We start from the raw sequence: 115,343 nt of genomic DNA, 5'->3' as shown, positions 1-115,343 counted from the left end.
GTGGGATTTACGTTTTTCGGTATGCTGCCGCTCATGTTCAATGTCTTTGGTTATGACCGGGACGGATTTCGTTCGCTGGTTTTGTCACCGGCGGCGCGAAAAAATGTTTTGCTCGCGAAAAATATTTCAATGATGCCGATTGTCTTCGGCCTGGGCGGCGGCATGCTGGTGGTGTTTACGGTAATGGTTCATTTGGGGGGGATGGCGGTGGCGGCGAGCGTGCTGAAATTGGGCGCGGTTTTCATTTTAATGTGCATAGCGGGCAACTGGATTTCAATTTGCGTGCCGTACCGCATCACCGCCGGTTCGCTGAAACCAACCAAGCCGCCGATCAAGGTGGTGCTGTTGATGATGCTGACCCAGATGTTGTATCCGCTGGTGATGCTGCCGATTTTCCTGGCGCCGCTGCTCGGATTTTTGTCTTCAAAAATGGGCTGGTGGCCGGGGCCGCTGGTGGATGGAATCGTCTCAGCGGGTTTGCTGGGTATCGCAATGTTGCTCTACGTGCTCACGTTCAACAGCCTGGGCGAATTGCTGGAGCAACGCGAGCAGCGCATTCTGCTGACGGTCACGCGAGAGGGCGAGTAAGCCGAAACCACTTTGCGTCACCAGCGCCGCAGGGCGTTCGAGTTGCGCATGATCAGATAAACGGAGATAAAAATTCCCGCGATCGCGACGAGGACGGCGATGGCGATGCCCACCCATTTTGCGGTTCGCGCGCGCTGCAAGAGCTGTTCGGTGCGCTGGCGTTCCTCCTGGTTGAGCGCGGAAAAATCGGTGGCGAGCGAGGCTTGCAACGCGTCCTCATCGCGCAAGGGGAGCGTGAGCCAATCGGAGGTTTGCAAGGCCCAATGCTGCGGCAGTTTCTTGAGCACTTCAGACGGCGCGGGCTGGAAGCCATTGGTTTTCCAGAAGGGCGCGGTCTCGCTGGTCCACAGGCGCACGAGCCCATGATTGGCGGCCACGGATTGCATGCGTTCCCAAAGCAGGTCGCGAAAAATATTAGCGTGGGAAAAATCGTGGAAGGCTTCGCTGTGAAGGCGTCCGTAGCGGTTGACAATTTCGATGCCGAGCGCGCCGGCGATGCCGCCGTCGTCCGACTCGACCAACTGGAATTCGGTGAGATGGCGTTCGAGATCGGCGGTGGGAAAATTCATCGCCGACCAGAGCGCGAGTAAATGGGGAAGGTCATCCACAGTGGCGCGGCGCACACGGTAGTTGGATGAACTCATGCGGCAGAAATATAATTGATGTTACGATGGCGACTGGCGATAGGCCTCGGCGAGCAGCGTGATTGGATGAGCGACGCGCAGCGGAAGATTTTCGCGTTTGGCGCCATTGATGATTTGCAGGAGGCAGCCGGGATTGGCGGTGGCGACAATCTTCACGCGCGTCGAACGGATGTGTTTCATCTTGCGGTCGAGCAGGTCATTCGCCATCTCCGGCTGGATCAAATTGTAAATGCCCGCGCTGCCGCAACACCAGGTGCTTTCTGGCAACTCAACGAGTTTGAGATTGGGAATCGCGCGCAAAACCTGGCGCGGTTGCGCGGTGATTTTTTGGCCGTGGCAAAGATGGCAGGCCTCGTGGTACGTGACGACTTGCGGCGGCGCGGCATTGTTCGCGACCGGCGCGATGCCGATATGCGCGAGCCATTCGTGGATGTCCTTCAATTTGTCATCCCACAAATGCGCGCGCTTTTCATAGGCGGGATCGCCCGCGAGCAATTTGGCGTAATGCTTGAGGTGCGATCCGCAACCGGCGGCATTGGTGATGATGGCGTCGAATTTTTCCGGCGGAAATTGATTAATCTGTTTGCGCGCGAGTTGTTGGGCGAGTTCCCATTCGCCATTGTGCGCGTGCAGCGAGCCGCAGCAAAGTTGTTCGGGCGGCGTGACGACTTCACAGCCGTTGCGAGCGAGGACTTCGACGGTGTCGCGGTTCACGTCGCTAAAAATCAGATCCTGCGCGCAGCCGGTAAGCATCGCGACGCGATATTTTTTGGGGCCAACGGGCGGCGTGACGGGACTGATCAATTCGTCGGAAAATTTCGACTGGATCGCGGGCGTCATCACTTCGAGTTCGCGCAGGCGTTTGGGAAATAGATGCAGCACGCCGCTTTTGCGAACAAGCGTTTGCAAACCGAGTTGTTGATACAGGCGCATTGCCGCGCCGACCCATTGCAAGCGGCGCTGGTCCATGAAAAGCCATTCCAAAGTGAACTTGCGAATCGCGGTGCGCCGGGGCGCGTTCAGCACGCCGCTTTGCTCGGCCTCGGCGCGGGCGTGCTCGAAAAGCTCGGCGTAATTCACCCCGGCAGGGCAGGCGGTCATGCACGCGAGGCAGCCGAGACAGAAATACATTTCGTCGGCGAAGGCGGCGGTGGGTTCAAGGCGGTCATCGGCGATGGCGCGCATGAGCGCGATGCGTCCGCGCGGGCTATTGCGCTCGATCTTGGTGGCATCGTAGGTGGGGCAGGTGGGCAGGCACAAGCCGCAGTGCATACATTGTTGAACGACCGAGTAATCGAGGTCTTTCAAATGCGAGTGCGCGCCGGGTGGCCGGGGCGATGGCGAAGTGGTGGGCATGAAATAGAACGGCGATTAATCGAACATTTTGCCGGGGTTGAGAATGCCGTTGGGATCGAGCGCGCGGCGAAGTTCGCGAAGGACCCGCATCTGCGCATCGCCCAGGAAACCGGGAAGAAAAGATTTTTTCGCAAGACCAATGCCGTGTTCGCCGGTGATCGTGCCGCCGAGGCGAATGGCTTCGGCGAAAATTTCCTTGAAGGCTTCTTCGATGCGATGCATTTCGGCGTGATTGCGTTCGTCGGTTAAAAATGTGGGGTGCAAATTGCCGTCGCCCATGTGCCCGAACGTGCCGATCTTGAGGTCGTATTTTTTCGCGATGGCGGCGACGAAACGGATCATGCGCGCCAGTTCACTGCGGGGCACGGTGGCATCTTCGAGGATGGTAGTGGGCGCGACGCGGGCGAGCGCGGAAAAAGCGGAACGGCGCGCGCTGGCGAGTTTGTTGGCTTCGGTTTCGTCCTGGGCAACGCGAACTTCGAGACAGCCGCAATCCCGGCAGCATTTTTCCATGCGCGTGGCTTCATCGGCGACGACCGCCGGGTGACCGTCGGTTTCCATGAGCAGTAATGCCTCGCAATCGAGCGGCAAGCCAATCTTCGCATAATCCTCGACGCAATGAATCGTCATGCGGTCGAGAAATTCAAGCGTGCACGGAATGATCTGCGCCGCGATGATCGCAGAGACAGCCTCGGCCGCGTGATCCATTTGCGAGAAGGTGGCGACCATCGTTTTCTTCGCCGTCGGTTTGGGAATGAGCCGCAACAAAACTTTTGTGATCACGCCGAGCGTGCCTTCCGAGCCGATGAACAAATCCTTGAGCGAATAACCCGCCACATCCTTCACGCATTTATTTCCCAGCCACATGACTTCGCCGTTCGGCAAAACCACTTCCATGCCCATGACGTAATTGCGCGTCACACCATATTTCAAGCCGCGCAAACCGCCGGAATTTTCCGCGACGTTCCCGCCGATGGTGGAAATTTTCATCGAGCCCGGGTCGGGTGGGTAAAATAAATTTGCGTCTGTCGCGGCATCGGCGATGCGCAAGGTTGTCACACCCGGCTCGGTCAGCAACGTGAGATTCGCGCGATCAAGCTCGAGGATTTTATCCATGCGCACGGTACAAAGGACGATGCAATCGCGGTTCGGCAAACTCCCGCCGCTCAAGCCCGTGCCTGATCCGCGGGTGACGACGGACAACTTAGCTTCATTGGCGAGCTTCACTACCGCCACGACGTGCGCCGTGGACAAAGCGAACACCACGCAACCGGGCATCTGCTGGAGCGCGGCGGTCCCGTCAAAGGAATAAGGAATGAGGTCTTCGCGTTCGGTCAGGACGTTTTCGCGTCCGACAATTTGGCGGAGCGTGGACAGGATATTTTCGCCAAGCGGCATATATAATAGTGATGCAAAGATGTTCGAGGGAGCGATTCGGGTCAAGAACTGACGAAGTAATGGGACAAAAGTATCAACGGCGGTCAATCAAAAACTGTCTCACAAGAAGACACCGCCGGTGATTTCGAGACACACGGGACGGCCACATTTGGCAGCTTACCGGCAAAATATAGCGAAACCAAAGATTTGCAGTTAGCAAGATTGTAGGCATCAGAAGAAGTACGGACGGCATTTCGCATGCTTATATGCAGGCGCGGTTGACATTCGGCAAATTTTGAACAATCGCTCGTAATCATAATAATACTAATAACTGCCGATTGTCGTGTTCAGGCCGCTAGTGAAAGTACAAGCAGTTATGAAAAATAAGTCCAAAAAAATGGGCTTCACGCTGATTGAAATCATGATCGTAGTGGCCATCATCGGTCTGCTCGCCGCGATTGCGATTCCCAACTTCGTGCATGCCCGCACAAACTCGCAGCAAAACGCTTGCATCTATAACCTCCGCCAGATTGATGGCGCGAAACAAAATTGGGGTCTCGACAATCATACGGACACCACCAGCACTCCAGCCTCCAGCGCCATCCAAATGTATATGGGTCGTGGTTCCAACGGCGGATTGCCGTTCTGCCCGGCAGATACCAGTTCCTCGTTCACCACGAGTTACAGCATTAATACGCTGGGAGCGCCCCCGACGTGCCAGGTCGTTCCAGACTTGCACGTTTATAATTAAGCGACACACCCAATACTTTGAAGCCGTCATCGCAAGGTGGCGGCTTCTTTTTTTTTTTGCGGATTGAGGCGGTCAACGCTCCCGGTCGCGAGCGCGTTCACGATGGCGGCGGCGGCGGCCCATTTCCTTTTTGAACTGCTGGGAGAAAAGTGAAATACTTTTGAAAAAGCCCCGTTCCGCTGACCGGTGATGTGTGCCGCGGCCCGGTTTCTTCCGGTCCGCACGCTTGCGCAAGATGGCGTCAATGACGACCACCAGCACAAACACCGCGCCGATCCCCCCGGCGATTCCGAGGACGAGCGCGCCATTCATGCTGTTGAGCAGGCCAACAGGATTTACGAAATCTTCCATTGAAATAATTTGGCTCTAATGAATTCAACGGCCTTTCCGCAGCCATGTCAATGGAATCTGCGGCAGGAACATGCCTTGACTTTCCCGCCGTATTTCGCCAAGTTGCACCTTGTAGTCGGTTAATGGAGGAAGGACAGAACGCAACAACAACATGATACTATTGTGACGACACCTGAAGAATTATCCGAAAGTCCCGAACTGAACGACGCGCCCCCGATGTCGCTGGCCGCGCGGTTGGCGAATATATTTGTCGCGCCGGGCGAGGTTTTTGACAGTGTCAAAGTAAGTCCGCCGGCGATGGCGAACTGGATCGTGCCGCTCTCGCTGTCCATTGTCGTCGCGTTCATCTATACGATGGTGGTCTTTTCGCAGCCGACAATCCTTCAGGCAATGCGCATGCCGGTGGAAAAGAAATTTCAGCAAATGGTGGACAGCGGCAAATTGACGCGCCAGCAGGCGGACCAACAACTGGAGATGGTCGAGAAATTTATGAGCGAACAGGTGCTCAAAATCTTCGGCATCCTTGGCAGCGCGATTATGCTGCCGATAGTTTTGTTTGTGATGGCGCTGGTGGTTTGGCTCGTCGGAAAATATGCGTTAGGTGGGAATTTTCCTTATATGAAAGCCGTGGAGGCAGTTGGCCTGGCCAGTACTGTGACGATCCCCTGCGGATTGCTCGCCATGTTACTGGCAGTCATCTATGGGAACATTGGCATGACCGCCAGCCCCATATTGTTAGTCGGCCATTTCGACAGCGCCAGCCGGCTTGATCGTGTGCTTTCGACCTTGGACATCGGTTCGATTTGGTCGCTGACGGTATTATCCATTGCGCTATCGCGATTCACCGGAAGAAGTTTTGTCGTATCGGCAATTTGGGGTTTTGGCATCTGGGCGGTGATCCGCGTAGGGCCCGCAGTAATTTTTGGAGGAGGACAATAATAATGGCGAAAGTCAAATCTCGGAAGGGCAGAAAAATAATCGTTTTTTCAGTAATAGTGCTGGTGCTCGCGGCGGTCACCGCAGTTGCCATTGTGAAGAAAAAAGAAGTCGTCATCGGCATACAAAAGGAAAAAGTCACGCGCCGGAATATAACGGAATTGGTCGTGGCCAACGGAAAAATCCAGCCGGTGACCCAGGTCAAGATCAGCCCCGAAGTCAGCGGTGAGATTTTGGAGTTGCCCTACAAAGAGGGCGAGGATGTCAAGAAAGGCGATTTGCTGGTGAGCATCCGGCCGGATAATTATGTGGCTACTCGCAATTCATCGCTGGCGAATTATAAATATTCACTCGCCAATTCCAACAATGCAGCGGCGAGTTTGGAAAAAGCGCTGCTGGAATATCAGCGCAACCAGGAACTTTACAAAACGAAGTTGATTTCCGATTCCGATTATCTGACCGCCAAAACGGCCTACGATGTGGCGAAGGCGACCTTGGACGGCGCCGTCGAACAAGTCGGCATGGCGGCGGCTTCACTTCAATCTGCCGAGTCCGATTTGTCGAAGACGAAAATATTTTCGCCGCTCGCGGGACGGGTCACCAAGCTCGGCTCGCAAGTGGGCGAACGCGTCGTCGGCACGGCCATGATGGCCGGCACCGAAATCATGACTGTCTCGGACTTGAGCGAAATTGAGGCGCGCGTGGACATCGGCGAGGACGACGTGGTGCTGATCGCCGTCGGCCAGAAAGCGCGGCTGGAAGTGGACGCGTTCAAGGACCGCAAATTTGAAGGCATCGTCACGGACATCGCCAACTCCGCCAAAAACAATGACACCAGCACGACGGCGGCCAGCTCGACCAGCAGTCAGGAAGCCACGAAGTTCCAAGTGAAAATTCGCGTCAAGGCGAAGGAATTATTTTTACCCGGCATGTCCGTTACCGCGGAAATCGAAACACGCTCACGCACGAATGTTCTCACGATTCCCATTCAATGCGTCACCACGCGCGTGCCCAAGGCGGGCGATACCAATTTAGTTTCGCTCGCGAGCACGAATGAAGTCAAAAAGAAATTCGACGAACCCGCGAAGGCAGTGGAGGTGGTGTTCGTCGTGAATGGCGACCGGGTTAAAGCCACTCCGGTGAAGCGCGGCATCAGTGATGAGAATTATGTCGAGATCACACAGGGTTTGACCGAAGGCCAGGAAGTCGTGACCGGCAGCTACCGCGCGATCAATCGCGATTTGGAGGACGGCAAAAAAGTGATCGTCGCGCCAAAAACTGAAACCGCCAAGACTGGCGGAAGTTAGCCATGAGCCTGATCCGGCTGCAAAATATCACCCGCCGCTATCAGATGGGCGCGGAGACCATCCATGCCTTGCGCGATGTGTCGCTTGAAATCCAGCGCGGCGAATATGTGGCGATCATGGGGCCGTCCGGTTCGGGAAAATCCACCTTGATGAATCTGCTCGGCTGTCTCGATACGCCGACCTCGGGCCTTTACGAATTGAACGGCACGAACGTGAGCGAGATGGACGAAAATGAACTCGCCGAAATCCGCAATCGCGAAATCGGTTTTGTTTTTCAGACGTTCAATTTGTTGCCGCGCTCGAACGCCTTGCGCAATGTCGAGTTGCCGTTGATCTATTCGGGAATGGATTCGGGCGAACGCCGGCAGGCGGCGTTGGATTGTCTCGCCAGCGTGGGCCTTGCCGATCGCGTGCATCATAAGCCGAACGAAATGTCCGGCGGCCAGCGTCAACGTGTCGCCATCGCCCGGGCGCTGGTGAATAATCCTTCAATCATTCTCGCCGACGAACCCACCGGCAATCTCGATTCCAAAACCGGTGACGAAATCATGACGCTGTTGCAGGCGCTCTCGGACAAAGGCAACACGATTTTCGTGGTCACGCATGAGGAAGACGTCGCCCGCCACGCGCGCCGCATCATCCGCATCCGCGATGGCTTGATCGCCAGCGACGAACCGAACCGATGAACTTCTTCACTGAATTGAAGGAGGGACTGGCCATCGCGTGGGATGCGATTCGCGCAAACAAAATGCGTTCGCTGCTGACGACGCTCGGCATCATCATCGGCATCGTCACGGTGACGTTGATGGGCACGGCGATTGACAGCATGAACAAGGCGTTCCATAAAAATATCGCCGTCATCGGCGTGGACACACTGTTCGTGAATCGCATCGGCTGGATCATGAATTCAGAAGTGGATTGGCAGAAGATGTTGCGGCGCCCGTCCATCACTCGCGAGCAGGCGCGGGCGGTGGAAACCCAAATGACCGGTGTACGCGGAGTGGCGCCGCGCGTGGACATCACCCAGACGGTTCGTTACAAGGACAAGACTGCGTCTGGAGTGCATGTCATCGGCACGACTGACCAGTTTCTGGCGATCAGCAGTTTTTCCATTGGCGAGGGACGATTTATTTCTCCAGCCGAGGCGCAAGGCGGACGGCCGGTCTGTATTATCGGGCTCGACGTGGCGACGAATTTTTTTGCGACGGAATCGCCGTTGGGCAAGACGTTGCGAATAGGCGCGCGCAAGCTGGAAGTCATCGGCGTGTTGGAAAAGCAGGGGACCTTTCTCGGTCTCGAGAGCCTGGATAACGAAGTCATCATTCCCGTTCAGCAACTCATGATTGGTTACTGGCGCGACCCGGATTTCTCGATCCAGGCGAAGGTGAACAACGTGGCGGAAATGGACAATGAGGAGGAAGAGTTGCGCGGCATCATGCGCAAGGTACGGCACATCGCGCCGGGCGAGCCCGATGATTTCACCATCAATCGCCAGGAACAATTCGTGAGCCTGTTCAATAGTGTGGCGGGCACGATCGCGGCGGTGGGATTGGTCATCACGGGTTTGTCGCTGTTTGTCGGCGGGATTGGCATCATGAATATCATGTTCGTCTCGGTGGCGGAACGCACCCGCGAGATCGGCGTGCGCAAAGCCATCGGCGCGAAGCGCCGGACGATACTGCTGCAATTTTTGATCGAGGCGGCGACGATCTGTTTGCTCGGCGGACTCGTGGGACTGGTGCTCACGTACGGAGCGACGTTGGCGATTTCGCAACTGCTAATTGAAATGAACATGTCGCTGCCGATAATGGGACTGGCGATTTTGGTTTCATTGTTGACTGGAGTGGTTTCGGGATTTTTGCCGGCCTGGCGCGCGGCACGGATGGACCCGGTGGAGGCATTGCGCAATGAGTAACGAAAATTCGCCCATGAGTTCGCGGAAGAAATCGTTCGGTGTTTTCCAAGCCGAGTTGAAAGAAAGTTTTTTCATGGCGGCGAATTCGCTGGCGGTGCACAAGCTTCGCTCAGCGTTGACGTTGCTTGGAGTTCTGGTGGGCGTGTTCTCGATCATCGTCGTGATGACCACCATGCGCGCGATGCAGCATTTCATTGAGACCAACCTGCATCAGCTTGGCGGCGAAACCTTCGTCGTGCAAAAATGGCCGGGCTTCACGGTGAAAGATTCCGCGAAGTATCGCCGGCGAAAAGACATCACCTTGCAGCAGGGCCGCGAACTCCAAAAACGCGCCACGCTGGCGCGTTACATCGGACTGGAAGCGGGCTTTGAGCCTGACGAAATCACTTCGGTGCATGGCAAGGCCGCGCCGAATTTTTCCATGCTGGGCGAAACGCCGGGAAGTTTTGCCACGCAGAACTGGACGATTGACGACGGCCGCATCTTGCGCGATTCGGACGTGGACGACGCGCGAAACGTGTGCGTGCTCGGCAGCAAAATGGCGAAAGATTTATTTCCTTTCGGTTCGCCCGTGGATGAGGAAATCAAAATTGACAGCATCAAATATCGCGTTGTCGGCATGCTCGAAGAACGCGGCGCGATGCAGGGCGGCAACCAGGATAATTTCGTCATCGTACCGATCACGACGGCGTTGAATCGCTACGGCAGCCGCTGGCAGAGCATCAGCATCCTCGTCCAGGCGACCGACCACTCGACTTTTGAAGACACCCAGGATCAGGTGCGTTCGGCGTTGCGCACAATCCGGAAAGTGCAGCCGGGCGATGAAGATGATTTTGAAATCAATTCACCGGACTCGGTGATGGCATCCATCAATGCGTTCACCTTCGCCGTGCGCATGGGGGTGGCGGCGATCAGTTCCATCGCCCTGATCGCGGCGGGAATCGGCATCATGAACATCATGCTCGTGTCGGTAACCGAACGCACGCGCGAGATCGGCATCCGCCGCGCCATCGGCGCGAAGAAGCGTAACATCATGACGCAATTTATTTTGGAAGCGGTGGTGTTGTGCGAAGTCGGCGGCATCATCGGCGTGATCCTCGGCGTGGCCGGCGGAGACATCGGCGCACACCTGATGCACATGCCGCCGGTGATTCCTTTTGACTGGGTTTTCCTGGGACTCTTTATTTGCTCGCTGGTAGGAATTATTTTTGGAACCTATCCGGCTTACAAAGCGGCGAATCTGGATCCGATCGAATCATTACGGTACGAATAACCCGCCAATGTCAAAAATGGCCGAAAACCAGCGAAAAATCTAATGCTTTTGTACAAGAAACTTGATTTCGGGGCATCTTTGTTCTAACGTCAAGCCGTGAGCACAGTACAGGAAATCGAGCGCGCCATCCAACAATTATCCAAGTTGGAGATGCGCGAAATCCATGATTGGCTGGAGAATTTCATGGAAGATCAACTCGAGTTGAAAGAAGAATTCAAGGGGCAGATCGAAACCTCCGAACGTGAAATGACCGAGGGTAAACGCCCCCGGCTTCGCCAGTCGTGAGCCGGGCGCTTCAAGTCTATTTTTCTGGATTCGATTCCACGTTTTACAAACTCCCTTGGAAATCCAGCGCCGCATTGAAAATCGAATTGATGAAATGGGCGCGCGTCTCGAAAACTTTTCTCATTATCGGATGACGGGAAGCGACCGCTATAGACTGCGGGTGGGAGATTATCGAGTCATTTACAAATTCGATACCGCGAAACGGGAAATTTATTTATTGGCGTTGGGCCATCGTCGTGAGATTTATCGGTGAGCATTATGCCCAGTGTTTTTATCAAGACCTACGGATGCCAGATGAACGAGCGCGACTCGGAAGCCGTCGCCGCGCAGCTCGTGGCGAAGGGCTACACTCTCGCGCCATCGGAGGCGCGCGCGGACGTGATTCTGCTGAACACTTGCAGCGTGCGCGATGCGGCGGAGCAAAAGGCCATCGGCAAGATGCAAAACCTCGCCGCTGACGTGCGCAAGAACCGGCCAAATGTCGTGCTTGGTTTCATGGGTTGCATGGCGCAGAGCCGCGGACAGCAGTTAATTGATAAACTGCCCGACGTGGACCTCGTCATCGGCACGCAAAAATTTCATCGCGCCGCGGATTACATTGACGACCTGCTTGCCGGACGCCGTGACAAAGTTGTGGACGTCGCCGAAGAAGCCGGCAGCGAGGCCGCGATCAAGGAGCATATCCTCGATGGCAATACCTCGGCGAAATCCGTGACCGGTTTCGTGAGCATCATGCAAGGCTGCAATCAATATTGCACCTTCTGTATCGTGCCTTACACGCGCGGTGAAGAACGCAGCCGCAGCATCGAAGGCATCGTCGCCGAATGCCGCGAATTGGTTTCGCGCGGCGTAAAAGAAATTACGCTGCTCGGTCAAATCGTAACGAGTTACGGCAAGCGCGATATTCCGTTGAAGAATGGCAAAAGCGCGTTTGTGCAGTTGCTCGAGGCGGTGCATGCGATTGAAGGCTTGGAACGCATTCGATTTACCTCACCGCATCCGAAAGGTTACGGCGAGGATTTGGTCGCGGCTTATGGAGAATTGCCCAAGCTGGTCGAGAGCGCGCATTTGCCATTGCAGAGCGGGAGCGACCGCCTGTTGAAAATCATGCACCGCGGTTACACGAGCGAACGCTTCGCGGGCATCATCGAAAAATTACGCCACGTGCGTCCCGGCATGGGCATCACCACGGACATCATCGTGGGCTTTCCTGGTGAGACCGAAGAAGATTTCGAAGCCACGCTTTCACTCGCGCGCCAAATCGAATTCGATAACGCTTTCATTTTCAAATATTCGCCGCGCAAAGACACTCCGGCCGCGGAAATGGACGGCCAGTTGCCCCTGGAAATCAAAGAGGAACGCAACGCGCGCCTGTTGAATCTGATCAATGAAATCGGGGCGCGGCATTATGACAGTTATGTTGGGCAACAGACGGAAATTCTCGTCGAAGGCCGCAGCAAAAAAAATCCGGCGACGATGATGGGCCGTACGCGCTGTAACAAAATCGTGGTTTTCGACGGCGCGGAGCGGCATCGCGGTCAACTGATGGACGTGAAAATAAATCGCACCGGCTCATTCACGCTTTACGGCGACCCGGCCATCCTCAACCTGTGAGCAAAAAAGAACTTTTCGTATCGGCAAGATGGTTTAGCGTTAGGCGCTGGTCTGGAAATTAAGGATTAGATTATGGAATTGAAGCTTTCGACGTTGGCGGTGTTGCTGGGACTGGGTCTTGCCGTGCCGCAAATTTATGGCGTGCTGAAACCGGCGGCGTTCGCGGTGAGCGTGCGGAGATTTCCGCGGTCGCTGCCGTGGGGAATTGCGCTGATGTTGCTGGGCACAGGCTGGTTCGTGTGGTATCTCAACCAGGAATCCATTTCTGATTTTGCGGTGTATAAACCAATTCTGCTGGTGGGCTTCGCCGGTGTGGGAATCGCTTCGTGTTTCTTCGTGCAGGACTTTTTGGCGGTGCGCGGTCTGGCGGTCGTTCTATTGTTGCTGGCGAAATTAATGGTGGACACCGCGCGCTGGGTGGACACCGAATGGCGGCTGGTCGTCATCACGTGGGCATACGCTCTGGTGATCGCGGGCTTCTGGTTCACGCTTTATCCGTGGCATCTGCGCGATGCGCTGAATTGGTCCACGGCGAATGACCAGCGCACGCGGATGTTAAGCGCGGCGCGGCTGGCGTTCGGTTTGTTCGTCGCCGTGCTTGGCGTGACAGTTTATCGGAACTCGTGACGTGGCCGGTCCAGGCCGCCGGAATTTTTCTCGTGCCCGCGCTGGCCCGATGCCACTTCCTGTGTATATTTCCTCGTGACCAAATTGCAGGCAAAGATACTTGTCATCCGCGGCGGCGCCATCGGGGATTTCATCCTGACGCTCCCGGCGATGGCTGCCTTGCGCCAGCAATTTCCCCACACTGAACTCGAAGTCCTTGGCTACCCGCACATTGCCCAACTTGCCCTCGCGGGCGGTTTGGCCCGCCGCGTACAATCCATTGAGGCTCGCGCGCTCGCCGGTTTTTTTGCGCGCAATGGCGATCTTTCGCAAGACTTGGCGGATTATTTTTCGGAATTCGATCTGATCATCTCGTATCTCTACGACCCTGATCAAATTTTCAAAACCAACGTCCGCCGCTGCAGCCAGGCGCAATTCATCACCGCGCCGCATCGTCCCGATGAAAATGTTCCGGTTCACGCGACGGAAGTTTTTCTCAAGCCGCTTGAACAACTTGCCATTTTTCAGGCCGACGCCACCCCGCGCCTCGAAGTGGAAAAAGCATTCGAGACCACGGCGGGCAGCGGACGCTGGCTTGCGGTGCATCCTGGTAGCGGCAGCGAAAAAAAGAATTGGCCTACCGCGAAATGGCTGGAGTTGTTGCGCGAATTGATCAAGACCACCACGCTGCATTTATTACTTGTCGGTGGAGAAGCGGAGCGTGGCCGGTTGGAGGAATTGGCCGCCGTCCTTCCGCCGACTCGCATCAAACTCATGCGCAACGCCCCTTTGTCCGAACTGGCAAAATGGCTCGCGGCGTGCGTGGGATTTGTCGGGCATGATTCGGGAATTTCTCATCTCGCAGCGGCGGTGAGATTGCCGTCGTTGATTTTGTGGGGCGATACGGTTGAAGAAATATGGCGTCCGCGCGCGCAGGAAATGACCATTTTGCGGGACTCGCAAGGGTTGGAACATCTCTCGGTGGCGGTGGTCATGCGTAATCTCGAGGAGTTGCTGGATCGCGCGTGAAGCGAAAAATTCCGTTCGCAAAATTTAACGAAACTCTGTCAATCCCACCCCATGCGGCTGTCGCTGGATTCAGGAGCTGGGTCAGAAATATTTTTTTCAGTCGCTGGAGCAGGGCGCGGAGCATTAATCGGCGTGAGCTTTTTTAAAGGCGACGCGCGTTTGGGAATTGGAGCAGGGGAGGGAACATCCGGCATGGAAATGGGGCTGATGGCTTGGGGAGCTACGATTACTTCGAGTCCGCGATTTCGCAACGCCTGGACGAGGTCGGGCGGCGCACCAGCATCGGTGACAACACAATCAATGATTGAGAGATCGCAAAGATGCGCCACCGAGCGGCGTCCGAATTTCGTGTGGTCGAGGCAAAAAATCACCTTGCTCGCCGCCCGAATCATCGCCTGCTGAATATCAATGAGCAGCGCGTGAGAATTAGTGATGCCATCGAGCGTGATGCCGCCGCCGCTCATGATGGCGACATCGGCATTGATTTTCGTGAAGGCATCCACCGCGAGCGGTCCCACCAAGACGCCAAGGCGCGGATAAATCACCCCACCGCTGACCATGACTTCGATGTGTTGTGACGAGGCGAAAAGATTCGCGACGGGAAGGGAATTGGTGATGACGTGGAGCGCATGGTCTTCGAGATGTTGCGCGGCGTGAAAGACCGTGGTGCCGGAATCAATAATCACGCTCTGCCCGGGCGGAATGAGGTTCGCACAAGCAAGGCCAATCGCCTCTTTTTCCGGGAGTTGCAGCGTGTCGCGCAGGGAAAAGACGAATTCATTCGATTGCGGATTGATTAATCGCGCTCCGCCATGGGTTCGGCGCACATTTCCAGCGGTTTCCAAAGCTGTGACATCACGGCGAACGGTTGAAATGGATGTATCTACGTGCCTGGCAAGCTCTTCGAGAGACGCGAATTCAGCCTTTTGAAGATATTCTTCAATTCGTTTTTGGCGCTCTTCGGCCTTCATTTCAATCATTATGGAAGATATTGATAGATATTGCAAGATTTTTATTGACGACTTGGTTAATCTTGGTAGATATAGTTCAGAATACGTTATGAGTTTGGATACACGCAATGTCCATCGCGCGGTGGTCGAACACATGGTTCGGCAACTGGTTTACGACCGGTTGGGTAAAACTTTGCCCCGTCAGGCTACCGGCACCGATCCGCTCGTGGTAAATATCAGTGCGCGACATTGCCACCTGACGCAGGAAGCGGTCGAGGTATTGTTTGGCAAAGGCCATCAGTTGCAGCCACACAAATGGCTTTATCAGGAGGGGCAATTCGCGGCGAAAGAAACGCTGACGCTCATCGGGCCGCGCAGCCGGGTCATTTCCAATCTTCGCATTCTCGGTCCGTGCCGCAATTTTAATCAGATCGAACTCGCCTATACCGACGCCATTGCGCTCGGGTTCGATATTCCCTTGCGGCCGTCGGGAAACATCGCGGGCACGCCAGGTTGCATGCTGATGGGGCCAGAAGGATTTTTTGAAATGAAGGAAGGCGTGATCCGCGCGGCGCGGCACGTTCACATGAGCCCGGCGAACGCGGAATTTTATCGCGTGAAAAATGGCGACCGGATGCGGCTGAAGATCGGCGGGCCGTGCGCGATCAGCCTGGATGAATTGCTCGTGCGGGTGGACAAGAGTTTCAAGCTCGAGGTCCACATTGACACGGACGAAGGCAATGCCTGTGATCTTCAGCCAAATACTCCCTGCGAATTAACGAAATAATTTAACTCTTAAATCTAAAACAAAACCAAAATAATTATGAGCGAAGCAATCGGCATGATCGAAACCAAGGGCTTTACCGCCAGCGTCGAAGCGACCGACGCGATGGCCAAGGCCGCGAACATCACTATTTCCCGAACCGTCCCCATCGGCGGCGGCTTAATCACCGTCATCTGCCGCGGCGACGTGGCGAGCGTGAAGGCGGCCGTGGACGCCGGTTCGAAGGCCGCGACCAAGACTGGCGAACTTGTGGCGTCGCACGTCATCGCGCGCCCGCACGAAGATTTGCTCAAGGGCTTTCTCGGTGAAGCGGCTGCGGCGAAAAAATAATTTCAACTCAACTCCAAAATCTATATGGCACAACAAGCAATCGGGATGATCGAGACTAAGGGGCTCTGCGCCTCGTTTGAAGCGGCTGATGCTGCGCTCAAGGCGGCGAATGTCACCTTCACGGGCTGGGAAAAAGTCGGCAGCGGCTATGTCACAGTGTTTTTTCGCGGCGATGTGGCGAGCGTAAAAGCGGCGACGGATGCCGGCGCGGCGGCAGCGGCGCAAGTCGGCCAGGTCGTGAGCGTGCAGGTGATTCCTCGTCCGCACGACGGATTGAGCGCATTGGGCAAGTGGCTGCAATAATTTGCGCGCAAACAATTCGACGGTCATAGATCGCCGCTACAGTAAAAAATTGTGAAGGTTCTCGTCGCCAATCTTGGAACGACCTCGCTGAAATGGCGGCTGTTCGATTTGTCGAATGGTCGCGAGCAGATGCTTCACAAGGGCGGTTTCGAGCGCGTGACGGATTATGTGAAGGCGATTGAGGAATGTCTCGCCGCTTTGCGCGACGCGGGCATGATCACCAGCGAACGCGACCTGGCGGGAATTGGTTTCAAGACGGTCGCGGCCAAGGGCGTGACAGGTTGCGTGCCACTCGACGAAAGAGTTTTGGAAGCGATGGCGGGTTATAACGGCATCGCACCGGCGCACAATCCGCCTTACATCACCGGCATCCGATTGTTTGCAAAGCGATTGCCCGGCGTGCCGCTGATCGGTTTGTTTGAGACGGCGTTTCATCAATACTCGCCCGAGGCGGTGCAGCGTTATGCGGTTCCGGAAGCGTGGCATCGCGCGGGCGTGCGGCGTCAGGGATTTCACGGCGCGAGCCATAAATTTATTGCCGAACGCAGCGCGCAACTGCTCGGCCGCGAAGATATCGCCCGGCGCGCACAAAATCTTTATCTCGACGATGGTGCGACCAAAATTTCCGGTCCTAATTTGCGCGTGATCTCATGCCACCTCGGCGGCAGTTCGAGTGTTTGCGCGATTTTGAATGGCGTCTCGATGGAGACGAGCATGGGGCTCAGTCCGCAATCCGGTTTGCCACAGAATAATCGCGTCGGAGATTTGGACAGCCTCGCAGTTCCGTTCGCGATGCAGGCGTTGAATATTTCGCTCGAAGAAGCCGAGCGGCAACTGTGCAAGGAATCGGGATTGAAAGGCTTGAGCGAAGTGTCAAATGACATTCGCGACGTCGGCGCGGCGGCGGCGCAAGGGAATGCGAAGGCGAAACTTGCGCTGGATGTTTTTGTGGCGAGCGCGCGGCATTGGATCGGCGCGAGCCTGGCGCAATTAAATGGCGCAGATGCGCTGGTGTTCACGGCGGGCATTGGTGAGAACGATGCGCTCGTGCGCTCGGCAGTTTGCGCGAACCTGGACCAGTTGGGCATCGAATTGGACGCGGCTTTGAATAGTCAGACGCGCGCGCAGGAAAAGGTTATCAGTTCGGCGAATTCGCGCGTGAAGATTTTGGTGATTCCGGCGAATGAAGAATTAGTTGTGGCGCGTGAAGTGAAGCGGTTGCTCGAAAAAGAAAATGCGCGAGCGCCGAAACAATTTGAAAGTGAATTTAAACCTCAACCATCAACAGTGAATTAAGATTATGGCACAACAAGCAATTGGATTAATCGAAACCCGCGGACTCGTCGCGCTGGTCGAAGCGACGGACGCGATGCTCAAGGCGGCGAACGTGGAACTGGCCGGCCCGATGACGCAAGTCGGCAACGCGCTCGTGACGGCAGTGGTCGTCGGCGACGTCGCGGCGGTGAAGGCGGCGACGGATGCCGGCGCGCAGGCGGTCAAGGCCATCAAGGGCGACCTCGTCAGCGTGCATGTCATCGCGCGCCCGCACAGCGAAGTCGAACAGGTTTTGCCCAAGAAAAAATAAACGGACCGTTCGCGAAGTTCGCGAGCGCCAAATAAAATTATGTTCCTGGCAAGAGTCGAAGGCACGGTGGTCTCCACGAAAAAAGACGCGGCGATGGGCGGCAGAAAACTGCTGCTGCTGCGTCCGCAACTCGTGGATGACAAGGACCCGACGAAATTTCGCCCGGGTATGAACACGATTGTCTCAGTGGACAGCGTGGGCGCGGGACTGGGTGAACTCGTTTTATTTTGCCAGGGCAGTTCCGCGCGGCTCGCGGCGGGGTTGAAGGAAGCGCCCGTGGACGCGGTGGTTATCGGCATCGTGGATGCCGTGGATGTTTTGGGAAAACAAATTTACAACGCGCGCACATAAGCGGAATCGAACATGAGCACAATCATAAATGAAGCGTTGGTGCGGGACGTGGTAGCCGAAGCGTTGGCGCGTTTGAATGGCGGCGCGATGGCGAGGCCGGCGCAAGCTGCGGCTCCCGCGAAAGCGGCCGAGCATGAATGCGGTTGCGGCGGCAAAGCGAAGAGCAGCGCGCCGGCCTTGCGCGGCAAGTACGGGGTTTTTCAGGACGCGAATGAAGCGTGCGCGGCGGCACAGGAATCGTTTCGCCAGTTGCAAGCGAAAGGCGTGGCGGCGCGGCGGAAAATTGAGGAGATCGTAAAATCGCTGGCGGAAAAAAACGCGGAGCAATGGGGCCGCATCGAATTTGATGAAACAAAAATCGGGCGGCTCGACCACAAAATCGAGAAGCTAAAAATCATCAAACTCGTGCCGGGTGTGGATTGGCTTCGACCCGATGCGCGCAGTGGTGATCACGGAATCACGCTGGAAGAATATACACCGTTTGGCGTCGTTGGAGCGGTGACACCGAGCACGCATTCCATTCCGACCTTGAGCGGCAATATTGTGAACATCGTCGCGGCGGGAAATGCGGTGGTGTTCAACGCGCATCCTTCGGCGGTGCGTTGCGCGGCGGTCGCCGTGCGCGCTTATAACGAAGCGATTTATCGCGAAACGGGCATTGAAAATATCGCGTGCCTGATCGAGAAGCCGACGATGGAAAGTTTCGCGGCGATCTGCAAACACGAAGCAATTCGCATCCTGCTCGTGACCGGCGGACCTGCCGTGGTGAAGGCGGCGATGCAAACCGGCAAGCGCGCGATTTGCGCGGGCCCAGGAAATCCGCCGGTGTACGTGGACGACACGGCGTGCATGAAACGCGCGGCCAAAGCCATTATCAGCGGCGCGGCGTACGACAATAATTTATTGTGCATTGGCGAGAAGGAAGTTTTCGCGCTAGACGGCATCGCCGGAAAATTGATGGGCGAAATGGAAAAGCACGGCGCAGTGAAACTGAATTCAGCGCAGCTCGACGCGCTAACGAAGGCGGCGTTTACTTTTAAAGAAGGACAAGGCGGCGGCTGCGCACACGCTTCGGTGAATCGCGATTTTATCGGCAAAGACCCGAGTGTGCTCGCCACAGCGGCGGGGGTGAATTTGCCGGCGGGAACGCAGTTATTATTCGCCGAGACGGACGCAAATCATCCGTTCGTTGTTGAAGAACAGATGATGCCTTTCCTGCCGATCGTGCGTGTGAAAAGTTTGGAGGAAGGCGTGCAAAGCTCGCTCGAAGCCGAGCATGGTTACAAACATACCGCGATCATTCATTCGCACGACATCGAAGCGATGACGGAAATGGGGCGCGCGCTCGATACGACGTTGTTCATCAAGAACGGGGCGAGCATGGCGGGACTGGGGCTGGGCGGGGAAGGCTATTTGAGCTATTCGATCGCCACGCCGACCGGTGAAGGTGTGACGAATCCGCGGACGTTCACGCGCACGCGGCGTTGCGTGATGGTGGATAACCTTAAAATTTACTGAGCATGTTATTGGCGCGGGTTGAAGGCAATGTCACGGCGACCCGGAAACATCCGAGTTTTACGGGATGGCGTTTCGTGATTTGCCAGCCGATCAACAACGCGGGCGAGCCGGAAGGCGCGCCGCAGGTGGCGATTGATTGTCATGGCGCGGGCATGCACCAGCGCGTGGTGATTTCTTCGGACGGTTCGGCAGCCCGCAAAGCCATGGGCGACGATAAAAGCCCGGCGCGTTGGATGGTACTGGGCGTGGTGGATGAAATCGAACCGGGCGTTCCGGTTTGACAAAAATTTTTACGACGAAATGAAACTGGGTTCCGTGATTGGCCGGGTGACGTTGAGCAAGACGCTGGAATCGCTCGAAGGCGGGCGCTGGCTGATCGTTTCGCCATTCACGCGCGAGCATTATCAGAACGGCACGGAGACGCCCGCGGGTTTGAGCAAAGATCCGAGCCTGGTGGTGTATGACGATTTGGGCGGCGGCGTGGGACAGACAATCGGTTATGTCGAGGGCCGCGAGGCGGCGCAACCGCTGGCGAAATTGGCGCCCATTGACGCGATCAACGCGGCGCTGGTGGACGAAATTTTTTACAATCCTTTTAATAAATGAGAACTGTCATTAGTGCGCGGGACATCGAGCAATTACTGAATAGCGGCGGCGACCTGAACAGCCTGCCGGAAGATGCGATCATCACGCCGTCGGCGCAGGACTTGTTGCGCGACATCGAAAATCGCCGCGTCATCAAGACGAATGGCGAGGCGGCGGCTTCGTCTGCCGTCGCGCCAAAATTAAATGGAGAGGTGTCTGCTCCGGGAAAAACTTTGACTTCAAAAAGTTCGAAGAGCGAACTCGAAGCGTTTTTTAATTCGCCATATTGCCAATCGTTGAAAGAACAGCTTTGTGATATTGGCCGCCGCTTGTGGCAGCGCGAATATGTGGACGGCAATGGCGGCAACATCGCGATTCGCGTAGGCGAAGACATCGCGCTTTGCACCCCGACGCTGGTGAGCAAGGGCTTCATGAAGCCGGAAGACATGTGCCTCGTGGATTTTGAGGGCAATCAATATTGCGGCGTGAAAAAGCGCACCAGCGAAATCCTGATGCACTTGCAAATCATGAAGCGGCAGCCGCGCGCGGTGGCGACGGTGCATTGTCATCCGCCGTACAGCACGGGCTTCGCGGTTGCGGGCATCAATCCGCCGACGTGCATGATTCCGGAGTATGAAGTTTTTTCGTCGGTGGCGATCGCGCCGTACCGCACGCCCGGCACACCCGAGATGGGCAAGCTGGTCGCGGAACTCGTGGACAAACACAACACGATTTTGATGGCGAACCACGGCGTGGTTTCGTGGAGTCACAACAATGTCGAGGACGCGTATTTCAAAATGGAAATTTTGGAAGCGTATTGCCGCACCGTGCTCGTGACGGCGCAACTCGGACGTCCGGCAAAAACGATGACGGCAGCGCAACTCCAGGATTTGCTAAAGATCAAACAGAGTCTTGGCATTCCCGACCCGCGTCACGGACTCAAGGAATGTGAATTGTGCGATAACGATGAATGGCGTCCGGGCGTGGCATGCGCGCTGACGCAAACATCGTCCAAGGGAAGCGGTTCGCCGAGTTTTGATGCCGATGCGGAAGCGGCGGTGCAGGCGATCACGGACCAGATCATGTCGCAGTTGAAGTAAGCAGGTTCGCGGCGGCCAGGTTAATTTTTAAAAGGCGATTTCACATTTCGCGCCACGGAATTCCAACGAATCCGGGCGCGAAATTTTTTGTATCAAGGTGGGACAAGAATGCACCAGTTATGGACATAGAGTTACGCCAGTAACTACAAAGATTTATAAGTGCTCGACAAGGCGGAGGCGGATTTATACTTTTGGGAAAGAGCTTGAAGGTTGCCGGTTTTGCGACATGTTATGCTCGTGAACCAGCGCGGGGCGGGTGAGTCATCATAAGTGACGTCTCCGGCGTGGAAATTGCGTTGTCTGGCAGCCGATAAATTTTAATAACGTCCGAGAAAGAGCGATGAAAAAAGTCCTCGTCATAGATGATGAAGAGTGGTTGAGGGAGATGATCCAACTGGCGCTCCGCCAAAAGGGTTATGAAGTTGTTGAGGCCGAAAACGGCGAGGTAGGCATTGAAAAAGCCCAAAAAACTTTGCCGGACATCATTCTTTGCGACGTCAACATGGGCAAGGTGGACGGTTACCTGACACTTTCATCGCTGCGCAGCCAGCCAGCGACGGCGGCGATTCCTTTTATTTTAATGACGGGCCTGGCCGACAACGCGGGCATGCGCCACGGCATGGAACTGGGCGCGGACGATTATCTCGCGAAACCTTTCACCATTGAGGCGCTCTATGGCGCAGTCGAAGCGCGGTTGAAAAAATCCCAGGCGTTGCGCGATGAAGCGGAGAAAAAAATGGCTGACTTGCGCGACAACATCAGCTTGATGTTGCCTCACGAATTGCGCACGCCCCTGAACGGAATTCTGGCTTATGGCGAAATCCTTTCGACGGACGCCGCGACTTTGCCGCCGGCGGAAATCGCTGAGATGGGACAAATCATCCACGAATCCGGCAAACGCCTTGAGCGATTGATCGAGAACTTTTTGATTTATTCGCAGATTGAATTGCTTGGAGCAGACCCATTGCGCATCGCCGCTTTGCGGAAAAAACAAACGACGTCGCCAAAGAAAATCGTGGAAGCCAGTGCGATGAGCCAGGCGGACTCGGTCGGACGCACACAGGATCTGAAGCTCTATTTGCAGGACAAGCCCGTGGCGATCTCCGAGGAATATCTCACCAAGATCGTGGATGAATTGACTCACAATGCTTTTAAGTTTTCAAATGGCGGCACCCAGGTCGTGATCACGATGGCGCCTTCAGACAAGGAATTGACCTTGAACATTGCCGATCGTGGGCGCGGGATGCATCCGGATCATATCCGAAAACTGGGCGCTTACATGCAATTCGACCGCAAGCAACACGAGCAGCAGGGGCTCGGGTTGGGATTGGTGATTTCAAAACGGTTGACGGAATTGCACGGGGGCAGCCTTGCGCTTGAAAGCGAACTCGGCGCGGGGACGACGGTGGTGGTGAAATTACCGCTGGCGTGATTCGCCGGCCGTTTTTAAAACGGCAGCAGATGATAGAAGCGCGGCGGCAGCCACACGGTCAGGCGGGAAAAAGTTTCGCAGACTAAAAACACCAGCGCGATCCCGATCACCGGGACGAAATCCATCTTGCCCAAACGCAACGGGAGCCAGCGCAGGAGGAACAACATATTGCGAGCGGTGGCATTGATGAAATTCCAAAACGAATGGTTGCCGAGATAGACGTAACTATTGAGCAGATGGAGCAGGAGGACACCCACCACGAGAAATTTCCAGGCGAGATAGGCGGCGAGGCCGATGATCGCGGATTGGCGGAAGAGTTGCGCGGTGGATTTGATGCCGGGGGTTATGTCCAGAAAGGCGAGCAATGGGTGGAACGAAACCCAAAAGAGCGCGCCGAATAAAAATGGCAGAAGGAGTTTGATAGGCGCGGGCCAGCGCTCCAGCCAGCGGAAATGGAGGCGCACTAATTTTTGAAGCGGATCCTTGTCGGGCACGCTGGTGTTCACGACAGACAGGAGGACGAGCCAGAAATAAAATGTCGCGAGCGCAAAGAGGAAACTCATCACCGAGAACAACAGGACGTGGGTGAAAAAATCTCCGCGAAAAGAAAGCACGATGACGCCCAGGCTCAAGGTCGGCGACCAATGCACCGTCGGGCTAAGTTGCCAATAAATGACGGCGCGAAAACCCAGAAGCAGCACGAGGCCAACCAGTGATTTCCAGCGGCGCGGTCCGGAAGAATCGGCTTTTTTCAAGGTGCCGATGAGCGACGCCGCCGAAGCCCGCGCCAATGGGTCCGAGTGGATCGAAAGCCAATTCAACCAGAGCAGCAGGGCTGCCAGGTTTAAAATGAAATCAAGAAGCGCCATTGCCCTCGAAGGTTGCGGCCATGCACCAAAGAGCAAGAAATCGAACGCGCTGTCAAGCCATCACGCGCGCAACTCGAACGCATCGCGCGGCTACATCATTTTGAGCAGCGTGTCCGCCATTTCGGAAGGTGTGGCGGCGATGCCGATGCCCGCGTCGCGAAAGGCCGCGATCTTGGCGGCTGCGGTGCCTTTGCCGCCGCTAACAATCGCGCCGGCGTGGCCCATGCGGCGTCCGGGTGGCGCAGTCGCGCCCGCGATGAAACCGGCGACGGGTTTTTTGCAATTCAACTTGATCCATTCGGCCGCTTCTTCTTCAGCGGAACCGCCGATTTCACCGATCATGATGATGCCGGTGGTTTCGGGGTCGTCGTTGAACATCTTAATGATGTCGAGGTGCGAAGTGCCGTTGACGGGATCGCCGCCGATGCCGACGCAGGTGGATTGGCCGACACCGCGACAGGTGAGTTGCCAGACTGCTTCGTAGGTCAACGTGCCGCTGCGGGAGACGACGCCGATATTTCCTTTTTTATGAATGTAGCCGGGCGCAATGCCGATGCGGCAGCCGCCGTGAGAATCTTTGCCCGTGCCGGGTGTGACGACGCCGGGGCAGTTGGGGCCGATGAGGCGGGTTTTCCGGCCGAGCATGGCGCGTTTTACTTTCACCATGTCGTTGACGGGAATGCCTTCGGTGATGCAGACGGCGAGATCGAGGTTGGCGTCAACGGCTTCAAGGATGGCGTCGGCGGCGAAGGGCGGGGGGACAAAAATCGCGGAGACGGTCGCGCCGGTTTGTTTCGCGGCTTCGGCGACGGTATCGAAGATGGGGACGGTGTTTTCAAAAAGTTGGCCGCCTTTTCCGGGCGTGACACCGGCGACGACTTTCGTGCCGTAAGCAAGGCTGAGTTGGGTGTGGCGCGCGCCAAAGCTGCCGGTGATGCCTTGGACGAGGATTTTGGTTTCGGGGGTGATGAGGATGGACATGGAAAAAAATTAATTGTTAAATTTTTGACTGAAGATTTCGATTGGCTTCGACTCGATTCACAAATTCACGGCCTCGTTGCATAAAGTTAAAAAACTCTTCGCGTTGCAGAAAGTCGTTCAATATTTGATCGTGTTTTACCATGCGTTCCCAAGGCGATAGTTTGAGATTGTCTTCAAGCTCAGCCATATCCATCCCGGACTCAAACGCTTCATGCCATGACGGACCAGCGTTGGCTGGGCACACATAAGGCCGACTCGGCTTCCAAAGGGGAAAATTATAATTCACGCTCACGATTTTTTCCGTTTATGAATGCAAACGCTGTTGCCATCCGGATCGAAGAACATGGCCATTTGGCAGACGGGGGTGTCCATGGGTTCGATGCGGAATTTTACGTTGTTCGCGCGGAGTTGGGCGGTGGCGGCAGCGAAATCCTCGACTTCGAGGGCGACGGAGCAGCCATCAGGGCTGGGCTTGAACATGGGCGACGAGCCGAGAGCGAGCGCGTGAGGACCGATTTCGTACTCAACCCAGTGACCGTGTTCGGAATCGTGGACGGTCGTGGGCTTGAGACCGAGCACGCCTTCATAAAATTTGCGGGCGCGCGGCATGTCGGTGACGGCGTAGCAACTAAAGGCGATTTCGGTGATCTTCAGCATAAAATCTATGGGAGTTTTAAATTATTATTTCCCAACGGCTTTCACAACTTTTTGCGCCGCGTCGGCCATGGAATCGCCGCTGATGATGGTCAAGCCAGATTCGGCGAGGGTTTTTTTCCCGGCGGCGACGTTGTTGCCTTCGAGGCGGACGACGAGCGGGAGTTTCAAACCGGTTTCGCGGACGGCGGCGACGATGCCGGTGGCGATGATATTGCAATCCATGATGCCGCCGAAAATATTCACCATGATGCCTTTGACGTTGGCATCACTGAGGATGATGCGGAAGGCCGCGGTGACCTGGTCTTTGCTCGCGCCGCCGCCGACGTCGAGGAAGTTTGCCGGGCTGCCCCCGAAATGCTGGATGATGTCCATGGTGGCCATCGCGAGGCCGGCGCCGTTGACGAGGCAGGCGATGTTGCCGTCGAGCTTGATATAATTGAGGCTGAACTTGCTCGCCTCAGTTTCGAGCGGCGCTTCCTCGGCGAGGTCGCGCATGTCCATGATATTTTTGTGGCGATAGAGCGCGTTGTCGTCGAGGCCGATTTTGGCGTCCACGGCGGAGAGGGTGTCTTTGCCGTCCGGGCCTTCGACGATGCACAGCGGATTGATCTCCACCATCGCGGCATCGCATTCCCACCAGGTTTTGTAAACGCCCATGAGCAGCTTCGCGCCTTGAGCGATCAAATCGCCTTTGAGTCCGAGCGCCACGGCAAGTTTGCGGCCCTGGTAGGCCATCATGCCGACGGCGGGGTCAATGGTTTCCTTGACGATTTTTTCCGGTGTCTTTTCGGCAACTTCCTCGATGTCCACACCGCCCTCGGTGCTGACCATGATCAAGGGCCGCGACGTCGCGCGATCCAGCAAGACCGCGAGATAAAGTTCCTTCTTGATGGCGGGCGCACCGGCGACAAGCAGTTTGCTGACGAGCCGTCCTTCGGCGCCGGTCTGTTTGGTCACGAGCACCTGGCCGAGCATGGCCTTGGCTTTTTCGTAAACGTCATCCGCGGTTTTGCACAATTTCACGCCGCCCTGGAATCCGCTTTTGAAAGTGCCTTTGCCGCGTCCGCCCGCGTGGATCTGCGATTTCACCACCACAAGTTTTTCGCCCTTGGCAAAAAGTTTTTCCGAAATCGCTTTGGCTTCTTCGGCGGTGCTGCAGACGTCGCCCGCGGGCACGGCCACGCCGTATTGAGCGAGGAGTTGTTTGGCTTGATATTCGTGAATATTCATCAAAAAGGAGTTTAGGGGGTGAGGCGTGAGGTTAAAAGATTTTATTGGCTGACAAGCCGGACAAAAGTCCAAAGCTCAAAACAGATTTGAACTTTAGACTCGAAGATCAGCCGCGAATTATCGTTTGTCAATCGGCACGACTTTCAAACCGGTCGGTCCGATGTAAACGCTTTGCGGGCGGATGAGGCGATTGTCGGCAAGCTGTTCGAGCACTTGCGCGGTCCAGCCGGAGACGCGCGAGATCGCGAAGATGGGCGTGAACAAATCGGTCGGGATGCCGAGCGAGAAATAAACGGTGGCGGAATAGAAATCCACGTTCGCGTGGAGATGTTTTTTCTCGAGCATCAGCGCGGCGATGCGTTCGCTCATCTGGATCCACTTGGGTTCGCCGAGTTGCGCGCTCAATATTTGCGCCATGCGCTTGAGATGGGGCGCGCGCGGGTCGAGTGTTTTGTAAACGCGATGGCCGATGCCCATGATTTTTTTCTTTTGCTCAAGGCATTCAGCGACGTAGTCATCCACGCGGTCGAGCGAGCCGATTTCCTGGAGCATCTTGATCACGCCTTCGTTGGCGCCGCCGTGCAAGGGACCTTTGAGCGTGCCGATGGCGGTGGTGATCGCGGAATACATGTCGCTCAAGGTGGCGATGGTCACGCGCGCGCTGAAGGTCGAGGCGTTCATGCCGTGGTCCGCGTGGAGGACGTAGCACATGTCCAGGGTTTTCTCTTTTTCGGCGGAAGGTTTCACGCCGTCAATGAGGTAAAGGAAGTTCGCGGCTTCACCGAGCGTGGGGTCGGGCGGGAGCAAGGGTTTGCCCTGGCGCGCGCAATGAAAATAGGCGGTCACGATGGGCATGCGCGCGATCAGGCGAATCGCCTTTTGCCGTTGCGCATCCATCGAGTCGTCGTCGGAAGTGGTGTCGAAACAGCCGAGCGCGGAAATCGCGGTGCGGATGGCGTGCATCGGGGGCGTGTCCTTCGGCAAAAGCTTGATGATTTGAATGACTCCGGCGGGCAATTCACGCGCGGCGGCGAGGCGCTCTTTGAGGTCCTGCAATTCTTTGCGATTGGGAAGATGCGCGTGGTGCAGCAAATAGATGACTTCTTCAAACGTGACGTTGCCGGCAAGTTCATCAATATCGTAGCCGCAATAAATCAAGCGGCCGGCTTCGCCCTGGACGTCGCTGAGCCGTGAAATCGCGGCGACGACGCCTTCGAGACCTTTAGCGGGAGAGGGTACGGCGGGTGTGGTCATGGATTTTATTAATCGTTTTTAAACAGCGAAATTTCGTAAAAAAATTTAAGAAGTCAATCTAAGTAACGTCTTAGGATGCGTCAACGGAATTCACGAATTTTGGCAGCGGCGTATCTATTTGGGAAAATAACTTGATGGCGCATAAGCGCCAATCCGTAGAGAGCACGGGTCTGCGACCCGCGGCGACCCGCGCGAAGATTGCCGCTTTCGATTGGGCAGGAATTTTGAAACTATAATCCCAGCTTTTGCGATGATGCGGCGCGGATGGACTCACGCGGGTCGGGGGACTAAGTCGAATGCGGCTTGACCTTATGAACCTTGCTGCGGGTCATATACCCGCGATCCGTTAAGATGGCGTTTTTTAGCGGTTTATGATTGCGCGAGTGCGCCAGGCAACGTGAAAATAACTTGTATCCCTCGTTGACCAACTGCAAATTGCCGACAATGAAGGCCGCAGTTATTTTGTCTTTGCTGCTCGCGAGCGCGAGTGCGCAAGCGGCGGCAATGTCCCCCAGCGCAAAACCCCGAGCCACTCACGTCGAAATTTCCGGGCGCAATTATGCGCGCCTGAATGAATGGGCGCGGGTCAATAATTTCTCTGTTCAATGGTCGAAAGCGGGCGATGAAATCCAGCTTAGTAATCATCTAACACGTTTGCTTTTTCGCAAAGATTCCCGTGAGGCACAGGTCAACGGCATCGGTGTCTGCCTGTCGTATCCGATGCTGGTGCGTGACGGCGCGGGATGCATCGCACAAGTGGATTTGGAGACGGCCGTAGCGCCGGTGCTTTACCCGTCAAAAAATTTGCGGCCCGGCGCGGTAAAAAATATTGTCATTGATCCTGGCCACGGCGGCAAAGATCCGGGAAATCAACTGGGTTCGCATCAGGAGAAAAAATACACGCTTCTTTTAGCCGAAGAAGTCGCCAGGCAATTAAGCCGCGCGGGATTTAAAACATCTCTCACCCGCACCACCGATACGTTCATTGATTTGCCGGTGCGGCCGGACATTGCGCGGCGGCGCGGCGCGGATTTGTTCATCAGCCTTCACTGGAACGAACTTCCGGGAAATAGTTCCGTTTCCGGCGCGCAAACTTTTTGCATGACGCCGGTGGGCGCGAGTTCCAGCAATGCCGGTGGCGAAGTCATCGGCGCGAGTCGCAAAGTGGGGAATCGCAACGATGAAAAAAACATGCTGCTGGCGTATGAATTGCAGCATTCGCTCATCCAACATTTGAATGTGGAAGATCGCGGGGTGCGGCGCGCGCGGTTTGAAGTGTTGCGCGACGCGGAGATGCCAGCGGTGTTGATCGAGGGAGGTTTTATGTCCAATCCGTCAGATGCCCGCCGCATTTACGACGCGAATTTTCGGACACAGATGGCGCAGGCGATTGTTGCGGGCGTGATCGCGTACAAAGACAAAGTGGAGCAACCGCAACCGGTGAAGCGTCCTCAAACTTCTCACTAGAAAAATTTGTGATGGCGAATATCAATCGCCTTTTGATTTCCCGCCACCGCCGCGTTTTCCGCCGCCCACCGTAAGAATTGTTCCCGTCAAAACGCCCACCGCGAAAAATCCAAAATACATGAGCGCGGCGGGTTGGCTGATGGTTTTCGTGAGCAGCGGTGGCAGCGTGAAAGTGATCGTCGTTTGATTGTGCATACCCATCAACACGAGCAGGAGCAGCACAACGATGAGAAAAATGGTTTTGAGAATTACCTTTGCGTTCATAGGTCAACGGAGCTGAGGCTAGGGAAGGGGACGCGGAGCGTCAATGGCGGTGTTGACTAGGACGAGTCGTGGCGTGACAATTTCGAAACGGACCGCGGGTCTTTGGCCCGCAGCAGTGCGAAATGGGAAAGCCGTGTCAGGTTTGATGAGGATTTTGGGAAAACTTTTGGAGCGGAAGCTTTGGTTGTTTTCACGCCGCGGATGAGGCGCGGGCGGCACGATTGGCGGGAGTTGCTGCGCGCGGTCCATCAGGAAGAATTTTGCGATGAGTATTGTTACCAAAACAGGCGATGAAGGGACGACGGGATTGATGTATAACCGGCGGGTCTCGAAGTGTCATCCGCGCGTCGAAGCTTACGGCTGCGTGGATGAATTGAATACCGCGCTCGGCATGGCCCGCGCCACCACGGAACATGACTTCATTCGCGAAACCATCTTGAGCGTGCAAAAGGATTTGGTCGTGTTGATGGGGGAATTGGCCACGTCGGTCGAGCATCTTTCGCGTTATGTGCAGGACGGTTATTCTCTCGTCACCCCCGAAATGACCGTGAAGCTTGATCAAGTGGTGGCTGAAATCGAAGCGCAGAAGGTGACGTTCAAAGGCTGGGCGACGCCGGGTGCATGCGTGAATTCGGCGGCGCTGGATGTCGCACGAACGGTTTGCCGCCGGGCCGAGCGGCGGGTTTGTGAATTGCATGAGTCGAAGCAATTACAGAATTCGCACATCATCGTTTATCTCAATCGCCTGGCGGATTTGCTCTGGCTTCAGGCGCGGTGGGTGGAGACGAAACTTGAGTAAATCCGCGGCGCAATAATTTCTTTCTCAAACGAGCAGCATCGCATCGCCGTAACTGAAAAAACGATAGCGCTCGCGAATCGCTTCCGCATAGGCCGTTAAAACAAATTCGCGTCCGTGACTTTCACCCGGCGCGGCAAAGGCGCTCACGAGCATCAGCAAGGTCGAACGCGGCAAATGAAAATTCGTCAGCAAGGCGTCCACGATGGCAAAGGCGCGCGGCGGATAAATAAAAATGCGCGTGCGTCCGTTTCCCGCGATGAGCCGGCCGTGATGTTGCGCGGCGACACTTTCGAGCACGCGCACACTGGTCGTGCCGACGGCGATGACCCGCCGGCCGTTCGCTTTCGCATCGGTGACGATTTGCGCAGTCTCTTCGCTGACTTCAAAACGCTCCTCGTGCATCGTGTGGGCCTCGAGCGTGTCGGCCTTGACCGGAGCGAAGGTGCCGAGGCCAACGTGAAGCGTTACAAAACAAACCGTCACACCGCGCGCGCGAATTTCGTCGAGCAATTTCGGAGTGAAATGCAAACCGGCAGTTGGCGCGGCCACTGATCCGGCGGGATTCGCGTAAACAGTTTGATAACGGAGCTTGTCGGTAGCAAGTTCGCCGGAATTTTCGCGCGTGATATAAGGAGGCAGCGGGATTTCACCCAAGGTATCGAGGGAATCTCGAATGTCCGCAATACCGGAAAAGCTCAATCGCCGATGTCCTTCATCGTTAACGGCGGTCACAGTTGATCGAATCGAAGTGGAATTACCGGCTGGATCGCGTAAAATGATTTCAGCGCCGATGCGCGCACGTTTTCCGGGCCGTAACATCACCCACCAATCATTGCGGGCATTTTCCTCGAGCAACAAAATTTCGAATTGGCCGCCACTTTTTGCATTCGCTCCGCGCAGGCGGGCGGGAATGACACGGGAATTATTCAGCACAAGGACGTCGCCTGAGCGCAGGAAATCAGTGAAGTCGCGAAAAGTTTTATGTTCGATTTTTCGCGTGTCGCGATGGAGAACCAACAACCGCGACTGATCGCGCTCGGCAACGGGCGTTTGCGCGATCAGCTCAGGCGGCAAAATAAAATCGAAATCTTCGGTGCGCATTTGTGATTAGTAATTGGCGATGCGTGGAGGTATCGCATGAATAGAGTAAGACCCAAGCTATAAGCAAGTATATAGAGAGCTAATCACCACTCCACTTATAATCATAACCCTCCGGAGGATCATAGTAAGCAGATAGAGAGTGGATTCCATCGGGATAGACGGCGGCAACATTCCAATACATTTTAATATAGCTAACATGGCCATCCACAAAACTGACCATGTCCAGAGCGTCATTCACAGCGGGGTTCGCGCTGGCAGGGGCCGCGACGTCGTGCCAGGAATAGGGAAAGAAGCCAGCGGCTTCGAGAATTAAAACAGTTTTAGAGGAATTTTTTACCGTTATCAGACGCTGGCCGCGGAGCCCGTGAAGAACCACCCCGCTCCTGGCGGCGGGGAAATTAGTAATTCCATTAAGTCCATTAAAGGAGTAACTCGTATAATCATACATGGCTTGTTCATGATGGCCTTTAGGCGAATAGGCCCCAGTGGATTCGTCGAAATAAAAGGAGTCGCGAGGACACGTGAAGATACGATCGTGAGAAGTAGATGAGGTCTTTTGATTCACATAGCTGTTGATAAGTTCCCTGTAAGTATTGTAGGAGGCGATGCCGTTGTCCGGCGGGAGATCATTGTGGTCATCCGCGTAGAGATGAGTTGCCAGATTTAGTTGCTTTAGGTTATTCAGGCACGCCGTCCGCGAGGCCCGCGCCCTGGCTCGGGATAGGGCAGGGAAAAGCAACGCCGCCAGAATCGCGATGACCGCGATCACGGCGATCAATTCAATCAGCGAGAACGCCGATTGCCGGGGCGAACGGATGGAAAATAAGCGTTTCACAATCCTTACGGAAGGTGATGGTGATGACGTCTTTGGCATCGGTCAAGGTGAGTTTCTCGGCAGGGAGGAATTGGTGCGAAAATTGAAGTGGGGCGAGTAAGTAAAAAATCCACTGGGAAAAACCCCGGTTTTTTCGTGTCGGTATTTGGCCTACACGGAACGTGAATAGCTGGGGAGATAAAATCCTTCACAGGAAAGAGTGAATTCAAAATGAGCCCGTATTCATTGGGGTTTATCAATTAAAAAATAAGATTGACCCGATTTTGACTTTTCCCCAAAGGATGCCAAAATGTGAATAACTCTTGAATAACATTTATTCGGATTAATTTATTGACAGTTGGTGGGGCAAAATGGCTTAAATAGTCGCGTTGTGGATAACTAAGGGTGAAGTTGTGCCCGATGTGGAAAATGGCCGAAAACGCTATAAATGAAAAAACGCATTACACGGGCACTTTTCGTCATGGCCTCGATGACAAAAGGCGCGTGCAAGTGCCGGCCAGATGGCGTCCCTCGCAGCCCGAGGCGGAGTTGACCCTCATCCCGTGGCCGAGCCGGACGATTCCCGGGGCCGTAAGTCTTTTGGTTTTGCCGCCGAGCCGGATGGCGGCGCTGGCGGAAAAGTTGAGCGCGATGCAGTTGGGCGATCCGCGGGCCGAGGCGCTCCGGCGATTGATCGGCAGCAAGTCGGCAGGTGTCACGGTGGACAAGGCCGGGCGGGTTTGCATTCCCGAGGCGATGGCGAGCCTCGCGGGTTTGAAGAAAGAAGTTGAGTTTGTCGGAATGGTGGACTGTTTCGGGGTCTGGGACCCCGATCGTCACGCGGCAGTGATGCAGGCGGACGAAGCTCTGAGCGGCGACGCAATCGGACTGATCTAAACAACTATGAACTTTTCAAAATTGCTGGCCACGGGAAAAAGCATGATCGGGATGCGCAATACCCACAGCCCTTACCGCATGCGCACGGAGAACCTGCTGCCGAAATTCGAGTCGGCCAAAAATCCTTTCGCACATTCAACGAAGGCGTCGCAAACGGTCGCGCCCGCAAAAACGGATTCGGCAACAATCGTCGCGGCGCCGGAATTGCCAGTGTTGGTGGTCGCGCCTGAGATCAAGCCGGCTCCGACGGTGATGCCAACGGAATTTTTGTTCGATGACCAAGCTCAACCGGCGGTCGTTCCGGTGATTGTTAAAGAGGTTCAAGCAGTGGAATCCGTTCCAGTGGCAAAAGAGGAAGTGGCTTTGAATATGGCTGCGCCGGCCGAGGTTATTCCGCAAACTTTGGAACTTCAACCGGTGGCGAAGGTCGCGCCAGTTGCGCCGGTTACGCCCAAGGCTCCGATGTTTTCGGGGTTGATGAAAAAAGTGAACCCGCTGGCTTATTTGCCTGCGCGGGAAGCGGTTAAGCCTGCGCGTCCTCGGACCGCGGTGCAAACCGAACTTTCATTGGAACGAGTAAAAGTTGTTAGAAACGATTTGAGCGATACTGACCTGGAAGTCATTCCCGCGAAACTGGCGGGGAAACCGGAGAACCCTGCTCCCAGGTTACAACCCGCAGCCAGAACCGAGGAGACGGCGTTGGGCCGGTTGACGTCGCGGTTCTTTGGCGCGGGCCAACCTCAAGTCTGACCAACATGCGCGGTGCCAAACTACAACCACAATCCAGTGATGGTGGCGGAAGTTCTGTCCGCGCTAAGAGTGAAGCCGGGCGGACGGTACGCCGACGGGACGCTCGGTGGGGCTGGACACGCGGCAGCCATTTTGGCAGCGAGCGCGCCGAATGGATGCGTGTCTGGATGCGATCGCGATGGCGTCGCGGTTGAGGCGGCGGCTGAGCGGTTGAAAGATTTTGCGGGGCGTTTTGAGATAGTGCGCGCGAATTTTGCAGAATGGGCGCGATTGTTGGAGCCAGGAAGTTATGACGGCGTGTTGCTGGACCTGGGCGTGAGTTCGCCACAGTTGGACGAGGCGGAGCGGGGGTTCAGCTTTCAGCAGGATGGTCCGCTCGACATGCGCATGGACACGCGGCAGAGCGTCACGGCGGCGGAGCTGGTGAACGGGCTCGAGGCGGATGAGTTGGCGGACATTTTTTTTCAACTCGGCGGCGAGACGCAATCGCGAAGGTTCGCGCGGGCGATCGAGCAAGACCGCAAGCAGCGTCCCTTCACCACGACGAAACAGTTGGCGGATTTGATCGAGCGCCTGGCACCGCGCCACGGAAAACGGACGCATCCGGCCACGCAGGTTTTCCAGGCGTTGCGAATGGCGGTGAACGATGAACTCGGTTCGGTGCGGCGGGGTTTGACAGCGGCGGTGAAAGCGTTGAAGGCGGGCGGGCGGCTCGCGGTCATCACGTTTCATTCGCTGGAAGACAGAGTGGTGAAAGAATTCGGGCGCGAACTTACTCGCGAATATGAATTTGACGGGCCGGTGGACGTGCCGGAATTGCGGCGTCCCCGGAAGGCGGAATTAATTTGGGTGCAGCGCAAGGCAATCAAGCCGGGTGCGGTGGAATTGGCGGAAAATCCTCGCAGCCGGAGCGCGCAGTTGCGGGTGATGGAAAAAATTTAGCATGGCACGGAATCGCAAAAATCAGTCGGCGGCCTTTCTCTTTGGACCGGCGCTCAAGGCGTCGCTCATCTGTTTTTTCATCGTGGTCTGCTGCGTCGGCTATGTCTGGCAGAAAAAACAGATCGCCGAACTTTCGCAGCAGATCCGCACCGGTGAGCGGCACCTCACGGATGTGCGCGACAAAAATGAAAAGTTGAAACGCCAACTGGCCACTCTCCTTTCGCCGGCGTCCCTCGAGGCGCGCGCGAGAGAATTGAAACTCGGCCTTGGCCCGCCCCAGCCCAATCAAATCTGGCGCCTGACCGAAACCGTGAATGAACCGGCACCCGCGACGCGCGAAGCCGAATTCATCCCCGGAAAAACCCAGATGCTGGGCATGCCGTGAGGCAACGATTTTTTTACCGCCGCCCGCAAGGCTCGTCGGCCGAGGAACCGATGGGTATGCGGGCGGTTGGTAAAAAGCTTTTCGACAATGGTAAAGAAACTGCAATTTAAACGGCTGGTCTGGTTGACCGTCCTGCTCGCGATGGCTTTCGCGGGGCTGGGCTATCGTCTCGTGGACTTGCAGGTGGTCCGCCACGGCGAATTGTCGAAGGAAGCGCGCAGCAATACCCAATATACTTTCCGCCTCGAACCGCGCCGCGGTGACATCCTCGATTGCAAAAACAATCTGCTCGCCACCAGCGTGTTCGTCAAAACGGTTTGCGCTGATCCTTCGCTGCTCAGCAATCACGTCTCCGCCGTGGCGCAGGCAATCGCGCCTTTGCTCGCGTTGCCGGAAAACGATTTGGAAAAGCGCATCACGCCGCGCACTCAATCCGTAAAAAATGGAAAAGATATTCCGGTCAAATATGTGCTGCTGAAACGCAAAGTTTCCAGCGACACCTGGGAAAAAATTCAGGAGACGATGACAAATCTTTCCTTCGGCCTGGATGAAAAACGTCTTTCAAAAAAAGACCAGGCCGCGCTGCGCGATTTGCGCACGAAAGCGATTTTCACCGATCCGGTTGACGATCAGTTGCGCAATTATCCCAACGGCCTGCTCGCCGCGCACGTTATCGGTTACATGGGCATCGCCGACGAAACTAACAACGGCGTGCGCGAGCAAGTCTCGGTCGGCGTGGATGGCATCGAGCGTAAATTCGATGGCAAGTTGCGCGGTGTTCCCGGCTGGCGTTTGACCGAACGCGATAGCCGCGACCGCGAAGTGGTTACGTTGCGCGAACAGGAAGTCGCGCCGCACGACGGTTTGAATGTGGTGCTCACGATTGATTCCGTGCTGCAAAGCATCGTGGAATCGTCACTCGCAGACGGCATGAGAAAACATTCGCCGGTGAGCATTTCCGGCATGATCATCCGCCCGCGCACGGGAGAAATTTTGGCGATGGCCACGCTGCCGAATTATGATCCGAACAATCCCGGCGCGTATCCCGTGGCGGCGAGAAACAATCGCATCATCACCGACGTGGAAGAACCCGGCTCGACTTTCAAGATTGTCGTGGTTTCCGGCGCGTTGAATGATCACACCGTCAAGCTCACGGACGAATTCGACTGCCAGCACGGGAAATTTTTCTACGCGGGAAAATGGCTGCACGATCACATCACCACCTGCGGCATCATTCCGGTGAAGGAAATCATCACGAAGTCGTCCAACATTGGCGCGGCGAAGATCGGAATTTTGATGGGCGAACAACGAGTGTATGATTATATGCGCGGTTTTGGTTTTGGAACTTCGACGGGCATTCCGTTGCCGGCCGAATCGCGAGGCATCGTGCACAACGTAACCAACTGGACCAAACTTTCCATCTCGCGCATTCCGATGGGCCATGAAGTCGGCGTCACCTGTTTGCAAATGGCGATGGCGATGAGCGCGGTCGCGAACAAAGGCGTGCTGATGCAGCCGATGTTGGTGGACCGTTTGGTGGAATCGGACGGAACAGTGGCGGTGAAATATTATCCGCAGCAAGTCCGCCGCGTGATCAGCGAAGAAGCGGCGCGTGACATGACTGAAGCGTTGAAGAGCGTGGTGACCAGCGACGGCACGGCGATCGGCGCGGCGATGACGAATTATACCGTCGCGGGCAAAACCGGTACCGCGCAGGAAAACGATGGCCACACTTACAGCAATGAAAAATTCTTTGCATCGTTCATCGGATTTTTTCCGGCAGACAATCCCGAGATTTGCATTTATGTCGGTCTGGACGCGCCGCATGACGGGCACGTAGGGGGCATTGCCGCAGCGCCGGTCTTCAAAGAGATCGCAGTGCAAGCGGCGAATTATTTGAACATCCGCCCGGACAAAGGTAACGCGACTGGGTTGCCGGAAATGTCCGCGCCGCCATCGTCGGCTCCGACGACCGTGAGTGAGGCGACCACGCACGCCGTGATGGCGCGAATGCAATAATTTTGGCGATGCCGAACAACCGATCGTTCGGCGATGGAAAATGGATTCTCGTTCTTTGAAATATGTGGCTGAAGCTTGCGGCGGTGAACTCACCGGCGCGGCGCCCGAGACACTCGCGCATCGGGTTGGTTCCGATTCGCGGCACGCGCAGCCGGGCGATTTGTTTTTCGCCATCGCGGGCGAGCGATTTGATGGCCACGATTTTTTGGCGGAAGTCGCGGGAAAAGGTGTGACGGCGGTGGTCGCCGAACGCGGACGAGTGCCCAGTGGTTTGAAATGCGGTGTCATCGCCGTGGACAATACGCGGCAGGCGCTGGGCAGATTCGCCGCGCGTTACCGGAAAGATTTCGAGCTTCCGGTGATTGCGGTGGGTGGCTCGAATGGCAAAACCAGCACGAAAGAATTATTGGCATCGGTCTTGAGTCAAAAATTCAAAACCGTCTGGAGCGAAGCAAGTTTCAACAATGATATTGGTGTGCCGGTCACATTGTTGAAGCTCGACCAAATGACGCAAGCCGCTGTGCTGGAAGCAGGAACGAATCATCCGGGCGAATTGGCTCCGTTAATTGACATGATCCAGCCGCGATTCGGTGTGATTACGAGCATTGGCCGCGAGCACCTGGAATTTTTCCATGATCTTGCGGGGGTAGCGGCGGAAGAAGGTTCGCTGGCCGAAATGCTGCCGCACGATGGCAAACTTTTTATCAATGGCGACAGTGATTGGACCGAAACCATCGCAAAACGGTGCGCCGCAAGTGTCGTCCGAATCGGCATCAGCAACGGCAACGATTGGTGTGCCAGCGACATAGAGATGGATGCGAGTGGCAGCCGGTTTTGGGTGGGCGCGCCGAAGAAAGAATTTAGTGGCGAATACCGCATCAGTTTGCTCGGGAATCACCAGGTGGTGAATGCGTTATTCGCGGTGGCGGTCGGCGCGGAACTTGGTTTGACGCGGGAAGAAATTTTGCACGGCTTGGCCGGCGCGAAACCTGCGAAAATGCGACTCCAAACGTGGATTTGGAATGGTATTTGCGTGCTGGATGATGCCTATAACGCCAATGCTGATTCGATGGCGGCGGCATTGGAAACTTTGCGGCGGATGCCGTGCGCGGGACGGCGGGTGGCGGTGCTGGGCGACATGGGCGAATTGGGCGCGCACAGCCAGGCTGGCCACGAAGAAGTCGGACGCCGCGCGGCTGAGTCCGGCGTCGAACAGTTATTTGCGGTGGGAAAAATGGCCGGAGTCATGGCGCACGCGGCGCGGACAGCGGGATTAAAAAATGTCGGCGAATTTAGTGACCCGATGACGGCGGTGGAATCAGTGAAACAATTTCTGAAGGCGGGCGATGTGATGCTGTTGAAGGCGTCTCGCGCCACGCGCCTGGAGCGGCTCGCGGAAGCGTTGCGGTCGTCCGGCGAAGCGAAGGTCTGAATGCTTTATTATTTGAGTCAATACTTGATGGAAAAATCCGTAGGCACGCCTTGGGAATCCGAGTTGTCCTCGTTGCGGTTGTTTCGCTACATCACATTTCGCACGGCGGGAGCGGCAGTCACAGCGTTGCTGCTAAGTTTGTGGTTCGGGCCGAAGGTCATCGCGTGGCTGAAGGAACTGAGCTTCGGCCAAAATTATCGCGACCGCGCGGAAGTGGCTGGCAACCTAACGGGACGCGAGCCGAAAAAATTTGGCACGCCGACGATGGGCGGATTGCTGATCGTATTGACGTTGAATTTGACGACCCTGTTGTGGGCGCAATGGAACACGCCCGTGTTGTTGACCGTTTTGTCAGTTGTGGTGCTGGCGTCGTTGGGATTTTACGATGACTATACGAAGATAACCAAAGCGAGCAGCGCGGGTGCGAAGTCCCGCGTCAAACTTTGGGTGCAGATCGCCCTGGCGCTTTTTATCGGAATTTATTTGTGGTATTCGCCCGCCACGCAGATGTTGATCACTGAAATTATGGTGCCATTTTACAAACATCCCGTCGCGACCGGCGCGACCGGAATCGGAATCGTGCTGACCGCGCTGACTATTGTGGGCAGCTCGAACGCCGTGAACTTGACCGATGGCCTCGATGGCCTCGCCATCGGTTGCACGCTCATCGTGTCGTTCGTGTTTTTGATCATGACCTATGTCGCGGGCAACGTGAAAATGGCTGCCTACCTGCAAATCCCGCATGTCTCGGGCGCGGGCGAATTAACGGTTTTTTGCGCGGCGCTTTGCGGCGCCGGTTTGGGATTTTTATGGTTCAACTGCCATCCGGCGCAAGTGTTCATGGGCGATACCGGCTCGCTCGCGCTCGGTGGCGCGCTGGGAATTGTCGCGGTGCTTATCCATCAGCCGCTCGTGCTGGTCATCGCGGGCGGCGTATTCGTCATGGAAGCGGGCTCGGTGATTTTGCAAACCAGTTATTTTCGCTACACGCGCAAACGCTATGGCACGGGCAAACGGATTTTTTTAATGGCGCCGATCCATCATCATTTTGAAAAAAAGAACTGGCATGAAACGCAGGTCGTCACGCGCTTTTATATTTTGTGCGTGCTGTTCGCGGTGGTGGCGTTGAGCAGTTTGAAGATTCGCTAAAATTTCGATGCACGAATTACAAGACAAACACGTGTTGGTGGTGGGCCTCGGCCAGCGGGGCCGCGCCGCGTGCGGACTGTTGCGCAAGAACGGCGCGAAAGTCACCGCTATGGATCTCGCCGACACTGCCGAGTTGCGCACCGAAGCGGGCAAGCTTCGCCAACTCGGCGTTGAAGTGAAATTGGGCGTGGCCAAAATGCCCAAGGGCGAATTCAGTCTTGCCATCACCAGTCCCGCCGTGGACGGCGCTGCTCCCATCCTGCGTGAACTCGGTAAGCGCCAGGTGCCGGTCATCGGCGAATTTGAACTCGGCTATCAACACGCCCGCTGCCTGAACATCGCCATCGCCGGCACGAACGGCAAAGGTACGACCAGCGAAATGCTCGAACAAATTCTTTTGCACAGCCAGCGCAAGACCGTCGTGTGCGGCCATGGCGCGCGCCCCGTCTGCTCCACCGTGCTCGAGGCTGGCGATGTTGATTTTCTCATCTTCCAGTTGAATGCGTTTCAACTCGAGACGACGCAATTTTTTCGCCCGGCGGTTGCGGTGCTTTTGAATATCACGCCTGACCACCTGGACCGTTATCCCAACCATTCCGCTTATGTCCGGGCGACGGCGAAATTATTTGAGAACCAGCAAGCTTTCGATTGGGCCATTGTTCAAAGCGAGACCCTCGCCGAATTGCGCGCGCTGAATATTGAAATTCCCGCGAAGGTCATCACCTTCAGCGCAAACAATCGTCGCGCCGATATTTTTCTCGATCGCGGTTTGCTCATCAGCCGTTTACCGGATTGGTCCGGCCCGCTGCTCGACATGAGCCAGTGCCGTTTGCAAGGCTCGCACAACGCCGAGAACATGATGGCTGCGCTCGCCGCCGGACATGTGCTGCGCCTGCCGCTCGATGGCATGGTCGAAGTCCTCAAGCAGCACGCGCCTGCCGCGCATCGCTTCGAAAAAATCGCGGAGATCAACGGCGTCACTTACATCAACGATTCCAAGGCCACGAATGTGGATGCGTTACACAAGGCGCTGCTCTCAGTTTCGCCCGCGCCGGGCGGCGATCCCAACATCTGGCTGATCGCGGGCGGCAAGGACAAGCGGCAGGAATTTCATTACGTCGGACCGCTGATTTCCCAGCGTGTGAAAGGCGCATTTGTCATCGGCGAAGCCAGTGGAAAAATCCGTGCGGCGTGGAGTCTTTTTACTCCTTGCGCCGCCACGGATTCGTTGTTAGAAGCTGTCATACTTGCGGCGAAAAATGCGGTTGCCGGCGATGTGATATTGCTTTCACCAGCCTGTCCGAGCTTTGACCAGTTTCGAAATTACCAGCATCGGGGTGACGTATTTCGCGAAGCAGTGAACCAATTACCGGGCGTGCGCGGCGTGGAAAAATCCGAAGCAATTTCTCCGGACGAAACCGCCGGAAAAAATTGAATCATAAACTAAAATTTTAAATTTAAATTTGCCCCGGGTTTTTTTGAGGAAAAAACCCGAGGCGAAAAAACCAAACCCAAAACATCACCTCGAAATAATGAAAGGACGCTGAAGAGCGCCAAAGCTAAATGAACAACCCAAATCCATTCGTTCCACAAGGCTCCCTATTGGAGCAAAAAAATAAAAAACGCGCCCGCGTGAAAGTGGCGGTTTTTTCGATTTTCGCCATCAACATTCTCGTGATCAGTCCGCTGCTGATCCAGGGTTGCAAAAAGGAAGCGCCGGCGGCGGACACCGCCGCGCTGCCTTCGTCGGACACCAGCACGAATCCGACGCCTGACACGAATTTGCCGCCGGTCCCGGCGATGAGTTCCAACTCCGCGCCGCTGGCCGTGGTTTCCAACACGCCGCCGCCAATGCCGCCGCCGCCAGTCGCTCCTCCTGAGCCTCCCGCGCCGGTTGGCCAGGAATACGTCGTCGCCAAAGGTGATTCGTTCTATTCCATCGCCAAGAAATTTCACGTGAAGATCAAGGACGTCGAAGCCGCAAATCCGGGCGTCACTCCGGCGAAATTGAAAGTCGGCCAGAAGCTCCAGGTTCCCGCTGGCAGTTCGGGCAGCACGAGCACCGCGAACGCGACTGATATGAGCAGCGGCAGCGATAATATTGTCACCGTGAAACCGGGTGATTCGCTGATGAAGATCGCTCACGAACACGGCAGCACGATCAAATTGATCCGCGCCGCGAATGAATTGAAGACCGATAAAATCAAGGTCGGCCAGAAATTGAAAGTCCCGGCCAAGTCGGCTCCTGCGACCGCTGCGACAACCGACAGTTCCGCAACCGCCGCGCCGATCCCGGCTCCAGTGAACCCGATGCCCGCACCGGCTCCGATTCCCTCGGTCCCGGCTTCAGGCGCTGCCCGCTGATATATATATGGCCGGACGCCGGGTGACCTCACCCCGGCGTCCGGTTGGATAAAATGAAAACCGCCACCACAACTTTGGTTTTGTGTGTCGCCTCCCTGCTGGCCCTGGGGATGGTGATGCTTTATAGCTCGAGCATGGCGGACAAGGGCCACTATCTTCAAAACCAGATGATCTGGTGCGTGCTCGGTCTTGCCGGTTGTGTGACGGCGGCCAGTATTGATTATACACTTCTTAAAAAATATTTCGCGCCGATTCTCGCTTTCGCCGTCCTCCTGCTCGTGCTGGTGCTCGTGCCGCACGTCGGGCTGAAAATCAACGGCGCGCGCCGCTGGTTCAGTCTCGGTCACGGTGTTCGTTTTGAGCCTTCGGAATTTGGCAAGATCGCTTTGATCATCACAGTCGCGTGGTATGGCGAGCGTTATCAACGGCAGCTTGGTTGTTGGAAACGTGGATTTCTTTATCCCGGCGCGCTCATTGGAGCCGTGCTCGCCTTGATTTTCGTTGAGCCCGATCGCGGGACGACGATTTTGATGGCGATGGTCACGGCGGGGATGTTGTTCATCGCGGGTGCGCGATGGAAATTCATCGTGCCGCCTGTGCTCATGGGCATCGCTGCGTTTTTAATTTCTTTGATTCACGATCCCATGCGCACCAAACGCATGCTCGCCTGGCTCGATGCTGACAAACACAAAATGGACATCGGCTATCAAGCCAATCAAGGCATGATCGCCCTCGGCGCGGGTGGTTGGACTGGTTTGGGTCTGGGCAACAGCCGCGAGAAGCTTGGATTTTTGCCAGAGCACAATACGGATTTTATTTTCGCGATCGTCGGCGAGGAATTGGGTTTGATCGCCACGCTGCTGGTAGTAATGACGTTCGTGCTGCTGGTGATTTGCGGTATGTATATCGCATTGAAATCGAAAGACAACTTCGGGTTATTGCTCGGAACCGGAATCACGTTCCTCATCGGATTGCAGGCATTCATCAACATCGGCGTCGTGACCAGCACCTTGCCGAATAAAGGTTTGCCGCTGCCATTCATCAGTTATGGCGGCTCGAATTTGCTCATGATGCTCACCATCGTTGGAATTTTATTGAGCATCGCACGGCGCGCGCGCGTCTTGCAGCCGGCAACGGATATTTCCGCGGACCCCTTGGAACCAAGTGGCGTTTCCCAACTGTCCTGATGCAAAGCCAAAACTCAGCGCCCCGGGTGGCCATCGCATGCGGTGGCACGGGCGGACATCTCTTTCCCGGCGTGGCGGTCGCCGAGGAATTGAAACGGCGCGGCTGCGCGGTCACGCTTTTGATCTCGCCCAAGGAGGTGGACCAGAAAGCCGTGCAAGGCGCGACCGGCGTGCAAATCGCCACGCTTCCTGCGATCGGATTGACCCGTGGAAAATATTTGGCCTTCGCTCGCGGTTTCGCGCAATCGTATCGCACCGCCAAAAAACTTTTCGCCGCGGAAAAGCCCGAGGCGGTTTTGGCGATGGGCGGTTTCACCAGCGCCCCGCCGGTGCTGGCGGGCAAATCCCTGGGCGTTCCCACTTTTCTGCACGAATCCAACACCATTCCCGGCCGCGCTAACCGCTGGCTGTCCTGGGTGGTGAGTGAGGCGTTCGTCGGATTCTCCGATGCCGCAACGCGCTTACATACGCGCAATGTAAAAGTCACCGGCACACCCGTGCGCCCGCAATTTCAACCGATGGACCTTGCTGCCTGCCGGGCCGCGCTCGGATTAGATCCGCAGAAACCAGTGTTGCTCGTGACCGGCGGCAGCCAAGGTGCGAGCGGCTTGAATGATTTGGTGATCGCGACGCTTCCGTTTTTGGCAAAGCAACTGGCAGGTTGGCAGTTGTTTCACCTCACCGGCCCGACCGATGTCGAAAAAGTTCAGCGCGCCTGTGCCGCTCATAATATTCACGCGGTCGTGAAACCGTTTTTTGGCGAGATGCACTTGGCGCTTGGCGCAGCCAGCGTGACCATCAGCCGCGCGGGGGCGTCATCGCTGGCGGAATTTGCGGCGATGCGCGTGCCTTCCGTGCTGGTGCCGTTTCCGGCGGCCACAGATAACCATCAATTTTACAACGCGCGCGCCTTTGAAAAAACTGGCGCAGCCGTTCTGCTCGGGCAACGCGGCGCGTCCGCCGAAATGCTCGCGCTAAAAATTTCCGAACTGGCGCAACAAACGGCGTCGCGCGAACGGATGTGCGTTGCGCTTGGGGCTTGGCATTCACCGCAGGCGGCGGAACGAATCGCGGAAAGCATCATGCAGGCGATCACCGCGCGCCGAACGGCGGCGGGAGGCATCATTGTCCCGGCGGCAACTCATTTAAAAAACCAACAATCCGCGATCACGTGAACCAACCCACATCGGCAACCGATTGCTGTGAAGGCATTGAGCGGGAGGGCGAACATTCCCGCGGGAGGTTGGGCGAACGAAACATGGATGTGTCCAAAGATAAAATAATGTCCGAACTTCGCGCGGCGGTTTCCGCCGAGACCGTTTTGCGCGCGGATGAGATACTTGCGAAACGCACAACCTTGCGTGTCGGTGGCAGCGCTGATTTTTATGTCGAGCCGGTTTCGGAAACCGAATTGTCGAAAATTTTAAAATTATGCGCGCAACTTTCGCTGCCGTTTTTCCTGCTAGGGCGTGGGTCCAATCTGTTGATTCGCGATGGCGGGATTCGCGGCGTCGTGATCTGTCTCGCGCAGCCTGAATTCAGCCGCGTTGAGATGATGGGTTATCGCATGCATTGTGGCGCGGGCGCGAAATTAAAAATCGTGGCGAATGAAGCGCGCCGTGGACAGTTGACCGGGTTGGAGTTTCTCGAAGGCATCCCGGGCACGGTCGGCGGCGCGTTGCGGATGAATGCGGGCGCGATGGGCGGCTGGATGTTCGACGTGGTCGAGTCCATTCGTTACATGGATTTTGGCGGCGAATCGCACGAAGAACTCGGCGCGAATGTGAAAGTGGAATATCGCAGTTGCCCGTTGCTGCGGGAAAATATCGCTCTCGGCGCGGTGCTCAAGGGTCATCCGGCAACGCGTGAAGTCGTGGATAAGCGCATGAAAACTTTCAGTGAGAAGCGCTGGGAATCGCAACCCGCCGCGCCGAGCGCCGGTTGCATTTTCAAAAATCCCGGGACGATTCCCGCGGGCAAATTGATTGACGAACTTGGTTTGAAAGGCATGCGCGTGGGCGATGCCATGGTGTCGCAGGAACACGGAAACTTTATCATCAACGACGGGCAGGCGCGCGCGAAGGATGTTTTGGAATTGATCGAAGTCATCCGTCAGCGCGTGCGCGCCGAGCGCGGGATCGAGTTGCACACTGAAGTGGAAATTGTCGGCGAAACGTGAGCGAAAAAATTTAGCGATGTCAAAGAGTCTGCATATCACCGTCATGTTGGGCGGCCCTTCGGCCGAGCGCGAGGTTTCGTTGCGCTCGGGAAAATCGGTCGCGAAAGCCTTGCGTTCACTCGGTCACGAAGTAACTGAACTTGATCCCCAGAATCCCGGCTGGAAATTGCCCCCGCAAACCCAGGTCGTATTTCTCGCGTTGCACGGAACTTTCGGCGAGGACGGTACCGTTCAGGCGATGCTTGAGGAAATGGATATGCCTTACACCGGTTGCGATGTCGAGGCCAGCCGCCTGGGTTTTGATAAATTGCTGACCAAGCAAAAATGCGTTGCCGCCGGAGTGCCGACAGCGCGCTATGAAATTTTCACTTCGCCGACCGCGAAGTGGCCCACCGGCTGGGAGCCGCCGGTGATTTTAAAGCCGGTGCGACAGGGCTCGAGCGTCGGTCTGCAATTTGTCGAACGCGTGGAAGACTGGCCGAGCGCCTTGGCGGAATCACTCAAACACGGTTCGGAAGTCTTGATGGAAGAAAAAATCATTGGGCGCGAAACGACGGTTGGCATTTTAGGCAGCCAGGCGTTTCCGCCAGCGGAAGTGCGTCCGAAGAGCGGCGGTTACGATTACAAAAATAAATATACCGCCGGTGCAACCGAAATTTTTTGCCCAGCCCAACTGGACGCCGCGACGACCAAGCGGGTGCAGGCCGCCGCGCTGGGGGCATTCGCCGCCATTGGCGCGCGTGATTACGGACGCGTGGATGTGATGGTGCGACCGAACGGCGATCCCATCGTGCTCGAAGTGAACACACTGCCGGGGATGACCGAGTTGAGTTTGTTTCCCAAGACTGCGGCGGCGGCGGGAATTGATTATCCAGAATTATGCCAGCGCATGGTGGACCTCGCGCTCCGGCATGATACAGGAGTGGTAAAGTAATGAGTTGGTTCAACCGCAAATCGAAAAATCGGCGGCACACGCGCACGCATGTGCTCGATGTGAAATTGCGCTCCGATCAGGTGCGCGCCTCGCGAATGCGCCTGATCGGCATGAGCCTCGCGCTGATTTTCGCGACCGTCTTCGGATTTTATCTTGTGTGGCGCACCGGTGAATTTGCGCTCAGCCGTTTGATTTACGAAAACAAGGCGTTTGCCATTACTGAAATTGACGTGCAGACCGATGGCGTGCTCGCGCCCGATCAGTTGCGCCGCTGGGCGGGTGTGCGCACGGGTGAAAATTTATTTGCCCTCGATCTGGCGCGCGTGAAACGCGATCTGGAAATGGTCTCGGTGATCAAAACCGTGGCGGTCGAACGCGTCCTTCCCCATTCGTTGCGATTGCGCGTCACCGAGCGCGAACCGCTGGCGCAAATCCGCGTCGTTCAAATGCGTCCGAACGGCGCCGCCGAACTCGGCATCCTGCACGTGGACGGCGATGGTTACGTGATGAATTTAATTGAGCCCAGCCAGCGCGCGGTTCCCATCGCCGTGACGAATGACACGCTGCCGGTCATTTCCGGCATCAATCCCGCCGATGCCGTTCCCGGTCACCGGCTCGATACGGCGCAAGCACGGCTGGCGTTGCAACTGGTTTCCGCCTTCGATCATTCGCCGATGTCGGGATTGGTGGACTTGCAGGTGATTGATGTCGCTTCACCGCAGATTTTGGAAGTCACGAGTAATCAGGGCAGCCAAATCACTTTTTCGATGCTCGACCTGGATCGGCAGTTGCGCCGCTGGCGGCAGATTTACGACCAGGGGCAGCGCATCAACAAAGTGATCGCCACGCTCGACCTTTCCGTGCCGAACAGTATTCCCGCGAAGTGGATCGAGGCGAGCGCGGCGCCGGCGGTGCCTCCGCGAAATCCAAACCTTCAACATAACCGGAAAAAAAATGTTTGAACCTTCTTCATTGATCGTCGGGCTGGAAATCGGCACGTCGAAAGTCGTGGTGGTGGTGGGCGAGGTCAACGCCAATGGCGCGTTGAATCTGATCGGCCTGGGACAGGCGCGTTCACGCGGCGTGCGCAAGGGTGAGATCGCGGACATATCCGCGGTCGAGGAAGACGTGCGCAATGCCATCGTTGAGGCCGAACAAATGGCTGACGTGGAAATTCGCAGCGTGTATCTCGGCGTGACCGGCGCACATATTCGCGGGTTCAATAATCGCGGTTTGCAGCAAGTGGTCTCCGCCGACCGCGAAATCACACGCGAAGATGTCCAGGACGTCATCAAGAACGCGAAGGCTATCAACCTGCCGACGGAAAACCACGTGCTCCATGCGGTACGGCAGCATTTTTTGGTGGATGGCCAGGATCGCATCGTGGATCCCGTTGGGATGCTCGGCGGAAAAGTGGAGGTGGATGTCCACGTCGTGCACGGAAATTTCAACCGCCTGCAAAATCCGATTCGCGTCGTTAAAGGTTTGCAGTTGGAAGTTGAGGCGATTGTATTCAATGGGTTGGCGGCATCACTCGCCTTGCTGACGAACGAGCAAAAAGAAATGGGCGCGCTCGTGCTCGACATCGGCGGCGGCACGACAAATTACGCGGTGTATGCCGATGGCATTATCAAGCACACGGGCGTGCTCGCGGTGGGCGGCGACCATGTCTCGAACGATTTGGCTTACGGTTTGAAAGTGCCGCTCGGACGCGCGGAACAACTTAAGATTGAACACGGCTCAGCGATTGTCGAAGAAAGTTTGAAGGGCCAGACCATCACCATCGCGAACGAATTGGGTTTGCCGCTCAAGACCATCAATCTCGAACATCTCCGCCGCGTGATGGCGCTGCGGGTGGAGGAGATTTTGTGTTTGATTGAGCAAGACATCGCACGGGCGGGTTTGCTGGATTACTTGCGCGCGGGGGTTTTTATCTGCGGCGGCGGCGCGCGCATTCCCGAGATCACGCGGCTCGTGGAAAAAGTTTTCCAGATGCCGGCTTCGGTGGGAAAAACCAATTCGATCAGCGGCATCAAGTCTGCGCTCGACCAGCCGGAATTTGCAACCGCGATCGGCCTCGTGAAATTCGGCTCGTTCCAGCAAAAGAAACGGAGCGCCGCCACGTTCAGCGAAGGGCTCAAGAAAACCTGGTCGGAAATGTTCCATCGCAAATAATAACGATTCAACCATTACGATATGGAAACGAACCAAAATCCGGAGAGCAATGTGCCGGCCAAGAAATTTTCGCTGAAAGTTTTCGGCGTGGGCGGCGCGGGCGGCAATGCCATTGATTATATGGCGCGCCAGGATTTCGACGGCGTGAGTTTCATGGCGATCAATACCGACGCGCAGGCGCTTTCGCAACTGGGCGTGGCTCAGAAAATGACGCTGGGAGCGAAACTGACGCGCGGTCTTGGCACGGGCGGCGATCCGCAAATGGGCCGCGCGGCGGCGGAGGAAGACGTTGAGAAAATCCGCTCGCTGTGCGAAGGCGCGGATATTGTTTGCGTCGTTGCTGGCCTTGGCGGCGGAACGGGAACCGGCGCGGGGCCAGTCGTGGCGCGCCTCGCGAAGGAAAGCGGAGCGCTGGTGCTGGGCATAGTGACCTTGCCGTTTGAATTTGAAGGCGGGCGCCGCGGGCAACAGGCGCACGCGGGATTGCGCGATTTGAAGATGCAGGCCGACGGCGTGATCTGTCTGCCCAATCAAAAAGTTTTCAAGTTGATTGATGAAAATACCAGCGTGAATGAGGCGTTGAAGATCACGAACGAACTGCTGGCGCAGGGCGTACGGGGCATCTGGCGACTGCTGACGCAGACGAGCATGATCAATGTGGATTTCAACGATCTGTGCGCCGTGTTGCGCGGGCGTCACGGGGAAAGTTCGCTTGCGACGGTTGAAGCGGCGGGTGAAAATCGTTCGCACGAAGTAATTGAAAAATTAATTTCGCATCCGTTCCTGGAAAACGGACAAGTGCTGGCCGAAGCGGATGCCGTGCTCGTGAGCCTCGCGGGCGGCCCGGATTTGACGATGGCCGAAATCAATCGTGTGATGGAACAAATCAATCGGCAGTGCGAGAACGCGCACATCATCATGGGCGCGGGGACGCAGGAATCTTATGCGGGCCGGTTGTCGGTCACTTTGGTGGCGTCGCGGCGGAATCTGCTCGATGATCGTGAAGAAAAAGTGATCGCCCAAAAAACTGCGGTGCAAGCCACGCCAGAACAAGTGGATGAAATTTATAATTCAGCAAAGCCCGCTGTCGCTCCACGTCCGGCTTCGCGATATGTGCCGCCGCCGCCGCAACTGACTCCGGAACAGGCCGAGCAACTTTTGACGGTGCAACAAAATCCCAAGCACAGCCGCAAAAAAGGTTCACCGATGCGGCAGGGTCAACTGCCGCTGGAAATCGTCTCAAAAGGCCGCTTTGAAAAAAGCGAGCCGACCATTCATCAAGGCGAAGATTTGGATGTGCCGACGTATATCCGGCGCGGCGTGGCTTTGAATTGAGCCTCTCGAATTAATTTTCAAAAATATTAGCGCTTCAATTCCCTTTCGCCTTCCTCGGCGGGAGGGAATTTTCGCTTTTTTAACCGGGCATATTGCCTAATACTGCTCTTGTGACGCTGATGCCGTTTTTGGCTGTGATCGGGCTATTGGGTTTTGCCGGCATGAGTTTTTTCTTTGCGCTGGCGGAATCAGCGCTTTTCTCGCTCGGAAAATGGCAGGTGCGCCAGTTGGCGGAACGCGCGCCGGTGCGCGGCGAGATGGTGTCCCGACTTCTCGCCCAACCCCAGCATCTGCTGGCGACCATCGTTTTGGGAAATACGATTGCGAATTCCTCCATCATGGCCATCGCTTTGTGCGCCGCGCCGTGGGGCCATTGGGCGTGGTTCGTCATTTTGCCATCGCTGGTGATTTTGATTTTGGTTGGCTGCGAAGTTGCGCCGAAAACTTTGGCCGTGCGCGCGCCGGAACAATGGGCCTTGCGCGTGGCGCGGACGATGGTGTTTGTTCAGCGGTTGACTGGACCGTTTCAGCGGATCGCGCAACAACTCGACGCCGCGCTGCTGCAAACCGTGGTGCCGCGTTCGCTCAAGCCCCAGACGGTGTTGTCGGACGAGGAATACGAGGAGCTTCTCGAAATGGCCTTTCAGCAAGGCACGCTGGCGCGCTCGGAAAAGGAAATCATTTTACAAATCATCGGGCTCGACCGGCAAACCGTGAAGGACGTAATGAAACCGCGTTCGCAAATGGCTGCGATTCCCGACGATCTTTCGGTTGAGGGAATGCTGACGGCGGCGCGAAAATTCAAGCACAGCCGTCTGCCGATGTATGATGAAACGCCCGACACCATCGTGGGCATGTTGAATACGCGCGCGCTACTGCTTAAACCCGATCTCGACCTGGCCGATGCGATTGAATTTCCCTCGTTCGTGCCGGAGAGCATGAATCTGCTGCAACTCTTGAAAAGTTTGCAGCGCCAGCAACGGGGAGTGGCGGTCGTGCTGGATGAATTCGGCGGCACGGCGGGCATGGTCACCATGCAGGATATTCTCGAGCAGGTTGTAGGCGACATCCGCGGCGAAAGCGAAGCGCAGGGATTCGTGATGGAGAAATTGGGTGAGGGCAAATGGCGCGTGAGCGGCACGATGCGGCTCGAAGATTTTCGCCGCGAATATCCCGCGCTTGGCGAAGTGCCGGAAGTGGATACGCTGGCGGGCTTGATGTTAACGGAGCGCGAATCGGTTCCGGCGGTGGGCGAAGTGGTGATTTTTTCCGGATTGAAATTGACGGCAGTGGCGGGCGACGAGCGGCGCGTGCGCGAAGTGCTGGTGGAGACTTTGAAAAAATAATTCGATGGAACATATTTTATACATCGTATTGCCAGTGTTCGTTTGCGTGGTGTTGTCGTTTTTATTTTCCGGCATGGAAGCGGGCGTGCTGGCCTTGAACCGGCTGCGCATCCGCCAAATGATGCGCACCGGCGATCCGCGCGCGACCGTGCTCATGGCGTATCTCAACAGCCCGGAAAATTTTCTGTGGACGATCCTGGTCGGCAATACTCTCGCGAATCTGGGAGCGGTGAGTTTGCTGGTGTTCTGGTTGCGCGCGTGGCTCGGGCAATGGCCGGGATTATGGCTTGTTTGTTTTTTGGCGCTGGTATTTTTGTTTTATGCCTTCTGCGAATTGCTGCCGAAGATGCTCTTTCGCATGTTTCCGAATCGGTTGACGCTGGCGCTCGCGGGACCGTTTCGATTCATCCATCTTGTGCTCGCGCCGCTGGTGGCATTGATGACCAAACTGGCGCAAGGCCTGGCGCGCTGGACGGATGGCAAAACTTTTCAGGGGCAACTTTTCGGCAGCCGCGAGGAAATGCGACTGGTCATGCAGGAATCCGCGCAGGGGCTGACCTCGGACGAACGCCTAATGATCAATCGCGTGCTGGATTTGCAAAATCTTCAAGTGCGCGAAGTCGCCATTCCGATGGAACGCGCGGAAACGATCACGACGCAAACGCACATCGGCGACGTTCTGAAAATCGCGCGCGAACGGCGGGTGTCGCGCTTGCCAGTGTGGCGCGTGGAAGGAAATCAGCGGCGAATCGTGGGCGTCTTAAGTTTGCGCGCCGTGATGTACCAGGCGGAATTGGATTTGGAAAAATCGGCAGCGGATTATGTGAAGCCTGCACTTTATCTGGAAGAAGACATGCGGCTCGAAGCAGCGTTGAAACGAATGCAACGCAGCGGGCAGCGACTGGCGATCGTGCTGGGACGCGACAAACGCGAGACGGGCATCGTGAGTTTGCAGGATATTCTCAAAGTCATTTTCGGCGAGGTGCGATTGTAGAGTGAACGCATGGAAACGATGATGTCCAATTTGATGCGGTTGCTTGGCGTGTTCGCGCTGGTGCTGTTGAACGGTTTTTTTGTCGCGGCAGAATTGGCTCTGGTAAAAATCCGCGATACGCAAATCGAGACTATGGTCATCGGCGGCAACCGCCGCGCGAAGACCGTGAGGCTCCTGTTGCGTAATCTCGAAGCGACGATCAGTGCGACCCAGTTTGGAATCACTCTGGCGAGCCTGGGATTGGGCATGCTGGTGGAACCGGTATTTGAGGCGTTATTGGCGCCGGTATTTGACGGATTTCACGTGGAATCAGCAGCGGTGCGCCACACCGTCGCGATCCTTACGGGATTTTTTATTAATTCATTTTTGCTGATCGTGGTTGGCGAACTTGGACCCAAAGCCATCGCGATTCGTAAGACGGTTCCCGTTGCGCTGTGGACGGCGCAACCGTTGGCATGGTTTGCGCGGATCACGTTTCCGTTCGTGTGGTTGTTGAACAAATCGGCGATGTGGCTATTGAAGCAGGCAGGAATCGAATCGGTCACGGAAGCGGAGCACGCACATTCGGTGGAAGAGTTGCGGCTCTTGATCACGGCGTCGCAGCGTCACTCGGGCGCGACGCGTTTGGGACGTGACATCGTTCTGAACGCGCTCGACTTGCGCCGCCGCAAGGTGCGTGAAGTCATGCGGCCACGGCAGGAGATCGTGATGCTGGATACAGACGCGAGCATCACTGAGTGCCTTGAGGTGGCGGAAAAATCACGTTATTCCCGGCTGCCCTTGTGTGAGCGAGGCAACCTTGACAAGACTTTGGGCGTGGTGCATTTCAAGGATTTGTTCGCGGCGCGTTACAAGGCGCACAGCGGGGCTGATTTGGCGGGCATTGCACGGAAATTGATTTACGTTCCCGAAACCGCGCGGCTCGAAAGATTGCTGCAATTATTTTTGGAACGCCAACTCCATTTCGCCATTGTGGTAGATGAATATGGTGGAACCGTAGGGATGGTGACGCTGGAGAATATTTTGGAAGAATTGGTTGGGCAGATACAGGACGAATTCGATCAGGAAAAACCGTTGCTGGTGCGCATGGGATTGACAAGCTGGGAGATGGCGGGCGGGTTGCCATTGCATGAATTGTCGGAGTTGGTGGCGCAGCCACTGGAAGAAGAGGGGATCACGACGGTGAGCGGGTGGGTGACGCATCGGCAGGGAGGGTTTCCCAAAGTGGGAGATACGCTGACTTTGGGAGCGTTCGAATTGCGCGTGGAAGAAATGGACAGCATGCGCGTGGCGAAACTGCGGCTGACGCGCAAAGTCACGGAGGAGACGGAAGGCAAGAGCGGCAACGCTTAACCCGGGCTGCGGGAATTTTTCAGCGCGAGAATCGTGACGGCTCCGGTGATGATTGCTCCTAAGATGACCGCTGGCCACAAGTGATTTGTGGTGTTGGCGACGATAAGAAAAATCATCGCGCCGGACCAAAGCGCAAGAGGAAAATAATCGGGCGGTGGATTGGTGACAGGCTTCTTGTTGATCAACCACGGCATCGCGCAGGCGAGGAGAATCAGCGTTATCAAAAAACGCGAGGCGAAATTGAACCACGGCGCGCTGTACCAGGAGAGAAAGGGTTTCTGGGTTTCCCAGATCCAAAAATGGTGGGTGCGGGCGGCGTAAGGTTCGAGCGCGGCATCGAATAGAACCGTGAGCAGGCAAGTCAAAAGCATGGAAAAGATGCCGTAGCTGGGCGCGTCGCGGCGGTGCCGAAGAATCAGCGCAACGGCGCCGCGTGAATTCAGAATGACCGCGGGCCAAAGAATGATAATCGGCCACGGCACGAGATAAAGCAGCGGTCGTCCGAGATTTTCCGTATAGAAGAAGGGGCCGAAGGGAACGTGCAATTTTTCGCCGACGGTTTGGGTGAGTGCGGTGAAGACGGCGAGAATGCCAGTTGCGGCAAAAATGTTTTGCGCTGGCAGGACGCATCCCATCGCCAGCACCGTGGCGGCAAAAAAAATTGCGACGAGAAAAATCGGGGCGGCGTGTTCGTGGCCGGCAAAATATTCGAGCATCAAAATGACGATTTCAGGGTTGGTATAACAGTAGCTTTAATCCGTGAAGCTGAAAGCACTATCTCCAGTGGACGAGATTGCGACAGTCGAAAAAGATAATAAAGAACCCAAAATGCGCGACGGATCGCCTGGTCGTTTGACGGTGGGGACTGTCTTGCTTCGGGGCGAATCGTGCCTGCAATTTGGACACAACGGAATCATTCTATGACGCTTGAAGAACTCACGAAAGCCATCAAACACTCTGCCGACCAGATGAATTCGCGCTACAAACAAGTCGTGTTTGACGAGTGGGCGGTGGTATCGCTGGCGCAAAAACGCAGCCGCATCCTGAATTATATCGGACCAAGGAATGACGATTTCCTGAAAAATTTTGCGAAAGACCTGGGGGCGTTGCGGGCCGAATTGGTGAAAGCGGCGCATGGGGTGGGTGATTTTGAATTTACCCGGAACGGCGTGGGGACGTTGTTTGAGGCTTTCCTGGTTTTGGGCGACGGGTATTATTTGATCTGCAATCACACGATGAAATCCATGGAAGATATTGCGAAGAATCCGAATTGGATTGAGGCGCAGGTGCCGTTCGTGGAATTAAGCGATAAGATCCGCGCGAACCCGCTAGTGTACACGTTGTGAAATTCATTTCAACAAACCAGCATAGAGAAAATAGCCATAGGCAGCGATCAGGAGCCAGCCCGCGATGCGCGGGAGGCGGCCCAGAATCGCAATGAAGAAAAAATGAACCAGCGTTGCGCCCATCAAAATCCAGACGCCCGGCTCGAAGAACGCTGGCACGGCGATGGTCTGGTAGAGCGCAAACACGCCGATGCACAGCGGAATGCAAATGTGGTTGTCGCCCACTTGCGAAGTGTAAACGACTTCGGGGCGTTTGGTGGCGGCGTAATAAATGGCGAGCAGCGCGTTCGGCAAAACCATCAACCAGCCACTCAGCCAGCCAAGATATTTCACGCTGATGAAACCGGTGTGGATTTTGGAAATCCAGTCCACCAGCCAATCGGTGCTTATATATATGGCGTAAGCGCCGATGGCGAGGATGGCGAGGTCAAGGGGAAGCAGCCAACTGAAACTGCGGTTCTGGCTGGCGTTGGTTTTGAGAACATCGAAGATGTGGATGCATTGCCAAAAAAGAAAAAGGCCAACCAGCACCAGGCCGTCGTTGAAACCGATGTGGCCATCCTTGCCGAGCGCCCAGGTCGCGCCAGTGAAAAACAGCACGGCGGTGAGCGTGAGCAACAGCGAGAGGCGATTGATGGTGTGGATGGGCGGGGATTTTTTCAGCTTGGCGGTTTTTTTGGCAGTGGCACTTTTTTCGGGCCGAAGATTGAGTTTCCAAATCGCGGCGGGCACACCGAGAACAAGTGTCATGTTGGTGACGTTGTTGACGAGGCAATTGGTAAAGACATCCGTGGCGGCACCGCCTTTGCGCGCGAGCACGAAGGCGAAAATCAAGTTGCCCATGCCGGTGATGTAAGGCGTCACCAGCGTGCCGAGCACGGTGCCTTCCAAGCCGCCGCTGGACATGCTTTCGAGCCGCCAAATTGTGACGAACGACGCGCCAAGAAACACGCCGACCATCCAATAGGGACTCCACGCGCCGTGGCTTTCAATCCATGTCACCAATGAATTCAACGCGGGGAGTTAAACAAGAGCGAACGCGATTGGCAATCGTGGCGGGGCGGCGATTGTTTTTTGCGGGGCGGGAGATGGTTGACGGATTGGGAGTCACCGGGCAAATGCACATTGCTGCGGGTCATAGACCCGCGCTCCGTGGGGAAAGGGGGGCGCGTGCTTGATTTTACCGCGAGTTCACTTATTGCGTCACTGCTTTGGGGCGCGGTCGGCACGGGCTTTTTTATTTATGGGAAGAAGCAGCAGTCGTGGATCCCGCTGTGCGGCGGTTTGCTGATGGGGTCACTGTCTTATTTCGTGGGTTCCGCGGCGATGATGTCGCTTGCGTGTGGTTTGATTCTCGTCATCATGTATATCTTGAAACGACAAGGTTACTGACGGAGAGAATCTGCGTGACGAAAAATAATTTTCTGTGGCTGGCCGGAGCGATGTTGCTGACCGGTTGTGCGTCGAAGACTTCGCCGAATTGGCAGGTGAAGGAAGTGCCGGAAATTGTCGTGGTGCGGCCGCCGGCGCCGGCAACCGAATCGGTTTTGCACAAGGCGGCGTCAGTGCCTTCAGCGCCGCTGCCGGGTGAAGGCTGGAAATCGCTGCTCGACGGGCGGACGCTTGCGGGATGGCAGGTGACAGATTTCACCGGAGGCGCGAAAGTCGAATGCGAGGAGGGATTGGTCGTGATCGGGGAGGGGGCATCGTTGAGCGGCATCAATTTTACGAACCTAGTGCCGAAGATGAATTACGAGGTGGCGCTGGACGCGATGAAACTGGATGGTTCGGACTTTTTTTGCGGGCTGACGTTTCCGGTGGGCGATTCGTATTGCAGCCTGATTGTCGGAGGCTGGGGCGGTTCGCTGGTGGGCTTGTCGAGTCTTGATGACCAGGACGCGTCGGAAAATGAAACGACGGATTTCATGAAATTTGACATGAACCGGTGGTACCGCGTGCGGGTGCGAGTAACGGAGACGAAGATCGAAGCGTGGCTGGATGACAAGAAAGAGGTGAGTGTGGTCACGACCGGGAAGCGAGTTGGATTGCGATTTGGGGAGATTGAGGATTCCAAACCGTTTGGTGTGGCAACATATCAGACGCGTGCGGCAATCAGGGACGTGAAGATTCGCGACTTGAGCGCGGATGAAGCGCAGCGCATCAAGGCACAAAAAAACTGACGGCTGCGCTTGAGGCGTCAACCGTCAGTTGTGAAAGATTCAGCTTAAGCGTTGTACGAACTTGACGACGTTGTGCCGCCGTGGCCGGTCCAATTCGTGTGATGCGGAGGCGTTCCGGGCGGATCGTCAAGGCGCTGATAAGTGTGGGCGCCGAAGTAATCGCGCTGGGCTTGGAGCAGGTTCGCGGGCAAATGTTCGGTGCGATAGCCGTCGAAGAAGTTCAACGCGGTCGAGAAGCAAGGCGTAGGGATGCCTTTCTTCGCGCCCATCGCCACGACATTGCGCCAGGAACGCTGGCAATCCTTGATGGCCTTCTTGAAGAATTTATCCAGCAAGAGATTTTGGAGCTTGGGATTGGTATCGTAGGCTTTCTTGATCTCGCCGAGGAAGCGGCTGCGGATGATGCAACCACCGCGCCACATGAGGGCGATGCCGCCGTAGTTCAAATTCCATTTGTAATTCGTAGCGGCAGCGCGGAGAAGCATATAACCCTGCGCGTAGGAAACGATTTTGGACGCATAAAGCGCGCGGCGAATGTCTTCGCAGAATTTCTTGCGGTCGGCGCTGATTTTGGGGCGCGGACCTTTAAGCTTTTTGGAAGAAGTGACGCGTTCATCCTTCAGCGCGGAAACGCAGCGGGAATAAACGGCCTCGGCCATGAGCGTGATGGGGATGCCAAACTCCATGGAGGATTCGACCGTCCATTTGCCGGTGCCTTTTTGACCGGCGGTATCGCGAATCTTGTCCACGAGCGGGAGGCCGTCGGAGTCCTTAAACTTGAGAATATTGGCGGTGATTTCGATGAGGAAGGAATCGAGTTCACCCTTGTTCCATTCGGTAAAGACTTCAGACATTTCGTCCGGGGTCATGCCGAGGCCGTCGCGCATTAACTGATACGCTTCGCAGATGACCTGCATGTCGCCGTATTCGATGCCGTTATGCACCATCTTGGTATAATGGCCCGCACCGTCTTCGCCGACCCAATCGCAGCAGGGCGTACCGTCTTCGACCTTGGCGGAAATTTTCTGGAAAATGTCTTTGACCGCTGGCCACGCGGCAACGGAACCGCCGGGCATGATGGATGGGCCGTGACGGGCACCTTCTTCACCGCCGGAAACGCCGGTGCCGATGAAGTAGAATCCCTTGGACTCAAGATATTTGGTGCGGCGAATGGTATCAATGAAAAGCGAGTTGCCGCCGTCAATGATGATATCGCCCTTTTCAAGGTGCGGGATAAGCTGTTCGATGAATTCGTCCACGGCCGCGCCGGCCTTGACGAGCATCATCACGCGGCGAGGGCGTTTGAGGAGCGAGCACATCTCGGGGATGGACTTGGCGCCGATAATGTTTGTGCCCTTGGCTTCATTGGCGAGAAACTCGTCCACTTTGGCCACGGTGCGGTTGTAGGCGACCACGGTGAAACCGTGATCGTTCATGTTTAGAATCAGGTTCTGGCCCATTACAGCGAGCCCGATCATTGCGATATCACCTTTTGGTTCCATAGTCAGTTTCCCTTCGTGCGCAATACGATACTAAAGCCGGCAAAGTAAGCCAGCAGTTTTTTTAATGGTGTTGATGTTTTTAAATGAAAGTCGTTACCCGCGATACTAGCTGTGGCTTCCCAACTGCAACTTCGGATTGTTATCGAGCATTGCCTTGAGGTTCGGCCAGTTGGCTTCGTTCATTTCGTTGAAAGCCAAAAGATAGATCGCGACAGTTTCGTGAGGAAATTTTTCGAGCAGATCATCCACGGCGGCTTGAAGCTTGGCGTCGTCCATCGCGGGTGGGAGATTTTCGACCACGCCCTTTTCGTGGGGAATGCCGAGGCCATCCAAAAATTGCACGAGCATGGCGTTTTGTTTTTGAACAAGCCAGTTGCGGATGAGATTATTTGCGATCAATTCCATGTCCGGGCGCGTGAGCGAACTGAGCATGGTGGCGTGGCGTTGCTGGCGCGGTTGGCGCTCGAGGAAAATCGGACGCACTTTGCGCGCCTCGGCGATGGCGCCCATGGCGGTGCGATAGAGCGGTTTGTCCGCTTCAAAGGCGTAGGAGAGAATTTCCCCGGCGAGCGCGGGCGACATGAATCCGAACATTTCGTGGGCGGTCAACATACAATATCTGTATTAATGCAATTAATGGGGCGCGAAGTTCAAGGAGAAAGCGGACATTAAGCGGTAGTCGTGAGGGTGATTTTATGTTTATGGGCGAGTTCCTCGCAGACATTTTGTTCGAGCAAAAGCGTTTTGCTGGGCTCGAGCGCGAGAACGGAAATGTTGGCGGCAACGCAAGTCTCCAGGGTTTTGGGCCCGATGCAGGGGATGTCGAAGCGCAGGTCGTGTTTTTCGCGCGCGACTTTTACAGCCACCGCGCCGCCGTTCGGACCGGCTAATTCGCCGCCGCGTTGAAGACATTTGTCGGTTCCTTCAAAACCTTCGACTGCCAGCACGACGCCATTCTTCACGACGACGATCTGACCGATTTCCAGCCGCGAAATTTCCTTGGCGATGCGATGGCCAAACGCCACATCAGAAGATTGTTCCTCCGTAAGTTTTGGGCCGAGGGCAAAACCAGCCTGGGGCATCAAGGGTTTTAGCCACGGCGTGGCCTCGATCAATTCCACGCCGTCGCGTTTCAATTCGTTGGCGATGGCGCCAAAAATCGTGTGGGCGTTTTTTTCCTTCAGCTTGAAGAGCACGGCCATCGCGCGCAGGTCGGGTCGTAAATCGAAAAGATTTTTCGGCGCGATTTGTCCCACCATGACGCACTGCGTCACTCCGCGGCTGGTGAAAGCGGAAATCATTTTGGAAAGCTGCCCAACTTTTGTCCAAACGATTTCGTCCACCAACCCCGCGAGTGCGGGATCGGTTTCGCCTTCAAAAGCGACGGCAATCAGTTTCTTCACGCCCATCGCGCGCGCCTGGCGGGCGAGGATGAGTGGCAGCGTCCGGTTTCCGGCGATTATACCTAAAGTATCAACTTCAGCCATCCGCTTACCATATAGAGCGACAGGCTCAAGTGGCAAGCAGCGCGTCGTGGAATGCGATTTGGCAAATCGCATCAAGAATTATAGTTGTCCGATTCGTGGGCAGAATTGTCCGGAGTTGGGACAGGGCGCGCGGCTTGCGTGTGAACCGGTTTTTCGGAGAAAATTCGTGTAGGTCTTTTGGCATCCGCGGCTGCGTGGCGTATGAACTGCTTTTTCGGAAAGCGCTCGCAGGAATGAGCCGTGACGCACGCAAAGCGGCGACAGTCTGAGATTTGTGATCATATATATATGATATTTTTTGACACCAAAGCGCAGCCCTTGGACACCACGGGAGTGTGGGCAGAAGAACCGGCGCGCACTGACGCGAAGCCCAAAAAATCACCGGAACTCAAGATAGTCGTGATCTTCGCAACCGCTGTTTTGCTGGTCGCAATCGTGGGCAGTGTCTGGGCATACATGTCCGGTTTGCAGGGATTACATTTCATCGCTGCCCAAATCGTGAACAAATCCACCGGTTCATCGGCGCGGGACTTGGCGGTGATTTTGGAACAAGCCAATCGCTGGGCATTGAAATTGGCTTTGGCGGCGGTTGCCAGCGGCGCGGGACTTTTTACGGTCGCGATCTGGAGCAGCCGCTGGCTGTGGAGTAATTGGTCAAAAGGCGGCGCGCATGCGGCTGAAGAAGCGAATCTTCGTGCTCACCGACTTTTGGGCCAACTGGCCGATGCCCGCGTCTCCGAAGAAGAAGCCCGCGATGCGCGCGCCGCAGCCGAAGTTCGGCTCGCCAAGGTGGTGGAGAATCACGGCGCGCTTGAACGCGAATTGGAGCAACGCCGCGAAACCGAAAAAAATCTGGCGCAACAAACCCACCAACTCGAACGCTCCAAGGACGTGCTCGAAATGCACGTGCAGGCACGCACGGTGGAATTGCAAAAATTGCAGCGCCGCAACGAACTTATCTTGAATTCGGCGGCGGAAGGCATCTGCGGTTTTGACTTGTTGGGCCGGGCGACGTTTGTAAATCCGGTCGCGGCCAAATGCACAGGCTGGAAAATCGAAGAGCTGGTGGGCCAGAGCGAAGATGCGATTTTTTTCGGAAACAAGGCGCGCGGGGGGAAAGATGACGGTGCAAAAGAAGGAACAAACTGGCTACGCGATCCGCAAGGCCAGCCGTTGCCGGAACAGATTTTTTTTCGCAAGGACGGTTCGAGTTTTCCCGCCGAGTATGTGCGCACGCCGATTCGCGAGAACGAGAGAATTGTCGGCGCGGTGGTGACGTTCAAGGACATCACCGAGCGGCGGCACGCGGAAGACAAGCTCAATCAAAAAGCGATGGAACTTGCGCGTTCCAATCGGGAGTTGGAAGAGTTTGCCTACGTTGCTTCGCATGATTTACAGGAGCCGTTGCGCAAAATCCAGGCGTTCGGCGACCGGCTCAAGGTTAAGTGCGAGACAGTGCAGCTTGACGAAGGTCGCGACTATCTTGACCGCATGCAAAGCGCTGCTGCGCGCATGCAGAAATTGATTAATGACCTGCTGACGTTTTCGCGCGTGATCAGTTCTTCACAGCCGCTCGTGCCGGTTGATCTCGGCGCGGTCACGGCAGAAGTGCTCGTGGACCTGGAACATCGCATCGAGCAAACCTCCGCGAATGTGCAGGTGAGCCGGCTGCCGACCATTCAGGCGGACCCGACGCAGATGCGCCAGCTTCTGCAAAATCTTTTGGGCAATGCGCTTAAATTCCAGGCGCCCGGCGCGGTGCCGAGCGTGAAAGTCGAGGCGCAAATCATCACGCGCGATCAAATCCAGGAAGAGGCCGCGCTACCCAAGCGTTCGCGCGATGCCAAGCCCGGCGATAAATTTTGCCTGCTCACGGTGCAGGACAACGGCATCGGTTTTGAAGAAAAATATTTGGAAAAAGTTTTCACGGTATTTCAACGTCTGCACGGACGCAGCGAATATGAGGGGACGGGTGTGGGTCTCGCCGTTTGCCGCCGCATTTCCGATCGCCACGGCGGTTTGATCACGGCGCAAAGCAAGCTCGGCGAAGGCTCGACTTTCATCGTCATCCTGCCGCTCCAGCAGCCCAAAAGTGAGGAGCCGCAGTGACGCCAAGCACGAAACCCAATGTCATTCTTGTAGCTGAAGACGATTCCGACGATCGCCTGCTCGCGCAGGACGCTTTCAAGGAAATCGGCGCGAACCTCGACGTGCAATTCGTTGAGGACGGCGTGGAGTTGCTGGATTATTTGCATCGCCGGAATAAATTCGCCGCGCCCGCGAGCGCGCCCCGGCCCGGCCTGATCATTTTGGATTTGAACATGCCACGCAAAGACGGACGCGAGGCGTTAAAGGAAATCAAGGCCAACCCCGAATGGCAAAGAATTCCGGTGGTCGTGCTGACCACTTCCGCGGCAGAGACGGACGTGGCGAAAGTTTATTCGCTGGGCGCAAATTCATTTATCTCCAAGCCGGTGGCGTTTGCGGCCCTCGTGGGTGTGTTGCGGACCGTGGTGGAATACTGGTTCAAAGTGGTTTTGTTGCCGGTCAAAAATTGAGCGCGATGAACGAGTTGGACTTAATCAGGGTGTTGCTCGTCGAGGATGACGAGGATGATTATATCCTTACGCGCGGTCTCTTCACGAACATGAAGGGGCGGCGGTTTCAACTGGAATGGGTCAAGTCGTACACTCAAGGGCTTGAAGTCATGTTGCGCAATCAGCATGACGTTTGCCTGCTGGACTATCGGCTAGGGGCGCGAAACGGCATTGAACTTTTGACGGAGGCGCAGTCGAAGGGTTGCCAGGCGCCGATCATTTTGCTGACCGGCCTCGGCGCGCATCAAGTAGACGTGGAGGCGATGAAGGCGGGAGCGGCGTATTATCTGGTGAAGGCGGAATTGCGCGCGGATTCGCTCGAACGCGCGATTCGTTATGCGCTGGAACACAAGCGCGCGACGGCCAGTGCGGCTTTTGAACAGGCGAGTTTGGCGGCGTTCGGCGAAGAGATCGGTTTGGCACTGACACAGCCGGAGACGTTGAGCGCGATTTTATATCGCTGCGCTGATTCGATGGTGCGCTATCTGAATGTGCATCTCGCGCAGATCTGGATTCTCGATCCCAATCACAAAACGCTTCATCTCGAAGCCAGCGCGGCGGCCATCCACAGCAATCCCGCAAAAGATAATCCCGTCACGCACATCACGCTCACGCAGGAATTCATCGGCGATGGCAAACCGGTTTTGGTGAACCATGTCGCGGGTGATCCACGCATTCCCTGTCCCGATTGGGTGCAGCGCGAAGGCATCGTGGCGTATGCCGGTTACCCGCTGATTCTCGATCATCGGTTGATCGGGTTGATGAGTATTTTTTCGCATCAACCGCTTTCGCCGGCGGTGATCCAGGAAATGGGTTCGGTCGCGAATGGCATTGCGCTGAGCGTCGAACGCAAGCGTTCTGAAGAAGCGCTGGATGCGAGCGAAGTGAAATATCGTTCCGTGGTCGAGAGCCTGAAGGAAGTTGTTTTCCAGGTGAACGAGTTTGGCCATTGGACGGCGTTGAATCCGGCGTGGCGCGAAATCACCGGTTTTGAAATCAAGGAAGTGCTTGGCAGTTTGTTCCTCGAATTCATTCATCACGACGATCGCCAGCGCAACAGTCATATCTTTTTGCAGTTGATGGAGCGCAAGCTTGACTATTGCCGTTACGAGACTCGATTGCTGACCAAGGACGGAAAAGTGTGCTGGGTGGAAGTCTATGCGCAGCGCACGTTGAACGCGGACGGAAGCATTCTTGGCGCGTCGGGCAGTTTGACGGACATCACCGAGCGCAAACAAGCCGAGCGCCAGATCCAAAAACTCGCGGCATTTCCGCAAGTCAATCCCAATCCGGTGCTTGAGTTCGATGCGCAAGGCGAACTGACTTATTTCAACGACGCGGCGCAAGCGATGGCGACTTCGCTGGGGCGACCGCATCCACAGGATATTTTGCCGGTGAATGCGTCGGAGATCGCACGGCAAGCGCTGGTCTCAGCGCAGAAAAAATTAAGCGAAGAAGTTTCGTGTGGCGACCGGACGATTTCGTGGTCGTTTTTTCCCATCACAGCGAGCCAGGTGGTGCATTGCTACGGTGTGGACATCACCGACATGCAAAATCTCGAAGCACAATTTCGCCACGCGCAAAAATTGGAATCGGTGGGACAACTTGCGGCGGGCGTCGCGCATGATTTCAATAACATTCTCACGGTCATCCAGGGTTACTCGGACTATTTGCTCGGACGCTATGATGGTGACGCCGCATTGACGGGGCCGTTGAAACAGATCACGAATGCGTCACGCCGCGCGGCGGCATTGACGCGGCAACTGCTGATGTTCAGCCGCAAACAAGTATTGCAGCCGCGCTCGCTGGACCTGAATACGGTGTTGCGCAATTTGACGAACATGCTCGGGCGATTGCTCGGCGAAGACATCGTGGTCGAGACGAAATACGCAGCGGCGTTACCGATGCTCATGGCGGACACCGGCATGTTAGAGCAGGTGATCATGAACCTCGCGGTGAATTCGCGTGACGCTATGCCCAAAGGCGGGCAGTTGATCATCACGACTTCGGTGGTGGACGTGGATGCGGTGCAGGCGCAATCGCATCCTGACGCGCGCGCGGGTCAGGCGGTTTGCTTGAGCGTCGCGGACACGGGCACCGGCATGGACAAACAAACGCTGGGCCGAATCTTCGAACCATTTTTTTCGACGAAAGAAGTAGGCAAAGGCACAGGACTCGGACTCGCAACGGTCTATGGCATCGTGAAACAGCACGAGGGCTGGATCGAAGTGAAAAGCGAAGTCGGCGTGGGAACGACTTTCTATATTTATTTGCCGGCGAGCAAAGCCGTTGAACAAACTGCCGAAGCTGCCACCGCGCAACCGACTGCGATTCCGCTCGGCCGAAACGAAACCATTTTGCTGGTGGAAGACGAAGCCATCGTTCGCGAATGGGTGCGGGAGATTTTGCAGAGCTGCCATTATCAGGTGCTCGAGGCGGCGAATGGTGTGGAGGCGTTGAAAGTTTGGGACGGGCAGAGCGGCAATATTGATTTGTTGCTGACAGATATGGTGATGCCGGAAGGCTTGAGCGGCGCGGACCTTGCACGGCAATTAAAAATTCGCCAGCCCAACTTGAAGGTGATTTATACCAGCGGTTACAGCGCGGAAGTCATGGGACGCGAATCGGGCTTGCCGGGCGGGCCGTTTCTGGCGAAGCCGTACGCCGCGCCGCAACTCGCCCAACTCGTGCGCGATTGCCTGGATGCTCAGCCGGGCACGCAACTGGTTTCGACGGCGGCGTGAGTTTTATGCCCTTGCGGATCGCGGGTCTATGACCCACAGCAACTTCCGCGAAGATTGCCGTCTCAAATCAGCCTGGCGCGGCAATCTTAATTGTAGATTGCTGCGAATCATGGACTCGCGGTCCGTCAGGAGGTGAAATTTTCTCGCCGTCGTCATAAGCGAGTGCTAGCGTCGCCGCATGAAATTCATTTTATGCCTCGCAGCTTTTGCGTTGATGCAGGCCACCGGTTTTTCCGCCGACAAGGAGATGCGATTTTTCGAATTGCGCACCTATCACGCCGCCGCCGGTAAACTGGATGATTTGAGCGCGCGGTTCCGTAATCATACGCTGGCGATTTTTGCGAAGCACAACATGACGAGCATCGGCTATTGGATTCCGGTGGATAATACAAACAATGTCTTGATTTATCTGCTGGCTTTTCCAAGTCGCGAGGCGCGGAGGCAAGCGTGGAAGGAGTTCGGCGCTGACCCGGAGTGGCAGGCCGTAGAAAAAGCTTCCGGGGTAAATGGAAGATTGGTGAACAAGGCGGATTCGGTTTTTCTGACCGCGACGGATTTTTCGCCGGTGGTGCAACCGTCAGCGAATGGCGCGCCGCGCTTGTTTGAATTGCGCACTTATCACGCTGCGCCGGGTAAGCTGGATGATTTGCTCACGCGTTTTCGCGATCATACCTCGGCGCTTTTTGACAAACATGGTTTGTCGCAAGTGGGTTATTTCGTGCCGACGGAGAAAAAGGACGGCGCGGGCGAAACGCTCATATATATACTGGCGCACAAAGACAAGGACGGTGCGGCGGCGGCATGGAAAGCTTTTCGTGACGATGCGGATTGGGTGAAGGCAAAAGCGGATTCGGAAAAAAACGGGCCGCTCACCGTGCAAAACGGGGTGAATTCGATTTATATGGTTCCGACGGATTATTCGCCGATGAAATAGTTACGGCTCGCGTGGACGCTCGCCCTCTCTTGTAATGGTTAGCCGCCTTTGTGGCGTTCGTGGGCGACAAAATCCAAGGGCACGTATCCAGGAATGTAACCGGGGATTTTTTCAGCGAGTTCTTCGGCGGGATAAGTCCAGATTTCCATGAGCGTGGGATGATAGTGCGGCATGGCAGCTAGCTCCGCCACATTCATGCGCTTATACATCGCTGCGACAATTTCGTGGATCAATTCGCCGCCGATCGGGCCGATGCACGCGCCGCCGATGATCTCGCCGGTTTTTGGATCGGCCAGCAATTTCACAAAACCGTCTTTCGCTTCCATGATGAGCGACTTGCCATGATCGGCGAACGGATAGCTCGCGGTGACATAAGGAATATTTTTCTTCTTCGCTTCTTTTTCCGTGAGGCCAACGGTTGCGGCTTGCGGTTCAGTGAAGACGATGGAAATCAATAGGCGATAATCCATGTGGCGCGGCTTGTCGTGCTTCAGGAGATTGTGCCCGGCGATTTCTCCCTGCGTCACCGCGAGATGAACGATCTCGTGCGGCCCGGTGCAATCGCCCGCCGCGTAAATATGCTTCGCCGATGTTTGCATCGTGGAACTCGTGATGATGCGATGTTTTTCAGTTTCGACGCCGGCTTTATCGAGGCCGAGCGAGGCGGTGTTGGGAATGCGTCCGAGCGCGTACAAAACTTCCTGGGCTTCGACCGTCCCGGTTTTGCCATCGTGCTCGAAGGTGACTTGCTTCATCCCGGTTTTGCGGGCCGCGCCGGTGAGTTTCGTGCCGGTGTAAACCGTCATGCCTTCGCGGCGAAATACTTTGGCCAATTCATCGGCGGCATCTTCGTCGAAACTTGGGAGCAAGTGTGAGCTGCGCTGGATCAACGTCACCTTCACGTCGAGGCGCGCGAAAATTTGCGCGAATTCAATCGCTACCGCGCCGCCGCCGAGAACGATCATGGACTTGGGCAATTCGGTGAGGCTCAAGGCGGAATCACTGTCGAGGCAATCAAGTTCGTCGAGGAAAGGAAAGGGCGAAGGCGCGACCGTCGAGCCGGTGCTGATGAGAAATTTTTTGGCGGTAAGTTTCTCGCCGGTGCCGAGGGCGAGCTTATGTGGATCGAGAAAGCGCGCGTTCGCCCGGATGAATTTGAACGCGCCATTCTTTAATTGCCCCGCGCGATAATCCGCGAATTCTTTGACCATCGCGGTTTTGCGGGCCATGACTTCGGGGAAGTTGACGGTGGCGCCGCCGGTGTGAATGCCCCAGGTTTCAGGATGTTGTGCGAGCCGCTTGACGTAGGCTGCGTAAAGCAGCGCCTTGGTCGGCATGCAGCCGCGCAGGATGCACAGGCCGCCGACTTCTTCGCCGCCCTCGATCACGGCAGTGCGCAAGCCCGACTTGGCCGTGATGCGCGCCGCCGCGTAACCGCCACTGCCGCCGCCGATCACCGCCACATCAAAATCCATTTCGTTCATCGCGCCTAAGATGTATTTGAATGGCGTGCTTTTCAATTTTTATTCGGGCGCAGTTGACAGGAACGCCAGCCCGGTCGAATATTGCGCGCATGAGTGAACTTATTTTTCCCCGCAGTCCGCGCGAAACGATGTGCGGCTGGGTTTATCTGCCGCGTTTCGTGGACAAAATTCGCCTGCATCTCGCGGACAAATTGCATTCCGATTACCAGGAAAATTTTACCAATGGCTTTGATGGCGCGTGGCTCAAGGCCGCAGGCGTGACGGCGGAGCAGATGATCGAGGTCGTAAAAAATTCCGCGACCGACGGGCAGGTGTGCGACTGGGTGCGCGCGCACATCAAAAAGACGGAGGCTGAGAAAGCGGCGTTTCGCGAATTTATATTCAATCGTGGCAAGGAGCCCGGCGAAGTGGCGGATCGCTTGAAGATGCGCAAGAAGCAAATCGGCTGTGAACATCGCGATGACATCCAGACGTTCGTGGACTTTATTGACGTGGATGAAAAGCGGATGTGACGCTTTTTAAATTCCCGCGAGCGGAATCGCTTCGTTCACGAGGAGGACGGGAATGTTTTGGCGCAGGGGATAAAGAAATTTGCCATCGGCACGCACGAGGCCGCCGTCAAGGGCATCGGTGATGGGCTGGCCGGAACGATTTTGCACGCGGCCCGCGCTGATTTGTTGATTTAATTTTTCGATCAGCGCGCGTGGGGCGAGTTTCAATTTTTGATGCGTTTCCGGGCAGCAGAGAATTTGCAGCAACTCGGAATTAAAGCTCGAATGCGAGGCGGCGTTTTTGTCATCGCTGAAACAGGCGGCGGTTGTGCGCGCTAGGACTTTTGTTCCGGCCATCGCGGCGAAATCCACGCGGCCCACGACGGAGCCGCGCTTCAGCCAGACAACGCTGCCATTTACGGGCGCGGCTTCGTATTCATCGAGCAACGATTCATTGAGCCATTTCCAGGCCCAGGAACATTCGTCAGGCGAAAGCTCGGAAACTTCAAACGAATTTTGGTCGGGTTGCGCGGCCATTTTATCTTCCCATTCCTCGACGACGGCGCGCGACTCGACGGCGCTGGCCGACCACGGAAAGAAAATGAAAACGATGGCGCGCTCTTTTTCGAGCAGCGTGGCGAAATCAGTTTGGGAAGCGAGGGCTTGCATCTATCAATGTGCCGGCTTGAAAGCTTTTTGTGCGGCTTCGTAAATGGATTTCAGCGGCGCCTGGGTTTGCTCGGCGAGTTTGCGGCAGGATTCGTACTCGGGCGAGGCTTGCACGATTTTGCCGTCGAGTTTACCGAGTTTGACGGTGACAGGGCCGTATTGAGTTTCGACGGTGATGAATTCGCGACGCAATTTTCGGCGTTCGGCAGTCGAGCGGCGCACGCCAAAGGCGCTGGTTTGGCGCAGCATCAGTTCGCTGAATTTATCGGCATCGTTAGCGGCGCACAAAACGGTTAGCAATACGCCGGGACGATTTTTCTTCATCTGGATCGGCGTGTGAAAAACATCGAGCGCGCCGGCAGCCAAAGTTTGTTCAACAAAATGGCCGAGGATTTCGGCGTTGATGTCGTCAAGGTTGGTTTCGAGAATGGCGATGGTGTCGGTCTCCCAATCGTGCGCGGCGGTGGATTCCGTCAAAGTGATTTCGCCAAGAATGGCGCGGACGACGTTGGGACGCGTTTTGTTATCGCGCGTGCCGAGGCCGAAACCGATGCGGCTGGCCACAAGTCCACGCATCGGCCCGAAGCTTTCGGCGAACTCCGCGAGGATCGCCGCGCCGGTCGGCGTGACAAGTTCGTGCGGTTCTTCGCATTGCGTAACGGCGATGCCGCGCGCGCCGAGAATCTCGAGCGTGGCGGGCGCGGGGATGGGAAGGCGTCCGTGGGCGCACTTGATCCAGCCGGTGCCTTCGGTGACGGGCGCGGAAAAAACGCGAGGCTTGCCAAGCAATTCCAAGGCGATGCACGCACCCACAATGTCCACGATGGAATCCACCGCGCCGACTTCGTGAAAGTGGACTTTGTCGGGAGCACAACCGTGAATCTTCCCTTCAGCCACCGCGATGCGATAAAAAATATTCAGCGATTTTTCTTTTACCCACGCAGAGAGCGCGCTGGTGTGGATCAACTGTTTGATGGCGAGAAAATCGCGATGCTCCTCATGGTTATGTTCATGTTCCTGTTCGTGCGTGTGGTCGTGGTCATGTTCATGGCCATGATGATGCGCATGGGCGTGCTCATGCTCGTGGTGTTCGTGCGATTCGTGCGCGTGATGCTCGTGCAGATGGACATCAAACTTGACGCCTTCGATTTGGGATTTTTGCGCACGCTTAACATGGAGATGGTAGCCGGAGACGCGAAGTTTTTTGAGTTCGTGTTCCAGCGCGGCGGCGTCCACGCCGAGATCAATCATCGCGCCGATAAACATATCGCCGCTGAGGCCGCTGAAAATATCGAGATACAAAGATTTCATCGTTGCTACGAGTTGCCACGCTTTTGGGAAAATGCAAGGGCGTTGATTTGGCTGGCGGCGTAACCCGCGCCGAATCCGTTATCAATATTTACGACGGTCACGCCGCTGCCGCAACTGTTGAGCATGCCGAGCAAGGCCGCAAGCCCACCGAAATTTGCGCCATATCCGACGCTGGTGGGCACGGCGATCACGGGTTTGGCAACCAGCCCCGCGACGACACTGGGCAGCGCGCCTTCCATGCCCGCGACGACGACGACGACGTTCGCGCTTTGAATGATAGGCAATTTGCCGAATAGGCGATGCAGTCCCGCGACGCCAACGTCGGTAATTCGCTCGACGCGATTGCCCATGATCTCCGCGGTGACGGCGGCTTCCTCGGCGACAGGCAAATCACTTGTGCCCGCGCAAACCACCGCGATGATTCCCGGACGCGGGCGCACAGGTTCTTTCTCGATAGTGAGGCAGCGCGCCATTTCGTGATGCGTGGCGTGTTTAAATGTTTTGCGAACGGCGCGCGCGTGGGCATCGGTGATGCGGGTGATGAGAACGTGTTTTTCCGACTCCAAAAGTTTGGCGGCAATTTTGACGACTTGCTCCGGCGTTTTACCCGCGCCGAAAATCACCTCGGGAAAACCTTTGCGCAGCGCGCGATGAGTGTCCACCTGCGCGAAGCCGAGGTCCGCGACGGGCGCGGCTTGAAATGCGCGGAGGACATCGTCACGGCTGACGCCGCTGGCGCGAAATTTTTCCAAGAGTGCAGTGGCTTCGCTGGTTGTCACAAAGGCAAGGTGACATGGAATCGAGGGATGGTCACGCGAGAAAGTGCGGAATGCGGAGTACGGAATTTGAAGATGGTAGGTTTCAAGTTTGGGTTTCAATCGGGTGCGGAATGCCGGCTTTTCAACCAATGGCTTTTGGCTTGCGTTGGCATCGCGCTCGGATATGTCTATGCCTCCGATGATGACTGGCAAAAAAGAAGCTGGCGGCTGGAGCAATCTGCATTTGCTGATTCTCGCGCTGTTGCTGGCGCTGGCGAGTTGTGTTTTTCACATTAAAAACGCGCGCGCGGGCCATCCAGTTTTTCGCGACCAGCATTTGGGCACGGCGCTGGGATATTACAAGGGGCACATTGATTTGCTGCGGCCGGTGATCGTCGGTTTCAATGCGAATGGCACGCCAACGCCGCTCGAATTTCCCGTGTGGCAGGGATTGGCGGCGCTGACGTTCAAGGTGATGGGACCGTGGCACGGTTGGGCGAACGTCGTTTCGCTACTGATTTTTTTCACGTGTTTATTTCCGTTGTTTTGCCTGACGAAAATATTCGTCGGCGAACATTGCGCGTGGTGGACGCTGGTGTTTTTCCTGGCGCAACCGCTGGTTTTTATCTACGCGGGCAATGCCAGTCCGGACGGATTATCCATCGCGGCGGCGATCTGGTTTTTGTATTGCGGCGTCAAGCTCGTGCGGAATCCCGGCGTGGTTTGGTGGGTGCTGGCTTGCGCGGCGGGGGCGCTGGCGGCGGTTTCCAAACTGCCATTTTTCATGGCGGCAGGAATGGTCTGTTTTTTCCTGCTGGCCACCCGGCATAAGAATTCAGTGCGCGCGTGGGTGGCATTGAGCGCGGTCGGCCTGGTGGTGGTGGCGGTCTTTTTTTCGTGGACGCATTATTCCAACAAATGTTTGGCGCAGGCGGAACTTCCTCTGATGGATTTGCGCGTGTCAAATTCGGAATCGTCATTCTGGTATTTCGGCGATTTGCATTACCGGCTCATGCCGGGGAATTGGCTCAAGGGCGGGTGGCGCATTCTCAATAGCTGCTTCGGCAGTTTCGCGCTGGTGGGATTGTTTCTTTATGCGTTCTTTTTCATCAAGGAAACCGTGTTCGCCAAATGGATATTGCTGGCGGGTTTCGTGACGACGCTGGTGTTCACCCATCTCGTGCTGCATCACTCGCATTATTATCTCATGTTCACACCGGCGTTCGCGATCCTGTGCGCGCAAGCGGCGGGCGAAGGAGAAAAGCGGCTGGCGCTGGCGCCGCAATGGCAGGTGAACCTGATGTGGCTGGTGGTGGCGATCGTGCTGGGCTTGTCGGTGGTGCAGGGATTGATGGGGATGAAAGTCGTGCTGGACTTTGACCCGTATCCTTACGACATGGCCAAGATCATCCAAAAATATAGCACGCCATCGGAGAAAATATTGATGGAAGGCGGCGGGTGGGGCGGGAAGGAATTCATTTTGTCGGACCGGCAGGGATTATCCATCTGGGACACGAAGATGCTGGAGAATCCTGAGACGCTCAATCGCTTGAAGACGCTTGGTTATACGAAACTGATCATGGTGAGCGAATCGCCATTACTAACGGCGTTGCAGCAAATCAATCCGGGCCAGAGCAAGCAGCCGCGCGTGACCTACCGGGATTTTCTGACACCGGTTGTGAAAAATTGGCCGACGGAATACGAGTCGGACGATATTTTAATCAAAGATATTCCGTGACGAAAAATACGGAGGCAAGAAACGACATGGTCACAAATTCACTTGCGCAGGTTTAAACCGTTCTCCAAGATTTTTGGCATGCCGACGTTTTCATTTCATTTTGCCGGGCAAAAGCCACCGGCATTATGCAATGGCTATGCAGCATCGCTGCGGCGGCACGCGCTCTAATATTTCCATTTACAAATTTTACTTTCACCCGGTTCGCAATGAAAATCCAAGGAAGGCAGGACAACTTGAAAAATAATTGGCAAGGCATTCAAATTCATTTTCGTTCATATTGGCGCGCGGCTATTTTGGTTCTCGTTATGCTGCTGTCATGGGTTGGCGCGGCGACGGCGACGGATATTTATGTGCCAAACTTTTCCTTTGAATCGCAGTTGACGGATTTTGCCGATCCACGCATTGATTCGTGGCAAAAACTCGCGGTGCCGGGCGTGACGAACGCCGAAGATAACGACCAGCTCACCGGACTATTCATCAACTTTCCGGGCACGCCTGATTTCATTGGGAATGCCGATGGCAACCAGATCGGGTTTATCTTTGCGGATCCCGGAGCGGGGATTTTCCAGGATTTTAACAACACGGATTGGTCGAACGGCGTGCCGACGCATGCGTTCAACGCGACGTTCAATCCCGGCAAATCCTACACGCTGACGGTGGGGCTGACGACGAGCATGGAGGAGCCGTTGACGAACGGTTCCACGCTTCAGTTGAGCCTCTACTATCGCGAGGCTTCGAGCAACATGATCACGGTGGCGTCCACTACCGTCACGTATGACACGAATGTGTTCACCGACCTGACGCACTTGCTGGATTTTCATGTCAATGTTCCACCGGTGAGCACCAACGACGCATGGGCCGGGCAGCATATAGGCATTGAAATAGTCGCGACGACTCCGCTGCAAGACATCGGCGGGGTTTGGGACGTGGACAACGTACGCCTGACGGAATTGGTTGGCGTGCCGAACTTTTCCTTTGAATCGCAAGTGACCGATTTCGCGGACTCACGCATTGATTCGTGGCAGAAGCTTGCGGTGCCGGGCGTGACGAATGCCGAAGATAACGACCAACTCACCGGGCTTTTCATCAATCCGCCGGGAACACCGTTGACCATCAATAATGCCGAGGGTAATCAAGTTGGATTTATATTTGCCGATCCCGGCGCGGGCATTTTCCAGGATTTCAACAGCACCGATTGGTCGAACGGCTTGCCGACGCATGCGTTCAATGCCACTTACGTCGTGGGCAAAGCCTACGACCTGACCGTCGGCCTCACTTCAAGCACTGAGTCACCATTGGTTCAGGGTTCCACGCTTCAGTTGAGCCTGTATTATCGCGATGCCTTCAGCAACATGGTCACGGTGGGCGAAACCACGGTGACTTATGACACGAACATTTTCACCAATCTGGATCAATTAATTGATTTCAAAGTGAAGGTGCCGACGGTCAAGGCCACCGATGTGTGGGCGGGACAGAATATCGGCATCAAATTCGCCAGCACGGTCGCGCCAGAGTTGATAGGAGGTGTGTGGGATTTGGATAATGTCCGGTTGAATGAAACGGGCATCCCGAATTTTTCGTTTGAATCGCAGCCGACGGAATTCGTGGATACGCGGATTGATTCGTGGCAGAAATTCGCTGTGCCGGGCGTGACGAACGCCGGAGACGCGGATCAGCTCACGGGTCTTTTCATCAACGCCTCGGGCACGCCGGATTTCATTGATAATGCGGAGGGTAATCAACTGGCATACATTTTTGCGGACCCGGGCGTGGGGTTTTTTCAGGATGTGAATTCGACAGATTGGTTGAATGGCATCCCGACGCATGCGTTCAATCGCAAATTCAAAGTTGGCAAAGCGTACACGCTGACGGTGGGATTGACGACGAGCCAGGAAGAGCAGTTGACGAACGGGTCTTCGATTGAGTTAAGCCTGTATTATCGTGACCTGTCAAATAATGTGGTGACGGTTGCGGCGAACAATGTCACTTACCTTACGAATGTGTTTACGAATGCGACCCATCTGCTCGATTACGAGGTCAACGTGCCGCAGGTGCGCCCGACCGATCCGTGGGCGGGAAAAAATATTGGCATTGCTATCCAGACGACGACCCAGTTGCAGTTTGTTGGCGGCGTGTGGGATTTGGATAATGTGCGGCTGGCGGAGTTCGTGCCGACGTCGCTGGCGCAGCCGACGGAGAAGAGCGGGCAATTCGGATTTACCCTTGTCAGTGACGCGAACCTGGCGTTTGCAATTTTTTCGTCCACGAACCTGACGTCGGCGAATTGGACGAACATCGCGACGGTCATGAGCCAAACCGGCAGCGTTTCTTTCGTTGACACCAACGCGAGCGTGAACGAGCGTTTCTACCTGGTGCGGCAATTAGAGGTGCCGCAGCCGTCGCGGGGAATATCGCCGCCGCTGCCACCGTTGCCGCCAACGCCTGGATCTCGCCCGATCGGGTCTCTTCAGGAATGAGCGCCTCGGCTTGAGTGGCCATTACGGGCGTGGATGAAACTGAGTGATGCAAATAAATGGTTCATGGCGATTGCGCCAGGCGTTCACACTCGTTGAACTGCTCATCGTCATCGCGATCATCGCGATTCTCGCGGCATTATTGCTCCCGGCGCTGGCATCCGCGCGCGAGAAATCCAAGCGGATCGCGTGCGTCTCAAATTTGCGGCAACTGGGACTTGCCATTCATTCGTATGCAAGCGATTGGTCGGGGAGAATTCCGTATGGGCCGACCGCGCCGCCATATACTAATCCGTCAGATTTTTATCCGTCCACCGGCGCGCCGACGAGTTTGATCTCGTTGCAAAATGGCGATCTGGTTGGGCTGGGTTTGCTGCTTAATCCCTACCTGAGTTTTCAGTCGAAGGTTTTGTTTTGCCCGAGCAGCGACCAGCCATTCGATAGCGATGCTGAGCTTGGCAAGGTCGGGCTTTATCAGGCGCAGTCGAGTTATTATTACCGGCACGGTGGAAATACTTTGCTGCACGACACGCCGGCCTTTGTGGATGCGCCAGCGCACCTGCAACTGGACAATCTCGGCGACAACCGCAATGGGTTGCCGATTCGCGCGCTAGCGGTGGACACGATTTTTCTTTGCCCAACGAGCCTTGCCGAATATGGAGTGAAGCCGAGCACGCATCATCACCAGCAATTTGCCGACGTGCTTTTTGCCGATGGCCACGCGGTTGCGCGGCAAAACGCCGATGGGCGTTACACGGTGAATCTCATGGACTACTCGAGCATCCTTGGCGCGTTCGACCGCATCCTTCAAGTGCTTGAACAGGCGGACACGGAGCCGTAACCTGCGCGTTGTTTGGCAGCGGACAACATGAATACGGGGCCGAAAGCGTTGCGGGTGGACCGCGCATTGGGTTTGAACGCGTGGCTGCGGCGGCGGTTGCGCGGCGAGGCGTGGCAGCAATTTCTTGAGGGGGCGGTTTTTTTGGCCTTGGGCATCGGCCTCATGGCCGTGGTTTTCGGCCCCATTCTACTAATTGAATTGAGGGCGTCGGACAAATTCACGCTGGCAGTGGCGGCGAGGACTTTCCTATTTCTCGTATTGCTGATTTTTATGGCGTCGTTAATTAGCTGGTCTCGCCCCAATTATTCTGATGACCGTGCAGACCGTCCGTTGTATTTGATTCTCGCCGAATTTTTTCTTGGCGGACCGGCCCAGTGTGGGCTGGGTATTAATTGCCTGGAAAAAAGCTGGCGGCTGATGCAATGCGACGTGCCGCGCGTCGCGGAGATTTTGCTTTGGCTGTTTGACCGGCGGCACAAATTTCCCATCGAGGAATTGAGCGCCAAACTCAGCGGGCCGGATGCCGTGCGGCTGCTGCCGCAGTTGCGAAATATTTCCGGCGTCATCTGGCTGACGCATCGGCATGGCGTGGTGATGCTATCGCCGGAATTGCGGCGGGAGATAGCCATCGCGCTCAATCGCATTCCCGAGGCGCAGCGTGAGGAAGATCCACCGTGGACGGAACCGCCACCCAAATCGGAACCAAACTTTGACGAGGCTCCTGCGGATTCAGAGAGCGCGGAAAAAATCGCGTGGTATCTCGCGCTGGGTTTGCCGCCGTTCGCGCCGCTTTCGGCGGTGAAAAAGCGCTATCGGCAACTGGCCAAGATTTATCATCCCGACGCGTCCGCCGGGTTGAGGCCGCGCACGAAGATGCCGTCGGACGAGGAGATTAAAAAAATCAATGCGGCGTATGAAAATATTTTGAAGAATTCCAAGCGGGCGCGGATTTGATTCTGATTTTTTACGCCGAAAAAGTTTGCCTTCAGAGGCAACGCGGCAGCGCCACGCTACCACATGGGAGGTGCCGATGTGTCCTTTCCAATTTGCCTGTTGGCTTTTGCGTATCCTGGTGAAATAATTTTTGCGTGAACGAATCGAAACCCAATCCGCGTCTATGGCCGATGATTTTCATCAGCGCCTTTGTGATCGGCGGCATGCTTTGGGTGGTATGGATGCTGCACGCGATCACGCAAACGCGGGAGAATCGCGTGCAGGATTTTTTTGTTCCCATGTCCACGAACATCGCGCCTTGGAAGCCGACGCCGTTCGTCATTCCCACAAATTCGCCGCCGCCCGTGAAACCCGCTACTTCCACCAATGGAATGATCTGGCTGCGCGGCGGGACTTTTTCGATGGGCGCGGAGAACGGCGCGCCGGATGAAATGCCCGTGCATCAGGTTACCGTGAATGGTTTTTGGATAGACCGCACCGAAGTCGTTAATGAGCAGTTTGCGAAATTTGTCGAGGCGACAGGCTATGTGACGGTTGCCGAGCGCGCGCCGAGCGTAAAAGATTTTCCGGATACGGACCCGAAGATGTTAGTTCCAGGCGCGTTAGTTTTCACGGCGCCGGCGGAAGCGGTCTCGTTGGATAATGAACTGGCGTGGTGGCGTTATGTGCCGGGCGCGAACTGGCGGCATCCGCAAGGTCCCGACTCGACTATCGTTGGCCGTGAGAAATTTCCCGTGGTGCAAGTAGCTTGGGATGACGCAGTGGCTTATGCGCGCTGGGCGGGCAAGCGTCTCCCGACCGAAGCCGAATGGGAATATGCCGCGCGCGGTGGATTGGAACGGCAGCCGTATGCGTGGGGCAGTGAAAAAAACCCGCATGGCCAGTGGCAGGCGAATATTTGGCAGGGACATTTTCCCAATCAAAATTCTTCCGATGACGGCTTCGCGGGGCTGGCGCCGGTCGCATCGTTTCCGTCGAACGGTTACGGTCTCTACGATATGTCCGGGAATGTTTGGGAGTGGTGCGCGGATTGGTATCGCCCGGATTATTATGCGCAAAGCCCGGCGCAAAATCCTCCGGGACCGAACAACAGTTTTGATCCGCACGAACCGGGCGCGCAAAAGCGGGTGCAACGCGGTGGTTCGTATTTATGCAGCGATGTTTATTGCACCGGCTATCGCGTGAGCGCGCGGATGAAATGCACGCCGGACACCGGCTTGTCCAATACGGGTTTTCGTTGTGTGATGGATAAGTAGGGAGAAATTTTTTTGCGCTCCGAGAAAAAATTGTCTTGGACAGTCATTGTCCAACGCACCCTGAGAGGATGCGCTCATGAAAAAGATGAATCGCCCTTGTGGGACCATGCAACCGAAAACCGCTGGCGCGACGCTTTCGCCGCGCCATTGCCCGCTTGGCCGCGCGGCATTTACGTCTCGCCGCAAAAGAAAAATCCAACCGGCGATTGACTAACGTCAGCAGCCGATTAATCTCATCAAACCTGTTTATCAGAAAATAATTTCCAAAATATAATTCAATCTATGCCGCCAAAAACCGCTGAAAAATCCGCTGAAAAAACTTCCGAAAAAACCGCCGCGAAGGCCGCGCCCGACACGCGGGTGGGCGAGAATGGCCGCCTGGTGGTGTCCGCCACGCGCCAGCGCGATCTCGATGCCGCTATCTCCACCATCACCAAGACTTACGGCGATGGAAGCATCATGCGGCTGGGCGACGCACGCGCGAAGGTGGGCATCGAAGTGATTCCGACGGGCGCGCTGGGACTGGACCTCGCGTTGGGCGTGGGCGGTTTGCCGCGCGGCCGCGTGGTGGAAATTTTTGGGCCAGAATCTTCCGGAAAAACGACGCTCATGTTGCACGTGATCGCCAACGCGCAAAAGATGGGTGGCCTCGCGGCGTTCATTGACGCGGAGCACGCGCTGGATCCGGCTTATGCGAAGAAGCTCGGGGTGAATCTCGACGACTTGCTGGTTTCGCAACCGGACAGCGGCGAAGAGGCTTTGACGATTTGCGAAACTCTGGCGCGCTCGAATGCGCTGGATGTTATCGTGGTTGACTCGGTTGCAGCGCTAGTGCCGAAAGCGGAATTGGAAGGCGAGATGGGCATGGCGACGATGGGCATGCAGGCGCGTTTGATGAGCCAGGCATTGCGCAAGCTCACGGCGATTTTGAACAAGTCGAAGACGACCTGCATTTTCACGAACCAGTTGCGCGAGAAAGTCGGCGTGATGTTCGGCAATCCTGAGACGACGCCGGGCGGCAAGGCGTTGAAGTTTTATGCAAGCGTGCGTTTGGATATTCGCCGCAAGGAAACGCTAAAGGATGCGGCTGGCCATGCGACGGGCAATCATGTCAAGGTGAAGGTGGTGAAAAATAAGGTCGCGCCGCCGTTCGCGGAAACGGAGTTCGACATCATCTACAATCACGGCATCAACAAGGAAGGCAGCATCCTGGACGTGGGCATCGAAATCGGCGCGGTGGACAAGAAAGGCGCGTGGCTGCAATTCGAGGGTGAGCTAATCGGGCAGGGCAAAGATGCGGCGCAAAAAGCGCTGGCGGAAAAACCGGAATTGGCGAAGAAGATCGTGGAGGCGATTTTGGCCAAACGGAATGCGCCACCGGTCGCTGCGGCGGCCTGATTGCGGCTAACAAATTAAATTCCACGACTTGCGGCCGGCATTTTTGCCGGCCGTTTGTCCGTACGAAGTTTAGTCCAGCGAGCGCATTACCCGCGCCATTTCAAGCGCGGTTTGCGCGGCCTCGGTGCCGCGATTGAATTTTTTGTCGAGGCAACGCGCGCGCGCCTGTTCCTCGTTTTCCAGGAGCAATACTTCGTGGATGACGGGCACTTCGTCGCGCAGTTGGATTTCCATTAACGCATGGCTGACGGCAGTGCCGATATGCTCGGCATGGACGGTTTGACCACGCAGAATCACGCCGAGGCAAATGATTGCGGAAAGTTCGCGGCTTTGAGTGCGCGCAAGTTTCGAGGCGACGACGGGAATTTCGTAAGCTCCCGGCACGCGGACGATTTGGATTTTTGCCGCGCCGGCACGCTTTAATTCCGCTTGTGCCGAGCGGAGCATCGCGCCGACGTAACGGTCGTTGTAGAGCGAAGCGACGATGACAAAGTTGCCGCCCGAAATTTTTATTTTTTTTCCACCCACTACAGTCAGCATAAATTTATTTCCGTCGAAACGATTACTTTGCGCACAACTCGATCACGTGGCCGTCCGGGTCTTCGAAAAAAATCTGACCTGCGCCGTCAGGGCGTAATTTGCGCAGATATTTCGTGAAGCCGATATGTTTGAAATGGTTTTCCCACGGGTCGAGATTTTCCGCACGCAACGCGAAATGATTTCCCTGCCGATGAGAAATCACGGATTGCGAACGGCCGCCGATCAGGTGCAACTCGTGATGCTCGCCAAGCCGAAACCAGGCGCCGGGAAAATCGAACGCCGGGCGCGGCAGCGATTGTAACTGCATCACCTCACGGTAAAATTTGCAACTGGCATCGAGGTCTTTCACGTGCAGCGCGACGTGGTCCAGTTCAAAGATTTTCATGCGTTAATTTACAACAGGTGGCCAAGCTTATCGCGCTTGGTTTTGAGATATTTTGCGTTGTGTTTGTTCGGCCGGATTTTGATCGGCACCTGCTCGACGATCTCCATGCCGTAACCTTCCAGGCCGACGACTTTTTTTGGATTGTTCGTCAGCAGGCGGATGTGTTTGATGCCGAGGTCGGCGAGGATTTGCGCACCGAGACCGTATTCGCGCAGATCCATACCGTAGCCCAGTTTTTTGTTGGCTTCGACAGTGTCATAACCTTGTTCCTGCAATTTATACGCGCGAATCTTCGGTGCGAGCCCGATGCCGCGACCTTCCTGCCGCATATAAACGACCACGCCGCGGCCCGATTCGGCGACCATGCGCATGGCGTGATGAAGTTGCGGTCCGCAATCGCAGCGGCACGAGCCAAAGACATCGCCGGTGAGACATTCGCTATGGACGCGCACCAGAACATCTTTTTGTCCGGCGACTTCGCCATGCACGAGCGCGATGTGGTGTTCGCCGTCCACCTTCGAGCGATATAAATGCAAATCGAATTCGCCGTGTTCGGTCGGCATTTTCACCGTCTCAACTCGTTCGACTAATTTCTCGCGTTCGCGGCGGTACTTGATCAACGCCTCGATGCTGCAAATCTTCAGCTTGTGTTTCCGCGCGAATTTAATCAACTGCGGCAGGCGCGCCATCGTGCCGTCGTCATTCATGATTTCGCACAACACACCGACCGGGCGGCAGCCGGCGAGTTGAACCAGATCTACGACGGCTTCCGTATGGCCGGAGCGTTGCAGGACGCCGCCGGGTTTTGCGCGCAAGGGAAACACGTGGCCGGGTTGTACGAGATCGGTGGGGAGCGCGGTGGGGTCCGCCATGATTTGAATCGTGCGTGCGCGGTCGGCGGCGCTGATGCCAGTGGTGACGCCGGCGGCGGCATCCACGCTAACCTGAAAATCAGTTTTGAAGCTCTCGCGATTCTTCGCGACCATTTGCTCGATGCCCAACTGCTTGAGGCGTTCGGAAGTGGCGGGCACGCAAATCAAACCGCGCCCGAAGCGCGCCATGAAATTGATCGTTTTGGCGGTAGCGCATTCGGCGGCCATGATGAGGTCGCCTTCGTTTTCGCGGTCTTCGTCATCCACCACGATCGCTATGCGGCCTTTGCGCAAGTCCGCGATGACCGATTCAATAGAGTTGAGCCACTTCGTCATAAGTGCTGCAAAGTAACCGCAGGGAGAGGAAATTCAACAAAATCCTCGATTTGAAACGATGCCTTGGACGCTGGAGCGAAAACTAATCCAGGTCGGCGCGTCCGGTTTGTTTGGGGCCACCGCGAAATTTTGGCCAGCCGGTTTTGGCGGGTTTTATATTTTGTTTGAGCGCGTGGAAATAATAAGCGCCGACATAAATAGTGCCGTCTTCAGAAATCACGGGGGAACTTTTTGCTTCGCCATTCAGGCTGATATAGCTTTTATTGATTCCGTCGGGAGTGAAACCATACAGGACTCCGGCGCCCTCGTTTATACCACAGAAAAAAATCATTCCATCGGCGGCAATCGTGGCGGCGCCATAAATCGTGGGATGGCCGAAGTCCCATTTCTTTTTACCGGTGCTGCTGATTCCCCAAAACATATTATTTACACCGAGGTAAATATTTCCGTCGCCATCGAGAACTGGGGAAGGGGTTTCGATTCCACCCGTCCACAAGCTCCACTTTTTGGAACCATCGGGATTCAGTGCGTAAAGATTTCCGTCCGTCGAGGTGAAATAAATATTTCCGGCGACGTCCAAGGCGGGTGATGAAAGGATTGCGCCGCCGGTAGGGAATTTCCATCGCGTGCTGCCATCGGGATTCAGCGCGTAGAAAATCCGGTCGTGCGATCCAAAATAAATCGTGCCATCTTTGGCGATAGCGGCGGAGGACTCGATGGGACCGCCAGTCGCAAGCATCCATTTTTTGGTTCCGTCGGGATTCAACGCGTAGAAGTTCGTATCCCAACCGCCGAAATAAATGGTGCCGTCCTTGGCGATGGCAGCCGAGGCGTCAACCCATGAGCCGGTTTCAAACGACCATTTTTTTTCGCCAGCGGGATTCAGCGCGTACAACCGGCGGTCGCGGCTGCCAAAATAAATTGTGCCATCGTCACCAATCGCGGGCGAGGACTTGATGTCGGAACTGGTTTTGAACATCCATTTTCTTTTGCCTGAGTGCGTGAAGGCGGCGAGTTTGCCACCCGACATATCGGAAAAGCCGATGTAACCACTGGCCGAGACGTAAATCGTTCCGTCGCTCGCAATGGCGGGGGAGGAGTCCACTTCCTGCCCGATGAAGGCTTCCCAAATTTGCGAGGGAATGTCGTCTGCCCGAGACGCGAGCGCGACCAGAACCGACGCAAGAACAAATATGTAAAGGGTATTTCGATTCCCTGATCTCATAAAAAAATCGCTGCCAGTTCCGACAGTGGGTAAAGGTAATCATATTCGATGCGCAGCGGTAAAGATATTAAGCTTTTTTCCACCGGAAGCAGCGGTTAGTTTTTTGCCTTATCGCAGAACCAATCAAGAATGGTTCTGCGGTGGCCATTGATTCATGCCCGAGAGAAAAAAAATTGCCCTGTGCCTCGAATACCCGATCGCGTTCCGCGGCGGGGTGAGCGTGCTGGTGGAAACTTTATTGGAGGGGTTGCATGAAAATTATGACCTCATACTTGTTTCGCCCGACAAGGTGGAAGATGTGCAAAAACATCCGCTGGCAAAAATAATTTCCGCTCAAATTATATGGAATCCAAGGGAGGTTTCGCCGCGAAACTCGCGAGCCCTTGCCGAGAACTTGTCGCGACATGGATGCCAGCTTGCGCATTTCCATTCGGGTGGCAATTACGGCTGGGGCAACCGTTTTCCCGGACATAGCCCAATTCCTTTCGTAAACAAATTGGGCATACCGGTTTTTTCGACGACGCATCTGGTGGTAAGCTTGCTCTTCGGTTATTGCGGGCCGCAAAAACCGCTGTGGTTCAAGCTCGCCATGCTGCCGCTGGCGTGGGCGGGCAAGATGCAATTTCTCGCGAACGTGCAACGGGAGATCGCGGTATCGCAGCATGACTTGAAAAAGTTGCAAAAGTGGTACGCGCCGGTGCGCAGAAAATTTTCGCAGATATATCATTCGCGTTTGCGGGCACAATCGCAGCCACCTGAGCCGCCGGCGCGCGAGCCGATTATTTTAAATGTGGGACACATTGCCTGGCGCAAAGGGCAACCGGTTTTGGTGGAAGCGTTCGCAGAAATTGCGGCACAATTTCCTGAATGGAAACTGTGGCTCACGGGGGATGTGCTGGAAGAATCTGCGGCGGAAAAAATCCGGGAGATTTCCAAAAGACCGGGATTGTCGGACCGCATCGTATTGCTGGGCGCACGCACAGACGCGATGGAGTTGATGCGCCGCGCCGGCGTTTACGCGCAGCCTTCAAATGAGGAAGCGCTGGGGCTGGCGTTGCAGGAGGCTTTGTTCGTGGGTTGCCCGGCGATCGGCACGCGCGTGGGCGGCATTCCTGAATTGATTGAGCATGAACGGACGGGGTTGTTGGTGAATAAAGGCGACGCTGGCGGCATGGCGCGCGCGCTGGCGCGGCTGATGTCGAATCCGGGACTGCGCGCGGAATATGGCAGGCGCGGGGCGGCGTCTATTTTGGACAAGGGCATGACGGTGGAACAAATGGTGGCACGCCATGTTGAGTTGTACGAAAAAGCATTTCGACGTTCGTAGAAAAAGATTTGGCGAAGCGCGGGATGAAGGCTTTCGCGCGGGGGTTTTAACTTTATTTGCTTAACTCGGCGCGGTGCGCTTGTTAGGTTGCAGGAGATGAAGATTGCCCTGGTGACGACCGACAATCGCGAACATTTTCACAGTTATGCGGAAACGGTTCCGCATTTTGGCGCGGCGCCCGAAGCTCTGATGCAGGGTTTTGCGGGGCTGCGCGATTTGGAAATGCACGTGGTTTCCTGCACGCAGAAGCCGATGAAGTCGCCGGAGAAACTTGCGGACAACATTTTTTTTCACAGTTTATACGTGCCAAAAATCGGATGGATGCGGACGTCGTATCAGGGTTGCGTTCGCGCGGTGCGCCGCAAATTGAAAGCCATCAAGCCGGACCTTGTGCACGGTCAGGGGACGGAGCGCGAATGTTCCATCAGCACGGTTTTCTCAAAGTTCCCGAACGTGGTGACGATTCACGGCAATATGGCGGAACTGGCGCGGCTGTTCAAAGCGCCGCTGGCGAGCTTCGGCTGGCTGGCCGCACAACTGGAGAATGTGACGTTAAAACGCGCAGGCGGGGTGTTCTGCAATTCCGCTTACACTGAAAGCCTTGTAGCGCCGCGCGCCGCAAAAACGTGGCGGGTGGCAAATCCCATCCGCGAATATTTTTTTGACGCGCCGCGCCGCGCCGCGCGAACGGACAAGTGCGTGGTTATCAATGTGGGCGTGGTGACGGAACGCAAACGGCAGATGGACTTGCTACAGGTGGCGCGGCGATTGCATGAACAGGGGCTCAATATTGAATTCCAATTCGTGGGCAGCGCGCATCCGAAGAACGAGTATGCGGTCAAGTTTTTGGAACAGATTCGTGAGGCGGAAACGGCGGGTTATGCGAAATATCTCGGCACAAAATCCACTGCGGAACTGGTCGCGATGTTCGACGAAGCGCACGGGCTCGTGCATTTCCCCAATGAAGAGGCGTTTGGCCTGGTCGTCGCGGAGGCGCTGGCGCGGGAGTTGGCATTTTTCGGCGCGCGGCTGGGGGGAATCATTGATATCAGCGAAGGAATTCCCGGCGCGAAATTATTTGACGGCGAGGATTGGGATGGTTTGACGGCGGGCATGGCCGAATGGGTGCGAAAAGGTTTTCCCAAATCGAGCGGCGCGCTGGAAACGATGAAGGAGCGTTATCATCCCAAGGTCATCGCGCAACGGCATGTGGAAATTTATCGTGAAGTGCTGGGGCGCAGCGCGTGAATTAAACCGGGCGTTTTAGCGGAGCACGGATTCATACACCGCGCGAAATTCGTGGGCGACTTCGGTCCAGGATTTGGGCTTAGCCGGTTTCGGACGTGACGGAGCTTCGTCGTAAAATTTCTTCAGCAGCGGAGCGATCTGGGCGGGTGAGGAATCCGCCGGGCAATACGCGGCCTGTTCGTGGAAGACATCGCGAGCCCAGGGGAGGTCGCTCAGGAACAACGGGCACTCACAAGCGGCGGCTTCCTCGGAAGAGAGGCTGCGCGTTTCCATCGTGCTCAAAAGAACGAAGCCGCGGGCGGCGCGATAAATTTTTGCGAGCGCGCCGCGGTCGCTGACGGGGCCTTCGTAACGGATGAATTTTGGATTCTGTTTGGCGAAGGTAAGGAATTGTTGTGCGTAAGGATCATTTTCGCCGTAGGGTTTGCCGATGATCCAGAGCGGAGTTTGCGCGGTGGCGGCGGCTTGGGCGAGTTCGAGCACGCGTTTGCGTCCAGCGATGGTGGCAGTGCATACGAGCCATTCGCCGCGCTCGACGGGGGCGCTACGCAGAAAAACTTCCTCGACGCCGTTGGGCACGATGTGGATTTTTTCCAGCGGCACGCCGAAATTATCGTGCATCAAATATTTTTCCCACGCGGTATTAGCGATCAACGCGTCGGCTGAGCGATAGGCATCCCATTTATAAGCGGCGGCGAGGCCGGGCAACGCTTTGATGCCGGCGCTGGTGACGATTTTTTGCACACGCCGCTTCCACGCGGCGCGCGATCCAAGGCCGGTGAGGAGATGTAGCATCACGATCTTGATGCCTTTTTGATGGGCGAAATCTATATAGGCGCCGCTGGGGCGTCCGTAAAAATGGATGACGTCGGCGCGTTGGGAAGGATCCCACCAGCGCAAAAATTCAGTGTCAACGCCGATGGCGTCGAGGGCGGCTTTGGTCTGCTCGATCTGGATTTGCAGGCCGCCGTGCATCAGCAGAAACGGGTTCTGATGGTCTATGAGAACCTTCATGAAGGTTCACGGTATCGCCTGCGTGTGCGATGGGCAATGAGTTTTGGTTGAGCGGGGATTGAACCGCGGAGATACGGAGACGCGGAGAGGGGGGTGCGGGCAGTTGTTTTTTGGTTTGACGCAGAGGCGCAGAGAGAAGAAAGGGAGTGGTTAGGGGGCGGAACATACGCGTTTTTCGTGTGTGCTGACGGAGCGTCTCGACCGTCAGTTTGATTTAGGTAATTATTGATAGAGAGAGATGAATAAAGGGGTGGTCGGCGGGACGCCGGCCACTGCACGCGGGACGCGTGCGATCCCCCAGGACTTCGTGCTTGGAGGGGTGGCGCGCAATTTTAAGAACGGTGAGGAGATGCACGTTGGAGGGATTTGGTGGTTGATTTTGGATTGCGCTTGAACGGTGTTGGATTAATCTATCTTTCAAACCGATGATAACTCATATGTTTGAAAGCTCTTCCCGACTCACATCACGCGGCAGGCGCTGGCTGGTTGTCGCCGGCCTGCTTCAAGCGGCTTTTCTTTTGCCGCTGCACGCGCAAAAAGTTCCGGTCACGGAAAAAATTCTCTCGAACGGCATGAAGCTGTTGCTGGTCGAGCGGCATGACGAACCTTCGCTGGCGGGCGGCTGGGTGGCGCATGTGGGTTCGTCGAACGAGCGCGAAGGCATCACAGGCATTGCGCATTTGTTCGAGCATATGATGTTCAAGGGGACGGAAACCATCGGCACGACGGATTATAAAAAGGACCTGGAAATTCTTGCCGAACAGGAACAGGTGCGGGACCAGATGCGCGTGGAGGAAGCAAAGATGCGCGCGGAGTATCGCCGGGGCGAGATTGACGATTTGATGAAGCCGGAAAATAAGACGCCGCGCTGGAATGAGCTTAATAAAAAGTTCAATGAACTGGTGCAGGAGGAGCGCAAGGTTTTGGTCAAAAATGAATTCGACCAAATTTACAGCGCGAATGGAGCTTCGGGCATGAACGCCTTCACGATGGAAGACATGACGGCGTATTTCGTGAGCGTGCCGGCGAACAAGCTTGAGCTTTGGATGTGGATGGAGTCGGAGCGCATTCGCAAGCCGATTTTCCGCGAATTTTACGCGGAGCGCGACGTGGTGTTTGAAGAGCGCCGCATGCGCACGGATTCAACGCCGCTGGGAAAATTTGAAGAGGAAGCCAATTCGATGACATGGGAATCGGCATCGTATCATTGGCCGGTGATCGGGTGGCCGTCGGATATTTCATCCATCTCGAAGGCGCAGGCGGACGAGTTTTATTCCATTTATTATTCGCCGCAAAATATCACGCTGATTTTGGTGGGAGATTTTAAGACTGACGAAGCGGTTCAACTGGCGGAGAAATATTTCGAGCGCATTCCAGCGGGACGGAAGAATCCGCCGGATGTGATCACGATCGAGGTGAAGCAACTTGCGGAGAAGCGCATGTATGCCGAGGCCGAGGCGAATCCACAAGTGGATATAGAATGGCATGCGGTTCCTTTCGGACACAAGGATGAGCCGGCCTTGCGGGTGCTGGCGCAGTTGCTTTCGACGCGGACGGGGCGGCTTTATAAGGGGCTGGTGCTGGGCTCAAAAGTGGCGACTTCGGTGGAAGCCGGACCGGACGCGAAGAAATGGGCGGGACTTTTTGATATCAGCGGTGAAGCCGCGGAAGGCAAAACACCTGAGGACGTGGAACACGGGATTTATGACGAACTGGACAAATTGAAACAGACTCCGGTGCCGCCGGAGGAATTGCAGAAGGTGAAGAACGAATTCGCGGCAGGTGAATACCGAAAGCTGTCGGGTAACATGGCCATTCTCTACCAGTTGATCCATAGCGAGGGCGAGGGCGATTGGCGGGAGATAAATGACGAGGGGCCGAAAATCCAGGCGGTGACGGCGGAAGACGTGCAGCGGGTGGTGAAAAAATATTTTACGAAAGAAAATCGAGTGGTGAGCATTTTCACAAGAAAAGCGGGCGCGGCAAAAGAGGAGGAAGCGAAATGAGAACCTTGCGTTTTACTTCCATTTTGGCGGCGGCGATGGCGATGGTCACATTGATTTCGCAGGCACAATCGCCCAGTCAGGACGGCATCGTGCGTCGGCCGGAGGAATTGAAATATCCACCGCTGGTTTATGAGCCGCCTTCGCCATCGTTCTATCGCGTTGAATTAAAAAGCGGCCCGATCGCGTACGTGGTGCCCGACCGCACGCTGCCGCTGGTGAACATTTCTGTGCTGGTGCGCGTGGGCACTTATCTTGAGCCGGCCGGCAAGGAAGGACTGGCCGGGTTGACGGGTTACCTGCTGGTGCGCGGCGGGACGAAGGCGAAGTCGGCGGAGGAGTTGGAGGAGCGGCTTGCGTTTCTGGCGGCGCAGTTGAACTCAGGCGTAGGCGAAACGCAGGGGTCGGTGAATTTGAATTTGCTCACCAAGGACCTGGATGAGGGGCTGGGTCTGTTGCGCGACGTGCTGACGACGCCGCGGTTTCAGGATGACAAAATCGCGCTGCGCAAACAGCAGATTTTGCTGGACATGAAACAGCGCAATGACGATTCGGAAGGCATCGAAGGGCGCGAATATGGATTCCTGGCGAATGGCGACGACTTCTTTGAGAACCATTATTCGACCGAGGCCTCGATCAACAGCATCACGCGCGAAGACATCGAAGCGTTTCACAAAAAATGGTTTCATCCCGACAATTTTATTTTGGCGGTGAGCGGTGATTTTGACCGCGCCGAGATGACCAAAAAACTGGAAACGCTGTTTGCGGATTGGCCGTTCAAGGGCGAGAAGCCGGGACCGATTCCGACGAACACGGTGCTGGCATCGCCTGGGGTATATATTGTGGATAAAGACGTGAACCAGGGGCGCGTGTCCATTCTTTTGCCGGGCATCATGCGGCAAGACCCGGATTATTACGCGGTGCAGGTGATGAATGATATTCTTGGCGGCGGCGGATTCACTTCGCGCATCATGAGCAGCGTGCGTTCGGACGAAGGGCTGGCGTATTCGGCTTATTCGAGTTTTCCCGGCGGCATTTATTCTCCGTCGCGGTTCACGGCGGGTTATCAGTCCAAGTCGCGCACGGTGACTTATGCGGCCTCGATCGTATTGCAGCAGATGAAAAAACTGGCGGAAGCGCCGCCGAGCGATCTGGAATTGAACACCTCCAAGCACGGTTACATTGACCGGTTTCCGCATAACTTCGCGACGAAGGCGCAAGTGGCTTCGATTTTCGCGCAGGACGAATTCACCGGCCGTTACGCGCGTGACCCGGAATATTTCCGCAATTATCGCCGGCACATCGAGGCGGTCACGAAAGATGACGTGGAACGCGTGGCGAAAAAATACCTGACGCCGGACAAGGCGGTGATTTTGATTGTGGGCAACAAGGCCGACATTTCCATGAAGCTGCCGGATCATCCGATGACGCTGCAGGAGTTGACGAGCGGGCCGGTGAAGGAATTGCCGTTGCGCGATCCGATGACGATGAAGCCGATGGCGACGCCGGCAAAATAATTCGTGATGCGAAAATTAGTTTTAACAATGGCGTTGGCAGGATTGGCGGGCGCGGTGATTTCGGCGCGAGCAGCGGTTGATTTTGAAAAGGACATCGCGCCGATTTTCCAGGACGCGTGCCTCAAGTGCCACGGGCCGGACAAGCAAAAGGGCGAATTGCGGCTGGACTCGAAGGCGGCGGCGTTCAAGGGTGGCAAGGAGGGCGTGATACTCATTCCGGGATACGCGGACAAGAGCGATTTGTATCGGCGCATCACTTTGCCGGAAGGTGATGACGACGTGATGCCGAGCAAGGGCGATTTGCTGACGAAGAAACAAACCGACCTCATACGCGATTGGATCAATGAGGGCGCGAATTGGCCGGAGACGATCATCGCGAAGGCGGCCGAGGCGACGGCGGAAGTTTCTCCTTACGCGAGTTTGACGCCGGTGAAGGCATCGCCGGACGAAACGGCGGCGATGGCGAAAGTCGAGGCGATGGGAGTGATGGTGCGTCCGCTGGCGACGAACCTGACGTGGCGGGAAATAAGTTTTCGCGGACGCGGGACGAACGTGACGGATGCGAATCTTGTGGTTTTGAAAAGCATTCCGAGTTTGGTGGGGTTGAATCTTTCGGGGACGAAAGTGTCTGATGCGGGTTTGCAGAATATCGGCGGGCTCACGAATTTAGTGACACTGCATTTGGAGCAAACGCAGATTGGCGATGCGGGACTCGCGCATCTGAAGAGACTGTCGCATTTGGTTTATCTGAATCTGTATGCGACGAGCGTCACGGATGCAGGAATGGAATCGCTCAAGGGGCTGGCGAATCTGCGGCATATTTATTTGTGGCAGACAAAGGTGACTGACAAGGGCGCGCTGGAATTGCAAAAGGCGCTGCCGAAGCTGGACATTTCGCGCGGCTGGGAAAATGAACCGGCGGCTCAGGCAGCGCAGACAAAGGCCGTTGAAACCAAGGAAGCGAAAAAGTAAAACGGCTTTCGCGCGAACCCGAAAGCCGATGGGAAAAAACTTCGATTGATTTACCGCCAGTAGCCGCGCACCCAAACGTGGCGTCCACCGCGATACGCGTATCCGCCTATGATCCAGACTGCGCCCGGACGCGGCGGGTGTGCCCAGTGACCGGGTTCCCAGACCCATCGTCCCTCCCAGCTATACGCGCCCGCGACCCAGACGTATCCGGGAGCCGGTGTAATTGTGACGCTTTCGACGACCGGGGGCGGCGGCGCGGCAGGCACAACGACTTCGCCGGCGACCGGTGGGGGTGGAGGCGTGTAAACCACCCGGCGATATACGCAACCAGTGGCAAGCAAAGACGCGCTGGCGAGGAGCAATACCGGCTTTAACCAAGTTGACCTTTTCATAGTTGTTATTGTTTAGACGGACTTACTATTTTTATTTATTCATTTAATGGAGCGTCCGATTCGCATTGGGCGTTTTGTCCAGCACGGCGAACAATCCATCTGATTTCAAAGACGCCGCAGCGGTCAAAATGTTACGGTTGGGAGGGGTGGAAAAAAGCACCATTTTTGTAATGCCCATCGGTGTCGTTCCTTCAATGGAAGTGATTCAACACCGTATGTTCTCCGGCAGTTTGGCGGTGGAGAATGGCGTGGGTGATGTAACGCTTCGCGCGCATGACGGCTTGTGGCAACGATGCGCCGAGCGCGAGATGCGCCGTGATGGCGGCGGAATAAGTGCAGCCGGTTCCGTGCAAACGCAGTCCCGGAATAAACGGTGAGGTGAGCCGCAATTCTTTTTTGCCATCGAAAAGAATATCGGTGGCGCGGGTGGCGTTGGGGAGATGGCCGCCTTTGATGAGTGTGGCGCAGCCGAAGCGGCGATGAAGTTCGCGGGCGGCTTTGCGCATGTCATCGAGCGAACGGAGTGGCGCGCCGAGGAGCACGGAGGCTTCGTCAAGATTGGGGGTGATGAGCGAGGCGAGGGGAAAAAGTTTTTGCTGGAGAACTTTCATCGCGTCAGGCTTCAGCAAACGGCGACCGCTGGTGGAAATCATCACGGGGTCAATGACGAGAAGCGCATTGGGACGTTGCTTCAAGCAACTGGCGACGGCGCGGATGATTTCGGCGGAGAAAAGCATTCCGGTTTTGATCGCGGCGGGAGGAAGTTTGGCGAAGGCGGTTTCGATTTGCCGACGGATGATGAGCGGGCTGCACGGTTCGATGCGGGAAACGCGCGCGGGGTTTTGCGCGGTGAGGCAGGTGATGGCGCTCGTGCCGTGAACGCCGAGCGCGGCAAAAGTTTTGAGGTCGGCCTGCACGCCTGCGCCGCCGCCGCTGTCGGAACCGGCGATGGCCAGGGCGATGGGGATTTTTTGAGTGCGCATCTGTTGGGAGATGTTACCGGCGCGGCAGCGGCGTCCTAATGGATATGGTATGCGGGCTTATTTGCTGATGCCGCGTTCGCTGGTTTTGACGAATTGGAGGAGGTGGTCCAGTTCGGGGGATTTGGGCAAATCTTTTTCGATGCGCGCGACGGCGTTGGGGATGGTGAGGCCTTCGCGAAATAAAATTTTGTAGGCCTGGCGCATGGCGGTCTGGACTTCCTCGGCGATGCCGTGGCGTTCCATGCCGACTTTGTTGACGGTGCGGGTTTCGGCGGGGTTGCCGTCGGCGAGCATGAAGGGGGGAACGTCCTGCACGACTTTTGAGCAGCCGCCGATGATGGCCATTTTTCCGATGCGGCAAAATTGATGGACGGCGGCGAGCCCGCTGAGGATGACGTAATCCTCCACGGTGACATGGCCGGCGAGCGTGCCGACGTTTGACATGATGACGTGGTTGCCGATGGTGACATCGTGCGCGACATGGGAGTATGCCAAAAGATTATTGTGCGAACCGACACGGGTGACGTTGCCATCGCTGGTGGCGCTATGAATGGTGACGTATTCGCGGATGGTATTTTGATCGCCAATTTCGGTGCGGGTGATGCCGCCTTTCCATTTCAAGTCCTGCGTCTTTAGGCCGATGCTGGCGAAGGGATAAATCTCGTTTTTCGCGCCGAGGCGGGTGTGGCCATCAATGACGACGTGCGAATGCAGTTTGCAGCCTTCGCCAAGGGAAACATTTTCGCCGATGACACAGTAGGGGCCAATGAGGCAGCCTGCGCCGATTTGTGCGCGCGGATGAATGACCGCAGAGGGATGAATGGTTTCCATTGCGTCACTCTAGGCATCCATAAGGATGAAAGTCACGTCGGCCTCGCTGACGGGTTCTCCGTCCACGAGGCAAACGCCGCGGGCTTTGCCGATTTTTCCACGAGATTTATAAAGTTCCACTTCGATGACGATGGTATCGCCCGGGCGGACGGGTTTGCGCCATTTAACACTTTCGGCGGACATGAAATAGGCGAGTTTGCCGAAAGTTTCGGCGCGTTGAAGCGTGAGGATTCCGGCGACCTGCGCGATGGCTTCGAGTTGCAATACGCCGGGCATGATGGGGTGCTCGGGGAAGTGGCCCTGGAAAAAAGGCTCGTTCACGCTGACGTTTTTTATGGCGGTGATTTTGTTGCCAACGATTTTCGTGACCTTGTCCACCATCAGGAAAGGATAACGATGCGGCAGGATTTTCATCACCTGGGTGATGTCGAGCGACATGCCGTCCTCCAGTTTGATGGGAGTCGGCGCGGCAGCGGGTTCGGGCGCGGCCGGGGGGGAAAACATTTGCGCGCTGATGAGCGGCTTGCGCATTTGCGCGGTGATGAGGCGGGCGAGTTCGCAGTTCGCCGAGTGGCTGGGTTTGACGGCGATCAGGTGTCCGCACAATGGACGGCCGATCAGCGAAAGGTCGCCGAGGATGTCGAGCATCTTGTGGCGGACGAATTCGTTGGGATAACGCAGCGGTTCGGTGGTGAGCACGGCATCGTCGCGAACGACCACGGCATTCTCGAGGCTGCCGCCGCGGATGAGGCCGTTCTTGATGAGGTATTCGATCTCCTCGTAAAAGCAAAAAGTGCGCGCGTGCGCGAGGTCGCGTTCCCAGGTCTTCGGGGAAATCTCGACGCTGAACATTTGGGTGAAACGTCCGTGTTTGTCGGAACTGGTGCAGGTCAGTTTGAAAACGTCATTGGGAAACAACGCCATCTCGGTCTCGCCCATCTGCAATTCGATCGGCTCGGTGACGGTGTAGGCTTCGCGCCGCTCGGGTTGGGCGACGAGGCCGGCGCTGTCAATCATCTTGCAATATTCGCGAGCACTGCCGTCGGCGATAGGCGGTTCGTTGGCGTCGAGTTCGACGATGGCGTTATCAATGCCGAAACCGGCGAAGGTGGCGAGGACGTGTTCGACGGTGTGGATTTTGGTGTTGCCCTTGCCGATGGTGGTGGAGCGGTTGGTCTCGACAACATTTTCGACGCGCGCTTCGATCTCCGGTTTGCCTTCGAGGTCAACGCGGCGGAAGCGGATGCCCGCGCCGGGGGCAGCCGGTAGAAAGGTCATGTTAACGCGGTTGCCGCTGTGGAGACCGATGCCGGAAAAAGACACTGGGCGGCCGATAGTTTGCTGTTGTAACACGGGGAGCATTAAACAAACCGGGGCTGCGGTTGGCAAGCGGGGATATTGATGCGGGTAACGATTTGGGGTCGGGCTTTTTGACGCAGAGACGCAGAACGCAAAGGCGCAAAAGGGGGATGGGAAGAAATTTTTTTGGATGTGATTTTTTTGAGGATGCGGAGGAGATGGGATGGTTTTTGGGTTGTGTCTCTAGGGGAATTGGTTTGGTTTCACGAAAAGGTAATTTCGTCTTTTACCGGACTTGGTTTGAAGGGGATTTCAACCCAGCAAATAAATTGCTGGGCAGGTATCTGTCGTTCCTGGCGGGACTTCGGCGATGCGGCAGCACCGCCCTAGCGCGCTTTAAAACATTTTGTTGTTCCTGGAAATTTTGGCTAAAACTGCGGCTCGTCAGGAACGATGGCCGATGATTTTTACGATTGCGCTTGCGCGGGCGGGGTGGATCGTTAGAGTGTTCCAACCTTTTTCGAAAGTCACCGTCGCCGGTGGCTTTTTTTGTCGGCAGCTTGTAACAATTTAATTGCGATGTGAAAATTTTTAGCGGCACTTCGAATCTGCCACTGGCAAAATCCATTTGCGCCTCGATCAATCTCGAGCTGGGCAAGTGTGCGGTCACTTCGTTTCCCGACGGCGAGACGTTCGTGAAAATCGAGGAGAACGTGCGCGGGGAGGACGTGTTCGTCATCCAATCCACTTCGCCGCCGACGAACCATCATTTGATGGAGATGTTCATCATGATTGATGCGTTGCGGCGGGCGAGCGCCTCGCGCATCACGGCGGTGATGCCGTTCTACGGATACGCGCGTCAGGATCGCAAAGACCAGCCGCGCGTGCCGATCACGGCGAAATTGGTTGCGAACCTCATCGTTGCCGCCGGAGCGAATCGCATTCTTACGATGGATTTGCACGCGCAGCAGATACAGGGATTTTTCGATATTCCAGTGGACCATCTTTACGCCGCGCCGGTGATGTATGATTACCTCAGGAAAAAAGCGATCAAGGATTTGCTGGTCGTCAGCCCGGACGTGGGCGGCTTGAAAATGGCGCATGCCTACTCGCAGGTTTTGGAGACGGACCTCGCCATCGTGGCCAAGCGGCGGAAGAATGCGATGGAAATTGAATCCATGACGGTTATTGGCGAAATCCGTGGTAAAAACGTACTGATGGTGGATGATTTGACCGAAACGGCAGGCACTTTAACGACTGCCGCCGCGTTGCTTAAGAAGAAGGGCGCCAAGAAGATATACGCCTGTGTGTCCCACGCGATCTTGAATGAAGTGGGCATCAAAAGATTGCGAAAATCAAATATTGACGAATTAATCACAACTGATACTGTCCTACGCCCCGCTATTGACGGGATAAAGATTAATACCTTGTCAGTTGCGGGGTTGCTGGGCGAAGCCATCAGCCGAATTCATAGTAATTCGTCAGTCACTTCGCTGTTTGAATTTAAAGGCGGGCGCACGAGTTAGTGCGTTCGCCAAGCCGATTTAAAAAATGAAATCTGTATTATTGAATGCCTTTCCCCGCACGCAGGCGCGTCGCGGTGGCTCCAAAAAACTTCGCGATACCGGCCGCATCCCCGCCGTGATCTATGGCCGCCAGCAAAAGCCCCAAAACCTCGAAGTCACCTCGAAGGAATTGGACGATTTGATTCATCATTCCGCCTCGGAAAACCTGCTGGTTGACCTCGCGGTCAAGGACGATGCCCGGCCCAAGCGCCTCGCGCTGGTGCAGGAAGTCCAGCATCATGCCTTGAGCGGCAAGGTGCTGCATGTGGATTTTCATGAAGTCGCCGAGAACGAAAAAGTTTCGATCATGGTGCCGGTCGAAACCGTCGGCGAAGCTACAGGTGTGAAAAACGGCGGCGGCATTCTCGAACACGTTTTGTTCAAGATTCGCGCGCGCGCATTGCCGAAAGATTTGCCGGAAGTCATTCATGTGGATGTCAGCGCCCTCGAAATCGGCCAGGCGATTCACATCGGTGACATCAAGGCGCCGGAAGGCGTTGAGATCCTCGGCGACAAACACATCTCCGTCATCGCCGTCGCCGCGCCGGTGACCGAAGCCGCTGAGACCGCCGCTGCTGAAGCGGGTGCCACTGGCTCGGCTGAAGTCGAAATGATCAAGGAGAAGAAGGAAGACGGCGCTGCTCCGGCCGCGAAGGCTGGCGATAAAGCCGCTGCTCCCGCTGCCAAGGCAGCCGACAAGGGCGCGGAGAAAAAGGCCGAGAAGAAGAAGTAATTTTTTAGGCGGCCGAAGAGAATTTGGCCGCTTCACCCGACCCGGCCGTGGAGAATTTATATCTCATCGTAGGGTTGGGAAATCCCGGCGCCAAATACGCCCGGACGCGGCACAACATCGGTTTTTTACTGGTGGAACGGCTTGCGGAACGGTGGAAGGCGTCGTGGATGACCGAAAAAAAGTTTCAGTCGCAGGTCGCGCGGGTGGAACGAAACGGTCGCACGGTTTTGCTGGCGCAGCCGCAGACGTTTATGAACGCGAGCGGCGAAACGGTCGGTGCGATAGTGGGATTTTATCGGTTGCCGCTGGCGCGGTTGTTGGTCGCGGTGGACGATGCCGATTTGCCGTTTGGCGAAATTCGTTTGCGGGCGCGCGGCAGCAGCGGTGGCCATCACGGACTCGAATCCATCGAGCAACATGTGGCGAGCCCGGAGTTTGCGCGGCAGCGATTGGGCATTGGCCGGACGGCGGATGGCCGGCGGGAGATAACGGGTTATGTTTTGGCGCCATTCACGGCGGTGGAGATGGTGACGGTAGAACAGATTTTGACGGCGGCGTCGGCACAGGTTGAGGCCTGGCTGGACAGCGGGACCGAGAAAGCAATGAATCAATTTAACGGGGTGATAAAAGTCCCGGAAGAGAAAAGGAAAACAGAGTGAAACGATACGAAGGGTTGTTCATATTGAACACCGCAGGCAAAGAAGAAGCGATCAAGGACACGATTGACAAGCTGTCCGCGGATATCAACGCCGCCGGTGGGCGCGTCGAGACGGTGCAGAAAATGGACAAGCGCAGCTTTTCGCGCGTGGCCGACAAGAAGTTCAATTCGGGCTTCTACGTCAACGTCATTTTCTCGAGCCCGGCCGCTACGCTGCCGCAGTTGCAGAGCAAGTTCGCGCTGAACGACGACGTATTTCGCGTCATGTTCACCGAAGCGAACGCGCCCAAGGCTGAAGCCACTGCCGCCTAAGCGTTCATGCCCAGTTACAACAAAGTCATCCTGATTGGGAACCTGACGCGCGACCCCGAGTTGCGCTACACTCCCAAGGGGATTGCTATTGCCAAGATTGGGCTGGCCGTCAATCGCACGTGGCGCAGTGAGTCCGGCGAGTCGAAGGAAGAAGTCACGTTCATTGACGTGGATGCTTTCGGACGCCAGGCTGAGACGATCGCGCAGTACATGAAAAAAGGCCGCCCGTTGATGATCGAAGGCCGCCTCAAGCTCGACCAGTGGGACGACAAACAAACCGGCCAGAAACGCCAGCGAATGGGCGTGGTGCTGGAAGGTTTTCAATTCCTTGGCGGTGGTGATCGCGGTGAAGGCGGTGCGCCTGATTCGCCGCGCAGCAGCAGCCGTCCTGCGCCGCCGAGTTCGAAAGCCGAGAGTCCCGATTCCGACGGTCCGCCGCCGGAAGACGATGACGTTCCATTTTGATGATGATTTGCGGGCGCGAAGTGTTGCGCTCAACTTGAACCTTTAACGAAAAATTTGTATGCCAAAAACTGAAGTCATTCTTACCCATAATATCGTCGGCTTGGGCGCCGAGTCCGACCAGATCAAGGTTGCCGCCGGCTACGCCCGCAATTATTTGTTTCCGCAAGGTTTCGCGATCCCGCTGACCGGCGCGAACAAACGCCGCATCGAAGCGCTCAAGCAGCGCCGCGCCACACGCGAAGCGGAAGAACTCAACCACATGACCGAACTGTCGCGCAGCTTGTCCAAGCTCACGGCGGTCGTGGCTGTGAAGACCGGCGAAGATGGCAAGATGTTTGGTTCCGTCACTTCCGGCACCATCGCCGACCAGCTCAAGACGCAATTCGACGTCGCGCTGGACAAAAAGAAAATCCATCTCGAACATCCGATCCGCACGCTCGGCGAACACGAAGTGGAATTGCGCCTCTATCACGGCGTGACGACCACCTTGAAAGTGCGCGTGGAAAGTCTCAATCCGCTGCCCAAAGCCGAGGAAGCTCCGGCGCCGGAAAGAGAAGAGCGCACTGAAAAGCGCGGCAAGCGGGGCGAAACCGCCCAGGTTGCGGAACGTCCTGAAAAAGCCGAACGCAAGCCCCGCGCTGCGAAGGGCGACAAAGGCAAGTAAGCTGCTGATCTATTTCAAAAAACCCCCGGTCGAAGATTTCGGCCGGGGGTTTTGTTTTTTTGAATTGGAATCTCCGCGCGCTAAACGCGGACAATTATTTTTTGGTGGCCAAACTTCCGCTGCCTTCGCCGACTGACCATTTCACGCCGGTAACTTTGCCGCCGTCGCCGGTCACGAAATCCAGTTGCAGGTCCGTTGTCTTCGCGAAAAAGTGGGTCGGTGATTCCGCGAACATGACGAAGCGAATGCCTTGGAACATCGCCACGAGTTGATGGTTCTCGTGGGAAATTCTGAGGCTGCCATCGTAAGTTCCGCTGTAACTTTCCAGCGTCGCTTCCGGCAGCATGAATTCTTTCTTGCCCGGTTTGCCGAGTTCGCGCACCCAGATATTGCGGTAGCGGACGGGATTGCCGTGGTCCTGCAAAGCGATCGGCTGCTTCTCGGGATGCGCCACGTAAGGCGCGCGTTCGAGCCAAGAAGTCGGGCCGGTCAACTCGACGTTATTTTGGATGAGCACGCCATTGTGAATCACCGTCTCGCGCGCGGGCGAAAGCAATTTGCCAGCGGCATCGAATCGCGGCGCGGTGTAAATGATGTCGTACGTCTGCCATTTGCCGGGCGGCAAAGTGACGTTTGCGAGCGGAGGATACTGGCCGTAGATGGAGCCCGCCGAGCCGTCTGCGTAAGTCTTGCTCTCATAAGAATCGAGCACCTGTGTTTCATAACGGTCGAAGCCCATGAACACGCCGCTGTTGCCGCGGCCCTGGCCTTCTCCGTGTGGTGGGTTCGGCGTGCACCACTCGACGTGGAATTGGCAATCACCGAAACATTGCAGCGTGCGCACGTAACCACTGCCGCGCACGCATTCCATATAACCGTCGCGCACGATCCATTTGGTCGGGCTGCCGTCGTCGAGCTTCACCCATTGCGAAATATCCGCGCCGTCGAAAAGCACGACGGCATCCGATGGCGCTTTGCCCACTTTATCATCGGTCGAATTGATGGCGGGCGTGACCACCGGCGGCAAAGGCCGGTCGCGATCATGATCCACCCAGTTCGGATCGGGTGCGGCGTAGCAGGGCGCGAACGCCCCGGCGATCAGCGTTGAAGACAAAACAAAAGTTCCAAAAGAAAAGTTTCCGCATTTCATAGAGATAATGGCATCGGTTCGTGATGAGGTTCGACGAAACCTTAGCAACGAGAATTCAGTCGCACAAGCGAAGATCAATCGGGAATTGAAATCGCGATATTCGACAAGCCCTGCGCGGCTCACAATGCCTACCAATTTTTATAAGCCCGGCTCTGGCTCGTGTTTTTGTTCGGCGGCGCGACTTGGAACACGTGCTCGTCGTCCTTTTCCGCGTCCAATAACTGTTGCGCCTGCTTCGGAGTCATCTCCCCGGCAGCCATCATCTGGGCTTCTTTTTGCGCTTCCTCAGTGGCTTTGTCTTTTGCTTCCTGGGCTGCTTGCTCTTGTTGCGCTTGCTGCTGTTTTTGTTGCTCGTCTTTTTTATCTCCCGCTTGAGCCTGCTCGTCCTTTTCCTGCTGCTTCTGCTCCTCGGATTTTTCTTTAGCCTGGTCTTTTTTTTGCCCTTGCGAATTTTGCTTATCCTTGGCCGAATTCTGACCTTGCTGCGACTGGCCGTTTTTATCCTTGTCTTGCTGTGATTGATTTTGCTGTTTTTGCTGCTGATTCTTTTTCTGCTGTTGTTGCTCCTCTTTCCGTAATATCACCGCAATTTGCTGAAGCTTCGGGTCGTTCGGGAATTGCTGCAAACCCGTCACGATTTGCTGAATCGCCTTGGGCTTGTCGCCCTGGATATAGAGTTGCGCGCCACGATGAAAATAATCGTCCGCCGTTTCCGCGTGAGCCGCGAGTGGAATTAAAGCGAGGCTAATGGCCAGTATTTTCCTGAACATCCACAACCTCCTTTAGTCTTTTCATGTAATCCTGGTAATAGCTCGTGGTCGGGTCGCGCTGCAACTGGGATTCCATCGTCTCCAGGGCCTGGCGATAATTGCGACGCTGCATCTGTTCGTCCGCGATGGCCTTGGCCCGTTTTGCGGCGTCGCTCGGTTCGATATTTTTGCTGTCACTCTGCGATTGCTGTTGCTTCTTTAATTCTTCCAGTTGTTTCGTCACGAAATCCTGGTTGAACTTTGCGTCCGGATCCTGCGGGTTCAGTTTCAAAGCGCTCTCGTAACCCTTGATCGCATTCTCCCACGCTTCCTGCTTTTTCTGCGGGTCGGAGGCCTGCTGCCCCGCACGATACATCGTATTGGCCAGGTTGTAATAGGCGCGCTGTTGTAATTGCAAATCCTGAGTCGCTGCCAATGCCTCGTTGAATTCCTTCGCTGCCTCATCCAAATGCCGGCTTTGATATGCCGCTGCGCCCGCATTGAAATGCAATCGCGGATCGTCTTTATGTTTTTCCAACGCCTGGTTGTAATCCTTCAAAGCCTCGTCGTATTTGCCGTCATTGTATTCCCGCAATGCACTGCCCGGGCTTGCCGATGCGCCCATCGGCAACATTAGCAAGATGGCCAGGGGAACCACCGCCGCCGTTGCCACGGGTGGTTTTTTCGAGCGGCGGCGCGAACGGTCCGGCAAAAACATTTCCAGGATCAATAATGCCGCTGCCAATGCCAGCGGCCATTGATACCGTTCATGATAGTTTTGGAAGGTCTTCACCGAGCTTTCCGACTTGGGCAGGGGAGCGATGCCCTGATCGTAAATCGAATCCATCGTTTTCGTTCCGCGCAACGGAAGATAAAAACCCTTGGTGACACTCGCGAGCTTGCGCAACAAATCTTCATCGAGTTTTGACTTCACCGGATTGCCCGCTTCGTCGCGGATATAATCCAGTTGCCCTTGCTCGTTGCGGATGCGCAAAACCTCTCCCTCGGGCGTGCCGATGCCGACTGTGAAAATCACTACGCCTTCCTTCGCCGCATTCTCCGCCGCGCCCACGGCGTCACTGTCATGGTCTTCGCCGTCCGTCAGCAGCACCAAAACTTTATGCGCGTCGGATTCCTTCTTGAACGCCTTGCGCGCTTCATTAATCGCTTCGGCCACGGCGGTTCCGCCTTGCGAAATCGTGGTTGTGTCCAAGGCATTGACGCTTTGACTGAATGCGGCATCGTCCAGCGTTAATGGGCATTCCAGAAAAGCGTCGCCGGCAAATGCGACCAAACCCAGGCGATCCGTCTTCGCGCGTTTCATCAAATCCAATGCCGCGAGTTTGGCGCGCGCGAGGCGATTTGGCGAAACGTCTTCGGCGAGCATGCTGTTGGAAGTATCAACCGCGAGGATGATGTCGAGCCCGCGCAATCGTGCTTCCTCCCGCGTCACTCCCCATTGCGGACGCGCCAGCGCGAAGATGATCAACACGACTGCAGTGACGATCATGGCGAGCCGCGCCTTTTGCCGGCTCGGTGAGAAGCCCACTTTCAAATGTCCAAGCAATCGCGTGGAAATAAATTGCGTGATGAGTTGCTCGCGCTTGCGCCAGGCCCACCACAAAAATGCGATCAACGGCCCCACCAAAAGCACAATCAACCAAAGCATCTGCGGCGCGGCGATTCTCATGGCAGCTTCCTCCAGATCGTGTGCGTCAGGATCACTTCCAGCAGCAGCACAAACAGTCCCGGCAAAATCACCCACGGAAAAAATTCGTTGTATTGCGTATATTTTTTCACCTGGGCATCGGTCTTTTCCAAACGATCAATGTCCGCGTAAATCTTCCTCATCGTGTCCGAACTGTCGGCGCGATAATATTTTCCGCCGGTCATGCTGGCAATTTTCGAGAGCGTGACTTCGTCCACGTCCACGGGGATGCGCTGATATTCCTTGCGCCCAAAAACATCCACGCGGCCAGTCGCGATGCGCGCCTGCCCGCGCGTGCCCACGCCGACCGTATAGACTTTCACGCCGAGCGCCTGCGCCGCCTCAGCCGCCGTGAGTGGCGGGACTTTGCCGGAATTATTTTCGCCGTCGGTCATCAGGATCACGATTTTACTTTTCGATTTCAAATCGCGCAGGCGATTGAGGCAGGTCGAAAGCGCCGAACCGATCGCCGTGGCGTGATCATCAAAACCTTCCATGCCAATGTCGAGACGGTCAAGGTTCTCGGCAAAAAAATCGTGGTCCAGCGTCGGCGGCACGACCACGAAGGCGTGCGTCGCGAAAATCACCAGGCCTAGGCGGTCATTGGGACGTTTCCCGATGAAGCGTTTCAACACATCCTTGGCGATGGCGAAGCGTGTGGCTTGCTGACCGTTCAATTCAAAGCCGTCATCCTCGGCCATCATGCTGCCCGACATGTCGAGCGCCAGCACAATATCCACGCCGCTCGCGCTCACAGTGGTTTCGCTGTGCGTCAGGCGCGGTTGCGCCATGGCAATGATGAAGATCGCGAGGGCCAGCCAGCGCAGCTTGATCAGGATGGCGCCGGCGTTCGAGCGCGTGATGCCGATGATGCCTTTGACCAACTGCACCGACGAATAAAGAAATGCCGGTTGCCGCGAACGCCGGCCTTTCAGCCAGGCGAGCACCGGCAGCAGCAGCAGCCACAATAAAACGTATGGATGCGCGAAACTCATGCGGTCACGGTCGTGCTGGTGGAAGCGTCCCGGACGACGGGTTGCGGCTCGGTTTCATCCACGAGCCGAACGGCAGATTCGTGGAGCGCTTGCAATTCCGGCTGGCCCGGTTCATAGCGGGCGAACTTCACCATGTCGCAGACGGAAAGAAATTCGCCGAGGCTTTCCTTTTGATCGGGCATTAATAAATCGGTCGCCCGGAGTTCGTGAAGAAATTCCTCGGTGGTACGTTCGGGTGCGTGGAAATTAAAACGCTCCTCAAGATATTGCCGCACGGTGTCCGAAACCAAAATGCAGAACGGGCGCGGTTGCGAAAAGAGCGCGAGCGCTTCCTGAAGCTTTTGACGGGCGCGCTCATGTGGGGGAATGACGGGGACGATCACCGGTTCGTCCTGCTTTTTGCGCCAGCGCTGCCACAGGAAATAAGCCGCGACCGCGATGACCACCAGCGCGAGAATAATCCAAAACCAGAGCCAGCCATTGGGAATATCAATGGGTGGCTTGAGCGCGCGAATGTCATTCGCGGCGGATAAATTCGTGAGATTGGCGGGCGCGGCTGGGTTGGTATTCATCCGTGCAACCGCCTCTTTTCGCGAGTTTCAAAAAACCGGCCGAGCGCCATGCCGTACGGCTGATCCGTGCGCAACTGAATCGAATCAATCTTCGCGGCGCGAAATACTGTCAACAAATCCGCCTGCGCCTTGGCCTGACGTTGGGCGAAGGCCTCGCGTTTGCGTGCGTCGCCGGTATTGACTTCGACCACTTCACCGGTTTCGGCATCCTTGAGCACGAGGCGGCCGAGCGCGGGCAATTCGAGTTCAAAACGGTCAGTGATTTGGATCGCCACGACGTCGTGACGGCGATTCGCCTGCCGCAGAGCCGTGAACGATGCCAGCGCCAAAGACTGCGGCAGCACCAAACCGGTTTGCCGACGCGAGCCTTCATGCGGCTTGCTCTCGGTCGTGTTTTGGCCAAGAAAATCGGAGACGACAGCGGCGATGGCGCGATGCGGCGTAACGCGGGTGAGAAATTCCAGTGCGAGATTCAAATTCGTGCCGCGCCGTTTCGGCGAAAAAAATAGAATCTCGCGGATCACGCGCAGCACATGGCGTCGGCCTTTGCGCGGCGGAATAAATTTTTCGACTTCCTCGGTGAAAAGAATCAAGCCGACTTTGTCGTTGTTGCGGATCGCGGAGAAGGCGAGCACCGAGGCGATCTCCGCGGCGAGTTCGCGTTTCGATTGTTCGCCGGAACCGAACAAACCGGAGCCGCTCAAATCCACGACGAGCATCAGTGTGAGTTCTCGTTCCTCGACGAATTTTTTCACGAACGGATGATTCATGCGCGCGGTGACGTTCCAATCAATCGCGCGCACTTCATCGCCGGGCTGATATTCGCGCACCTCGTCGAAGTTCATGCCCTGACCCTTGAAGACACTGTGATACTGCCCCGCGAGGGTTTCACTCACGAGCCGGTTGGTGCGGATCTCGATCTGACGAATTTTTTTTAGGATTTCGCGAGGAATCATTAGCGTTTAATACCGCCGTGAATTTCGACGGGAAGTAAATGAATTCTAAAGAGGCTCACGGCACCGGCAATTCATCAAAAATCTTTTGAATTACCGTCTCGCTCGTTTTATTTTCAGCTTCGGCTTCGTAGGTGATGGCAACGCGGTGGCGGAGAACGTCCATGCCGATGCTTTTCACGTCCTGTGGCGTGACGTAGCCGCGGCCTTTGAGGAAGGCGTAGGCTTTGGAGGCGAGCGTGAGCGCGATTGTCGCACGCGGGGAAGCGCCGAGTTGGATGAAATCTTTCACCTGGATTTTGTAAGTCTCCGGTTCGCGCGTGGCGCAAACCAAATCCACGATGTAATCCTTCACCTTGTCATCAATGTAAATATCATTGATGACCTTGCGCGCTTCAAAAATCTGCTGGGCCGTCACCACGGGACTGGCGCTCGGCAAATTCGTGGTATGCGCCATCAATTCCAAAATCTGCCGCTCTTCCTCGCGCGACGGATAGCCGATTTTGAGTTTCAACATGAAGCGATCCACCTGTGCTTCGGGCAGGGGATAAGTGCCTTCCTGCTCAATCGGATTTTGCGTCGCGAGCACGAGGAATGGTTCTTCGAGCTTGAACGTCTGGTCGCCGATGGTGACTTGCTTTTCCTGCATGGCTTCGAGCAACGCGCTTTGCACCTTGGCGGGCGCGCGGTTGATTTCATCGGCCAGGACGAGGTTGGCAAAGATCGGGCCGCGGCGGACGGTGAAATTGCCCGATTGCGGATTGTAGATTTGCGTACCGATGACGTCGGCGGGGAGCATGTCGGGAGTGAACTGAAGGCGTGAAAATTTCACGCTGAGGCAGGAGGCGAGTGATTTGACGGAGAGCGTTTTGGCCAATCCGGGCACACCTTCGAGGAGGACGTGGCCATTGGCGAGCAAACCGATCGTCAACCGCTCCACCAGATAACTTTGGCCGATGACGACTTTTCCGATTTCGTTGAAGAGAGGCCGCACAAAGGCACTGGATTCCTGCACGGCGTTGTTGATTGCGCTAATACCTGTGTTCATTGTTTACAAAACCTTACTTTGGATGGACAAAAAAACCAGAAAATCCGTTCACGTATTTTTTCAAACAAATCTTTGTGGACAATAAATGATTTCTAGCACATAAACTGCTAGTTTACTGGTATGGAACGGGTTCTAACATCCCTCCGACAACACGTCCGGCGGATGCAGGTGGCGTATTTGGTCTTGGCGCTTTCGCTGATTCCGACGGCGGTGGTTTATTTTCGCGTGCGCGATAATGTCGAAACGCGCGAGCGCACCCGCTTTGAACGCATCGTTCGCGAACAGCGGGAGGCCATCGAACAGCGCATTCCGCATTACGTGGACCAGATGATGGGCGTGCGCGGGTTGTTCATGGCGAATACGGTCGTCAGTCCCGAGCAATGGCAGCAATACCTGGCGAGCGTGGAGATTCCCAGTCTATATCCAGGAATCGGGACGCTTGGTTACATCGAGCGCGTGGAGGCCAGCGACAAGGACGCGTATGTGGAAAGCAATCGGCTGGCGGGGCGGCCCATGCGCATCGTGCCGGACACGCCGCGTCCGACTTATTTTCCCGTCGCGTATATCAACCACTTCGATCACGAATTGCATGCGGGCGTTGGCCATGATCATTTCACCGATCCCGACCGCCAGCCGTTCATGGCGCTGGCCCGCGACACCGGCGAGCCCAAGGCGACCGCTAAAGTTTTTTTGAATCGCGAGAAGACCAATGACGGCCACGGCGGTTTCGTGATTTATCTTCCGGTCTATCGCCCGGGTGCGCCGGTGACGACTGTGGCTGAACGCCAAGCATCGCTTCAGGGATTTATTTTCGCCAATTTTGAGTCGGACAAATTCATAAACGGCATCTTTGGCAATCAGACCAACGGCATGGTCAGATGCGAAGTGTTTGACGGCACGGTAATTGATCGCGAGCATTTATTATATGGCGATGCGGATTTTGTTGAAGCCGCGCGGCACGGATCGGGTCAACTGTTGCAACGCGTCACCTTACCGGTGTTGAACCGCACGTGGACGCTTTATTTTATTTCGCAGCCCTTGTTCGCCACGGAATCCGAGCGCAGCTTGCCGACGATCTCACTGGTGTGCTGGCTTACGCTGAGTTTTTTATTGTTCGGCATCACTTGTGCCGAAGTCAACGCCCGCGCGCGCTCTGAGGCCATCACCGCGAAGTTGCGCAAGTCCGAGACGGCGCTGGCGGCCGAGAAGGAGCGCCTGGCGGTCACGCTGTATTCCATCGCGGATGGCGTCATCACCACGGATATGATGAGCCGGGTGCTTTCCATCAATAAAGTCGCGGAACAATTAACCGGGTGGTCGCAAGCCGAAGCCGTGGGCATGCCGCTCTCGGCGATGTTCAACGTCGTTCACGAACACACTCGCGAATCCGTCGCGAATCCGTTGGAGAACGCCTTGCGCGAAGGCGTGGCGCGCGGATTGGATCAGCCGGCGATTCTGATTTCTCGCGACGGCACCGAACGGCTCATCTCGGACAGCGCGGCGCCGATTCGCGATCGCGATGGGGGCATCGTCGGCGCGGTGGTGGTTTTTCGCGACGTGACGGCGAAACAAAAATCGGAGGCGGAGTTGCTCAAGGAAAGCAAGCTGGAATCGGTGGGCTTGCTGGCGGGCGGCATCGCGCACGACTTCAATAATATTCTCCAAGGCATCATCGGCAATTTGTCGCTTGCCCGGATGAGCGCGCACTCGACCGAAAAAATCCTCGAGCGGCTCGCCGCAATGGAGAAATCCGCGTTGCGCGCCAAGGACCTGACGCAACAACTGGTGATGTTCGCGCGCGGCGGCGCGCCGATTCGCACGCGCGTGCAAGTCACCAACAGCATTCGCGAGGCAACGCTTTTTGCGCTGCACGGCAGCAATGTGCATTGCGAGTTTTCGCTGCCCACCGATATTTGGCCGGTGGAAGTGGACGAAGGCCAATTTCGCCAGGTGATCAATAACATCGTGCTTAACGCCGTCCAAGCAATGCCGGAGGGCGGCAAGATCGAAGTGCGCGTGGACAATGTGGAATTCACGGATGGATTTTTGCCGCCATTGGCTGCGGGAAAATACGTGAAGATCATGATTCGCGATTTCGGCATGGGCATCAAACCGGAAGACGTGCCGCGCATTTTCGATCCATATTTCACGACGCGCAAACATGCGCGCGGGCTGGGACTGGCGAGCGCGTATTCGGTTATTCGCAAGCATGAGGGGCAAATCAACGTGGATACGCACGTTGGCCGTGGGAGCACGTTCCAGATTTATTTGCCGGCGTCCGTCAAAGCGATGGAGACGCCGGCTGCCGAAGTGGATCAGAAACGGTTTTTCGGCCAGGGGCGCGTGCTAGTGATGGATGACGAGCAGGACATCCTCAGTCTCGTGCGCGAGATGCTGGAGTTGATGGGTTACGAAGTCGAAGTGGCGAAGGATGGCGCGGAGGCGTTGCAGCGTTACATGGCATCCAAGCGCGGGGGGAATCCGTTCTCGGCGGTCATCATGGACCTGACGATTCCCGAGGGCATGGGTGGCAAGGAGGCGATTCGCCGCCTGCGCGAAATGGACCCGACGGTGAAGGCGATTGTATCGAGCGGTTATTCTTACGATCCGGTGATGGCGAGCTTCCGTGAATTTGGTTTCAGCGGCGTAATTCCCAAGCCGTATGTGATGGAGGATTTGGGCCGGGTGCTGGATGAAGTGATTCGCAATCCCGGGCCGACGGTTCCGCAGGCTTAACCTTGGCCTACAGTTAAAAGTGGCTGCGGGCTTTCTCGAGGTCGCTGGCGATTTGCGCTTTCAATTCGTCGAGGGAGGAAAATTTTTGTTCATTGCGCAGTTTTTCGCGGAAGGTGATTTCCATTTCCTGACCATAAAGATCGCCGTTGAAATCGAGGAGGTGCGCTTCCACGCGCAACAGTGGCGTCGGTTGATTCAACGTGGGACGGAGACCGATGTTGACCACGGCGCGATGCGTTTGTCCGCCTATTTTTGCGTGAACGGCGTAAACGCCATTGGGGGGAGCGAGGAGTCCGGTCACGTCGAGGTTCGCGGTCGGAAATCCAAGTTTGCGGCCAAGTTCATCACCGCGAACAATGATTCCGGCCATCGAGTAAGCGCGTCCGAGCATTTGGCTGGCGGCATCGAGACTGCCCGCACGAATCGTTTCGCGGATGCGCGTGCTGCTGACGATGCGGTTGTCCAGCGAAACCGCCGCCAAGCCATGCACGGCGAAATGCAGTTCCGCGCCGAGAGTCTTGAGCAACGCCACATTGCCGCCGCGTTTGTGGCCGAAAATAAAATTGCTGCCCACGCAGATGCTTTGGACCTGGCCGAGGTCGCGCGAAAGGCCGTGGATGAAAACATCGCCGGCTTGCTCGCTGAACGGCTTGTCGAAATGGATGAGCAGAAGCGCATCGGCGCCGAGCGATTCAATGACGCGCAGTTTTTGCGGAAGCGAATAAATGAGCGGGGGAACGCGTTGCGGCGCGACGACGCTGCCGGGATGACGGTCGAAGGTCACCACCAGCGCGAGGCCATCATATTGGCGCGCGTCGGAAATCGTTTGGCGAATGATCTGCTGATGGCCGAGGTGGACGCCGTCGAAAAAACCGATGGCGAGCGAAACCTTGCGCCCCATCGTTTGCAGTTCAGCGGCGGAGCGGATGATTTTCATATCCCCGGTTCCGAAATCAGATCAACTTCAAAAACGGAATGACGCGTTTTTCCAATCCGCTCAGCGGCAGGCCGAGCACTTCTTCAAATTCAATCGCGTTGGCGACGTCAAATTTGCCGGAGACTTCGCGGCGCAAGGTGGAGAGATGCGCACCGCAGCCAAGTTTCTGGCCAAGGTCATGCGCGAGGCTGCGGACATAAGTGCCCTTCGTGCACGCAACGCGAAAATGCCCGAATGGTTCGTGATATTCCGAAAATTTAAAATTGTAGATGTGGATGAAACGCGGCTCGCGCACAACCTCCACGCCTTTGCGGGCCAGTTTGTAGAGCGGCACACCTTCTTTTTTGATGGCGGAAACCATCGGCGGCATTTGCATTTGATCGCCGACAAAAGTGGTCGCGAGTTGGTTCAATTCCTCGACGGATGTGAGCGGTACTGGGAGCGACGCGACCAATTCGCCGGCGGCATCATAGCTGTCGGTGGTTTCGCCAAACTTGATTGTGCCAGCATAAACTTTGTCGGACGACATCAGCTTCTCGGAAAGTTTGGTGGCGCGGCCCAGAACGATGATGAGCAGGCCGGTGGCGTTGGGGTCCAGCGTGCCACAGTGCCCGACTTTTTTCAGGCGAAATTCGCGGCGGATGGCGTCCACGACATCGTGCGAGGTCGGGCCGGCGGGCTTATCAATCAACAATGCGCCGTCGAGGGCGTCAAATTCGTGCATAAATAAAATTATGCCGCGGCGTCGAGCGCCTTCTTCACCGCTGTGAGAACGCGCCGTTGCGTGGCGAGAGGCGGACCGGGAATGCGCGCACCGGCGGCGGCGCGATGTCCACCGCCGCCAAAGAGCGCGGCGATTTCGTTGACGTTCACTTTTTCGCTTTTGGAGCGAAGGCTGATGCGCGTCATGTCGGGTTCAAGTTCCTCGAAGACACAGGCGATGATCACCGGCTCGATGGCGCGGATGTGATCAATCAAACCTTCGGAGTCGTCCGTCTCCGCGCCGGTGCGGAGGAAATCGGCTTTCTTGAGCCAGAAATAAGCGATCTGATCGTCGTGTTGCAGACGGAAGGAATTGTAAACGTGCTGCAACAGGCGCGCGCGGGAGAGGGGATAAGACTGGTAAACTTCGTCGCAGATTTTGGCGAGATTTGCGCCGCGTTTGACGAGTTCGCCGGCGACATTGTAAGTGCTCGGGCGCGTGCTGGGATATTGGAAGGAGCCCGTATCCGTGGAGACAGCGGTGAAAAGGCAATCGGCAATCGCCGGGGTGATCGGCCAGTTCGCGACTTTCAGGAGGCGGTAAATAATTTCGCCGCTCGACGGTTCCTTGTCGGAAATCCAGTTGAGGTCCGCGTAGCGCGTGTTGCTGGCGTGATGATCAATATTGATGAAAAGCTTGCGCTTACCGAGATTGACACCCGCCGCGCCGAGCCGCTCGAAACTCGCGCAGTCAGTTGCGATGACGCAGTCGAAATCTTTTAGGCCGCTGGGTTTCTGGACAATTTTTTCGGGATCGAGAAACGCGAGCTTGGTCGGCACGCGGTCTTCGTTCCAGCAGGTGACTTTTTTTCCCTGGTCGCGCAAGGCAAGCGTCAGGCCGAGTTGCGAGCCGATGCAATCGCCGTCGGGACGCACGTGGCCGACTACACAAAAGGTTTTGTGCTGACTGATGCCTTCGAGAATGCGATCAATTATTTTCGGATGTGGTTTCATCGCTGGCGTGGTCCAATTCTTCAATGATCTTGAGCACTTTGTTTCCCTGTTCGACGGAATCGTCAATGATGAAACGCAGCGTCGGGGTGTATTTGAGGACGACGGCTTTGCCGACCAGTCCCTGAATGTGCTTGCGATGCGTGTTCAATGCCTCGAGCCCGCGTTTCTGCTGGTCGTTGTTGCCGAGGATGCCAAGAAAAACCGTGGCGCTGTGCAGGTCGCTGCTGCAAATCACGTCGTTGACCGTGATGAGGCCAGCTTCGCCCACGGGAATTTCGCGGCGGATGATTTCACCGATCTCGCGTTTGAGCAATTCGCGTACGCGTTGAAGTCGGAGCGACGGCATGGTTGCTGGTTGGATTAGAGTTTTTGGGTGATGCGCTCGACGGCATAGCACTCAATCACATCGCCCACCTGGAAATCTCCAAACCCCTCGATGCGAATGCCGCATTCCATACCGGCGCGGACTTCGTTGACCTCGTCCTGGAACCGGCGCAGCGTCTGGGTGACGCCTTCGTAAATCAAGCCCTTGCGGCGCATGACGCGCACCTTGCCGCGCACGATGCGTCCCGCCGTGACCATGCAACCCGCCACCGGGCCGCCCTTGGACAAGTCGAAAATCTTCCGCACTTCGGCCGAGCCGAGCACGACGTCCTTGAGAATCGGATCGAGCAATCCCGCGAGCGAGACTTTCACTTCGTCAATCAATTCGTAAATGATCGCATACAGTTTGATCTGCACGCCTTCGCGCTTGGCGGAATCGGAAACGCCGTTGTCAATGCGCGTGTGGAAACCGAGGATGACCGCGCTCGACGCCGAGGCGAGTGAGACGTCGGACTCCGTAATGGTGCCGACCGCACTGTGAATGACTTCGAGCGCGACTTTATCAGATTCGATTTTGTTCAGCGCTTCGACGATGGCCTCGACAGAACCCTGGGTATCCGCCTTGACAACGACTTTCAACACCTTACCGGCATTGGAAGTCATTGTGGCAAAAAGGTTTTCGAGCGTAACTTTGGCACGGGCTTCCTGGCCGAGCGCACGAGCTTCCATTGCGCGCTTTTCCGCGAGATCGCGCGCTTCTTTTTCGTTTTCGACGACGCTAAATTCGAGACCGGCTTCGGGCACGCCATTAAGGCCGAGCAATTTCACCGCGACAGAAGGGCCGGCTTCTTTTTCGCGCTTGTTCTCTTCATTGATGAGCGCGCGGACCTTGCCGTAATACTGGCCGCAGATGACGATATCGCCAGTGCGCAAGGTGCCTTTGCGCACGAGCACTGTGGCGGTCGGGCCGCCGGGTTCGAGGCCGGATTCGATCACGTTGCCCTTGGCGCGGCGGTCGGGGTTGGCCTTCAACTCCATGATTTCCGCCTGGAGCAAAATGGTTTCGAGCAATTTCGGAACGCCCTGCTTGGTGAGCGCGGAAACATCCACGAACAAAGTCTTGCCACCCCATTCTTCGCAGACGAGGCCTTTTTCCTGCAACTGCTGGCGCACGCGCATCGGGTTCGCGTTCGGATGATCGCTCTTGTTGACGGCGACGATGATTTCCGCCTTTGCCGCTTGCGCGTGGCTCAAGGCTTCCAAAGTTTGCGGCATGACGCCGTCATTCGCCGCGACTACGAGTACAACGATGTCCGTGACATTCGCGCCGCGCGCGCGCATGGAACTGAACGCAGCATGGCCGGGCGTGTCGAGGAAGGTGATCTGTTGCAGTTCGTTCTTCCGCTCGGGGTGGGGGAAGGCGATGGTGTAAGCGCCGATGTGCTGGGTGATGCCGCCGGCTTCGCCCGAAACGACATTCGTTTTGCGAATGACGTCGAGCAAGGTGGTTTTGCCGTGGTCAACGTGGCCCATGATCGTGACGACCGGGGCGCGCGGCTTGAGCGTCTCAGGTTTGTCTTCGACGTCGAGTTCGACTTTCTTGATGGGCGCGTGGACGATGCCACTGCCGCGCTCGCGCTTTTCCACTTCGAAACGGAAGCCGTGTTTGGCGCAAACCTTTTTGGCGATCTCTTCCTCAATCGCCTGGTTCACGTTCGCGAACACGCCCAACTCCATCAGATCGGCAATGAGTTGAAACGGCTTGCGCTTGAGTTGTTCCGCCAGTTCGCGGACGACAATCGGCGGTTTGAGGCTGATGATCTCGCCGGTTTCCGGGCCGGTAAATTTTGGAGCCGCAGGAGTGGCGGGTTTGGCTGGGCCGCCGCGCCAATCGCCAGGCCGTGTGCCGGGCGCCGCCGGACGGCCTTGCGTGGGCGGAACACCGCCGCGGAAATTACGATTGTCACCGGGACGTCCACCGCGTGAAAAGTCAGGGCGTCCACCGCCAGGTCCAGGAGCAACGGGGCGTGGTGGCAATTTTACCGAGCCGACCTTATCGCCCGTGCGAGGCGCGGGCTTCGAGGGCAACTGAACAAATCCAACTTTATCGCCGACTTGCGGACCAGCGGGAACCGGTGGAGGAGTCGGCGGCGGCGGCGTGACCGGCGCGGGCGCAATGGGTGCTGGAGCCGCAGAAATAATCGGTGCGGGCGCCTCGACCACGGCAGCAGCGGGGACTTCGCCATTTTCCGTCGGCACTTCATGAACCGGCGCGGGCGGAACTTCGGCAACGACCACAGGAATTTCGGGAACAACCGGCTCAGGTGGCGCGGGTGGAGGTTCGGGCGGGGCGGTGACGAGAATTATCTTATCAGGCTCGGCGGGAGGCACCGGAGCGGGGCGGGCGGCGACATTGCCGGCCAATTCATTTTCGAGATATTCAGCGGTGATTTTGTCCAGCGAACTGGACGGCACTTTCGCGGCAGAAATGCCCAACTCCTTGGCCTTGGCAAGAACGTCTTTGTTCTCGAGGCCGAGTTTTTTCGAAATGTCGTAAATACGAACGGGCATAATCTATTTGATCTCTTTCTACGGGCCAATTTTGCAACCAAGCCTTCATCGGCTTAACAGCGTAACATAACCACTGGTATAAGCACTATTCATTTTCCACGCCTTCAAATCCACCGGGCGCATCTGCCCCCGGAGCGCGGCTGTGTCGGTCCTCCGACCAGCCGCAGCATATTAAGTTGCCAAAAATTTCTCGAATTCATGACAACCTTCGAAAATCAAACCACCGGCGCCGCCGGCGGCACTTCTCCCTCGCTCAGCTTCACCGCCCGCCGTGCCGCTTCCGCGCGCACCGCTTCCAGTATCGCCGCCGCCTGTTCCCCAATCTCGGGAATCTCCGCCAAATCGCTCACATCTGCCTGCGCTAAATCTTCCAGACGTGTCAAGCCGTGATGCACCAGCACATCCGCCTGTTGCTGCGTGATGCCCGGAATCGCCGCCAACGTCTTCACCGCCGCGGCCACCTTCTGCTCAAAGCCCATCGTGACTACCACTTCCGGCTCAATATCCACCTGCCAGCCAGTCAGTTTCGACG

Annotated in this window: 115 protein-coding genes (1 of these 115 running past the window's edge); 70 read left to right on the top strand and 45 right to left on the bottom strand. The window is 56.1% G+C overall.

All coding sequences use genetic code 11. The features are described 5' to 3' along the window. Window positions 1–588: the final stretch of a hypothetical protein gene (locus VH413_02645; protein HEX3797575.1), read on the top strand. 1,152 nt of this gene lie to the left of the window's left edge; 588 of the gene's 1,740 nt are visible here — the last part of the coding sequence; its start codon lies beyond the left edge, outside the window; it ends in the stop codon at window positions 586–588. A 17-nt stretch (window positions 589–605) separates the two neighbouring features. On the opposite strand, the gene VH413_02640 is transcribed toward VH413_02645, so the two are convergent. The 3 genes from VH413_02640 to VH413_02630 are packed head-to-tail and all read right to left on the bottom strand — an operon-like array spanning window position 606 to window position 3,986. Further along, window positions 606–1,232 carry a hypothetical protein gene (locus VH413_02640; protein ID HEX3797574.1) on the bottom strand — a complete coding sequence of 209 codons (627 nt, stop codon included), beginning with the start codon at window positions 1,230–1,232 and terminating at the stop codon, window positions 606–608. Between the two features lie 21 nt (window positions 1,233–1,253). Further along, entirely contained in the window at window positions 1,254–2,588 is a 1,335-nt protein-coding gene (locus VH413_02635; protein ID HEX3797573.1) for a (Fe-S)-binding protein, read from the bottom strand. Between the two features lie 15 nt (window positions 2,589–2,603). After that, the gene (locus VH413_02630) at window positions 2,604–3,986 is read right to left on the bottom strand and encodes an FAD-linked oxidase C-terminal domain-containing protein (GenBank protein ID HEX3797572.1); all 1,383 of its coding nucleotides are present in this window, start codon (window positions 3,984–3,986) and stop codon (window positions 2,604–2,606) included. A 355-nt stretch (window positions 3,987–4,341) separates the two neighbouring features. On the opposite strand from VH413_02630, the gene VH413_02625 reads away from it, so the two are divergent. Beyond that, entirely contained in the window at window positions 4,342–4,716 is a 375-nt protein-coding gene (locus VH413_02625; protein HEX3797571.1) for a prepilin-type N-terminal cleavage/methylation domain-containing protein, read from the top strand. A 72-nt stretch (window positions 4,717–4,788) separates the two neighbouring features. Here the strand turns inward: VH413_02625 and VH413_02620 are convergent, their stop codons facing one another. Then, entirely contained in the window at window positions 4,789–5,067 is a 279-nt protein-coding gene (locus tag VH413_02620) for a hypothetical protein (GenBank protein HEX3797570.1), read from the bottom strand. 162 nt (window positions 5,068–5,229) lie between these two features. On the opposite strand from VH413_02620, the gene VH413_02615 reads away from it, so the two are divergent. The 10 genes from VH413_02615 (at window position 5,230) to VH413_02570 (ending at window position 14,032) form a co-directional block, all read left to right on the top strand. Beyond that, window positions 5,230–6,006, top strand: coding sequence for a YIP1 family protein (locus VH413_02615; GenBank protein ID HEX3797569.1), 777 nt, complete (start codon window positions 5,230–5,232; stop codon window positions 6,004–6,006). A 2-nt stretch (window positions 6,007–6,008) separates the two neighbouring features. Continuing rightward, window positions 6,009–7,310 carry an efflux RND transporter periplasmic adaptor subunit gene (locus VH413_02610; protein HEX3797568.1) on the top strand — a complete coding sequence of 434 codons (1,302 nt, stop codon included), beginning with the start codon at window positions 6,009–6,011 and terminating at the stop codon, window positions 7,308–7,310. A gap of 2 nt (window positions 7,311–7,312) precedes the next feature. Next, a complete protein-coding gene (locus tag VH413_02605) occupies window positions 7,313–7,996 on the top strand; it encodes an ABC transporter ATP-binding protein (protein HEX3797567.1) in 684 nt (227 codons plus the stop codon). Continuing rightward, window positions 7,993–9,225 (top strand): ABC transporter permease, encoded by a 1,233-nt coding sequence (locus VH413_02600; GenBank protein ID HEX3797566.1) that lies wholly within the window; start codon window positions 7,993–7,995, stop codon window positions 9,223–9,225. Before VH413_02605 ends, VH413_02600 begins: the two co-directional genes overlap by 4 nt. Window positions 9,226–9,238: 13 nt before the next feature. Beyond that, window positions 9,239–10,498, top strand: coding sequence for an ABC transporter permease (locus tag VH413_02595; GenBank protein ID HEX3797565.1), 1,260 nt, complete (start codon window positions 9,239–9,241; stop codon window positions 10,496–10,498). 96 nt (window positions 10,499–10,594) lie between these two features. After that, a complete protein-coding gene (locus VH413_02590; protein HEX3797564.1) occupies window positions 10,595–10,783 on the top strand; it encodes a hypothetical protein in 189 nt (62 codons plus the stop codon). 55 nt (window positions 10,784–10,838) lie between these two features. Next, window positions 10,839–11,036: a type II toxin-antitoxin system RelE/ParE family toxin gene (locus tag VH413_02585; GenBank protein ID HEX3797563.1), complete on the top strand. Its 198-nt coding sequence runs from the start codon at window positions 10,839–10,841 to the stop codon at window positions 11,034–11,036. A gap of 5 nt (window positions 11,037–11,041) precedes the next feature. Then, a complete protein-coding gene (gene miaB, locus VH413_02580; protein ID HEX3797562.1) occupies window positions 11,042–12,397 on the top strand; it encodes a tRNA (N6-isopentenyl adenosine(37)-C2)-methylthiotransferase MiaB in 1,356 nt (451 codons plus the stop codon). 72 nt (window positions 12,398–12,469) lie between these two features. Next, window positions 12,470–13,024, top strand: a complete 555-nt coding sequence (locus tag VH413_02575; GenBank protein HEX3797561.1) for a hypothetical protein — start codon at window positions 12,470–12,472, stop codon at window positions 13,022–13,024. Window positions 13,025–13,099: 75 nt separating this feature from the next. Beyond that, window positions 13,100–14,032, top strand: a complete 933-nt coding sequence (locus VH413_02570) for a glycosyltransferase family 9 protein (protein ID HEX3797560.1) — start codon at window positions 13,100–13,102, stop codon at window positions 14,030–14,032. Between the two features lie 38 nt (window positions 14,033–14,070). Here the strand turns inward: VH413_02570 and VH413_02565 are convergent, their stop codons facing one another. Further along, window positions 14,071–15,003, bottom strand: coding sequence for a DeoR/GlpR family DNA-binding transcription regulator (locus VH413_02565; protein HEX3797559.1), 933 nt, complete (start codon window positions 15,001–15,003; stop codon window positions 14,071–14,073). A gap of 88 nt (window positions 15,004–15,091) precedes the next feature. Between VH413_02565 and VH413_02560 the strand changes: the two genes are divergently transcribed. The 11 genes from VH413_02560 to VH413_02510 all read left to right on the top strand — a co-directional run bounded on the left by VH413_02560 (window position 15,092) and on the right by VH413_02510 (window position 22,970). Then, window positions 15,092–15,769 (top strand): phosphate propanoyltransferase, encoded by a 678-nt coding sequence (locus VH413_02560; GenBank protein ID HEX3797558.1) that lies wholly within the window; start codon window positions 15,092–15,094, stop codon window positions 15,767–15,769. 36 nt (window positions 15,770–15,805) lie between these two features. Then, window positions 15,806–16,096, top strand: coding sequence for a BMC domain-containing protein (locus tag VH413_02555; protein HEX3797557.1), 291 nt, complete (start codon window positions 15,806–15,808; stop codon window positions 16,094–16,096). Window positions 16,097–16,120: 24 nt separating this feature from the next. Then, window positions 16,121–16,399, top strand: coding sequence for a BMC domain-containing protein (locus tag VH413_02550; protein HEX3797556.1), 279 nt, complete (start codon window positions 16,121–16,123; stop codon window positions 16,397–16,399). A 51-nt stretch (window positions 16,400–16,450) separates the two neighbouring features. After that, window positions 16,451–17,695: an acetate kinase gene (locus tag VH413_02545; GenBank protein ID HEX3797555.1), complete on the top strand. Its 1,245-nt coding sequence runs from the start codon at window positions 16,451–16,453 to the stop codon at window positions 17,693–17,695. Window positions 17,696–17,699: 4 nt separating this feature from the next. After that, on the top strand, window positions 17,700–17,984 hold the full coding sequence (locus tag VH413_02540; protein ID HEX3797554.1) for a BMC domain-containing protein: 285 nt from the start codon (window positions 17,700–17,702) through the stop codon (window positions 17,982–17,984). Between the two features lie 39 nt (window positions 17,985–18,023). Beyond that, window positions 18,024–18,335 (top strand): EutN/CcmL family microcompartment protein, encoded by a 312-nt coding sequence (locus tag VH413_02535; GenBank protein HEX3797553.1) that lies wholly within the window; start codon window positions 18,024–18,026, stop codon window positions 18,333–18,335. Window positions 18,336–18,347: 12 nt separating this feature from the next. Next, window positions 18,348–19,853, top strand: coding sequence for an aldehyde dehydrogenase family protein (locus tag VH413_02530; protein HEX3797552.1), 1,506 nt, complete (start codon window positions 18,348–18,350; stop codon window positions 19,851–19,853). Window positions 19,854–19,855: 2 nt separating this feature from the next. After that, window positions 19,856–20,134 carry a EutN/CcmL family microcompartment protein gene (locus VH413_02525; GenBank protein HEX3797551.1) on the top strand — a complete coding sequence of 93 codons (279 nt, stop codon included), beginning with the start codon at window positions 19,856–19,858 and terminating at the stop codon, window positions 20,132–20,134. A 19-nt stretch (window positions 20,135–20,153) separates the two neighbouring features. Next, window positions 20,154–20,459: a EutN/CcmL family microcompartment protein gene (locus tag VH413_02520; protein ID HEX3797550.1), complete on the top strand. Its 306-nt coding sequence runs from the start codon at window positions 20,154–20,156 to the stop codon at window positions 20,457–20,459. Next, on the top strand, window positions 20,456–21,538 hold the full coding sequence (locus tag VH413_02515) for a class II aldolase/adducin family protein (protein ID HEX3797549.1): 1,083 nt from the start codon (window positions 20,456–20,458) through the stop codon (window positions 21,536–21,538). Before VH413_02520 ends, VH413_02515 begins: the two co-directional genes overlap by 4 nt. A gap of 340 nt (window positions 21,539–21,878) precedes the next feature. Then, window positions 21,879–22,970: a hybrid sensor histidine kinase/response regulator gene (locus VH413_02510; GenBank protein ID HEX3797548.1), complete on the top strand. Its 1,092-nt coding sequence runs from the start codon at window positions 21,879–21,881 to the stop codon at window positions 22,968–22,970. A gap of 14 nt (window positions 22,971–22,984) precedes the next feature. Here VH413_02510 and VH413_02505 read toward each other — a convergent pair whose 3' ends face one another. From VH413_02505 to VH413_02480, 6 genes are all read right to left on the bottom strand, one after another. Further along, window positions 22,985–23,839: a hypothetical protein gene (locus tag VH413_02505; protein ID HEX3797547.1), complete on the bottom strand. Its 855-nt coding sequence runs from the start codon at window positions 23,837–23,839 to the stop codon at window positions 22,985–22,987. A 90-nt stretch (window positions 23,840–23,929) separates the two neighbouring features. Continuing rightward, window positions 23,930–24,820: a succinate--CoA ligase subunit alpha gene (sucD, locus tag VH413_02500; protein HEX3797546.1), complete on the bottom strand. Its 891-nt coding sequence runs from the start codon at window positions 24,818–24,820 to the stop codon at window positions 23,930–23,932. 16 nt (window positions 24,821–24,836) lie between these two features. Continuing rightward, a complete protein-coding gene (locus VH413_02495) occupies window positions 24,837–25,106 on the bottom strand; it encodes a hypothetical protein (protein ID HEX3797545.1) in 270 nt (89 codons plus the stop codon). 2 nt (window positions 25,107–25,108) lie between these two features. Continuing rightward, window positions 25,109–25,477, bottom strand: a complete 369-nt coding sequence (locus tag VH413_02490; GenBank protein HEX3797544.1) for a VOC family protein — start codon at window positions 25,475–25,477, stop codon at window positions 25,109–25,111. Between the two features lie 24 nt (window positions 25,478–25,501). Next, a complete protein-coding gene (gene sucC / locus VH413_02485) occupies window positions 25,502–26,707 on the bottom strand; it encodes an ADP-forming succinate--CoA ligase subunit beta (protein ID HEX3797543.1) in 1,206 nt (401 codons plus the stop codon). 117 nt (window positions 26,708–26,824) lie between these two features. Then, window positions 26,825–27,961 (bottom strand): citrate synthase, encoded by a 1,137-nt coding sequence (locus tag VH413_02480; GenBank protein ID HEX3797542.1) that lies wholly within the window; start codon window positions 27,959–27,961, stop codon window positions 26,825–26,827. Window positions 27,962–28,405: 444 nt separating this feature from the next. Between VH413_02480 and VH413_02475 the strand changes: the two genes are divergently transcribed. Further along, window positions 28,406–29,428, top strand: coding sequence for an N-acetylmuramoyl-L-alanine amidase (locus VH413_02475; protein ID HEX3797541.1), 1,023 nt, complete (start codon window positions 28,406–28,408; stop codon window positions 29,426–29,428). Between the two features lie 21 nt (window positions 29,429–29,449). Here the strand turns inward: VH413_02475 and VH413_02470 are convergent, their stop codons facing one another. Next, window positions 29,450–29,692: a hypothetical protein gene (locus VH413_02470; protein HEX3797540.1), complete on the bottom strand. Its 243-nt coding sequence runs from the start codon at window positions 29,690–29,692 to the stop codon at window positions 29,450–29,452. 265 nt (window positions 29,693–29,957) lie between these two features. Between VH413_02470 and VH413_02465 the strand changes: the two genes are divergently transcribed. Continuing rightward, window positions 29,958–30,491: a cob(I)yrinic acid a,c-diamide adenosyltransferase gene (locus tag VH413_02465; protein HEX3797539.1), complete on the top strand. Its 534-nt coding sequence runs from the start codon at window positions 29,958–29,960 to the stop codon at window positions 30,489–30,491. 24 nt (window positions 30,492–30,515) lie between these two features. Here the strand turns inward: VH413_02465 and queA are convergent, their stop codons facing one another. Next, a complete protein-coding gene (gene queA, locus VH413_02460; protein ID HEX3797538.1) occupies window positions 30,516–31,592 on the bottom strand; it encodes a tRNA preQ1(34) S-adenosylmethionine ribosyltransferase-isomerase QueA in 1,077 nt (358 codons plus the stop codon). Between the two features lie 79 nt (window positions 31,593–31,671). Then, window positions 31,672–32,427, bottom strand: coding sequence for a type II secretion system protein (locus VH413_02455; protein ID HEX3797537.1), 756 nt, complete (start codon window positions 32,425–32,427; stop codon window positions 31,672–31,674). A 408-nt stretch (window positions 32,428–32,835) separates the two neighbouring features. Here VH413_02455 and VH413_02450 point away from each other — a divergent pair, with 408 nt between their 5' ends. From VH413_02450 to VH413_02360, 19 genes are all read left to right on the top strand, one after another. Further along, window positions 32,836–33,303, top strand: coding sequence for a hypothetical protein (locus tag VH413_02450; GenBank protein ID HEX3797536.1), 468 nt, complete (start codon window positions 32,836–32,838; stop codon window positions 33,301–33,303). A 6-nt stretch (window positions 33,304–33,309) separates the two neighbouring features. Beyond that, window positions 33,310–34,053: a hypothetical protein gene (locus VH413_02445; GenBank protein ID HEX3797535.1), complete on the top strand. Its 744-nt coding sequence runs from the start codon at window positions 33,310–33,312 to the stop codon at window positions 34,051–34,053. Window positions 34,054–34,065: 12 nt separating this feature from the next. Then, on the top strand, window positions 34,066–34,995 hold the full coding sequence (gene rsmH, locus VH413_02440; GenBank protein HEX3797534.1) for a 16S rRNA (cytosine(1402)-N(4))-methyltransferase RsmH: 930 nt from the start codon (window positions 34,066–34,068) through the stop codon (window positions 34,993–34,995). Between the two features lies 1 nt (window position 34,996). Next, on the top strand, window positions 34,997–35,380 hold the full coding sequence (locus VH413_02435; protein ID HEX3797533.1) for a septum formation initiator family protein: 384 nt from the start codon (window positions 34,997–34,999) through the stop codon (window positions 35,378–35,380). Between the two features lie 87 nt (window positions 35,381–35,467). Further along, window positions 35,468–37,399 carry a penicillin-binding protein 2 gene (locus tag VH413_02430; GenBank protein ID HEX3797532.1) on the top strand — a complete coding sequence of 644 codons (1,932 nt, stop codon included), beginning with the start codon at window positions 35,468–35,470 and terminating at the stop codon, window positions 37,397–37,399. A gap of 64 nt (window positions 37,400–37,463) precedes the next feature. Next, complete coding sequence (murF, locus tag VH413_02425) at window positions 37,464–38,831, top strand: UDP-N-acetylmuramoyl-tripeptide--D-alanyl-D-alanine ligase (GenBank protein HEX3797531.1); 1,368 nt, start codon at window positions 37,464–37,466, stop codon at window positions 38,829–38,831. A gap of 27 nt (window positions 38,832–38,858) precedes the next feature. Then, a complete protein-coding gene (gene mraY, locus VH413_02420; GenBank protein HEX3797530.1) occupies window positions 38,859–39,980 on the top strand; it encodes a phospho-N-acetylmuramoyl-pentapeptide-transferase in 1,122 nt (373 codons plus the stop codon). Between the two features lie 7 nt (window positions 39,981–39,987). Next, window positions 39,988–41,415, top strand: coding sequence for a UDP-N-acetylmuramoyl-L-alanine--D-glutamate ligase (murD, locus tag VH413_02415; protein ID HEX3797529.1), 1,428 nt, complete (start codon window positions 39,988–39,990; stop codon window positions 41,413–41,415). A 197-nt stretch (window positions 41,416–41,612) separates the two neighbouring features. Next, window positions 41,613–42,344, top strand: a complete 732-nt coding sequence (locus tag VH413_02410) for a LysM peptidoglycan-binding domain-containing protein (GenBank protein HEX3797528.1) — start codon at window positions 41,613–41,615, stop codon at window positions 42,342–42,344. Between the two features lie 53 nt (window positions 42,345–42,397). Then, window positions 42,398–43,531: a putative lipid II flippase FtsW gene (gene ftsW / locus VH413_02405; protein HEX3797527.1), complete on the top strand. Its 1,134-nt coding sequence runs from the start codon at window positions 42,398–42,400 to the stop codon at window positions 43,529–43,531. Next, on the top strand, window positions 43,531–44,706 hold the full coding sequence (gene murG / locus VH413_02400) for an undecaprenyldiphospho-muramoylpentapeptide beta-N-acetylglucosaminyltransferase (protein ID HEX3797526.1): 1,176 nt from the start codon (window positions 43,531–43,533) through the stop codon (window positions 44,704–44,706). The genes ftsW and murG overlap by 1 nt, the downstream gene beginning before the upstream one ends. Window positions 44,707–44,813: 107 nt before the next feature. Then, window positions 44,814–45,710 (top strand): UDP-N-acetylmuramate dehydrogenase, encoded by an 897-nt coding sequence (gene murB, locus VH413_02395; GenBank protein HEX3797525.1) that lies wholly within the window; start codon window positions 44,814–44,816, stop codon window positions 45,708–45,710. Window positions 45,711–45,726: 16 nt separating this feature from the next. Next, window positions 45,727–46,644 (top strand): D-alanine--D-alanine ligase, encoded by a 918-nt coding sequence (locus tag VH413_02390; GenBank protein ID HEX3797524.1) that lies wholly within the window; start codon window positions 45,727–45,729, stop codon window positions 46,642–46,644. Further along, window positions 46,644–47,606 carry an FtsQ-type POTRA domain-containing protein gene (locus VH413_02385; protein ID HEX3797523.1) on the top strand — a complete coding sequence of 321 codons (963 nt, stop codon included), beginning with the start codon at window positions 46,644–46,646 and terminating at the stop codon, window positions 47,604–47,606. Before VH413_02390 ends, VH413_02385 begins: the two co-directional genes overlap by 1 nt. Then, a complete protein-coding gene (ftsA, locus tag VH413_02380; protein ID HEX3797522.1) occupies window positions 47,599–48,819 on the top strand; it encodes a cell division protein FtsA in 1,221 nt (406 codons plus the stop codon). Before VH413_02385 ends, ftsA begins: the two co-directional genes overlap by 8 nt. A gap of 21 nt (window positions 48,820–48,840) precedes the next feature. Further along, the gene (gene ftsZ / locus VH413_02375; protein HEX3797521.1) at window positions 48,841–50,154 is read left to right on the top strand and encodes a cell division protein FtsZ; all 1,314 of its coding nucleotides are present in this window, start codon (window positions 48,841–48,843) and stop codon (window positions 50,152–50,154) included. A gap of 161 nt (window positions 50,155–50,315) precedes the next feature. Further along, entirely contained in the window at window positions 50,316–51,500 is a 1,185-nt protein-coding gene (locus VH413_02370) for a hemolysin family protein (protein HEX3797520.1), read from the top strand. A 4-nt stretch (window positions 51,501–51,504) separates the two neighbouring features. After that, complete coding sequence (locus VH413_02365) at window positions 51,505–52,494, top strand: CNNM domain-containing protein (GenBank protein HEX3797519.1); 990 nt, start codon at window positions 51,505–51,507, stop codon at window positions 52,492–52,494. Between the two features lie 9 nt (window positions 52,495–52,503). Further along, window positions 52,504–53,847, top strand: a complete 1,344-nt coding sequence (locus VH413_02360) for a hemolysin family protein (protein HEX3797518.1) — start codon at window positions 52,504–52,506, stop codon at window positions 53,845–53,847. Here the strand turns inward: VH413_02360 and VH413_02355 are convergent. Next, a complete protein-coding gene (locus VH413_02355; GenBank protein ID HEX3797517.1) occupies window positions 53,844–54,563 on the bottom strand; it encodes a carotenoid biosynthesis protein in 720 nt (239 codons plus the stop codon). The two genes, VH413_02360 and VH413_02355, sit on opposite strands and share 4 nt — an antisense overlap. A 204-nt stretch (window positions 54,564–54,767) precedes the next feature. Here VH413_02355 and VH413_02350 point away from each other — a divergent pair, with 204 nt between their 5' ends. Next, window positions 54,768–55,193 (top strand): hypothetical protein, encoded by a 426-nt coding sequence (locus VH413_02350; GenBank protein ID HEX3797516.1) that lies wholly within the window; start codon window positions 54,768–54,770, stop codon window positions 55,191–55,193. Window positions 55,194–55,196: 3 nt separating this feature from the next. On the opposite strand, the gene VH413_02345 is transcribed toward VH413_02350, so the two are convergent. Further along, window positions 55,197–56,195 carry a sodium:calcium symporter gene (locus VH413_02345; protein HEX3797515.1) on the bottom strand — a complete coding sequence of 333 codons (999 nt, stop codon included), beginning with the start codon at window positions 56,193–56,195 and terminating at the stop codon, window positions 55,197–55,199. A 168-nt stretch (window positions 56,196–56,363) separates the two neighbouring features. Between VH413_02345 and VH413_02340 the strand changes: the two genes are divergently transcribed. Both VH413_02340 and VH413_02335 read left to right on the top strand, forming a co-directional pair. Then, on the top strand, window positions 56,364–56,585 hold the full coding sequence (locus VH413_02340; protein HEX3797514.1) for a hypothetical protein: 222 nt from the start codon (window positions 56,364–56,366) through the stop codon (window positions 56,583–56,585). Between the two features lie 14 nt (window positions 56,586–56,599). Then, on the top strand, window positions 56,600–57,373 hold the full coding sequence (locus VH413_02335; GenBank protein ID HEX3797513.1) for a DUF1080 domain-containing protein: 774 nt from the start codon (window positions 56,600–56,602) through the stop codon (window positions 57,371–57,373). A 44-nt stretch (window positions 57,374–57,417) separates the two neighbouring features. On the opposite strand, the gene gnd is transcribed toward VH413_02335, so the two are convergent. The 3 genes from gnd to lpxI all read right to left on the bottom strand — a co-directional run bounded on the left by gnd (window position 57,418) and on the right by lpxI (window position 60,362). Then, the gene (gnd, locus tag VH413_02330) at window positions 57,418–58,875 is read right to left on the bottom strand and encodes a decarboxylating NADP(+)-dependent phosphogluconate dehydrogenase (GenBank protein ID HEX3797512.1); all 1,458 of its coding nucleotides are present in this window, start codon (window positions 58,873–58,875) and stop codon (window positions 57,418–57,420) included. Window positions 58,876–58,980: 105 nt separating this feature from the next. Then, the gene (locus VH413_02325; protein ID HEX3797511.1) at window positions 58,981–59,487 is read right to left on the bottom strand and encodes a hypothetical protein; all 507 of its coding nucleotides are present in this window, start codon (window positions 59,485–59,487) and stop codon (window positions 58,981–58,983) included. 56 nt (window positions 59,488–59,543) lie between these two features. Continuing rightward, the gene (gene lpxI, locus VH413_02320) at window positions 59,544–60,362 is read right to left on the bottom strand and encodes a UDP-2,3-diacylglucosamine diphosphatase LpxI (protein ID HEX3797510.1); all 819 of its coding nucleotides are present in this window, start codon (window positions 60,360–60,362) and stop codon (window positions 59,544–59,546) included. A gap of 288 nt (window positions 60,363–60,650) precedes the next feature. Between lpxI and VH413_02315 the strand changes: the two genes are divergently transcribed. From VH413_02315 to VH413_02300, 4 genes are all read left to right on the top strand, one after another. After that, window positions 60,651–62,471 carry an ATP-binding protein gene (locus tag VH413_02315; protein HEX3797509.1) on the top strand — a complete coding sequence of 607 codons (1,821 nt, stop codon included), beginning with the start codon at window positions 60,651–60,653 and terminating at the stop codon, window positions 62,469–62,471. Then, window positions 62,468–62,920: a response regulator gene (locus VH413_02310; GenBank protein HEX3797508.1), complete on the top strand. Its 453-nt coding sequence runs from the start codon at window positions 62,468–62,470 to the stop codon at window positions 62,918–62,920. Before VH413_02315 ends, VH413_02310 begins: the two co-directional genes overlap by 4 nt. Before the next feature lie 5 nt (window positions 62,921–62,925). Then, a complete protein-coding gene (locus tag VH413_02305) occupies window positions 62,926–65,703 on the top strand; it encodes a response regulator (protein ID HEX3797507.1) in 2,778 nt (925 codons plus the stop codon). 178 nt (window positions 65,704–65,881) lie between these two features. After that, window positions 65,882–66,637, top strand: coding sequence for an NIPSNAP family protein (locus VH413_02300; protein HEX3797506.1), 756 nt, complete (start codon window positions 65,882–65,884; stop codon window positions 66,635–66,637). Window positions 66,638–66,675: 38 nt separating this feature from the next. Here the strand turns inward: VH413_02300 and VH413_02295 are convergent, their stop codons facing one another. After that, window positions 66,676–68,157 carry a dihydrolipoyl dehydrogenase gene (locus tag VH413_02295; GenBank protein ID HEX3797505.1) on the bottom strand — a complete coding sequence of 494 codons (1,482 nt, stop codon included), beginning with the start codon at window positions 68,155–68,157 and terminating at the stop codon, window positions 66,676–66,678. A 53-nt stretch (window positions 68,158–68,210) separates the two neighbouring features. Here VH413_02295 and VH413_02290 point away from each other — a divergent pair, with 53 nt between their 5' ends. Continuing rightward, window positions 68,211–68,633: a DUF5069 domain-containing protein gene (locus tag VH413_02290; protein ID HEX3797504.1), complete on the top strand. Its 423-nt coding sequence runs from the start codon at window positions 68,211–68,213 to the stop codon at window positions 68,631–68,633. 6 nt (window positions 68,634–68,639) lie between these two features. Here VH413_02290 and VH413_02285 read toward each other — a convergent pair whose 3' ends face one another. From VH413_02285 to larB, 3 genes are read right to left on the bottom strand one after another with little or no spacing between them, the layout of a single operon-like run. After that, window positions 68,640–69,281, bottom strand: coding sequence for a hypothetical protein (locus VH413_02285; protein ID HEX3797503.1), 642 nt, complete (start codon window positions 69,279–69,281; stop codon window positions 68,640–68,642). A 3-nt stretch (window positions 69,282–69,284) separates the two neighbouring features. Continuing rightward, window positions 69,285–70,592: a nickel pincer cofactor biosynthesis protein LarC gene (gene larC, locus VH413_02280; protein ID HEX3797502.1), complete on the bottom strand. Its 1,308-nt coding sequence runs from the start codon at window positions 70,590–70,592 to the stop codon at window positions 69,285–69,287. Window positions 70,593–70,597: 5 nt separating this feature from the next. After that, the gene (larB, locus tag VH413_02275; GenBank protein ID HEX3797501.1) at window positions 70,598–71,371 is read right to left on the bottom strand and encodes a nickel pincer cofactor biosynthesis protein LarB; all 774 of its coding nucleotides are present in this window, start codon (window positions 71,369–71,371) and stop codon (window positions 70,598–70,600) included. A gap of 169 nt (window positions 71,372–71,540) precedes the next feature. On the opposite strand from larB, the gene VH413_02270 reads away from it, so the two are divergent. From VH413_02270 to recA, 6 genes are all read left to right on the top strand, one after another. After that, a complete protein-coding gene (locus VH413_02270; protein HEX3797500.1) occupies window positions 71,541–73,088 on the top strand; it encodes a glycosyltransferase family 39 protein in 1,548 nt (515 codons plus the stop codon). 305 nt (window positions 73,089–73,393) lie between these two features. Further along, the gene (locus VH413_02265; GenBank protein ID HEX3797499.1) at window positions 73,394–75,565 is read left to right on the top strand and encodes a hypothetical protein; all 2,172 of its coding nucleotides are present in this window, start codon (window positions 73,394–73,396) and stop codon (window positions 75,563–75,565) included. Window positions 75,566–75,611: 46 nt separating this feature from the next. After that, window positions 75,612–76,403 carry a DUF1559 domain-containing protein gene (locus VH413_02260; GenBank protein HEX3797498.1) on the top strand — a complete coding sequence of 264 codons (792 nt, stop codon included), beginning with the start codon at window positions 75,612–75,614 and terminating at the stop codon, window positions 76,401–76,403. Between the two features lie 27 nt (window positions 76,404–76,430). Beyond that, window positions 76,431–77,357 carry a J domain-containing protein gene (locus tag VH413_02255; GenBank protein HEX3797497.1) on the top strand — a complete coding sequence of 309 codons (927 nt, stop codon included), beginning with the start codon at window positions 76,431–76,433 and terminating at the stop codon, window positions 77,355–77,357. 134 nt (window positions 77,358–77,491) lie between these two features. Next, window positions 77,492–78,613 (top strand): formylglycine-generating enzyme family protein, encoded by a 1,122-nt coding sequence (locus VH413_02250; GenBank protein HEX3797496.1) that lies wholly within the window; start codon window positions 77,492–77,494, stop codon window positions 78,611–78,613. 282 nt (window positions 78,614–78,895) lie between these two features. Further along, window positions 78,896–80,011 (top strand): recombinase RecA, encoded by a 1,116-nt coding sequence (recA, locus tag VH413_02245; protein HEX3797495.1) that lies wholly within the window; start codon window positions 78,896–78,898, stop codon window positions 80,009–80,011. 69 nt (window positions 80,012–80,080) lie between these two features. Here the strand turns inward: recA and ribH are convergent, their stop codons facing one another. The 4 genes from ribH to VH413_02225 all read right to left on the bottom strand — a co-directional run bounded on the left by ribH (window position 80,081) and on the right by VH413_02225 (window position 83,369). Then, window positions 80,081–80,551 carry a 6,7-dimethyl-8-ribityllumazine synthase gene (ribH, locus tag VH413_02240; protein HEX3797494.1) on the bottom strand — a complete coding sequence of 157 codons (471 nt, stop codon included), beginning with the start codon at window positions 80,549–80,551 and terminating at the stop codon, window positions 80,081–80,083. 22 nt (window positions 80,552–80,573) lie between these two features. Further along, on the bottom strand, window positions 80,574–80,936 hold the full coding sequence (locus VH413_02235; protein ID HEX3797493.1) for a VOC family protein: 363 nt from the start codon (window positions 80,934–80,936) through the stop codon (window positions 80,574–80,576). 8 nt (window positions 80,937–80,944) lie between these two features. Further along, window positions 80,945–82,144 carry a bifunctional 3,4-dihydroxy-2-butanone-4-phosphate synthase/GTP cyclohydrolase II gene (locus VH413_02230; GenBank protein HEX3797492.1) on the bottom strand — a complete coding sequence of 400 codons (1,200 nt, stop codon included), beginning with the start codon at window positions 82,142–82,144 and terminating at the stop codon, window positions 80,945–80,947. An 82-nt stretch (window positions 82,145–82,226) separates the two neighbouring features. Beyond that, window positions 82,227–83,369: a PQQ-binding-like beta-propeller repeat protein gene (locus tag VH413_02225; GenBank protein HEX3797491.1), complete on the bottom strand. Its 1,143-nt coding sequence runs from the start codon at window positions 83,367–83,369 to the stop codon at window positions 82,227–82,229. A gap of 154 nt (window positions 83,370–83,523) precedes the next feature. Here VH413_02225 and VH413_02220 point away from each other — a divergent pair, with 154 nt between their 5' ends. Together VH413_02220 and VH413_02215 are read left to right on the top strand one after the other, a co-directional pair. After that, window positions 83,524–84,696, top strand: a complete 1,173-nt coding sequence (locus VH413_02220) for a glycosyltransferase family 4 protein (protein HEX3797490.1) — start codon at window positions 83,524–83,526, stop codon at window positions 84,694–84,696. Between the two features lie 96 nt (window positions 84,697–84,792). Then, window positions 84,793–85,944 carry a glycosyltransferase family 4 protein gene (locus VH413_02215; protein ID HEX3797489.1) on the top strand — a complete coding sequence of 384 codons (1,152 nt, stop codon included), beginning with the start codon at window positions 84,793–84,795 and terminating at the stop codon, window positions 85,942–85,944. Between the two features lie 15 nt (window positions 85,945–85,959). Here VH413_02215 and VH413_02210 read toward each other — a convergent pair whose 3' ends face one another. Further along, window positions 85,960–86,958 (bottom strand): glycosyltransferase family 4 protein, encoded by a 999-nt coding sequence (locus VH413_02210; protein HEX3797488.1) that lies wholly within the window; start codon window positions 86,956–86,958, stop codon window positions 85,960–85,962. Window positions 86,959–87,395: 437 nt separating this feature from the next. Between VH413_02210 and VH413_02205 the strand changes: the two genes are divergently transcribed. From VH413_02205 to VH413_02195, 3 genes are read left to right on the top strand one after another with little or no spacing between them, the layout of a single operon-like run. Next, window positions 87,396–88,964 carry a pitrilysin family protein gene (locus tag VH413_02205; protein HEX3797487.1) on the top strand — a complete coding sequence of 523 codons (1,569 nt, stop codon included), beginning with the start codon at window positions 87,396–87,398 and terminating at the stop codon, window positions 88,962–88,964. Beyond that, window positions 88,961–90,478, top strand: coding sequence for a pitrilysin family protein (locus tag VH413_02200; GenBank protein HEX3797486.1), 1,518 nt, complete (start codon window positions 88,961–88,963; stop codon window positions 90,476–90,478). Before VH413_02205 ends, VH413_02200 begins: the two co-directional genes overlap by 4 nt. Window positions 90,479–90,484: 6 nt before the next feature. Further along, window positions 90,485–91,450, top strand: coding sequence for a c-type cytochrome domain-containing protein (locus VH413_02195; GenBank protein ID HEX3797485.1), 966 nt, complete (start codon window positions 90,485–90,487; stop codon window positions 91,448–91,450). Window positions 91,451–91,500: 50 nt separating this feature from the next. On the opposite strand, the gene VH413_02190 is transcribed toward VH413_02195, so the two are convergent. From VH413_02190 to VH413_02175, 4 genes are all read right to left on the bottom strand, one after another. Then, the gene (locus VH413_02190; GenBank protein HEX3797484.1) at window positions 91,501–91,842 is read right to left on the bottom strand and encodes a hypothetical protein; all 342 of its coding nucleotides are present in this window, start codon (window positions 91,840–91,842) and stop codon (window positions 91,501–91,503) included. Between the two features lie 191 nt (window positions 91,843–92,033). Beyond that, on the bottom strand, window positions 92,034–92,825 hold the full coding sequence (gene thiD, locus VH413_02185) for a bifunctional hydroxymethylpyrimidine kinase/phosphomethylpyrimidine kinase (GenBank protein ID HEX3797483.1): 792 nt from the start codon (window positions 92,823–92,825) through the stop codon (window positions 92,034–92,036). A gap of 57 nt (window positions 92,826–92,882) precedes the next feature. Continuing rightward, on the bottom strand, window positions 92,883–93,656 hold the full coding sequence (lpxA, locus tag VH413_02180) for an acyl-ACP--UDP-N-acetylglucosamine O-acyltransferase (protein ID HEX3797482.1): 774 nt from the start codon (window positions 93,654–93,656) through the stop codon (window positions 92,883–92,885). Window positions 93,657–93,665: 9 nt separating this feature from the next. Further along, window positions 93,666–95,018 (bottom strand): bifunctional UDP-3-O-[3-hydroxymyristoyl] N-acetylglucosamine deacetylase/3-hydroxyacyl-ACP dehydratase, encoded by a 1,353-nt coding sequence (locus VH413_02175; protein ID HEX3797481.1) that lies wholly within the window; start codon window positions 95,016–95,018, stop codon window positions 93,666–93,668. Window positions 95,019–95,536: 518 nt separating this feature from the next. On the opposite strand from VH413_02175, the gene VH413_02170 reads away from it, so the two are divergent. The 6 genes from VH413_02170 to rplI are packed head-to-tail and all read left to right on the top strand — an operon-like array spanning window position 95,537 to window position 99,352. After that, complete coding sequence (locus VH413_02170) at window positions 95,537–96,481, top strand: ribose-phosphate pyrophosphokinase (GenBank protein HEX3797480.1); 945 nt, start codon at window positions 95,537–95,539, stop codon at window positions 96,479–96,481. A 25-nt stretch (window positions 96,482–96,506) separates the two neighbouring features. After that, the gene (locus VH413_02165; protein HEX3797479.1) at window positions 96,507–97,253 is read left to right on the top strand and encodes a 50S ribosomal protein L25; all 747 of its coding nucleotides are present in this window, start codon (window positions 96,507–96,509) and stop codon (window positions 97,251–97,253) included. 23 nt (window positions 97,254–97,276) lie between these two features. Then, entirely contained in the window at window positions 97,277–97,912 is a 636-nt protein-coding gene (gene pth, locus VH413_02160) for an aminoacyl-tRNA hydrolase (GenBank protein ID HEX3797478.1), read from the top strand. Then, window positions 97,909–98,223, top strand: a complete 315-nt coding sequence (gene rpsF, locus VH413_02155) for a 30S ribosomal protein S6 (GenBank protein HEX3797477.1) — start codon at window positions 97,909–97,911, stop codon at window positions 98,221–98,223. The genes pth and rpsF overlap by 4 nt, the downstream gene beginning before the upstream one ends. 6 nt (window positions 98,224–98,229) lie before the next feature. Beyond that, entirely contained in the window at window positions 98,230–98,688 is a 459-nt protein-coding gene (ssb, locus tag VH413_02150) for a single-stranded DNA-binding protein (GenBank protein HEX3797476.1), read from the top strand. 58 nt (window positions 98,689–98,746) lie between these two features. Then, the gene (gene rplI, locus VH413_02145) at window positions 98,747–99,352 is read left to right on the top strand and encodes a 50S ribosomal protein L9 (GenBank protein HEX3797475.1); all 606 of its coding nucleotides are present in this window, start codon (window positions 98,747–98,749) and stop codon (window positions 99,350–99,352) included. Between the two features lie 94 nt (window positions 99,353–99,446). On the opposite strand, the gene VH413_02140 is transcribed toward rplI, so the two are convergent. From VH413_02140 to VH413_02110, 7 genes are all read right to left on the bottom strand, one after another. Next, window positions 99,447–100,466: a family 16 glycoside hydrolase gene (locus VH413_02140; GenBank protein ID HEX3797474.1), complete on the bottom strand. Its 1,020-nt coding sequence runs from the start codon at window positions 100,464–100,466 to the stop codon at window positions 99,447–99,449. Between the two features lie 164 nt (window positions 100,467–100,630). Continuing rightward, complete coding sequence (locus VH413_02135; GenBank protein ID HEX3797473.1) at window positions 100,631–101,137, bottom strand: hypothetical protein; 507 nt, start codon at window positions 101,135–101,137, stop codon at window positions 100,631–100,633. Between the two features lie 109 nt (window positions 101,138–101,246). Further along, window positions 101,247–102,941 (bottom strand): VWA domain-containing protein, encoded by a 1,695-nt coding sequence (locus VH413_02130; GenBank protein HEX3797472.1) that lies wholly within the window; start codon window positions 102,939–102,941, stop codon window positions 101,247–101,249. Beyond that, on the bottom strand, window positions 102,938–103,954 hold the full coding sequence (locus VH413_02125; protein HEX3797471.1) for a VWA domain-containing protein: 1,017 nt from the start codon (window positions 103,952–103,954) through the stop codon (window positions 102,938–102,940). Before VH413_02125 ends, VH413_02130 begins: the two co-directional genes overlap by 4 nt. Continuing rightward, on the bottom strand, window positions 103,951–104,526 hold the full coding sequence (locus tag VH413_02120; GenBank protein ID HEX3797470.1) for a hypothetical protein: 576 nt from the start codon (window positions 104,524–104,526) through the stop codon (window positions 103,951–103,953). Before VH413_02120 ends, VH413_02125 begins: the two co-directional genes overlap by 4 nt. After that, the gene (locus tag VH413_02115) at window positions 104,523–105,482 is read right to left on the bottom strand and encodes a DUF58 domain-containing protein (GenBank protein ID HEX3797469.1); all 960 of its coding nucleotides are present in this window, start codon (window positions 105,480–105,482) and stop codon (window positions 104,523–104,525) included. The genes VH413_02120 and VH413_02115 overlap by 4 nt, the downstream gene beginning before the upstream one ends. Before the next feature lie 55 nt (window positions 105,483–105,537). Then, the gene (locus tag VH413_02110) at window positions 105,538–106,527 is read right to left on the bottom strand and encodes a MoxR family ATPase (GenBank protein HEX3797468.1); all 990 of its coding nucleotides are present in this window, start codon (window positions 106,525–106,527) and stop codon (window positions 105,538–105,540) included. 120 nt (window positions 106,528–106,647) lie between these two features. Here VH413_02110 and VH413_02105 point away from each other — a divergent pair, with 120 nt between their 5' ends. Next, on the top strand, window positions 106,648–109,263 hold the full coding sequence (locus VH413_02105; protein HEX3797467.1) for a CHASE domain-containing protein: 2,616 nt from the start codon (window positions 106,648–106,650) through the stop codon (window positions 109,261–109,263). A gap of 13 nt (window positions 109,264–109,276) precedes the next feature. On the opposite strand, the gene VH413_02100 is transcribed toward VH413_02105, so the two are convergent. The 6 genes from VH413_02100 to VH413_02075 form a co-directional block, all read right to left on the bottom strand. Then, entirely contained in the window at window positions 109,277–110,200 is a 924-nt protein-coding gene (locus tag VH413_02100) for a bifunctional riboflavin kinase/FAD synthetase (GenBank protein ID HEX3797466.1), read from the bottom strand. A gap of 16 nt (window positions 110,201–110,216) precedes the next feature. Continuing rightward, window positions 110,217–110,924: a tRNA pseudouridine(55) synthase TruB gene (truB, locus tag VH413_02095; protein ID HEX3797465.1), complete on the bottom strand. Its 708-nt coding sequence runs from the start codon at window positions 110,922–110,924 to the stop codon at window positions 110,217–110,219. Window positions 110,925–110,932: 8 nt separating this feature from the next. After that, window positions 110,933–111,916, bottom strand: coding sequence for a bifunctional oligoribonuclease/PAP phosphatase NrnA (locus tag VH413_02090; GenBank protein ID HEX3797464.1), 984 nt, complete (start codon window positions 111,914–111,916; stop codon window positions 110,933–110,935). Next, window positions 111,891–112,262: a 30S ribosome-binding factor RbfA gene (gene rbfA, locus VH413_02085; protein HEX3797463.1), complete on the bottom strand. Its 372-nt coding sequence runs from the start codon at window positions 112,260–112,262 to the stop codon at window positions 111,891–111,893. The genes VH413_02090 and rbfA overlap by 26 nt, the downstream gene beginning before the upstream one ends. Window positions 112,263–112,276: 14 nt before the next feature. After that, a complete protein-coding gene (gene infB / locus VH413_02080; GenBank protein ID HEX3797462.1) occupies window positions 112,277–114,811 on the bottom strand; it encodes a translation initiation factor IF-2 in 2,535 nt (844 codons plus the stop codon). A 215-nt stretch (window positions 114,812–115,026) separates the two neighbouring features. Beyond that, the coding region (locus VH413_02075; GenBank protein HEX3797461.1) for a helix-hairpin-helix domain-containing protein at window positions 115,027–115,343 on the bottom strand (317 nt) is incomplete at its 5' end.

The organism is Verrucomicrobiia bacterium (assembly GCA_036268055.1).
Classification (GTDB): Bacteria; Verrucomicrobiota; Verrucomicrobiia; order Limisphaerales; family Pedosphaeraceae; genus DATAUW01.
Note: the sequence above shows the minus strand (reverse complement) of the source record. Positions and strands in the feature narration are given on the sequence as shown.

Coding starts and splice junctions, on each gene's coding strand:
- VH413_02640 (HEX3797574.1), bottom strand. CDS start 1,232: ATGAGTTCATCCAACTACCGTGTGCGCCGCGCCACTGTGGATGACCTT.
- VH413_02635 (HEX3797573.1), bottom strand. CDS start 2,588: ATGCCCACCACTTCGCCATCGCCCCGGCCACCCGGCGCGCACTCGCAT.
- VH413_02630 (HEX3797572.1), bottom strand. CDS start 3,986: ATGCCGCTTGGCGAAAATATCCTGTCCACGCTCCGCCAAATTGTCGGA.
- VH413_02625 (HEX3797571.1), top strand. CDS start 4,342: ATGAAAAATAAGTCCAAAAAAATGGGCTTCACGCTGATTGAAATCATG.
- VH413_02620 (HEX3797570.1), bottom strand. CDS start 5,067: ATGGAAGATTTCGTAAATCCTGTTGGCCTGCTCAACAGCATGAATGGC.
- VH413_02610 (HEX3797568.1), top strand. CDS start 6,009: ATGGCGAAAGTCAAATCTCGGAAGGGCAGAAAAATAATCGTTTTTTCA.
- VH413_02605 (HEX3797567.1), top strand. CDS start 7,313: ATGAGCCTGATCCGGCTGCAAAATATCACCCGCCGCTATCAGATGGGC.
- VH413_02600 (HEX3797566.1), top strand. CDS start 7,993: ATGAACTTCTTCACTGAATTGAAGGAGGGACTGGCCATCGCGTGGGAT.
- VH413_02595 (HEX3797565.1), top strand. CDS start 9,239: ATGAGTTCGCGGAAGAAATCGTTCGGTGTTTTCCAAGCCGAGTTGAAA.
- miaB (HEX3797562.1), top strand. CDS start 11,042: ATGCCCAGTGTTTTTATCAAGACCTACGGATGCCAGATGAACGAGCGC.
- VH413_02575 (HEX3797561.1), top strand. CDS start 12,470: ATGGAATTGAAGCTTTCGACGTTGGCGGTGTTGCTGGGACTGGGTCTT.
- VH413_02565 (HEX3797559.1), bottom strand. CDS start 15,003: ATGAAGGCCGAAGAGCGCCAAAAACGAATTGAAGAATATCTTCAAAAG.
- VH413_02560 (HEX3797558.1), top strand. CDS start 15,092: ATGAGTTTGGATACACGCAATGTCCATCGCGCGGTGGTCGAACACATG.
- VH413_02555 (HEX3797557.1), top strand. CDS start 15,806: ATGAGCGAAGCAATCGGCATGATCGAAACCAAGGGCTTTACCGCCAGC.
- VH413_02550 (HEX3797556.1), top strand. CDS start 16,121: ATGGCACAACAAGCAATCGGGATGATCGAGACTAAGGGGCTCTGCGCC.
- VH413_02540 (HEX3797554.1), top strand. CDS start 17,700: ATGGCACAACAAGCAATTGGATTAATCGAAACCCGCGGACTCGTCGCG.
- VH413_02535 (HEX3797553.1), top strand. CDS start 18,024: ATGTTCCTGGCAAGAGTCGAAGGCACGGTGGTCTCCACGAAAAAAGAC.
- VH413_02530 (HEX3797552.1), top strand. CDS start 18,348: ATGAGCACAATCATAAATGAAGCGTTGGTGCGGGACGTGGTAGCCGAA.
- VH413_02525 (HEX3797551.1), top strand. CDS start 19,856: ATGTTATTGGCGCGGGTTGAAGGCAATGTCACGGCGACCCGGAAACAT.
- VH413_02520 (HEX3797550.1), top strand. CDS start 20,154: ATGAAACTGGGTTCCGTGATTGGCCGGGTGACGTTGAGCAAGACGCTG.
- VH413_02515 (HEX3797549.1), top strand. CDS start 20,456: ATGAGAACTGTCATTAGTGCGCGGGACATCGAGCAATTACTGAATAGC.
- VH413_02510 (HEX3797548.1), top strand. CDS start 21,879: ATGAAAAAAGTCCTCGTCATAGATGATGAAGAGTGGTTGAGGGAGATG.
- VH413_02505 (HEX3797547.1), bottom strand. CDS start 23,839: ATGGCGCTTCTTGATTTCATTTTAAACCTGGCAGCCCTGCTGCTCTGG.
- sucD (HEX3797546.1), bottom strand. CDS start 24,820: ATGTCCATCCTCATCACCCCCGAAACCAAAATCCTCGTCCAAGGCATC.
- VH413_02490 (HEX3797544.1), bottom strand. CDS start 25,477: ATGCTGAAGATCACCGAAATCGCCTTTAGTTGCTACGCCGTCACCGAC.
- sucC (HEX3797543.1), bottom strand. CDS start 26,707: ATGAATATTCACGAATATCAAGCCAAACAACTCCTCGCTCAATACGGC.
- VH413_02480 (HEX3797542.1), bottom strand. CDS start 27,961: ATGACCACACCCGCCGTACCCTCTCCCGCTAAAGGTCTCGAAGGCGTC.
- VH413_02475 (HEX3797541.1), top strand. CDS start 28,406: ATGAAGGCCGCAGTTATTTTGTCTTTGCTGCTCGCGAGCGCGAGTGCG.
- VH413_02470 (HEX3797540.1), bottom strand. CDS start 29,692: ATGAACGCAAAGGTAATTCTCAAAACCATTTTTCTCATCGTTGTGCTG.
- VH413_02465 (HEX3797539.1), top strand. CDS start 29,958: ATGAGTATTGTTACCAAAACAGGCGATGAAGGGACGACGGGATTGATG.
- queA (HEX3797538.1), bottom strand. CDS start 31,592: ATGCGCACCGAAGATTTCGATTTTATTTTGCCGCCTGAGCTGATCGCG.
- VH413_02450 (HEX3797536.1), top strand. CDS start 32,836: ATGGCCGAAAACGCTATAAATGAAAAAACGCATTACACGGGCACTTTT.
- VH413_02445 (HEX3797535.1), top strand. CDS start 33,310: ATGAACTTTTCAAAATTGCTGGCCACGGGAAAAAGCATGATCGGGATG.
- VH413_02435 (HEX3797533.1), top strand. CDS start 34,997: ATGGCACGGAATCGCAAAAATCAGTCGGCGGCCTTTCTCTTTGGACCG.
- VH413_02430 (HEX3797532.1), top strand. CDS start 35,468: ATGGTAAAGAAACTGCAATTTAAACGGCTGGTCTGGTTGACCGTCCTG.
- mraY (HEX3797530.1), top strand. CDS start 38,859: ATGGAAAAATCCGTAGGCACGCCTTGGGAATCCGAGTTGTCCTCGTTG.
- murD (HEX3797529.1), top strand. CDS start 39,988: ATGCACGAATTACAAGACAAACACGTGTTGGTGGTGGGCCTCGGCCAG.
- ftsW (HEX3797527.1), top strand. CDS start 42,398: ATGAAAACCGCCACCACAACTTTGGTTTTGTGTGTCGCCTCCCTGCTG.
- murG (HEX3797526.1), top strand. CDS start 43,531: ATGCAAAGCCAAAACTCAGCGCCCCGGGTGGCCATCGCATGCGGTGGC.
- murB (HEX3797525.1), top strand. CDS start 44,814: ATGTCCGAACTTCGCGCGGCGGTTTCCGCCGAGACCGTTTTGCGCGCG.
- VH413_02390 (HEX3797524.1), top strand. CDS start 45,727: ATGTCAAAGAGTCTGCATATCACCGTCATGTTGGGCGGCCCTTCGGCC.
- VH413_02385 (HEX3797523.1), top strand. CDS start 46,644: ATGAGTTGGTTCAACCGCAAATCGAAAAATCGGCGGCACACGCGCACG.
- ftsA (HEX3797522.1), top strand. CDS start 47,599: ATGTTTGAACCTTCTTCATTGATCGTCGGGCTGGAAATCGGCACGTCG.
- ftsZ (HEX3797521.1), top strand. CDS start 48,841: ATGGAAACGAACCAAAATCCGGAGAGCAATGTGCCGGCCAAGAAATTT.
- VH413_02370 (HEX3797520.1), top strand. CDS start 50,316: ATGAGTTTTTTCTTTGCGCTGGCGGAATCAGCGCTTTTCTCGCTCGGA.
- VH413_02365 (HEX3797519.1), top strand. CDS start 51,505: ATGGAACATATTTTATACATCGTATTGCCAGTGTTCGTTTGCGTGGTG.
- VH413_02360 (HEX3797518.1), top strand. CDS start 52,504: ATGGAAACGATGATGTCCAATTTGATGCGGTTGCTTGGCGTGTTCGCG.
- VH413_02355 (HEX3797517.1), bottom strand. CDS start 54,563: ATGCTCGAATATTTTGCCGGCCACGAACACGCCGCCCCGATTTTTCTC.
- VH413_02350 (HEX3797516.1), top strand. CDS start 54,768: ATGACGCTTGAAGAACTCACGAAAGCCATCAAACACTCTGCCGACCAG.
- gnd (HEX3797512.1), bottom strand. CDS start 58,875: ATGGAACCAAAAGGTGATATCGCAATGATCGGGCTCGCTGTAATGGGC.
- VH413_02325 (HEX3797511.1), bottom strand. CDS start 59,487: ATGTTGACCGCCCACGAAATGTTCGGATTCATGTCGCCCGCGCTCGCC.
- lpxI (HEX3797510.1), bottom strand. CDS start 60,362: ATGGCTGAAGTTGATACTTTAGGTATAATCGCCGGAAACCGGACGCTG.
- VH413_02315 (HEX3797509.1), top strand. CDS start 60,651: ATGATATTTTTTGACACCAAAGCGCAGCCCTTGGACACCACGGGAGTG.
- VH413_02305 (HEX3797507.1), top strand. CDS start 62,926: ATGAACGAGTTGGACTTAATCAGGGTGTTGCTCGTCGAGGATGACGAG.
- VH413_02300 (HEX3797506.1), top strand. CDS start 65,882: ATGAAATTCATTTTATGCCTCGCAGCTTTTGCGTTGATGCAGGCCACC.
- VH413_02290 (HEX3797504.1), top strand. CDS start 68,211: ATGAGTGAACTTATTTTTCCCCGCAGTCCGCGCGAAACGATGTGCGGC.
- VH413_02285 (HEX3797503.1), bottom strand. CDS start 69,281: ATGCAAGCCCTCGCTTCCCAAACTGATTTCGCCACGCTGCTCGAAAAA.
- larC (HEX3797502.1), bottom strand. CDS start 70,592: ATGAAATCTTTGTATCTCGATATTTTCAGCGGCCTCAGCGGCGATATG.
- VH413_02270 (HEX3797500.1), top strand. CDS start 71,541: ATGCCTCCGATGATGACTGGCAAAAAAGAAGCTGGCGGCTGGAGCAAT.
- VH413_02265 (HEX3797499.1), top strand. CDS start 73,394: ATGCTGCTGTCATGGGTTGGCGCGGCGACGGCGACGGATATTTATGTG.
- VH413_02260 (HEX3797498.1), top strand. CDS start 75,612: ATGCAAATAAATGGTTCATGGCGATTGCGCCAGGCGTTCACACTCGTT.
- VH413_02255 (HEX3797497.1), top strand. CDS start 76,431: ATGAATACGGGGCCGAAAGCGTTGCGGGTGGACCGCGCATTGGGTTTG.
- recA (HEX3797495.1), top strand. CDS start 78,896: ATGCCGCCAAAAACCGCTGAAAAATCCGCTGAAAAAACTTCCGAAAAA.
- ribH (HEX3797494.1), bottom strand. CDS start 80,551: ATGCTGACTGTAGTGGGTGGAAAAAAAATAAAAATTTCGGGCGGCAAC.
- VH413_02235 (HEX3797493.1), bottom strand. CDS start 80,936: ATGAAAATCTTTGAACTGGACCACGTCGCGCTGCACGTGAAAGACCTC.
- VH413_02230 (HEX3797492.1), bottom strand. CDS start 82,144: ATGACGAAGTGGCTCAACTCTATTGAATCGGTCATCGCGGACTTGCGC.
- VH413_02225 (HEX3797491.1), bottom strand. CDS start 83,369: ATGAGATCAGGGAATCGAAATACCCTTTACATATTTGTTCTTGCGTCG.
- VH413_02220 (HEX3797490.1), top strand. CDS start 83,524: ATGCCCGAGAGAAAAAAAATTGCCCTGTGCCTCGAATACCCGATCGCG.
- VH413_02215 (HEX3797489.1), top strand. CDS start 84,793: ATGAAGATTGCCCTGGTGACGACCGACAATCGCGAACATTTTCACAGT.
- VH413_02210 (HEX3797488.1), bottom strand. CDS start 86,958: ATGAAGGTTCTCATAGACCATCAGAACCCGTTTCTGCTGATGCACGGC.
- VH413_02205 (HEX3797487.1), top strand. CDS start 87,396: ATGTTTGAAAGCTCTTCCCGACTCACATCACGCGGCAGGCGCTGGCTG.
- VH413_02200 (HEX3797486.1), top strand. CDS start 88,961: ATGAGAACCTTGCGTTTTACTTCCATTTTGGCGGCGGCGATGGCGATG.
- VH413_02195 (HEX3797485.1), top strand. CDS start 90,485: ATGCGAAAATTAGTTTTAACAATGGCGTTGGCAGGATTGGCGGGCGCG.
- VH413_02190 (HEX3797484.1), bottom strand. CDS start 91,842: ATGAAAAGGTCAACTTGGTTAAAGCCGGTATTGCTCCTCGCCAGCGCG.
- thiD (HEX3797483.1), bottom strand. CDS start 92,825: ATGCGCACTCAAAAAATCCCCATCGCCCTGGCCATCGCCGGTTCCGAC.
- lpxA (HEX3797482.1), bottom strand. CDS start 93,656: ATGGAAACCATTCATCCCTCTGCGGTCATTCATCCGCGCGCACAAATC.
- VH413_02175 (HEX3797481.1), bottom strand. CDS start 95,018: ATGCTCCCCGTGTTACAACAGCAAACTATCGGCCGCCCAGTGTCTTTT.
- VH413_02165 (HEX3797479.1), top strand. CDS start 96,507: ATGAAATCTGTATTATTGAATGCCTTTCCCCGCACGCAGGCGCGTCGC.
- ssb (HEX3797476.1), top strand. CDS start 98,230: ATGCCCAGTTACAACAAAGTCATCCTGATTGGGAACCTGACGCGCGAC.
- rplI (HEX3797475.1), top strand. CDS start 98,747: ATGCCAAAAACTGAAGTCATTCTTACCCATAATATCGTCGGCTTGGGC.
- VH413_02130 (HEX3797472.1), bottom strand. CDS start 102,941: ATGAGAATCGCCGCGCCGCAGATGCTTTGGTTGATTGTGCTTTTGGTG.
- VH413_02125 (HEX3797471.1), bottom strand. CDS start 103,954: ATGAGTTTCGCGCATCCATACGTTTTATTGTGGCTGCTGCTGCTGCCG.
- VH413_02120 (HEX3797470.1), bottom strand. CDS start 104,526: ATGAATACCAACCCAGCCGCGCCCGCCAATCTCACGAATTTATCCGCC.
- VH413_02115 (HEX3797469.1), bottom strand. CDS start 105,482: ATGATTCCTCGCGAAATCCTAAAAAAAATTCGTCAGATCGAGATCCGC.
- VH413_02110 (HEX3797468.1), bottom strand. CDS start 106,527: ATGAACACAGGTATTAGCGCAATCAACAACGCCGTGCAGGAATCCAGT.
- VH413_02105 (HEX3797467.1), top strand. CDS start 106,648: ATGGAACGGGTTCTAACATCCCTCCGACAACACGTCCGGCGGATGCAG.
- VH413_02100 (HEX3797466.1), bottom strand. CDS start 110,200: ATGAAAATCATCCGCTCCGCCGCTGAACTGCAAACGATGGGGCGCAAG.
- truB (HEX3797465.1), bottom strand. CDS start 110,924: ATGCACGAATTTGACGCCCTCGACGGCGCATTGTTGATTGATAAGCCC.
- VH413_02090 (HEX3797464.1), bottom strand. CDS start 111,916: ATGAAACCACATCCGAAAATAATTGATCGCATTCTCGAAGGCATCAGT.
- rbfA (HEX3797463.1), bottom strand. CDS start 112,262: ATGCCGTCGCTCCGACTTCAACGCGTACGCGAATTGCTCAAACGCGAG.
- infB (HEX3797462.1), bottom strand. CDS start 114,811: ATGCCCGTTCGTATTTACGACATTTCGAAAAAACTCGGCCTCGAGAAC.